Here is an 84,303-nt window from a genome sequence, read left to right on the forward strand (position 1 = left end):
CAGCCGGGCCGGCAGGAAGCCCGGCAGGGGCAGCCCGGGCAGCACGGGCGGCGCGTGCCGGCTCTCGATGAGGAAGGGCATGACGTGGACGGTGACGAGGGGCAGGCCGTAGAGGTCCTGCGCCACCCGCGCCCCGAGGCTCAGGGGGGAGGCGGCCACGAGGCCGCCGGCCCGGCGCCAGCCCGCGCCGAGCCAGGTGCAGGTCTCCTCGGTGAGCCGCGAGACGTAGGCGAACAGCGCCTCGATGCCCCGGCGCGGGTGCCACAGGTCCGGCGAGGCCGCGAAGGCGTCGTAGTCCGCCTCGCTGCCGAGGGGATGGAAGTCGAGGCCGGCCCGCGCCGCCGAAGCCGCGAACGGCGCGGGCGCTGCGAGGGCGACCGCGTGGCCGCGCCGCTTCAGCTCCGTTCCGATCGCGATGAAGGGCAGGACGTCGCCGTGCGTTCCGACGGCTACGAGGTGAACCTGCATTGACGCGCGTAACCCGCCTACCGTGCCAGGGGCCCCCCTCAGCTCAGTTCGGTCGATCAGGCTCCCGCTAGGGCCGCCGACCGGGCGGAGTCAATCTCTCAGGTTGCAACGCGTCTTCACGCTCCCGTAACCATAGGTACAATCGCCGGGTTGCGCACGCTTTACACGGGAACAAAACATGAACAAAACTGGGCTCGTCAAACGGAGGCGACCATGCTGAAGCGAATGATCCTGACGGGCTTCGTCGAGTTCACGGCCATGGGCCTCCTGTCGAGCGCGGTGGTGCTCTGGGCCGTAGCCTTGGCGCCGATGCGTTAAGCCGGCCTCGACGCGCGGCGTCGGGTTCCCTGCCGAATCCGGCAATGCACAGGAAATCCAGGGTTGTGGGCCGATTGCCGCCCGAACCCCGCGCCACTGGTGCCCCGAAGGCACAAGGTGGTGGACATCTGACCCGGCGCGCCGGAAGGCGCGTGACTCTCCGCCGCCGAGCCCGGATCCTCACCGACCCCGATACGGTCGGCCGAAGCGGATTCCATGGCGCGCCAGTTGAAGGAGGTGGGCTACGTCCATCTCCACGTCCACTCGTCCTATTCCCTGCTCGAGGGCGCCCTGAAGGTCGGCGACCTCGTGAAGGCCGCGCTGGCCGACCGGCAGCCCGCGCTGGCGCTCACCGACACCAACAACCTGTTCGGCGCGCTCGAATTCTCCGAGAAGGCCGCCGGGGCGGGCATCCAGCCGATCGCGGGAATGCAGCTTTCGGTTGCGTTCGAGGCGCCCGATCCCCTGGCCCGCACCGCCGTGGCCCCCTGCAACGTCGTGGTGCTGGCGCAGGACGAGACGGGCTACGGCAACCTGCTGCGGCTCGCGAGCCGCGCCTACTTCGACGGGGCGCTCGGCGAGGCCCCGAAGGTCTCGGCCCAGGCCCTCGCGGACGGGGCGGAAGGGCTGATCGCGCTCACGGGCGGCTGCACCGGTCCCCTGGACGCCGCCCTGCGCGCGGGCCGGCCGGAGCTCGCGGCCGCGCGCCTCGCCGGGCTGCGCGAGGTCTTTGGGGAGGACCGCCTCTACGTCGAGATCCAGCGGCACGGCCAGGACGACGCCCCCCGTGTGGAGCGCGAGCTGCTGCGGCTCGCCGCGCGCCACGGCCTGCCGGTCGCGGCCTCGAACGAGCCGTTCTTCGCCCGCGACGACGATTTCGACGCCCACGACGCGTTGCTCGCCATCGCGGAGGGCCGCCTCGTCTCGGACGAGCGCCGCCGCCGGCTGACGCCGCGCCACGGCTTCAAGACCCGCGCCGAGATGGCCGAGCTGTTCCGCGACCTGCCGGACGCCCTGTCGGCCACCGTCGAGATCGCCATGCGCTGCGCGGTCCGCGTGCGCACCCGCAAGCCGATCCTGCCGAACTTCGCCAAGGTCGCAGCCGAGGAGATCGCCGCCGAGGAGATCGCCGCCGAGGCGGTGGCCGCGCCGCTCCCCGGCGTCTCCGGCGTCCCGGGGGAGGCCGACGAGCTGCGCCGGCAGGCCGAGGCGGGGCTCGAGGACCGCCTCGCCAAGCACGGGCCCGCGGACGGCTTCACGGCGGATCAGTACCGCGCACGCCTCGCCTTCGAGCTCGACGTCATCGTCAAGATGAAGTTCCCGGGCTACTTCCTGATCGTCTCGGACTTCATCAAGTGGGCCAAGGACCACGACATCCCGGTCGGGCCCGGCCGCGGCTCGGGCGCGGGCTCGCTCGTCGCCTACGCGCTCCTCATCACCGACCTCGATCCGCTGCGCTTCGGCCTGCTGTTCGAGCGCTTCCTAAACCCCGAGCGCGTCTCGATGCCGGATTTCGACATCGACTTCTGCGTCGAGGGCCGCGAGCGCGTCATCCAGTACGTGCAGGAGCGCTACGGCCACGCCCAGGTCGCGCAGATCATCACCTTCGGCACCCTGCTCGCCCGCGGCGTGCTGCGCGACGTCGGCCGCGTGCTGGAGATGCCCTACGGGCAGGTCGACAAGCTGACGAAGCTGGTGCCGCAGAACCCCGCGAACCCGGTGACGCTCGCCCAGGCCATCGAGGGCGAGCCGAAGCTGCAATCGGCGATCGAGGAGGAGCCGGTGGTCGCCCGCCTGATGGCGATCGCCAGGAAGCTCGAAGGGCTGCACCGCCACGCCTCGACGCATGCCGCCGGCGTGGTGATCGGCGACCGGCCCCTGGAGCAGCTCGTGCCGCTCTACCGCGACCCCAAGACGGGGATGCGGGTGACCCAGTTCAACATGAAGTGGGTCGAGCAGGCGGGGCTCGTGAAGTTCGACTTCCTGGGCCTCAAGACGCTCACCATGCTGCGCTGCTGCACCGACCTGCTGAAGCGGCGCGGCATCGAGGTCGACCTCGCCTCCCTGCCCCTCGACGACGCCAGGACCTACGCGCCGATGGGCCGGGGCGAGACGGTCGGCGTGTTCCAGGTGGAATCGGCCGGCATGCGCAAGGCGCTGTGCGAGATGCAGGCCGACCGCTTCGAGGACATCATCGCCCTCGTCGCCCTCTACCGCCCGGGCCCGATGGCCAACATCCCGGTCTATTGCGAGCGCAAGCTCGGGCGCGATGCCGGGAACGAGGCCTCCTGGTACCCGCACGAGAGCCTGGAGCCGATGCTGAAGGAGACCTTCGGCATCATCGTCTACCAGGAGCAGGTGATGGAGATCGCCAAGGTGCTCGCGGGCTACACGCTCGGCGAGGCCGACATGCTCCGGCGCGCCATGGGCAAGAAGATCCGCGCGGAGATGGACGCCCAGCGCGAGCGCTTCGTGAAGGGCTGCACCGATCGCGGACTGGCGGCAGCCAAGGCCAATGAGATCTTCGACCTGCTGGCCAAGTTCGCCGATTACGGCTTCAACAAGAGCCACGCGGCGGCCTACGCGCTGCTCACCTACCAGACCGCCTACCTGAAGGCGAACCACCCCGTCGAGTTCCTCGCCGCCGCGATGACGCTCGACATCGACAACACCGACAAGCTCGCCGAATTCCGCCAGGACGCGCAGCGGTTGCGGATCGTGGTGGAGCCGCCCTCGGTCAACACCTCGGGCGTGGTCTTCGAGGTTCACGAGGGCCGCATCCGCTACGCGCTCGCGGCCATCAAGGGGGTCGGCCGCGCCGCCGTCGAGGCGATCGTGGAGGCCCGCGGCGACCGGCCGTTCCGGGACCTCGCCTGCTTCGCCCGGCGCCTCAACCCGCGCCACGTCAACAAGCGCACGCTGGAGAACCTCGTCGCGGCCGGCGCCCTCGACTGCATCGAGCCCGACCGCGCCCGCGCCTACGCGGCGGTGGAGCCGATGATGAAGCTCGCGCAAGGGGCGGCCGAGGCCGCCTCGACGGGCATCACCGACATGTTCGGCGGCGTCGCCGCGGATTCGGTCTCCCTGCGCATCCCGCCCCACGAATTGTGGCCCATGGCCGACAAGCTGAAGCGCGAGTACGACGCCATCGGCTTCTTCATCTCCGGACATCCGCTGGACGAGTACGGACATCTGCTGGACAAGCTGCGCGTCCAGTCCTGGGCGGAGTTCTGCCGCGCTGTCCGGGCCGGCACCACCAGCGTCGGACGGGTCGCCGCCTCGGTGCTCGACCGGGCGGAGCGGCGCACCAAGACCGGCAACAAGCTCGGCATCGTCACCCTCTCGGACCAGACCGGCCACTTCGAGGCGATCATCTTCTCGGAGGGGCTCGGCCACTACCGCGACATCCTGGAGCCCGGCCAGCCCCTCGTGCTCCAGCTCCAGGCGAACCTCGAGGGCGAGGACGTGCGCGCCCGCATCCAGACCGCCGAGCCCCTGGATCAGGCGGTGGCCCGCTACCAGAAGGGGATGCGGATCTACCTCAGCGACGAGCGCCCGATCGGCCCGGTGCAGCAGCGCCTCGCCGTGCGCGGCGAGGGCGAGGTCTCGCTGATCCTCCTCCTCGACGGCGCCCGCGAGGTGGAGGTGAAGCTGCCGGGCCGCTACCAGGCGACGCCGCAGATCGCGGGCGCCCTGCGGGCCGTGCCGGGGGTGGTGCAGGTGGAGGTAAGCTGAGGCCGCGTAACGCTTCGTTCACCCTGGGCAGCAGCCATGCGCCCACGGCCCAGCTTCGGGTGCGGCACCGCACGCTCGCTGCACTGCAGCACCCGTAAACACCATCCCGCAAGCCTGTGCGGCGTGGTGTGTGATGCGGACCAAGGTTCTTCTCGTGCTGACGATGATCGCGTTCCTGACGACGGGACGCGCGCCGGGCCTGCGCGAACTGCGCAATCCCGACGCCGAGCACGGCGGCCAGCGCACGACCCTCGCCCTCAAGCGCGACCGGCTCTGAGCCGCGGGGCCGCCTCGTCCCCGCAGGCCCGCAGCCGCTCGGCCACCAGGGCCTGCAGCGTCCAGAGGTGGCGGTCGTGGATGCCCAGCGCCGCGCAGGCCTCCACGGTGCGGAACAGGTACTCGGCGCTCGGCCCGAGGTGCCCGCAGGCCACCGCGATGCGGTCGGCGATCTCGGGCTCGGGCAGGCGGCTGTAGCGGTCGCTGAGGCGGTTCACCAGGAAGGTCAGCGCGTGGATGCGGCCCTGGGCCGTCTCCACCGGCAGCCAGCGCGCCGCGTAGCCGTTGCCCCGCATCTCCCGCCGCCAGACCGGCATCAGGGCCGCGCGGGCATCGCGCCCGTCGAGCCGGAAGGCGACGCCCTTGCAGGCGCCGCCCCGGTCGAGCGCCAGCACGAAGCCGGGCCGTTCCGCGGTGCCGCGGAAGCGCCGCTGCATCAGGCAGAAGCGGCGGTGGTAGCCCCGCACCACGCCGACGCGCTCCTCCAGGGCCGCGAATTCCGGCTTCCACATCAGGGAGCCGTAGGCGAACACCCAGATCTCGCCGCCGGCGCCGGGCCTGTCGGCCACGGCCCGCTCCAGGCCCGGCAGCAGCTCGGCGTCGCTGAGGAGGTGCTGGGCGGTGGCGTCGTCCGCCACCGGGTCGCGGTGGGCCCGCGCGATGAGGTCTAGGCTGAGGCTTAAGCTGCGCTGCGGCATGCCCCATCGGAGCATTGCCGCGCCGCCGGGGCAACCCGCCTCAGTGCGGCTTGCCGGCTGCCGCCTCCAGCTCCGGGAAGGGCTCGGTGCGGTGTCCCTCGCAGACCTCGGCCTCGTCGTCGATCAGGCTGAGGCGCCCCGGCTCGGCCCGGATCACGATCTTCGGCCGCTCGGGCTTGCCGAAGGTGCGCCCGTGCATCCGGCTCGACACGCAGTAGAGGATGCGCCCCCCATCCTCGAACGGACCGCCGATCCGGCTCTTCTCGAACCGCACCGGCAGGAGCGAGACGGAGCCGAACGCCACCTGCCGCAGCGCGAAGGCCGCGATGGTCTCGCGCGTGAGGCCGGCTGGGGCAGCGGGCTTAGGGGCAGGCTTGGCCGCGGCGAGGGCCGGGAGGGCCGTCAGGAGGGCGGGGACGGCGAACCGGAGGCGCATGGTGATTCGGGGCGAAGCAAGCGGGATCGCATCGTTGCGCCGACGACGTTCCTAGGGAAGTGAAAATTCCTAGTCGAGGCGGTCGCCCTGGATGAGGCCGGAGGGCTCGCCGTGTGATGGAGGCCGGATCCGATCTTGGTTCGAGAATGGATCGCGCTCTCGTATTCCCGTGCCGACATCCCATATGGAGGGTACCCTCCGCGCAATCCGGTGCCTTGGGCGATGGACACGCAGTGGAGAGCGCGATGGCTAAATTCTCAAACAACGGCTCGGCGCAAACTATCAGCACGCAGGACTTCAACGAGCGAGCCAAGCGCTTGCTGGCTGGCAAGGTCTATCCGCAGCCTTTGCAGAGGAAAGTCAGTAATTTCAAGAAGGATAGAAGGCCGGTAGACACGAAAGCCGATTAGTATATTTTCCTCTCCTGTCCGCGCTTTGAACGCAGCGTGATCGGTCTTGCAGGCCTTGCCCCGGCGGTTTCGAATGCGCGGGTGATCACCTGACCGTCCCTGCCGACCGCCGCGGCCCGGGAGGGCAAGGTCGGATCAGGAGAGCATAGACGGAGAAACGGCTGTGGCCGGAACTCGTCGTCACGGCAGCCTCCCGCTCGGCGCCACGCAGGCACCAGCGGGAGGGGATGCACGAGCGAACGGGCCGGGCGCGCGGCGGGGACCGAACCGGGCCCGGATCCTGAACCGAGGCACCGCCCGGCCCCCGCCCAGCTCAAAAAGCACCCCTCCGCACCCTATCTTCCTCCCATGCAATGGACCGACGACGCCTTCGTGCTGGGCCTGCGGCGGCACGGCGAGACCGGCGTCATCCTGGAGGCGATGACGGCGGAGCACGGGCGGCACCTCGGCCTCGTGCACGGCGGGCGCTCGCGACGGATGCAGCCCACGCTGCAGCCCGGGAACCGGGTGCGGGTGACGTGGCGGGCGCGGCTCGACGAGGGGCTCGGCTCCTACGTCGTGGAGCCCCTGGAGATGGTCGCCGCGCGCCTGATGGGCTCGGGCCTCGCCCTCTACGGCGTCACCCACATGGCGGGCCTGCTGCGCCTGCTGCCCGAGCGCGATCCGCATCCGGCGCTCTACGCGGCGTCCCGGGTGCTCGTGGACCATCTCGACGACCCGGACGTCGCTCCCGCCCTGATGGTCCGCTTCGAGCTCGCCGTCTTGTCCGAGCTCGGCTTCGGGCTCGACCTCGACGCCTGCGCGGCCACCGGCGCCAACGACGCGCTGATCTACGTCTCGCCCCGCTCCGGCCGCGCCGTCAGCGCCTCGGCGGGGGAGCCCTACCGCGACAGGCTCCTGCCCCTGCCGCCGTTCCTGCGGGACGGCGACGCCCGCAACCTCGGGCCGGAGGACGTTCGCCAAGGGTTTACCTTGACGGGATATTTCCTCAATCAGCACATCTGGGAGCCGCGCGCCCTGCCGCTTCCGGAGGAACGGGCACGATTCGTCGCACTCGGGCTCGACCCGCCGCAATGATGTTCGTGCTATGTTCCAGGCTTGGATGAGTGATGGGAGCTGACATGGGCCAGCCCTTCGAGCCGCCGTCCGGCGACGGCATCGAGAGCGTCGAGCTGAAGGCGGCGCTCGAGGAGCGCTACTTCAACTACGCGCTCTCGACGATCATGAACCGGGCGCTGCCCGACGCCCGCGACGGCCTGAAGCCCGTGCACCGGCGCATCCTCTACGGCATGCGCCTGCTGCGCCTCGACCCGAACACCGCCCACAAGAAGTGCGCCAAGATCGTCGGCGACGTGATGGGCGACTTCCACCCGCACGGGGACCAGGCGATCTACGACGCGCTGGTGCGCCTCTCGCAGGACTTCGCGCAACGCTACCCGCTGGTGGACGGGCAGGGCAACTTCGGGAACATCGACGGCGACGGCCCGGCGGCCTACCGCTACACCGAGGCGCGGCTCACGGAGGTGGCGCGCCTCCTCCTCGACGGCATCGACGAGGACACGGTCGATTTCCGGCCCTCCTACAACGGCGAGAAGGAGGAGCCCTCGGTCCTGCCGGCGGCCTTCCCGAACCTGCTCGCCAACGGCAGCCAGGGCATCGCGGTTGGCATGGCGACCTCGATCCCGCCCCACAACGCGGCGGAGCTGTGCGACGCCGCGCTCTACCTGATCAGCCACCCGGCCGCGACCTCCGAGCACCTCAACAGCTTCGTGCAGGGGCCCGATTTCCCGACCGGCGGCATCCTGGTGGATTCCGCGGCCGCGATCACCGAGGCCTACCGCACCGGCCGCGGCGCCTTCCGGGTGCGGGCGCGCTGGGCGCGGGAGGATCTCGGCCGCGGCACCTGGAACATCGTCGTCACCGAGATCCCCTACGGGGTGCCGAAGGCGCGGCTCATCGAGAAGCTCGCGGAGCTCCTGCAGGAGCGCAAGCTCCCGCTGCTCGCCGACGTGCGCGACGAGTCGGCCGAGGACGTGCGCGTCGTCCTGGAGCCGCGCTCGCGCAGCGTCGACCCGGTGATCCTGATGGAGTCGCTGTTCCGCCTCTCGGAGCTCGAGGCGCGCATCCCGCTCAACATGAACGTGCTGGTCGGCGGGACGGTGCCGCGGGTGATCGGCCTCGCCGAGGCGCTGCGCGAGTGGCTCGACCACCGCCGCGTGGTGCTGCAGCGCCGCTCCCGCCACCGGCTCGCGCAGATCAAGCGCCGGCTGGAGATCCTCGGCGGCCTGCTCATCGTCTACCTCGACCTCGACACGGTGATCCGCATCATCCGCGAGGAGGACGAGCCGAAGCCCGCGCTGATGGCCCACTTCGCCCTCACCGAGGTGCAGGCCAACGCCATCCTGGACACCCGCCTGCGCGCCCTGCGCAAGCTCGAGGAGATGGAGCTGAAGCGCGAGCTCGACGCCCTGACGAAGGAGAAGGAGGGGCTCGACGCGCTGCTCGGCTCCGAGGCCGCGCAGTGGAAGTCGATCACCGCGCAGATCCGCGCGGTGAAGAAGACCTTCGGGCCCGAGACCGCGATCGGCCGGCGCCGCACGACCCTGGAGAACCCCCCCGACACCGCCGGCATCGACTTCACGGCGGCCCTCGTCGAGCGCGAGCCGATCACCGTGGTCGTCTCGAACAAGGGCTGGATCCGCGCCCTGAAGGGCCACGTCGCCGACCTCTCAGGCATCGCCTTCAAAGGCGACGACGGGCTGAAGATCGGCTTTCCGAGCGAGACCACCGCCAAGATCCTGGTGCTCGCCTCGAACGGCAAGGTCTACACGCTGGAGGCCGCCAAGCTCCCGGGCGGGCGCGGCTTCGGCGATCCGATCCGCCTGATGGTCGACCTCGACGACGGCACCGAGATCGTGGCCGCGCTGCCCTACCAGCCCGAGAGCCGCCTGCTGATCGCCGCGAGCGACGGCCGCGGCTTCCTGGCGCCGGCCGACGCCCTCGTCGCCAACACCCGCAAGGGCAAGAGCATCATCGGGCTCGACGGCGCGGCGCGGGCCGCCCTCCTGGTGCCGGCGGGGGCGGGGGACCACGTGGCGGTGTGCAGCTCGGACAAGCTGCTCCTCGTCTTCCCGCTCTCGGAGCTGCCGGAGCTGTCCCGCGGCAAGGGCGTGCGCCTGCAGCGCTGCCGGCAATCGACCCTCGTCGACGCCTGCATCTTCCCCCTCTCCGAGGGCCTTCCCTGGCGCGACGGCTCGGGTCAGGCCCGGCTCGCCAACGCGGGCATCCTGGAGAAGTGGATGGGCCACCGCGCCGAGGCCGGCACGCTGATGACCCGGAGCTTCCCGAAGTTCGAGCGGTTCGGGAAGTAGGAGACGCGACGGATCAGCGGCGGCGGAACTGGCCGCCGCGGACCGGCGGGCGGGGGCCGGCGGAGCGCTCGTCCTTGTGGCGGAACACGAGGCGGCCCTTCTCCAGGTCGTAGGGCGACATCTCGACCGTCACCCGGTCGCCGGCGAGCGTCTTGATGCGGTTCTTCTTCATCTTGCCGGCCGTGTAGGCCACGATCTCGTGGCCCTGGTCCAGCTGCACGCGGTAGCGCGCATCCGGCAGGATCTCAAGAACGAGACCGTCGAACTGCATCAACTCTTCTTTCGCCATCCACCATCTCCAGCCGGATCGCCTGCGAACAGACGTTCCGGCGCCGCGTGCATTCCAGTCATCCGCAAAACGCGCGGGGCGGCGGGTCCGATCCGTAGATGCAGGCGGGGCCCCAGAGCGTAGGGCAGCATGTAATGTTCGCGGACCATCCCGGCAAGCTTCGCGGCAGCCGGGCCCCCCGCGATCGACAGGAATAGGGAGGGATCAGGGCCCGACGTCGTTGCCCGCGTAGTCGATCCGGCCGTCCGGCGTGCGCCGCCAGGCCCGCAGCACGATGTCGGGCCGGGTCCGCTCGCCGCGGGCGTCGAAGCCGATCTCGCCGAGGACGGTGCGCAGGCCCGTGCCGGCGTGCAGCGCCTCCGCGACCTTGCGGCCCTCCGTCGACCGCGCCCGGTCGACCCCCTGCGCCAGCACCTCGACGGCCGCGTAGGCCTGCGCCGCCACCGCCTCGGCCTCCGGCGTGCGCGGGGCCGCCTTCGTGCCCCGCGGCGGGTCGGGCAGGCGGCGCGGCTCGCCCGGCATCGTCATCACCGTGCCCTCCGCCCCCGGGCCCGCGGCCTGCGGGAAGTCCTTGTCGAGGATCGCGTCGCTCGCCACCAGGGGAACCCAGGCGCTCGCCTCCTGCAGCCCCCGCACCAACACCCCCGCCTCCGGCGCGAAGCCGCCGAAGTAGACGATGTCGACGCCTGCCGCCTTCAGCCGGGCGGCGATGTCGGCCGCGTCCCGGGAGCCGCGCGCCAGCCCCTCGAAGGCCACCTCCGGCTGGCCCCGGGCCTTGAGGCCGCGGGAGACCTCGTCGGCGAGCGCCCGGCCGAAGCTCGACCGATCGTGGACGATGCCGATCCGCCGGCCGGGGTAGCGCGTCGCCAGGAAGGCGGCTGCGGCGGCGGCCTGCTGCGCGTCGCTGGCTCCGAGCCGGAAGACGTTCCACAGGCCGCGGGCGGTGAGCGGCGTCCAGGTGGCGCCGGGCGTCACCATCACCGCGCCGGCCGCCTCGTAGGCCGGTGCCGCCGTCGCCGCCACCGCGGAGTCGAGGGGGCCCACCACCAGTCCGATGCGCTCGCCCGCGAAGCGCCTGGCGACCGCAAGCCCCTGCTTGGGGTCGCCCGCATCGTCGGCGACGACGAGGGCGAGCTTGCGGCCGCCAACGCCCCCGGCGCGGTTGAGATCGGCCACCGCCTGCTCGGCCCCGAGGCGCAGGCCCTGGCCGAAGGCGGCCTCGGGACCGGTCAGGGGCGCGGACAGGCCGATCCGGATCGGGCCGGTCTGGGCTTGTGTGGGCTGGCCTTGCGCGGACTGGCCTTGCGCGGGCGCGGCCGCCGCGAGCAGGAGGGCGAGCGGCAGGATGCTTCTCACGGGTCCGTCCTCCGGGTCGCCGCGCGGGAGGCCCGCCATGGCAGCGCCCCATCGTAGGACCCTCGCGCGTGGGCGCAACGCCGGGCGCGACCCCGGCCGAGGCTTTGCGCGGCGCGCTCCGCATCCTACCTCAGGGGAACCCCGATCTCCGGCCGGTGGCCACCGCCGCCCCGCAGCGCAGCGATTTCCCCATGCTCTCCACCGAGACCGACATCCTCAACGCCGCCGCCGCGTGGCGGCGGGCCGGGCGCGACGTCGCCCTCGCCACGGTGATCGAGACCTGGGGCTCCGCGCCCCGGCCGGTGGGCAGCCACCTCGTCGTGGACGCGGAGGGCAACTTCCTCGGCTCCGTCTCGGGCGGCTGCGTCGAGGGGGAGGTGATCACCGAGGGGCTCGACGTCATCGCCGACGGACGCCCGCGGACCCTCGAGTTCGGCGTCGCGGACGAGACGGCCTGGCGGGCCGGGCTCTCCTGCGGCGGCCGCATCCGCGTCTTCGTCGAGCGGATCGACTAGCCCGATGCAGCTCGCGATCCTCGACGCCCTCAACGGCGAGCGCGCCGCCCGCCGCGCCGCGATCCTCGTCACCGACACGGCCGACGGCAGCCAGCGGGTGGTGCGGGAGGCCGACGCGGCCGCCGACCTTCTCGCCGCGACCCTCCGCGAGCGCTTCGCCTCCGGCCGCAGCGGCCTCGTGGAGGCGGAGGGGCGGAGCCTCTTCCTCACCGTGCAGGTGCCGCCGGTGCGCCTCGTGATGATCGGGGCGGTGCATATCAGCCAGGCGCTGGCGCCGATGGCCGCGGCCCTCGACCTCGCCGTCACGGTGATCGATCCCCGCACCGCCTTCGCGACGCCCGAGCGCTTCCCCGGCCTCGACCTGGTGGCGGAATGGCCGCAGGACGCCCTGGGCGCCACCGTGCCGGCCCTCGACCGCTACTGCGCGGTGGCGGCCCTCACGCACGATCCGAAGATCGACGACCCCGCGCTCACGGCAGCCCTCGCCGCCGGCTGCTTCTACGTCGGGGCGCTCGGCTCCCGGAAGACCCACGCGGCCCGGGTCGCCCGCCTGACCGAGGCCGGCGTCGCGCCGGACGCGCTCGCCCGCATTCTGGCGCCGGTCGGCCTCGACATCGGCGCCGTCAGCCCCGCCGAGATCGCGGTCTCGATCCTCGCCCAGATCGTCGCGACCCTGCGGCGGGACCGCATCAAGGGCGCCCCGTGAAGTTCGGCAGCGTCCCGATCCACGAGGCGGCCGGGCGGATCGCGGCCCACACGGTCAAGGCCGGTCCCATCGTTCTGCGGAAGGGGCAGCCGATCCGGCCCGAGATCGCCGCCGGCCTCGAAGGGGCGGGCGTCCGCGACCTCGTGGCGGCGACGCTGGAGCCCGGCGACGTCGGGGAGGACCCGGCCGCCGCCCGCCTTGCCCTGCGCCTCGCCGGCGCGGGCCTGCGCCTCGACCCGCCCTTCACCGGCCGCTGCAACCTCTTCGCGGCCCATCCGGGCGTGCTGGTGATCGACCGCGCCGGCATCGACGCCCTCAACGGCGTCGACGAGGCGATCACCGCCGCGACCCTGCCGCCCTTCAAGCCGGTGGTGGCCGGCGAGATGGTGGCGACCGTCAAGATCATCCCCTACGCGGTGGCGGGCGCCCTCCTCGACGCCGCCTGCGCGGCCTCGCCCGCCGGGGCGCTGCGGGTCGCGCCCTACCGGCGGCGCCGCGTCGGCGTTGTCTCGACGCGGCTCCCGGGCCTGAAGGAGGCCACCATCGACAAGACCCTCGCGACCCTGGCCCAGCGCCTCGCGCCGGCCGGCGCCGGGATCGTGGCGGACCTGCGCGTGCCGCACGCGGCGGACGCCGTGGCGGGGGCGCTCGCCGAGGCCGTGGACGGGGCGGGCGCCGACCTCGCCGTGGTGTTCGGCGCCTCGGCCATCGCCGACCGGCGCGACGTCATCCCGGCCGGGATCCAGGCCGCGGGCGGCGCGGTCGCCCATCTCGGCATGCCGGTCGATCCCGGCAACCTCCTCCTCGTCGGCAGCCGCGGCCCGGTGCCGGTGATCGGCGCGCCGGGCTGCGCCCGCTCCCCGAAGGAGAACGGCTTTGACTGGATCCTGCACCGGCTGCTCGCCGACCTGCCGGTCGCCCGCGCCGACATCGTGGCGCTCGGCGTCGGCGGCCTTCTCATGGAGATCGTCTCGCGGCCCCAGCCCCGGGCGGGCGGGGCTCCGCGGGACGTCGGCGCGGGCGAGGATGACTGAACCGGCGATCGGCATCGTGCTGCTCGCGGCGGGCCGCGGCACCCGGTTCGGGCCCGAGCCGAAGCTGCTCGCGCCCCTCGACGGGCGGCCGCTGGTGCGGCACGCGGCCGAGGCCGCCTGCGCGGCGGGGCTCGGGCCGGTGGTGGCGGTGGTGGGGGCGCATGCCGAGCGGGTGCGGGCGGTCCTCGCGGGCCTCGACCTGAGCATCGTCGAGAACCCGTCCTTCGCCGACGGCCTCTCGACCTCCCTCCGGGCCGGGCTCGCCGCCCTGCCGGAGGCCGTGGGGGCCGCGATCGTGCTGCTCGGCGACATGCCGCGGATCGGGCCGGACCATCTCCGCGCCCTCGCGCGGGCCTATCGGGGGGCCGACCCGCGGCCCGCCGCCGTGGTCCCGGTGGCGCAGGGCCGGCGCGGCAACCCGGTCCTCCTCGACCTGCGCCGGCTCGGGGCCGACCTCGCGGCCCTTCACGGGGACCGGGGCGCCGGGCCGCTCCTGGCCCGACGCCCCGATGTGCTGGAGATCCCGGGCGACCCGGCGACCGCCCTCGACGTCGACACCGCCGCGGCCCTGGCGCGGGCCGGGGGTGCCTGAGCCCTCAGGCGGCCCGGACGGTGGCGAGGAAGCGCGCGACCTCCGCGCCGAGGTGCTCGGACTGGCGCGACAGCTCGGAGGCCGAGGACAGCACCTGGGCGGCGGCCGCCCCGGTCTCCTCGGCGGCGTTCGCCACGCCCGAGATGTTGGCCGTCACCTCGCCGGTGCCGGTGGCGGCCTGGGCCACGTTGCGCACGATCTCGCCCGTCGCCGCGCCCTGCTCCTCCACCGCCGCCGCGATGCTGGTGGCCACGCCGCTGATCTCGCGGATCCGGCCCGAGATCGCCTCGATCGCCTGCACGGCCTGGTGCGTCGAGCCCTGGATCTGCTGGATCTGGCCGGAGATCTCGTCGGTGGCCCGCGCCGTCTGGCTCGCCAGCTCCTTGACCTCCGTGGCGACGACCGCGAAGCCGCGGCCCGCCTCGCCGGCGCGCGCCGCCTCGATGGTGGCGTTCAGCGCCAGCAGGTTCGTCTGGCCGGCGATGGTGGAGATCAGCCCCACCACGTCGCCGATGCGGGCGGCCGCCTGGCTCAGCGCGGTGACGAGCTCGCCGGTCTGCTGGGCCTCCCCTACCGCGGCCTGCGCCATCTCGGCCGAACCCGAGACCTGCCGGCCGATCTCCGACACGGAGGTGCCGAGCTCCTCGGCGGCCACCGCCACGGTGTGGACGTTCGTGGCCGCCTGGCTCGCCGCGGCCGCCACCGTGGTGGACTGGCTCGCGGTCTCGGCGGCGGTGGCGGTCATCTGCTGGGCGGTGGCCTGCAGCTCGGTGGCGGCCGACGAGACCTGTCCGACGATGGAGCCCACCGCCCGCTCGAAGCCGTCGGCGAGCTCGATCATGGTGCGCCGACGCTCGGCCGCCGCGGCCGCGTCGGCGATGCGCTTCATCTCGGCCTCCTCGGCGGCCTTCTGGGCGACCATGGCCTTGATGCCCTCGACAGCCCGGCCGACCGCACCGACCTCGTCGCCGCGCGCGGCCTCCCGGATCTCCGCATCGGTCTCGCCCTGCGCCATCCGCTGAAGCACCGAGACGAGGCGTCCGAGGGGGCGGGTGATCCCGAAGGTGGAGATCGCCAGGGCGGCGAGCAGACCCGCCAGGACACCGAGGCCGCTGACGATCATCAGGGTGTAGCGGGTGACGTTGGTCTGGTCGGTCAGGCCGTCGGAGGCCTTCTCCATGGCGGCGACGATGTCGTCTCCGAGCCGGTTGCCCGCCTCGACGAGGGCCGAGAAGGTCGGATCGATCTTGGCGTGGACGAGCTCGATCGCCTCGGCGTTGCGGTTCGAGGTCCCGAGGCGGCGCACCTCGGTCACGTCCCGCGTGAACAGGTCGAGCCGCGCGACCTGCTCCTCGACGCGCTGGGCGAAGTTCGGGGCCTGCCCGCGCAGGTCGGCCACCGTCTTCTTGAGGACGGGCAGCGCGGCCTCGAAGCCCGCGTTGGCGGCGCGCATCTGCCCCTCCTCGGTCTCGGCGATGACGCGATAGACCCAGTAGTTGAGCTCGAAGATCAGCCGGTTGATCCGGCGCGCCGACGACGCTGCCCGCGCCTCCCGGTTGATCAGGATGCTGTAGGCGTCGTCGATGTTGGTCATCCGTGACTGCGCGAACCAGATGCAGCTGCCGACGATGAGGCCGATCAGCGTGATCGCGAGCGACAACTTGTAGATGATGTTGATTCTGGACAACATTGAACCCAGGCTCCCCCGTGATTGGGGTATGCTAGGTTGAGATGGTTTATTTTTGATAAAAAGCGCTAAATGTGCATGAAAAGCAAGATCGGCGTTGATATTACGATTTTCTGTTCTTCTCGCCCCGAGTCAGCCTCCGTCCTCAAGGTTCGCGTCTTCAAGCACGGCGCCGGCAGGCCGGTCTCAGCTGCGCGGCTGATCCGCCCCGCCCCCGCGCCCCTGCCGCGCCTCCGCACGGCAGCGGTCGGAGCAGTAGCGCACCTCGTCCCAGACGCGCTCCCACTTCTTGCGCCACGCGAAGGGCTTGCCGCACTGGGCGCAGACCTTCGTGGGCAGGTCGCCCTTGCGGCGCATCCGGGGCATCAGCGGCCGATCTGCCCGGCCTCGACGAGGGGCACCGGGCTCCAGCGGGTGACCTGCACGTAACCGTCCTTGGCGGCGACCACGACGTGGCGGCGGTAGCGGTGCACCACCGTGCCGGGCAGGTGCCCGTGGGCCTCGCGCCAGCCCTCCGCGGCGGCGACGTAGACGCGGGTCTCGCCGAGCCGCGCGATGGTCTCGATCGCCCCGAAGGCGCGGACCCGGCGCAGCACGGCCTCCACGGGCTGGCGGAAGTCGAGGGTGCGGTCGGCGTCGGTCACGCGGGGCCAGTAGGAGCCGTCCCCCTGCGGCTCCGGGCGCCGCCAGCGGGCCGGCAGCTCCCGGGCGATCGGCCCGAGGGCGAGGCGGCGGCCCGCCATCTGGCACCGGGCGAGGAGGCTCTCGTGGGTCTCCGCCGGGCTTAAGGGAAACAGGTCCTGGGCCAGGATGTCGCCGGTATCGAAGCCTTCCTCGGCGAGCACGTGCGCGGTGACGCCCCAGCTCTCGTAGCCCTCGGCGATAGCCTGGAAGAGCGGGTAGGGCCCCCGGCCGGTGGGCAGCGGCGAGGGGTGGATGTTGAGGCCGTAGGCCGCGTGGGGCCGCCAGCCCGTCACCAGCCAGGGATAGCCCGCGACCACGAGGGCCCAGTCCCGCCCGTGGGCCTGGGACAGGGCGGCGAGGTCGGCCGGCCGCATCCGCGAGAGCTGCATCGGGATGCGGTGGCGCCGGGCGCGGGCCACCACCGCCTCGTTGTGGTCGTAGAGGGCGTCGCAGGGCCGCGTGAACAGCTTGATGGGCGTCCAGCCCGCCTCGATCAGCGCCTCGAACACGCCGCCGAGGAAGTCGATGCCGGCGAAGGCGAACTTCATGATGCTTCCGGGAAGACTCTGTGGGCCTGCGACCTTTGGGCGGGGGAGGGCGGCGCGCCCGCGTCTCCCCGGCCCAGGACCCCGCCTTACCTAATCGTTCCGGGGCGGATTGGGAGCGTCGCCCCAACGGGCGCCCCAACAGGCGCCCGAAGCGGCGGTAGGAGCGGCGATGGCGCGGGTACTGATCTACGGCGGCACGGGCGGCATCGGCGGCGCCACGGCCCGGGCGCTGCGGGCCCGGGGCCACGGCCTCCACCTCGTCGCCCGCGGGGGCGAGCGCCTGGAGGCCGCGGCGCGCGAGCTCGGCGAGACCACCGTCACGGCCGGCGACGTCACGGACCCCGGCCTCTTCGTCCGCGCCGCGGAGGCGGCGGGCCCGGAGCTCGCCGGCCTCGTCTACGCGGTCGGCACCATCAACCTGCGGGCGCTCGCCCGCCTCGACGCCGCGACCGTCGAATCGGATTTCCGCATCAACGCGCTCGGCGCCTTCCTGGCGGTGCAGGCCGCGGCCCCCGCCCTCAAGGCCGGCGCGGGCCGGGCCGGGGCCGGCGTCGTCCTGTTCTCGACGGTGGCGGTGGCGCAGGGCTTCCCGTCCCACGCCTCCGTCGCCATGGCCAAGGGCGCGGTCGAGGGCCTCGCCCTGTCGCTCGCCGCCGAGCTCGCCCCGCAGGTGCGGGTCAACGTGGTGGCGCCCTCCCTCACGCGCACGCCGCTGGCCGGGGCCATCACCGCCAACACCGTCCTGGCGCAGGGCATCGCCGGCATGCACGCCCTCCAGCGGCTCGGGGAGCCGGAGGACGTGGCCGCGCTCGCGAGCTTCCTGGTCTCGGAGGAGGCCGCCTACCTGACGGGCCAGATCATCGGCGTCGACGGCGGCCGCTCGATGCTGCGCACCAAGGGCTGAGGGCGTGGCGCGGACAGGCCCCCGCACCCTGCGCTTCCTCCTCGGCGACCAGCTCCACCGGCGGATCGCGACGCTCACCGACCTCGACCCGGAGCGCGACGTCGTGCTCCTCTGCGAGGTCGAGGCCGAGGCCACCTACGTCCGCCACCACAAGCAAAAGATCGCCTTCCTGTTCTCGGCGATGCGCCACTTCGCCGAAGAACTCGCGGCCGAGGGCATCGCCGTCGACTACGTGCGCCTCGACGATCCGGGCAACGCCGGCAGCTTCACGGGCGAGCTGGAGCGGGCGGTGGCCCGCCACCGGCCGGACCGGGTCGTCGTCACCGAGCCCGGCGAGTGGCGCGTCCTCGAGATGATGCAGGGTTGGGCCGCGGACCTGCCCGTCCCCGTCGAGATCCGCCTCGACAACCGCTTCCTGTGCCCGCGCGAGGATTTCGCGCGCTGGGCGGAGGGGCGCCACGCGCTGCGCATGGAGACCTTCTACCGCGGCATGCGGCGGCGCACCGGCCTGCTGATGGACGGCGCGGAGCCGGCCGGCGGCCGCTGGAACTTCGACCACGACAACCGCAAGTCCCTGCCGCGGGACGCGAGCCCGCCCGGACGCCTCGGCTTCCCGCCGGACGCGGTGACGCGGGCCGTGATCGACCTCGTGGCGGCCCGCTTCCCCGACCATTTCGGAGACCTCGACGGCTTCGCCTGGCCGGTCACCCGCGCCGAGGCGCTGACGGCCCTGCGCCACTTCCTCGATGCGGGCCTGCCCCGCTTCGGCGACTACCAGGACGCCATGCGGGCGGGGGAGCCCTTCCTCTACCACGCGCTGATCTCCCCCGCCCTCAATGCCGGCCTCCTCGATGCCGAGGAGGTCTGCCGGGCCGCCGAGGACCGCTACCGGTCGGGTGCTGCGCCGCTCAACGCCGTGGAGGGCTTCATCCGGCAGATTCTCGGCTGGCGCGAGTACGTCCGCGGCCTCTACTGGGCCCGGATGCCCGACTACGCGCAGACCAACGCCCTCGGCGCGACCCGCGACCTGCCGTGGTTCTACTGGTCGGGCGAGACGCCGATGAACTGCCTCGCGCAGTGCATCGGCGACACCCGCGCGAACGCCTACGCCCACCACATCCAGCGCCTGATGGTGACGGGCAACTTCGCGCTGCTCGCCGGCCTCGCGCCGGCCCAGGTCGAGGAATGGTACCTCGTCGTCTACGCCGACGCCTACGAGTGGGTGGAGCTGCCGAACGTCCACGGCATGGTGCTGTGGGCCGACGGGGGCGTGATGGGCTCGAAGCCCTACGCGGCCTCGGGCGCCTACATCGACCGGATGTCGAACTACTGCGAGACCTGCACCTTCGACGTCGCCCGCAAGGCCGGCCCGAAGGCCTGCCCGTTCAACTACCTCTACTGGAACTTCCTGATCGCCAACGCGGATCGGTTCTCGCCGAACCCGCGCCTCGCCATGCCCTATCGGACGCTGGCGCGCATGGGCCCGCGCCGGCAGGCGGAGATCCAGGCGGATGCCGCCCGCTTCCTCGACGGGCTCGACGCCGTGCCGGAGGCGCCGGCCGCGCCCGAGCTCGACCTCGGGGGGCCGCCGCGCCGTCAGAGGTTCGTCCAGGCCGAGAGCGCGACGTAGGGGCCGGGGCGCCGCGCGCCCGTCTCGACCTGCAGGCCGGCCGAGGCCCGGAAGGCGAAGCGGCCGAAGGCGAAGTCGGTGGCGTGCAGGCCGAGGCTCCACTTGGCGTAGCCGGTGCTGTCGGCCGACACGGCGACCTCCGGGCCCAGGTAGGTCTCCCAGAGCCGCACCCCGTAGGCGAGGCGCGCCCACGCGTCCCGGCGCGCCGAGCCGAGGATCACGGTGCCCTGCACCAGCGTGTCGGCGCCCGGGCGGGCCCAGATCTCCCCGTGCAGCCGCAGGCCGAGGCGGACCGGCCCCGTCAGGACGAGGCTGCGCCCCTCCGTCAGGGCTTCGGCCGCGGCCTCGGGGCCCGCATAGGCCGCGACCACCCCCCAGTCCTGCACCCACTGGTAGCCGGCGAGCGCCGCGCCGGCCGCCGTGATCCGGGCAAACGTCGCGATGCGCCCGCACACACAGACCCGCCGCGCACCGCGCCGGCCCGCGCCGGCGCTCACCAGGGCGACCGGGCCCGTCCGGTCGAGGCCGTCGAGGGCGAGCTTTCCCCCGCCGGACACGAAGGCCGAGGCCGCCGCGTCGAGGCCGCCGAAGACCAGGGCGTCGAGCCCCTCGGACGCGTGCGCGGGTCCGGCGGCGACCAGCAGCAGGGCGAGGGTTCGGGACGGGGCCACGGGGCGCACGCGAAGCAGCGACGGGTCCCCCGATCCTGTCACAGTCGCGGCTGAATTTAATCAAATAAATCAGAGTCTTCGTGGGTTCATCCTCGGGTTGAGCACAGCTTGGTCCCGCCGATATCTGAGTGATATTTTCGTGGGATTAGACAATCTCAGCGATCAGGGACCCGGCTGGTCCGCTCACGCATGCACGCGGTGCGCGAGGGCACGCGCCGGGATGGCCGGGGCACGCCCCTGCTTGGCCTCTGCCCGGAACTCGGATAGAGCCGCGGCCTGCACAGCACTCAGCGGCCGAGCCTTCTTGTTTTCCGGAGCACGCACTTCCGACGTCCTCACCGTGCTCGCGAGCCAGGAGGGGGACCGCCTGACGGTCGGCGACATCGTCGCCGTCCTGCGCGACCGCGCCTTCGCGCTGCTCGTCGTCATCCTCGGCCTGCCGAACTGCCTGCCGATGCCCCCGCCGATCCCGCTCGTCTGCGGCCTGCTGCTGCTGCTCGTGGCGGTCCAGATCGCCGCGGGCATGTCGGCCCCGTGGCTGCCGCGGGCGCTCCTCGGCCGCTCCGTCGCCCGCAGCGACGTGGAGCGGGCGGTGTCCCGGGCGGTGCCGCTCCTCAAGCGCCTGGAGCGCTGGTCGCGCCCGCGCATGAGCCTGTTCGAGACCGCCCTCGGCATGCGGGGCGTCGGGCTGATCCTGCTGACGCTCGCCATGGCGCTGATCGTCGCCGCGCCGGTCGTCGGGCAGATCCCCCTCGGCCTCGCGGTCTGCCTCGTGGGCCTCGGCCTCGTGGAGCGGGACGGCGTCGTGGTGCTCGCCGGCCTCGGCATCGGCGCCCTCGGCGTCGCCCTCAATGCCGGCTTCGTCTACGCGGTGGTGGCCGGCGCGATGAGCCTGTTCCACCTCTGAGCCGGGGGCGGGTCCGCCCGAGGATCCGCGCGCGGCACCCGGGACGCGTCGGCTCGACCGGTGCGGCGCTCCCTCAGGCCTCCAGGTGGCGGGCCCGGACCAGGCGCCGGAGGAGCCCGCCCCGCGGACCGGCGAGCATCGAGATCAGGTAGAGCGCGCCGGCCGCCAGCACGATGGCGGGGCCGGTGGGCAGGTCGAGGTGGTAGGAGAGGCTGAGGCCGGCGAGGCTCGCCAGGATCGCCACCGCGATGGAGACCGGGATCAGCCCGCTCAGGTCCTCCGCCCAGAACCGGGCGGCCACGGCCGGCAGCAGCATCAGCCCGACGGCGAGCAGCGTGCCGAGCGCCTGGAAGCCGCCGACGAGGTTGAGCACCACGAGGCCCAGGAAGGCGAGGTGCACGGGCCCGCCCGCGCGGCTCACCGAGCGCAGGTAGAGCGGGTCGACGCACTCGATCACCAGGGGCCGGTAGAGGGCGGCGAGCCCGAACAGCGTCAGGGTCGCGATGGCGCCGAGCATCACCAGCGCCTCGTCGTCGAGGGCCAGCACGGTGCCGAACAGGATGTGCAGGAGATCGACCTGCGAGCCCCGCAGGGACACCAGGAGCACGCCGGCCGCCAGGGAGACGAGGTAGAAGGCCGCCAGGCTCGCATCCTCGCGGATCGCGGTGGTGCGGGTGACGAGCCCCGCGAGGAGCGCCACGGCGAGGCCCGCCGCGAGGCCGCCGAGGCTCATCGCCGGCAGGGAGAGGCCGGCCACCAGGAAGCCGACCGCGGCCCCCGGCAGGATCGCGTGGCTCATCGCGTCGGTCATCAGGCTCATGCGGCGCAGCATCAGGAAGACGCCGATCGGCGGGGCCGAGACCGAGAGCGCGAGGCAGCCCGCCAGCGCCCGGCGCATGAACCCGAACTCGACGAAGGGGGCGAGGGGATCGATCACGCCGCGCCCCTGTGGTGGTGCGCGTGGTCGTGATCGTGCGCGTGGCCGTGCCCTTGGTCGTGTCCTTGGCCGTGCCCTTGGCCGTGTCCTTGGCCGCTCCCAGGGGCCGCGTGGTCCCGCGCGCAGATCGCGGCGTCCTCGTCCCAGGCCTCCGAGAGAGCGGTGGCGCGGGCGAGGTTCGCGGCGGTGAGCACGGCCGCGGTCGGCCCCCAGGCCACGGGCTCGCGGGCGAGAAGCAGCGTCGTGGGGAAGTGGGCGCGCACCTGCGCGAGGTCGTGGAGGGCCGCCACCACCGTGCGGCCCTCGGCGTGCCAGCCGCGGATCAGCCCCAGCAGGTCGGCGGTGGTGCGGGCATCGATGCCCGTGAAGGGCTCGTCGAGGAGGATCAGGCGGGCATCCTGCAGGATCAGGCGGGCGAACAGGGCGCGGCGGAACTGGCCCCCCGAGAGGGTGCCGATGGGCCGCGCCTCGAAGCCCGAGAGGCCGACCGCGGCCAATGCCGCGCCCATCGCCGGCAGGCGGGAGCGCAGGCCGCGCCAGGGGCCGAGGCTGCGCCACAGGCCCATGCCGACGAGGTCGAGGACGCTCAGGGGGAAGCTGCGGTCGATCTCGTCGGCCTGCGGCAGGTAGGCGAGGGCGCGCTCGCCCCGCTCGATGCGGCCGTCGAGGGGAGGGACCTCGCCGACGAGGCCCTTCAGCAGCGTCGACTTGCCGGCCCCGTTCGGCCCGACGAGGGCGAGGAGGTCGCCCCGCGGCACCGCGCCGTCGAGGTGGTGCACCGCCGGGTGCCGGTCGTAGCCGAGGGTCAGGCCCCGGAAGGCGAGGGCCGCGCTCACGCCCGCAGCGCCCACAGGATGGCGAGCCAGACGAGGGCCGAGAGGCCACCCGCGAGGCCGCAGCGCAGGGCGATGCCGGCACGGAACAGGGAGGCCCGGAGGGGAGCTTGCGTTCGGATCACGTCGCCGTCGTCCCGGGAGGATCGGGCCCTCCGGTCCCGCGCGGCGCGGGGCCGGCGATTTGCCCGCACCCGGGCGGAGGGCTATAGGGGCTGATATACTGTAACAGCCGCCCGGCACAATCGGGCTGCCGAGCCGGGCCCCGCGCCCGGGCTTCTGGGAACGAAGATGGGCGAGCACGCGCACGGCGGGTCCGGCTGCGGCGGCGACGTGGTCGACCGGGCCGAGCGCCTGTGCCGCGAGCGCGACCTGCAGTTCACCCGCCTGCGCCGGGACGTGCTGGCGGCGGTGGCGGCCGCGGGCCGGCCGATGGGCGCCTACGACATCGCCGAGCGGCTCAGCGCGCCGGGGCGCCGGGTCGCCGCGGTCTCGGTCTACCGCGCCCTCGACTTCCTGACCGAGCACGGCCTCGTCCACCGCATCGCGAGCCGCAACGCCTTCGTGCCCTGCGCCCACGACCACGGCGCGGAGGCCGGCCTCGTCTTCATGATCTGCCGGCAATGCGGGAGCATCGACGAGACCACCTCGCCCGAGGTCGAGGACCAGCTCGGCCGCACCCTCGCCCGCGCCGGCTTCCGCCCGGTGAGCCGCATCCTCGAGGTCGAGGGGGAGTGCGGCGCCTGCCTGCAGAAGGCCGAGGGCTGATCAGAAGGCGTTCCGGTAGGCCTTCCGGGAGAAGACCGTCTGGAACAGGATCTGGATGTCGAACCAGATCGACCAGTTGTCGATGTAGTGCAGGTCGTGCGCGACCCGCCGCTCCATGTCGAGGTCGGTCAGGGTCTCGCCCCGCAGGCCGTTCACCTGCGCCCAGCCGGTGATGCCGGGCTTCACGTTGTGGCGCCGGGCGTAGAGGGCGATGCGCCGCTCGAAGCTGCGGTCGTGGGCGAGCGCGTGCGGGCGGGGGCCGACCAGGGACATCTCGCCCTTCACCACGTTGAGGAGTTGGGGCAACTCGTCGAGGTTCGTCCGGCGCAGCACCGCGCCGACCCGGGTGATGCGGCTGTCGTTGCGCGTCGCCTGCTTGAACACGACCTCCTTCTCGGCCTTCATGCTGCGGAACTTGAAGACCCCGAACGGCTGCTGGTTGAAGCCGTAGCGCTTCTGCCGGAAGAAGACGGGCCCCGGGCTGTCGAGCTTGATCAGCATGGCGACGGCGGCGAGGAGCGGCGCGAGCAGGACGAGCGCCGTCGTCGCGAGGACGAGGTCGAGGGCGCGCTTCAGGACGATCTCGCCGAGGTTCAGCGGCCGGCGGCCGATGTTGATGCCCGAGAGCCGCCCGACCCGGGCCACCTGCAGGTCGGGGAAGCGGTCCAGCACGGTTCCGGGGCGCAGGTGCAGGGCGGCGGGCACGCGCAGGAAGGCGTCGATGCAGCGCTCGACGTCGGCCGTGTCGGTCCAGGGCACCAGGATGAACACGTCGTCGGGCCGCAGGAAGCGCACGATCGAGACCGCGAGGTCGAGGTCCTCGGACATCTGGGTCTGGCGCGTCGCCGCGTCCGCCCGCGGGTCGAGCCGGCGCAGGTAGCTGGTGCCGATCACCCGCACGCCCAGCGCGTCGGCCTCGTTGCCGGCGTAGAAGCGCGCGATGTCCTCCTCGAAGCCGACGAGGTGGACGCGGCTCACCGAGGCGGAGGCCGGCGTGACGCCCCGGCGCACCAGCGCCACCATGACGGAGCGGGCGAGCATCAGCGCCGGCAGGCCCGCCGCGAACAGCGTGACGGTGACGACGCGGGAATAGTCGGTCGTGGTCTTCGTCGCGAAGGCGACGACGAGCACCGCCCCCCAGGCGAGCAGCCAGCGGGTGGCGATGCGCTGGAGCCGGGGCGCCGCGGAGAGCAGCGTCTCGATGCTGTACTCCTCGCGGACCGCGTTGATCAGCACGATCACGAGCCCGAGCAGCGCCGACAGGGGCAGGCCCCGGCTCTCCGCGAAGCTCGGCGCCGCGCCGTTGAGCGCGTAGAGGTAGCTCAGCTCGATCGCGAAGGCGGCGCCGCAGATCGCCAGGATGTCGGCGAGGGCCACCGCCACGGAGATGCCGAGCCGGAAGGCCGCCCGCCGCCGGCGGGGCAGCAGGGCATGCCAGACGGTGCGGCGGCGCTCCGCAGACGTCGGAAGGATCTGATAGGTCCCGGGCGTGTGATCATGAAACATCGGTCGGATCGTGTTCCGTCGTGAACCGGGCGGTGTCTCGGACTGAAACAGTCTCGTCGTCAGCCTTCGACGCCGAAGACTACTGAGCAAGCTTCAGACCTCGACCGCGCGTCCCGCCCTCGTCCTTCGCCGCGTGCCCCGCCCCAGGAACCGACACTGTGCGGGCGGAACGCGGAAGCGCCGCAACGGCTCCGCGAACTGCGTAGTTTGCATGCGGTATGGTTGAGAGTTTCGTCGGGACCGGCGCGCGCGCCGCGGTCACGCCCGCGCGCCGTGCGCGGGCCACCCGCGCTCCGGGGGCCGACGGCTGAGCGGACCGGCCGAGCCGTGCTCGGAGTGCCGGGATGGAACAGGGATGCGCCGGCGAGGACCGAATCGGGGAGGCCGCGGTCGCGGGCTCCGGGACGGCGGCGATGATTCTCGCCGGCCCGTGCGCCTCATGCCGGCCCACCGCCGGCGCCGATCGGCAGGGGTCCCGCCTCGGCGATGCCGGCAATCCCGGCCCCGCCGGCTCTTCAGATTCGCTTCGAGGATGGGCGGCCCCGGCACCGCGCCGAGGCCGCCCGATGGTTCCGTGCCGGCCGGCCGCCGGCCGGGCCGACCTCGGTCAGGCCGCGTCCGCCGACCCGCTCCCGGGGCTGGCGATGGCCTGGACCGTCTCGAAGCCCTCGAAGTTCGGGTGGCCGAGGTAGAGCGGCTTCGTGGTGGGCACGCGGCTGTGCGCCTTGCGGAACTGCTCCGAGCGGGTCCAGGCCTCGAAGTCGGCCCGCGAGCGCCAGATCGTGTGCGAGGCGTACAGCACGTGGTCCTCGGCCTCCGGGCCGCGCAGGAGCTGGAACTCGACGAAGCCTTCCATCTCGCCGAGATGGCTGTCGCGGCCGAGCCAGACCTGCTCGAAATCGGTCGTCGCGTCCTTAACGACTTTGAAGCGGTTCATCGCGATAAACATGCGGTTCTCCGTGTCGCGCCGTGCGGCGGATGCGTACCCTTATCGAGGCTTGATCGAGCGTGGAATTCACCGCTTCGACGCGCCTCGTCATGTCTCGAAGAGACGAACCAAGTCATTCCAGTGTTGCATCTGCGCAATCCTGCGCAGGTGATTCGAAGGAAACTTGGTGCGAGAGGCTTGCACCAGCGGGGCTGTTCGTGGTCAGGTTGTTGCGGGGGCAACTAATTTCGAGGCACCCCGCCAGGACGAAGACGCCGGTCAGGGCCGCCGGGATCCGTTCGGATCCACGGGCGAGATGCACCTTCCGTCATCTTCGAGCAAGCCCGGTGCCTCGTCTCCTGCTTCCCGGAACGGCGATCGGGTGCCGCGCGCGGACCGCGCCCTGAAAGGAACGGTGCTAAGACATGATGCCTAAACAGACCACCGATGTCGATCGTCTGGTCGGCCTGCGGATCACGGCGCTGCGCAAGGCGCGCGGCATGAGCCAGACGGCGCTGGGCACCGCGGTCGGCGTCACCTTCCAGCAGGTCCAGAAGTACGAGAAGGGGCAGAACCGCGTCGGCGCCGGCCGCCTGCGCGAGATCGCCCGCTTGCTCGAGGTTCCGGTCTCCGCCTTCTTTGAGGAAGGCGAGGGCAACGAGCCGCAGCAGGACGTGTTCGGCTTCCTGAGCGCCCACGGCGCGATCGAGCTGCTGCGGGCCTACGCGCTCATCCAGGACGACCAGATGCGCCGCGACGTGCTGTCGATCGTGCGCACCGCGGCCCGGATGGGCCAGTCCCCGGCGGACGCCGCGACCGCGGCCTGACCGCGCTCGGCCGTCAGGTCGTCTCCGGCTCAGGTCCTCGCAGCGCGACGCGCTCCGCTCCCGCCCCGGGAGCAGGGATCCGCGTCAGGCCTCGGTGCACGTCCGGGACGACCGGGCGGGTCCGCCTCAGCGATCCTCCTCCGCGATCAGGTGGAAGAACGAGCCGGTGACGCGTCCCCGGCGGTGGCCGGCGAGGCCGAGGGCGGTGCCCTCGGCGTCGGTCACCCGGGCGAGGGCGTCGTCGGGCCCAGGCGGCGCCGTCAGCTCGCTGGCGTAGTGGAACTCGTGGCCGACGAGGCGGCCCTCCGCCGGGCCGAGGGCGCAATCCGCCGCGAGCGTCGCGACCCGGTAGCCGAGATGGATGCGCCGCGCCTTGTAGGAGGTCGCCACCGGCAGAAGCCCCGCCATGGCGTGCGTGGCGCCGGCCGCGTCCTCCAGGCTCTCGCCCAGCACCATGTAGCCGCCGCACTCCCCGTGCACCGGGCGCGTCTGCGCGAAGGCGCGCAGGCCCGCCAGGAAGGTGCCGGCCTCCGCGATGCGCCCGGCATGCAGCTCGGGGTAGCCGCCCGGCAGCCAGCAGGCGTCGCACGCGGCCGGCGGGGCCTCGTCGGCGAGGGGCGAGAACGGCACGATCTCGGCGCCCGCCGCCCGCCAGCCCGCCGCCATGTGCGGGTATAGGAAGGTGAAGGCCGCATCCTGCGCCACCGCGATGCGCTGGCCCGGCGGCCGCGGCAGGGTGCCGGTGCCCGGGGGCGGCGCGGTGCCACCCGCGCAGGCCCGGATCGCGTCGAGGTCGAGGCCGGCCTCCGCGAGGTCGGCGAGGCGGTCGAGGCGCGCGTCGAGGTCGGCGGTCTCGCCGGCCTGGACGAGGCCGAGGTGGCGCTCGGGCAGGACGAGGCTCGCGTCGCGCATCAGCGCGCCGAGCACCGGGATGCCGACCTGCGCGAGGCCCGCCTCCACGAGCCGCCGGTGGCGGGCGCTCGCGACCTTGTTGAGGATCACGCCGGCGAGACGCAGGCGCGGGTCGTAGGCGCGGCAGCCGAGCGCCACCGCGGCGGCCGATTGCGCGGCGCCCGAGACGTCGAGGACGAGGACCACCGGCCAGCCGTAGCGGGCGGCGATGTCGGCGTTGGCGCCGGTGCGCCCCGCCCCGGCCCGGACGCCGTCGAACAGCCCCATCGAGCCCTCGGCGACCACGAGGTCGGCCTCCTGCGCGGCGAGGCCCGCCACGGTGTCGAGGAGGCCCGGCGGCATCGCGAAGCTGTCGAGGTTGAAGCTCGGGCACCCGGTCGCGGCCTGGTGGAAGGCCGGGTCGATGTAGTCCGGCCCGCACTTGGCGCCCCGCACCCGCAGGCCCCGCCGGGCGAGCGCCCGCATCAGGGCGAGCGTCACGGTGGTCTTGCCCGAGCTCGACCGCGGCGCGGCGACGAGGAGGCCGGGGGCCGGATGCGCTTCCACCGGTGCGCTCACGGGGATCCTCACGAATCTGCCGCGCCCGCGCCGGCGCCCGGCCGGAAGCGGCGGTCGTAGTCGGGGGCGTAGAGGGCGCTCTCGCGGTGGTCGCCGGGCTCCAGCGCCGGCCCGACCAGGATCAGGGCGGTGCGCTCCAGCCCCGCCGCGGCGACGCGCCCGGCGATGTCCGCGAGCGTGCCGGCGAGGACGCGCTCGTCGGGCCAGGTCGCGCGGAACACCACCGCCACCGGGCACGCGGCCCCGTAGAAGGGGGTCAATTCCGCGACGACGCGGTCGATCACGTGGATCGACAGGTGCAGCGCGAGGGTCGCGCCGGTCCCGGCGAAGCGCGCCAGGGTCTCCCGCTCCGGCATGGCGCTCGCCCGGCCCGAGGTGCGGGTGAGGACGACCGACTGGGCGAGGCCCGGCACGGTCAGCTCCCGCCCGAGCACGGCGGCGGCGGCCGCGAAGGACGGCACGCCCGGCGTCACCGTGTAGGGGATGGCGAGCAACGCGAGCCGCCGGGTCTGCTCGGCCAGCGCGCTCCAGATCGAGAGGTCGCCCGAGTGCAGCCGCGCCACGTCCAGCCCCGCCGCGTGGGCCTCGGCGCAGAGCGCCACGATGGCGTCGAGGTCGAGGGGCGCGGTGTCGACGATCCGGGCGCCCGGCGGGCACCAGCTCAGGATCTCGGGCGCCACGAGGGAGCCGGCATACAGGCAGACCGGGCAGGCGGCGATCCGGTCACGCCCCCGCACGGTGATGAGGTCGGCGGCGCCGGGGCCGGCGCCGATGAAGTGAACGGTCATGGGGAGGCGATCGTGGCGGGGTGGGGGCCGGACGGCGCCAGATAGGCCCCGGCGCCGGACGGCGCCAGATAAGCCAGCGCGCAGGTGGCGTTCGGGCTCGCGATGCGGGCCAGCGCGAGGGGGCCGCCGCTCGCTGCGAGCGCCGCGGCCTCGGCGAGCGAGCCGACGCCGCGGGCGGCCTCGATGCGCGGCGAGCGGGTCGGCACCCGGGCGTCGATGGCCGCCAGCGCGGCGGGGGGAACGGGGGTCGGCGCGAGGCCGAAGGCCGCCGCGGCGGCGCGCAAGGGGGCCTCGCCGGCCCGATCCTCGGCGGTGGCGAGCAGGGCGAGGCGGTCGGCCCCGGCGGCGACCTGCGCGAGGGCCGCGCGCACCAGCGCGACGATCTCCTCGGCCGGCGCGCCGCGCCGGAAGCCGACGCCGGCGGCGAGCCTGGCGCCCTCCGCGGGGACCGGGCCCGTCACGGCTTCACCCAGACCCATTGCGTCACCGGCATCGCGGCCCGCCAGCCGTGCATGGCCCCCGCCGGCCCGCCGACCCGGTCCGCCCGCGCCACGGAGAGGCGCCGCAGCGCGCCGCCGCGCTCCGCGAAGGCGGCGAGCAGCGTCGCCTCGCCCTCCAGCGTCACGGCGTTCGCCACGAGGCGCCCGCCCGCCGGAAGGGCGTCGGCCGCGGCCCCGATGAGCCCGGGCTCGGAGACGCCGCCGCCGATGAAGACAGCGTCCGGCGCGGGCAGGCCCGCGAGCGCCCGCGGGGCCCGGCCCTCCACCACCGCGAGGTCCGGCACGCCGAGGGCCTGCGCGTTGCGGCCGATGCGGGCCGCCCGCTCCGGCACCGCCTCCACCGCCACCGCCCGCATGGCGGGGTGGCGCAGCATCCACTCGATCGCCACCGAGCCCGCCCCGCCTCCGACGTCCCAGAGGCGCTGGCCGAGGCGCGGCGCGAGGGCCGCGAGGGTCACGGCGCGGATCTCCGCCTTGGTGAGCTGCCCGTCATGCTCGAAGGCGCCGTCGTCGAGCCCCGGCGCGAGGCCGACGATGCGGGCGTCGGGGCCGGCCTCGACGGCGATCGCCAGGGTGTTGAGGGAATCGATCGCGTCGAGCCCGAAATCCGCCGCCCGGGCCGTGCGCACCCGCTCGCGGGGGCCGCCCATCGCCTCCAGCACCGTCAGGCGGGAGCCGCCGAGGCCGCGCCCGGTCATCAGCGCGGCGACGGCCTCCGGCGTGCTCCCGTCCCACGACAGCACGAGGAGGCGGGCGCCGGGCTGCAGGTGGGGCACGATCCGGGCGAGGCTGCGGCCGTGCAGGGTCAGGCAGGCGCACTCGGCCAGCGGCCAGCCCAGCCGGGCGCAGGCCAGGCTGAAGGCCGAGGGCTGGGGAAAGGCGCGGATCTCCTCCGGGGCCACCAGCCGGGCGATCTCGGCCCCGATGCCGTAGTGGAACGGGTCGCCGGTCGCCAGCAGGCAGGTCGGCCGCCCGCGGCGCGCCAGGATCTCCGGATACGCCTCCCCGATCGGGCTCGGCCAGGGCCGCGCGACCCCCGGGAACGGCCCCGCCAGGGCGAGGTGGCGGCGCCCGCCATGGACCACCTCGGCGCCGTCGAGGGCGGCCCGGGCGGCCGGCGACAGGCCCGCGCGCCCGTCCTCGCCGATGCCGACGATGGCGAGCCAGGGCCTGAGCGGCGCGGCCTCGGACGCGATGCTGGACAGGGCGCCCTCGCTCATGGACAACGCCCTCCGTGATGGGGCGGCCGATGGCGGAGCGGGACCGGGAACGCGTGCTGATCCTCGGCGGCACCGGCGAGGCGAGCGCCCTGGTGCGCGGGCTCGCCGCGCAGGGCCGCCACGACGTCACCCTCTCGCTCGCGGGCCGCACCACCGCCCCGAAGGCGGAGCCGGTGCGCACCCGCATCGGCGGCTTCGGCGGGGCGGAGGGGCTCGCCGCCTATCTCGCGGAGCACCGCATCGACCGCCTGGTCGACGCGACCCATCCCTTCGCGGCACGGATCTCCGCCAACGCCGCCGCGGCGGCCGCGAAGGCCCGCGTCCCCCTCCTCGCGATCCGCCGGCCGGCCTGGCGCCGGGAGCCCGGCGACCTCTGGACCGAGGTCGACGACATGGCGCAGGCCGCAGCCGCCCTCGGCGCGCCCCCGCGCCGCGTCTTCCTGACGATCGGGCGGCAGGAGGTCGGCGCCTTCGCGGTGGCGCCCCAGCACGATTACCTCGTGCGCAGCATCGAGCCCGTGGGCGACGCCCTGCCGGTGCCCCGCCTCACCCACATCCTCGCCCGCGGCCCCTACGACGCGGCCTCCGAGGCGGCGTTCCTGCGGGCGCGCGCCGTCGCGGTGCTGGTCAGCAAGAACGCGGGCGGGGCGGCGACGGCGGGCAAGATCGCGGCCGCCCGGGCCCTGCGCCTGCCCGTCGTGATGGTGCGCCGGCCGGCCAAGCCCGACGTGCCGGCGGTGGCCGATGCCGAAGAGGCCCTGCGGCTGCTCGGCCTCCATCAGGCCGGGTCCGGCGCCGGCACGCTCCGCAGCGTGTAGACGAAGGGCCGCTCGCCCGGTCCGCGCGGGATCAGGCGCGTGCCGGAGGCGCCGATGATCACGACGGTGGCCATGTCGGCCGGCGCGTCCCGCGCCTCGGCGAGGCTCAGCACCCGGATCGCCTCGTCGGGCCGCGTCACCGCCCGGGCGAGCATCACCGGCGTCTCGGGCGGCCGGATCTCGGCCGCGAGGCCGAGGGCGGCGCCGAGCTGCCAGGGGCGGGCGGCGGAGATCGGGTTGTAGAGGGCGACGACGAGGTCGGCCCGCAGCACCGCCTCCAGCCGGGCGGTCACCACCGCCCAGGGCTTGAGGTTGTCGGAGAGCGAGAGCGCGCAGAAGTCGCCCCCGAGGGGCGCCCCGAGGCGGCTCGCCGCGGCGAGCATCGCGGTGATCCCGGGCTCCACCGTGATCGGGAGGTGGCGCCAATCGGGGTCGCCGTGCTCCACCGCCTCGAACACCGCCGCCGCCATGGCGAAGACGCCGGGGTCGCCGCCGGAGACCACCGCGACCCGGCGGCCGGCGGCCGCGAGCGCCAGGGCCTGGCGGGCCCGGTCCACCTCGACGCGGTTGTCGCTGGCATGCCGCACGAGGCCCGGCCGCTCCGGCACGCGGGCCACGTAGGGGTGGTAGCCGATCAGGTCCTCGGCCCGGGCCAGGGCCTCCGCGGCCGAGGCCGTGAGCAGGCCCGGATCCCCGGGGCCGAGGCCGATCACCGTGACGCGTCCGGTCACGGCCTGCGTCCCTCGCCGGGGACGAGGACGATGGCGAAGTAGGGGGCGGGGGCGTCGTCGGGGCGCTCGGCCAGCGGCAGGATGCGCTCGCCCGCCATGGTGCCGCGCTCGACGTAGACGGCCCGGGCGAGCAGCCCGGCCTCGGCCAGGGCGGCGCGGACCTTCGGCAGGTGGCGGCCGAGCTTCATGATAACCGCGGCGTCCGTCGCCCGCAGCCGGGCGAGCAGGGTCGCGGCCGGCAGGGTGGCGGGCAGAACGGTGAGCACGTCGTCGCCCCAGGTGATCGGCGTGCCCGCCCGCGACCAGCAGCCGGCCATGCCGGTGACGCCGGGCACCACCTCGACGGGGAAGCGGTCCTTGAGGCGCCGCCACAGGTGCATGAACGAGCCGTAGAAGAACGGATCGCCCTCCGACAGGATGGCGACGTCGCGGCCGGCGCCGAGGTGGTCGGCGAGGGTCGTGGCGGCCGCGTCGTAGAAGGCGGCCAGCGCCGCGACGTAGTCGGGGTGCTCGGGGGGCAGCTCGGTGGTGTAGGGGTAGGCCAGCGCGAGCTCGCGGGGTGCCTGGCGCGGCGTGTCGGGCCCGAGCACGGCATCGGCGATGGTGCGGGCGTTGCCGCGCCGACCCTGCTTGCAGAAGTGCACGAGGACGGGGGCGCGCTGCAGGATGCGGTGGGCGCGCAGGGTGAGGTAGTCCGGGTCGCCCGGTCCCATGCCGACGCCGTAGAGCGTGCCGGTCACCACCGCCCGCGGCGCCGCGGGCTCCGCCTCCGGGCTCCCGAGGCGAAGCCGCTCGCCCGAATCCATCACTCGACCTCGTTGGCGAGGGCGTTGACGGCCGCCGCCGTCATGGCGCTGCCGCCGCGGCGGCCGTGCACCACCACGAAGGGCACCCGGCCGTCCCGGGCGAGCGCTTCCTTCGACTCCGCGGCGCCGACGAAGCCCACCGGGATGCCGATGACCGCGGCCGGCGGCGCCACGCCCTCGTTCAGGAGTTCGAGCAGCCGGAACAGCGCGGTCGGCGCGTTGCCGACGGCGACGACGCTGCCCGGCAGGTGCTCGCGCCACAGCTCCATCGCGGCGGCCGAGCGGGTGTTGCCCATCTCGGCGGCGAGGCCCGGCACGCGCGGGTCGCCGAGGGTGCAGATCACCGGATTGTCCGCCGGCAGGCGCGCGCGAGTGACGCCGTCGGCCACCATGCGCACGTCGCAGAGGATCGGGGCGCCGCGCTTCAGCGCCGCCTCCCCGGCCGCCGCGAAATCCGCCGACATCTCGACGTCGGCGGGCAGGTCGGTCATGCCGCAGGCGTGGATCATCCGCACCACGACGCGCTCGGCGGCGCCCGAGAACCGGCCGAGGTCCGCCTCGGCCCGGATCATCGCGAAGGATCGGGCATAGATCGCGCCTCCGTCGCGCAGATAGTCGAGGCGGGCGCTCATGTCGGGTTCCTGAAGGCGTCGGCGAGGGATCGGTCGGAGGTCGGGGCGGCTGCCGCCCTCCTTACGCGCTCCAGCGCCGCCTCGAAAGTGAGGTACGTCGCCGGCTCCGCGCCGGGCGGGCCGCCCGGGACGATGCCGTAGCGGCCCTCGTGACCGACGAGGGTCAGGTCGGCCGCACCCGGTTGCGCGCAGCCCTTGGCGCAGCCCGAGACGTGGGCGCGCCGGCCCCGCGCGGCCAGCGGCCGGAACGCGTCCGCCAGGCGGGCGGCGTCCTCGAGGGTCGGCGTCGAGCCCGAGCGGCAGGCCGGAGCCCCGGGGCAGGCCGCGACCGCCCGGCGGGGATCGTCCGCCTCGGTGATGAAGCCCGCCGCGGCGAGGTCCGCCAGCGCCCGGTCCCCCGGCCGCGCCAGCAGGAAGCCGCGGGCCGGGGACACCCGGACCCCGTCCGCCCCCGCGGCCGCGGCCAGCGCCTCGAGCTGGTCGGCGGTGCAGCGCCCGAAGGGCGCCTCGACGCCGACGAGCGGGAGGTCCGGCGCGAGGGTGATGCGCCCGAGGGGCGGCAGGTGCGCTGGCAGGTCCGGGTGTTCGGCTGCGCGCAGGCCCCCGAGGATGCGGTCGCGTTCGGGGTCGCCCGCGAAGTCGCGCATCCGGCGGTGGCCGGAGCGGGCGAGGGCCCCGAGGAGGCTCGCGGCGAGCGCCGCGGCGTCGGCTTCCGCCACCGTGCCGGCCGGGCGAAGGCCCCCGGGCGTCGCGACGGCGATCGCCACCCGGCCGGGGCCCGCCGCCGCGAGCCGAAGGTCCGCCCCGGACTCGCCGAGCCCGAACCGGTCGCCCTCCACCGCGACGAGCGCCTTGGCGGGCAGGCCGGCAACGAGGCGGCCCGCCGCCTCGATCGCCTCGGCCAGCGCGGGCACGTCGATCGCCTCCGGGGCGAGCCCGGCGAGCGGGCTCGTGAGCGTCAGGCGCTGCGGCCCGCCATCCGCCCGCACATCCCCGAGGCCGGCCAGCGTCAGCGCGTCCGCGAGGGCGCAGCGGCTCGCCTCCGTGACGCCGCGGACCTGGAGGTTCGCCCGGGCCGTCACGTCGACGTGGCCGTTGCCGAAGCGGCGCGCGGCCTCGGCCACGTGACGCAGCTGCGCGGTGGTCAGCCGCCCGAGCGGCGGGTGGACGCGGGCGAGCAGTCCGTCGCCGGTCGGCATCGGCCGGGCGAGAGACGGGCACCAGCCCCGGCGGGAGGGGGCCTCGGGCAGGACGCGGCGCGGGGCGTTCATTCGGCCGCCTCGCGCATCAGGACGGCGGGGGAGGGGGCGTTGCGGCGGGTGCGCCAGAGGCCCCGCGCGCGGGCCTCCTCGAAGCGGTCGAGGATCGCCCGGGTCGCCGCCGGGTTCGCGGCGCGCAGGCGCTCGAAGGTCTCGATGTCGGCGATCCAGGCGGTCCAGAGCCGGTCGAACCCCGCGTCCCCGACGGCGTCGGTCGTCGCGGCCAGCACGAACACCGCGTCGATCCCCTGCGCCAGATCCTGCACGCCCCGGTAGCCGTGGCGGAGCTGGGCCGCCACCCAGCGCGGGTTGGCGAGCCGCCCGCCGATCAGCCGGGCCGCCTCCTCGCGGGCGGTGCGGACCTTCGGCTCGGTACGGGCCGTGTCCAGCCCGTAGAGGGCCGGGCTGCCGCCCCCGAGCTCCGCCGCGGCGGCGAACCCGCCCATCGCCTCGGTGGCGGCGTCGCCGTCGAAGAGGTCGCGCTCGGCCACGTCGAAGGCGTGCACGTAGGCGTCGGCCCGTGCCGCGAGGTCCGCGAAGGCGGCGTCCTGCCCTTCCGCGTCTCCGTAGGCGTGGCTCGTGGCGGCGAGGTAGGCGCGGCCGAGATCCGCGCGTTCCCCCCAGGCGCCGTCGAGCGCGGTCTCGGCCGCGGCCGCGCCGTAGCGGCCGGGCGCGGCGCCGTAGACGCGCGTCACCGCCTCGCCGCGGCGGCGCGCGGCCGCCAGGGGATTGTCCTCGTCCGTCTCCTCCCGCGCGGCGACCGCGCGGGCCGCCCGGTCGAGGAGCGACAGGGTCTCCGGGAAGGTGTCCCGGAAGGCGCCGGAGATCCGCACCGTCACGTCGATGCGGGGCCGCCCGAGGAGGGCGGGGGGCAGCACCTCGAAGCCGGTGACGCGGGTGGTGGCGTGGTCCCAGGTCGGGCGCACGCCCATCAGGGCGAGGGCCTGGGCCACGTCCTCGCCGCCGGTGCGCAGGGTCGGCGAGGCCCAGAGGTCCATCACCACCCGGGCCGGGTACTCGCCCTCGTCCTGCAGGTAGCGGGTCACCACGGCCTCGGCGGCGCGAGCCCCGAGCTCGGCCGCGGCCCGGGTCGGAAGGGCGCGCGGGTCGAGGGTCGTCAGGTTGCGCCCCGTGGGCAGCACGTCGCGGCGGCCGCGGTTCGGCGAGCCGGCGGGCCCCGGCGCCACGAAGCGCCCGTCGAGGGCGGCGAGGAGCCCGGCGCGCTCCGCGCGGGCGCTCGCGGCGATCTCAGGCGGGGCCCCCTCCGGCGCCCGTCCGAAGACGTGAAGCCCGTCGCGAAACGCGGTCTCGCCGAGGTCGCAGAGATGCGCGTCGAGGGCCGTGAGCGCGTCGGCCATCGGCGTGTCGGCATCGATCCCGGCGGCGGCGAGGAGCCCTTGGCCCTCCGCGTCCTCCAGGATGGCGCGGGCGATCAGGGCGGCGCGGCGCGGATCGAGGACGCTCGCGGCCGAGTATTCCTCCACGAGTTCCCGCAGCCGGGCGCCGGCCGCGTCGAGGCCGCCGGTCTCGACCCGCGGCGTCAGGTGGCCGAGCGCCACGCCCCCGAGCCGGCGCTTCAGCGGCGCGGCCTCGCCGGGATCGTCCACGATGAAGGGGTAGACCACCGGCAGCGCCCCGACCGCGCGGGCGGGCCAGCAATCCGGCGAAAGCGCCACCGCCTTGCCGGGCAGCCACTCGGTGGTGCCGTGCGTGCCGAGGTGGACCAGGGCGTCGAAGCCCTGGCGCAGGCCGAGGTAGAAGGCGAGGTAGGCGTGGGTCGGGGCCGCGTCCGGGTCGTGGTAGCCGGCCTTGCGGTCGTCCCCGCGCCCGCGGTCGGGCTGCAGGAACACCGCGCCCCGCCCCGCCCGCACCCGGGGGAAGCGGAAGGCGCCGTCCCGGCAGAGGGGGTCGGCCTCGGGCGGGCCCCAGTGGTCGTGGAGAGCGGCGCGAGCCGCCTCGGGCAGGTCGGCGAGCCAGGCGGCGTAGACGGCGAGCGGCACGGCGAAGGCCGCGCCGTCGCCCATCAGCGCCTCCATCAGCGCTTCGGGAGGAGGCTGCACCGCGTAGCCGGCGCCCGCGAGGTCTGCGAGGAGGGCCCGCGCGCTCGCCTCGGTGTCGAGGCCCACCGCGAAGCCGGCGCGGCCGCCGCGGGCGGGATAGTCCGACAGCACCACGGCGAGCCGGCGCTCGGCGCGGGGCAGGCGCGCGAGCCGCAGCCAGCCGGCGGCGCGGTCGGCGAGCGCCGCGATGCCCTCCGGATAGGGCGCGGCGCGGCGCTCGGCGAACCCCGCCACCTCCGGCGCCTCCTCCTTGAAGGCGATCGGGAAGCCGGCAAGCCGCCCGTCGAACTCCGGCAGGGCCACCTGCATGGCGAGGTCGGCGCCGCCGAGGCCGCGCGCCGAGGCCGCCCAGGCGGCGCGCGGGGCGCCGACCGTGTGGGCCTGGAGCACCGGGCAGTCGGCCCCGTCCAGCACGAAGCCGGCATCCTCCCGCGCCGAGAAGGCGGTGGTCGTGACCACGAGGTCGGGCCGCCGCGCCGCGATCGCTTCGCGCACGGCCTCCACGGCCTCCGGATCCTTCAGGCTCGACACGGCGAGAACGAGGCTCGCGATGCCGCGGCCCCCGAGCGCCGCGACGAGCGCCGCCACCGGCGCGGTGTCGCCGCCGAGGACGGCGGAGCGGTAGACGAGGAGCAGGGCGAGGGGCGCGCTTGCCCGCACCGTTCGGGCTGTCTCCCGCGCCGCCACCCCAACCCCCGTCATCCCGGGGCTCGCCCCAGGCGAGAGCCCGGGATCCAGACACGCCGAGGCGTCAGGATCGGGCCTTGTCGGCGGCTCTGGATCCCGGGCTCCACTGCGCGGCCCCGGGATGACGGGGGCGGTGGTGGAGATCGGGAAGTCCGCCCAGTCCGCCGCCGCGCGCGCCGTCGCCAGGTCGAGGGGGCCGCAGCCGGGGCACCACGGGAAGCCGCGGGGCAGGGGTTCGGGGGGCTCGACCGTCGCCGGATGGCCGATGGCGTGGGCGAGCCGGCCCAGCATCCGGCGCAGGTTCGCGGGGCCGCCGGCGCGGAAATAGGCGTCGATCTCGGTCGCGAGGGCGGGGTCGGTCGAGAAGGCGGCGAGGCGCGGGTCCGGCCGGTCGTCGCCGGGCAGCACCGCGAGGTGCACGCCGTTCGCCCGCGCGGCGGCCGCCGCCCGCTCGATGCCGTAGCGCCAGTAGTCGAGCCCGCCGAGGCAGCGCACCACGACGGCCCGCGCGCGGGCGATCACGCGGTCGACGTAGAGATCGACGGACATCGGGTGGCGCAGCCGGGCGAGCTTGGCGAGGCGCAGGCTCGGCAGGCCCGGCTCGGCCGCGTGCGCGGCCGCGACCCCGAACAGGTCGGAATCCGTGAAGGAGAGGATCACGAGGTCGCCGGGCTCCTGGCCCAGGTCGACGGCCGCCTCGCCCTCGTCGAGGGAGACCGTGTCGATGCGGATCAGGTGCATGGCGTCAGGCCGCCGGGTCGGCGGACTCGTCCGGCTGGACGAGCCGCGGCCGTGCCGGGAAGGTCACGCCGTCGTAGATCTCGGCGAGGGGCAGGGTGAGGCCGAGGGTATCGAGCGGCAGCACCGCGTCGAGGCCGGCGATGCGCGCGGCCTGCCAGCTCCGGTCGGGCGCGCGGGTCCACAGCCGCACTTCGGCGGCGTTCGGTTCCACCAGAAGGATCGCCGCGAGACTGTCGACGGCCCGGTACTCGGCGAACTTCTCGAAGGCGTCGAAATCGCGGGTGCTCGGCGACAGCACCTCCACGACGATGCGGGGCTCCGCGGCCTTGAGCGCATTCGGGTCGCGCGGGCCGCAATCCACGCCGACATCCGGGCGGCGGATCTGGCCGGGCAGCGTCTCAAGGCTTCCATTCCCCGTGAAGGGCCGGCAGCCGCTGCCGCGCAGGCGGACGTGCAGGGCCGCCACGAGATTGACCACGATGTCGTCGTGGACGTTTCGGGCGCCCGCCATCAGACGCACCGGCACGCCGCCCACGAGTTCGTAGCGGTCCGCCTGGCGCTCCTGCCAGGCGAAGAACGCGGCGACGCTCATCGGTTGCGGGCTGCGCTCCAGCATGTCCCGGGTTCCTCTCGGCCGGCAGTGTAGCCCGGCGCCCGCTACCCGGCGAGCGCCGCCGCGACGGCGTCGCGGTCGAAGCCCTTGAGGCCGATCACCACCAGGCGGCCGTCGCGCGTCTCGCCCGCGCGCCAGGGCCGGTCGAAATGATGCGCGATGCGGGCGCCGACGCCCTGCACGACGAGGCGCATCGGCTTGCCCTCGACCTCCGCGAACCCCTTGATGCGCAGGACGCCCGGCGTCTCGGCGGCCTTCGCGACGCGGGCCGCGAGGTCCCCCGGGGTACCCGCCGGGCGCACCGGCAGCGCCACGGTCTCGAAGTCGTCGTGGTCGTGGTCCTCCCCGTCGCCGTGGTGGGAGGGGCGGGCGTCGAGGTCGTCCTCGGCCGCCGCGCCGAGGCCCAGCATCACCCGCGGGTCGATCTCGCCGTGGGCGGTCTCGATCACCTTCACGGCGCGGGGCAGCTGACGCTCCACCTCCGCGCGCACCCGCTCGCGCTCGCCCGCCTCCAGGAGGTCGGCCTTGTTGAGCACCACGAGGTCGGCGCAGAGGAGCTGATCCTCGAACACCTCCTCGAGGGGGTTGTCGTGGTCCACGCTCCGGTCGCCGGCGCGCTGCGCGGCGAGCGCCGCCGGATCCTCCGCGAAGGCGCCGGAGGCCACCGCCGGGCCGTCCACCACCGCCACGACGCCGTCGACGGTGACGCGGGAGCGGATCTCGGGCCACTGGAAGGCCTGCACCAGGGGCTTGGGCAGGGCGAGGCCGGAGGTCTCGATCAGGATGTGCTCGGGGGGCTCGGCGCGGCCGAGGAGCTGGTTCAGCGCCGGCACGAAGTCGTCCGCGACGGTGCAGCAGATGCAGCCGTTCGGCAGTTCGACGATCGCGTCCTCGGTGCAGCCCTCGACGCCGCAGGCGGCCAGGAAGGAGCCGTCGAAGCCGACATCACCGAACTCGTTGACCAGGATGGCGAGGCGCCGGCCCTGCGCCCGCTCCATCACGTGGCGCACGAGGGTCGTCTTGCCGGCCCCGAGGAAGCCGGTGACGATGGTGCAGGGGATCTTCTGGACGATGCTCATCGGGGCCTCACGCCGCGCTCGGCGGGAACGGGGGGATGCGGGCGATCACGCCCTTGCGGAACGCCTCGGGCCGCGCCCGCCAGGGGACGAGGCCGTCCGCCGTCTCGCCGTAGAGCCGGAGGCCGTCGAGGATGGTGCGGGCGGAGGCCTCGGCGTCGAGGTCGCCGTAGACGTAGGTCCAGCGGTCGGCGCTCGCCACCGCGACCGTGCAGGGCCGCTTGCAGACGGAGAGGCACGCGACGGGCTCAATCCGCACCCCGTCCACCGGCGCCGCGGCCTGGGCGGCTTCGAGCGCCGCGAGGAGGCGCGCCCCCGCGCGGGGGCCCTCGTCGTCCCCCTCCGCCCGGCAGGTGGTGCAGACGTAGAGGACCATCGGTGGGGACGGCGCCTCAGCCACGGGATGCGGCCCCGCGGCCGAAGACCTGCCAGGTCCAGCCGAAGGCGAGCCCGATCGCCGCCCAGAACACGAAGCTCACGGCGAGCGAGCGCGCCGCGAACTGCGCGGCGAGGCCGGCCGGCAGGGCGGTGGGCGTCGCGGCCACCTCCGGCGCGCCCGCGACGTGGGGCGCCGCGATCAGGACGAGGCCGCCCGCGATGGCGACGGCGGAGCGCCGGATCGCGATGAGGTAGAGCCCCATGGCGGTGGCGGCGGCGGTCATCACCCACCAGGCCTGCCGCACGGCGAGCGGCGCCGCCTCGCTGCCGGGCAGTTCCGGCGGCAGGCCCAGCGCCGGGGCGAGCGCGACCGCGAGGAAGCCCGCCACCGCGAAGCCCAGCGCCCGCTCAGGGGTCGGCTCCCGCCTGCAGGCGAGCATCACGGCGCCGAGGAGCAGCGCGTAGCCGACGCCGCCGACGAGGGTCGCGAGGCCGGTGAAGATCATGCGGGGCAGGCCCGGGCCGGGCTGCCACGCGGGCGGGGCGCCGTGCCCGTCGCCGTGGGCCTCCGCGTGGACGGGCACGACCAGGCGGGCGGGCGCCGCGAGGGCCGCGTGGGCCTCGGCGGGCGCCTCGTAGCGCTCGGCCGCGATGATTAGCGGCGAGGTGAGGCCGATCTGGAGGCCCGTCGCGACGACGGCCGCGAGGAAGCCGGCGGCGAGCGCCGCCGACAGGAGCCGGATGAGCATGACGGTCTTTTGGGCTGACGTGCGGGCTGACGGTGCGGCGTCAGTGGCAGGGGAAGTTCTGCGTGTGCCGGAAGTCGTGGGCCGCGTTGTGGAGCGCGGCGGCCGGGGCGAAGCCCGCCATGAACACGAGGCCGAGGCCCAGGAAGGCGGCGACCGCGATCGCGGCGAAGCCCTCGTTGGCGCGGGAGCCGGACTGGACGAGGGTCTGGGTGCTGGTCGACATGGGCACTGCGGTCTCCGGCCGCCCCACCGGCGGCGTTCGAGGGTCACGTTCGGGGGACGGCAGGTCTCCTGGCTCGCGGTTCGTCGCGCCTGCCGCCTTCCCGGGTTGGCCGGTGGCTGATGGCAGGAACTCGCCGCTTACAGTTGCGGGGGCAGCCGCGGAATCGGAGTCGCCTCCTCACCGCATTCCCTTTTCACCCCGTCGCCGGGGCACCGTCGGTCGCGTGTTCTAACGCACGGCCGGGCCCGGCACAACGCGCCCCGGCCAATTGAATTCCGAATCCGGACGAGAATCCCGCGCCGGGCCCGCAAAACCCGCCCGCGCGCTTTGACCTCGGCGCGGCTTCGGGCGAAGGAGGCGCCATGCGGCAGGCTCCTCCCCGGTTGACCCTGGTGCTCGGCGGCGCGCGCTCGGGCAAGAGCGCGTACGCGGAGGCCCTGATCGAGCGCGCGCCCGCGCCCTGGCTCTACCTCGCCACCGCCGAGATCTGGGACGACGAGATGGCCGAGCGCGTCCGCCTCCACCGGGAGCGGCGCCGCGCCGGCTGGGAGACCCGGGACGTGCCGCGCGACCTCGCGGGGGCGCTCGCCGCCGCCCCGGGCCCCGTGCTGGTCGATTGCCTCACCCTCTGGCTCACCAACGTGATGCTCGCCGAGGGCGACGTTCCGGCCGAGACCGAGGCGCTCTGTGCGGCCTGCCGGGTCGCGCGGGGGCCGGTCGTGCTCGTCTCGAACGAGGTCGGCCTCGGCATCGTGCCCGAGAACGCGCTGGCGCGCCGCTTCCGCGACGCGGCCGGGCGCCTGCACCAGCGCCTCGCCGCGGAAGCCGACCGGGTCGTCCTCACCGTGGCCGGCCTGCCGCTGACCGTGAAACCCTCGCCCGAGGAGAGCCCATGACCGACGACCTCGCCCGCCATCGGGAGAAGATGGAGAAGCGCAAGGCGGTGCAGGACGCGGAGGTCGCCTCGAAGACCATCGAGAAGGGCCTCCTCATCGTCAACACCGGCCCGGGCAAGGGCAAGACCACGGCGGCCCTCGGCCTCGCGGTGCGGGCGCTCGGCCGCGGCTGGCGGGTCGGCATCGTGCAGTTCATCAAGGGCGCCTGGGACACCGGCGAGAAGCACGCCCTGAAGGCCTTCGGCGACCAGGTCTCCTGGCACACCCTGGGAGAGGGCTTCACCTGGGAGACGCAGGACAAGGCCCGCGACATCGCCGCCGCCGTCAACGCCTGGGAGACCGCGGTGGCGCTGATGGCCGACCCGACGATCCGCCTCCTCGTCCTCGACGAGATGAACATCGCGCTACGCTACGACTACCTCGATCTCGACGCGGTGGTGGCGACCCTGCGGGCCCGCCGGCCGGACCTGCACGTCGTCGTGACGGGCCGCAACGCCAAGCCGGCCCTGATCGAGGCCGCCGACCTCGTCACCGAGATGGGGAGCGTGAAGCACCACTTCGCGGCGGGCGTGAAGGCGCAGGAGGGGATCGAGTTTTGAGCGGTCCGGTGCCGGGCGGAAGCCGCACGACCCACGCCCTGATGATCCAGGGCACCGGCTCGGATGTCGGCAAGTCGCTGATCGTCGCGGGGCTCGCCCGGGCCTTCGCGCGGCGCGGCCTGCGGGTGCGGCCGTTCAAGCCGCAGAACATGTCGAACAACGCCGCCGTCACGGCGGATGGCGGGGAGATCGGGCGGGCGCAGGCGCTGCAGGCGCGGGCGGCCGGGGTGGCGCCGTCCGTCCACATGAACCCGGTCCTGCTCAAGCCCCAGAGCGAGGTGGGCAGCCAGGTCGTCGTCCAGGGCCGCATGGTCGCAACCGTGAAGGCCCGCGACTACCAGGCCTGGAAGCCGCGCCTCCTCGACGCCGTGCTCGACAGCTTCTCGCGGCTGCGCGCCGAGGCCGACCTCGTGCTGGTGGAGGGGGCGGGCTCGGCCTCCGAGGTGAACCTGCGCCGGGGCGACATCGCCAACATGGGCTTCGCCCGCGCGACCGGAACGCCCGTGGTGCTCGTCGGCGACATCGACCGCGGCGGCGTCATCGCGAGCCTCGTCGGCACCAAGGCCGTGATCGACCCGGAAGACGCCGCAATGATCCGTGGCTTCATCGTCAACCGCTTCCGCGGCGACCCGAGCCTGTTCGCCGACGGCATGGCGCTGATCGCGGCCCGGACCGGCTGGGCGAGCCTCGGCCTCGTGCCGCACTTTCCCGGGGCGGCCCGCCTGCCGGCCGAGGACGTCCTCGGGCTCGCGGGCTCGGAGCCGGGTGGGGCCGCGGCGAAGACGATCGCCGTGCCGGTGCTGCCGCGGATCGCCAACTTCGACGACCTCGACCCCCTGCGGGCCGAGCCCGGCCTCGCCGTGGTGCTGGTGCGCCCCGGAACGCCGCTTCCGGGCGATGCCGCCCTGGTGCTGCTGCCGGGCTCGAAGACCACCCTCGACGACCTCGATGCCTTCCGGGCGGAGGGCTGGGACATCGACCTCGCCGCCCACCTGCGCCGGGGCGGGCGGGTGCTCGGCCTCTGCGGCGGCTACCAGATGCTCGGGCGGACCCTGAGCGACCCGCACGGCATCGAGGGAACGCCCCGCACCGTGCCGGGCCTCGGCCTCCTCGACGTCGAGACCGTCATGACGCCGGAGAAGCGCCTGGAGGCGGTGACCGGAACCAGCCTGGCGGACGGCGTGCCCTTCTCGGGCTACGAGATGCACATCGGCGAGACGACCGGCCCCGATGCCGCCCGCCCCCTGATCCGCCTCGCGGATGGGCGCACGGACGGGGCCGTCTCGGCGGACGGGCGCGTCGCCGGCACCTACGCGCACGGCCTGTTCGCCGACGACCGCCAGCGCGCCGCCTGGCTCGCCCGCCTCGGCGCCGCGGGCAGCGACCTCGCCTACGAGGCCGGGGTCGAGGCGGCGCTCGACGGCCTCGCCCGCCACATCGAGGCGCACGTCGATTGCGACCACCTGCTCGCGCTCGCCCGGGGGTAGCGATCCTGGGCGGGCGTCGACTCAGCCTTATGGAGCAAATGCACCAAATGCCATCGTCGGTGATGGTTAACATCAACGTATGAGTCGCGAAAATGAAGCCGCGTCGGCTATCATTGCTGGTCTGTCAGACGGGCGCCACCCCAGATGCGCCGCGGAGCCTGCTACGGACCGCACAGGCGCGATTGAGATCAGGGTGCGATATATCGCCGCTGCAAAATATTTTTCGAATCTGTGGATAAGTCCTCTTGACACACAATATGTCGTATCAAGGCGCAGTCGCTATACTACATGTTGGAATTAACTTGTTTTGAACTTCGACTCCCGACCCGCTATTGCTAATTGTGACGATGGGCGGCGGGTGATTCAGACACCATCTCGCTCATCATGGAAGGGGTTGACATCAGGAAAGCGGCCTTTCGGACGCGCAGCTACGAAAAAATCTGTGGATATTAGTTCGTCGCTAACCGCTCAACGGTCAAGCTTAGGGAGGGTCGGATGGATAACATGACGCTAGACGACTACCGTAAGCTCGTCGAGCAGGTGATGCGTGAAACTATGTCCTCTGGTAATGAGGCGGTTCCACGAGTGTTCACGAATGTAGGTACTGAGCACGCCAAAGTGGTGATCTCCACAATGTTGGACTATGCCCAGCAAGGCTTGTATGCGTACTCCGATAAGCTCAGCGCAGAAGTTTGGCTACCAGAAAAGATAATTGGTTTTCTGAACAGGGCGCCATCAGCGGATATTTGTGTCATTGTAGACAAGGTCGATGCTCTGAACGATGCAGAGTCAGCGCTGTTCTACCTGCAAGAGCAGGTTGCGAGCGGTCGGATAAAGGTTCGATTCACCGGATATTCTAAAATGCCATCCCATATCTGTGTTACGGACGAGCGGCATATCCGGATCGAAAGTGATGCGAGCTCGCGAAAAGCCACTGTGGTGTTTGGTGACCCAGAGCTAGGTAGCTCCGGTGCCCGGATGTTCGATGCCTGCTGGGAAAGATGTTCCACCTCTCCCGTTGCAATTAAAGCTTGAACTCGAGATTTTCGCCTTATAAATAGGCTGAATGTCTGAGAAAATATCGGCCCTCAGCAGACCTGGGGGCCGTTTCCTTGTCTGCCTCCTCATCACATTTGCCGCTGCTGTATTAGCTTGTGGTGTGATGATCTATAACTTGCCAGTGGATTCCACCACTGGAAAGACGGCTGGCCTTGCGCGACTTCGGTCAGCCGCCGCTATTAGCGACATTCTTGGAACCATCATTACTATATCAGGCGTTACCGCCCCTTTAGTTGTTGCTTATCTATTAGTCAAAGAGCGAGAGATGCAATCGTTCTTTGTTGAAAAAATCACAGAGTTTCTCTCCATTAAGGGCTGTGATCTCGTCAAGTGCCGAGCGGCTTATTTGCTTTTAGGCGACAATCAAACTACAGGAGAGCCCTCTTCTGATTTGAAAACCCTACATTTTCTTTCAAATTTGCTTACTGATGATGAAGTTGGCGAAGGTGGGCGCGAAGCATTGAAGTCCATAGTTGTCGACAAAATCACTCGACAGAAGTACTATGCTTGTTTTTCAGAGGATCAGGACAAAGACTGGCTCAAAAAATGTGTCTCGGCAATTGGTATTTTTGCTGTTTGCTGCTTTGTTGATCTCTATCTTCGAGTTTTTATTGATTTTAATTACGTTGGGGACCTTATAGAACTGTTCGTCATAATAATGACCTTGGGAAGCAATATTGCGGCGTATGCAATGATATTGGATTTCATTACTGCAAAGGGCGCGGTCAAGAGGCAAGCAGGGACGATAATCAGGGAGAAATGCACTCGCGTAGCGCCAGAGATATTCCTGGCGCTACGCGAGGGAGAAAGAATCAAAGATCAGCTGCGTGCTGATTTGAAAGACATGCTTGAAGGGATACGGGGTCAACCTTGGGGGGATACTGTCGCTAAGTAAGACTCCAGACCCTGACGCCCTTCTGCCTCCCCGCGTCGCCTATCCGCCCATGTGTCGATGCGCGCGTGGGGCTCTGGATTAGTCGGTAGGCGACGGCCTTACGCGGTATCATATCCCGTTCGTCCCACCGCTTGGCGCGGATGATGGCCAGCGCAATCTCCCGCGTCGTGAATGGCCTGCCGGCTTTCGCTAGCGCCTCCTTGGCGAGCTTGAACATCTCCCCATAGGCGAAAGCCGATTGAGATGGGCATAAGCCGGGAACCGCATCCGCGATGTCGGGCTCAGTTCGTAGAGGGCTAGAACGGCCGTCACGCTCGACAGGTCCGCTCTGTGATGGCGAGTTGTCGCCGTAGCTCGGCGATGTGTGCCTCAATCTTGTTCCGCTTGGCCGTGAGGGTGTTGACGACATGAGGGAGGGCCATGTCAGCTTCCCTTCTTAAAGGTGTGGCGCTGCCAGTAGCCGCAGAACTGCCAGGACTTGGCCGCGGCGAGCGCGAGGCGGAGCGTGCGCTGGAATTGCTCGTCGTTCGGCATACGCCGGTGGTCCTCCTTCCAAGCGGCCTCGGTAGCGTACTGGTGAAGATGATGGGCCGACACGAAGTGGTGCTGCCTGCTCACCATGCGACGGAGGCGCGAGAAGTAGGACTCGGCTTGTTTCGTGTTGGCGTCCTCGGTGGCATACGTCGCTGAGTGGTTGATACGGCCCACGCTCGGGAACACGGCGTGGAGAGCGTCCCAGTGACGGGCCTCGTAAGCGATCACGGTGGCACTGGGGGCGATGTGCGACGGACGTGCTCGACGGCGCTGCGGGTTTTCATTCCGCGGCGGATGTGACGGGCCCCCGCGGCGCCGCGTTGGCTTGCGGGCGCAACTCTGCTTACCTCACCGCTTCGGGCTGCCCGCGCAGAAGGCCGCCGAACGCGAGGAGCGCCGATGCCGACCGAGATCGAGCCCTTGCCGGCCGAGGAGCGGCTCGCCGCCTCGACGGTCGCCACCGTCACGCTGCGGCTGATGCCGCTGCTCGGGCTGATGTACCTGATCGCCTACATCGACCGGCAGAACATCTCCTACGCCAAGCTGCAGATGGTCGACGCGCTCGGCCTGAGCGAGAGCGTGTACGGGCTCGGGGCGTCCCTGTTCTTCCTCGGCTACTTCCTGTGCGAGGTGCCGGCCAACGTCTTCCTGGAGCGGGTCGGCGCGCGGATCTGGTTCGCCCGCATCATGGCGACCTGGGGCCTCGTCACCGTCCTCCTCGGCTTCACGCAGAACACCGCGATGTTCTACGTCCTGCGCTTCCTGCTCGGCGTCGCGGAGGCGGGCTTCTTCCCCGGGGTGCTGTTCGCCCTGACGCTGTGGTTCCCGCAGAGCCACCGCGCGCGGATGATCGGCTGGTTCATGATCGCGAGCGCGCTCGCCAACGCGGTCGGGGCGGCGATCGGTGGGGCGCTCCTCGACCTCGACGGCCTCCTCGGGCTCGCCGGCTGGCAGTGGGTGTTCGTGGCGACCGGGCTGCCCGCGCTCGTCCTCGCGGTGATCGTGCTGCGCATCCTGCCGGACGGACCCGAGCGGGCGCCGTGGCTCGCGCCCGACCAGAAGGCCTGGCTCGCCCGCACGCTGGAGCGCGAGCGCGAGGCCGGCGGCCAGGTGGAGCACGGCAACCCGTTCCGCGCGCTCCTCGACCGGCGGGTCTGGATGCTGGCGAGCGTCTACGTCGCGTTCCCCCTCGCCGCCTACGGCCTGAGCTACTGGCTGCCGACCGTGGTGAAGAGCTTCGGCGTCTCGAACACCGCGAACGGCTTCATCAACATCATCCCCTGGATCGTCACCGCGCTCGCCCTGTGGTGGGTGCCGCGCCGGGCGGCGCGCACCACCGCGAGCACCACCGACCAGGTCTGGTACGTAGTGGTGCCGGGCCTCGTCGCCGCGGCAGCGCTCGCCGCCAGCGTCGTCGTCCCCGGCCCCGCCCTGAAGTTCGCCTGCCTCTGCGTGGCGGCCGCCGGGGTCTTCTCGGCCCAGCCGGTCTTCTGGTCGATGCCGCCGACCTTCCTGAAGGGCGCGAGCGCGGCGGCCGGCATCGCGGCGATCAACTCGGTGGGCAACCTCGGCGGCTTCATCAGCCAGAACGCGGTGCCGTTCATCCGCGACCGGACCGGCAGCCAGCTCGCGCCGATGTACTTCCTCGCCGCCTGCCTGGCTGTCGGAGCCTGCCTGATGTTCGTGGTGCTCTCCGCCCTGCGGCGGGACGCGGCGGCGCGCGCTCAGGCGGCGAGCCAGAGCGCAGCCCCGCCCGCCGCGAGCCCCCAGAGCAGGGCGCAGGCGGTGCGGTAGAGGGCCAGCGCCCGCTCGATGTCGGCGGGCCCGGCCTCGGCCCGCCCGTCCCCCATCCAGGCGTCGGTGACGGGGGTGCCGCCGTAGACGCGGGGACCCGCGAGCGCCAGGCCGAGCGCCCCCGCCATGGCGGCCTCGGGGAAGCCGGCATTCGGCGAGCGGTGGCGGGACGCGTCCCGCCGCAGGGCCGCCCAGGCGCCGCGGCCCGAGGCGTCCCGGTGCAGGGCCGCCGCGGCCACGACGAGGAGCCCGGAGAGCCGCGAGGCCGGCAGGTTCACGAGGTCGTCGAACCGGGCCGCGGCCCAGCCGAAGGCCTCGTGGCGGGGCGTGCGGTGGCCGATCATGCTGTCGGCGGTGTTGACGGCCTTGTAGAGGGCGCCGCCCGCCAGGCCCCCGGCCCCGATCCAGAGCGCCGGCGCCACGATCCCGTCGGAAAAATTCTCGGCGAGGCTCTCGATGGCGGCGCGGCAGATCGCGGCCTCGTCGAGGGTCTCGGGGTCGCGCCCGACGATCATCGACACCGCCCGCCGCCCGCCCGGCAGGCCCCCGGCCCTGAGGTCGGCGGCGACCCGGGCGACGTGGTCGTGCAGGCTGCGCTGCGCCGGCAGGCTCGCGGCGAGGAGCGCCAGGATCGCGAGGCCGAGGGGCAGCCCGGCGAGCCCCGCGAGCGCCGTCAGCGCGAGGCCGGCGGCCCCGACGACGGCGAGCAGGATCAGGAGCGCGAGGACCCCGTTGCGCCGGCGCGCCGCGTCGCTGCCGCGGTTCAGGCCCCGGTCGAGGGCGCCGATCAGGCGACCGATCCAGGTGACAGGGTGGCCCGCCGCCCGGTAGAGCGCGTCCGGATAGCCCGCGGCGGCCTCGACCGCCAGCGCCAGGGCGAGGAGGGCGAGGGTCGCGGGGGGATGCAGGAGGGACAGGGACATCAGGCCTCGGGGGAGCTGATCGCCCACGGCGGCGATCTGGGCCAGGCCGCGGCGCTGTTCCCGGAGGCGCCGCGGCCGTGGCTCGATCTCTCGACGGGGATCAACCCGGTCCCGTATCCGTGCCCGGCCCTCGACGCCAGCCTGTTCCGGCGCCTGCCCGCGGCGGCCGACGCGGAAGCCCTGCGGATGGCCGCCGCCGCGGCCTACGGGGCGCCGGACCCGGCCGGCATCGTGCCGGCGCCCGGCACCCAGATCCTGATCGAGACCCTGCCGCGCCTGGTGCAACCGGGGCGTGTGGCGGTCCTCGGGCCGACCTACGCGGAGCACGCCGCCGCCTGGACACGCGCCGGACACGCGGTCGCCGCGGTCGCGGACATCGCGCGGACAGCGGGCGCGGACGTCGCCATTGTGGTCAACCCGAACAACCCGGACGGCCGCGTCCTGCCCGCCCGGACCCTGCTCGCGGCCCGCGAAGCCCTCGCCCCCGGGGGGCTCCTCGTGGTCGACGAGGCCTTCGCGGACCTGGAGCCGGTCGAGTCCCTGGCGGCGGATCCGCAACCCGGCCTCGTGGTGCTGCGCTCGTTCGGCAAGACCTACGGCCTCGCCGGCATCCGCCTCGGCTTCGCGCTGGCGGAGCGCGGGTTCGCGGCCCGGATCGCGGCGGCGCTCGGGCCCTGGGCGGTGTCGGGCCCCGCCCTCGCGATCGGCCGCATCGCCCTCGCCGACGGGCCCTGGCGGGCCGCCGCCGCCGCGGCCCGGGGTGCGGATGCGGCCCGCCTCGACCGGATGATCCAGCGGGCGGGCGGACGCCTCGTCGGCGGCACGCGCCTGTTCCGCACCGCGGATTTCCCCGACGCGCCCGGGCTGTTCCGACGCCTCGGCGCGGCCGGCATCTACGTGCGCCGCTTCGAGACTGCGCCGCAGCGCATCCGCTTCGGCCTCCCGGACGGGAAGGCCGCGTGGTGCCGCCTCTCGCGGGTCCTCAGGTGAGCGGCGCCCGGACGACGCGGTGTCCGGTCCTGTCCAGCAGGGCCACCAGCGCAGCGAGGCTCGACAGGACGAGGCCGACCGCGCAGACCCCGGGCCAGCCGAAGGCCAGGAAGGCCCGGGAGCCCGCGTAGGCGCCGAGCGCCCCGAACACGAACATCACCGTGAACAGCACGGTGTTGATACGCCCGCGGGCGCCGGGCACCAGGGCATAGGCCCGGGTCTGGTTGGCGATGAGCGCGCCGTTGAGCCCGATGTCGAACAGCAGCACCCCCGCCGCGAGGCCGGCGAGCGACCAGGTGCCCGTCGCCCAGAAGATCGCGAAGGCCGCGACCACGCAGAGGCTTCCGGCGACCACGACGGGGCGGGCGCCGCGCTGGTCGGTGAAGCGGCCGGAGATCGGCGCCACCACGGCGCCGGCCGCGCCGATCACCCCGAACAGGCCGGCGCCGGCCGGCGTCAGGTCGAAGGGCGGCGCCTCGACGAGGAGTGCGAGCGTCGCCCAGAAGGCGTTGAAGGCGGAAAACAGCAGGGCCTGCGAGAGGCTCGCGGTGCGCAGCACCGGCTGCGTCCGGGCGAGGTAGAGGATCGACAGCATCAGGGCCCGCCAGCGCAGGGGCTTCGTCTGCGGGATGTGGGGCAGCGTGGCCCGCGCGATGGCCGCCATGCCGAGCGCCACTGCGGCCGCCGCGACGAACACCGCGCGCCAGCCGAGATGAGCGCCCACGAAGCCGCTCGCCGTGCGGGCGAGCAGGATGCCCGACAGGAGCCCCGTCATCACCTGCCCGACGATCCGCCCGCGGCTCGCGTCGGGGGCGAGCTCGGCCGCCAGCGGCACCGCCTGCTGCGCCGCCGAGGCGAGGATCCCGATCACGAGGCTCGCGAGCGCGAGCACCGCGAGGTTCGGGCTCGCCGCGGCGACGACGAGCGCGGCCGCGAGCCCGAGGAGCTGCCAGATGATCAGGCGCCGGCGCGAGAGGCTGTCGCCGAGCGGCACGAGGCCCAGGATGCCGAGCCCGTAGCCCACGAGGCAGGCGGTCGGCACCCATACGGCCGCCCGCTCGCCGAACTCGGTGACGAGGAGCGCGAGCAGCGGCTGGTTGTAGTAGATGTTCGCCACCGCCCCGCCGGCGATCAGCGTGAGCCCGAGGCGCGCCGTCGGCGTGAGAACCGGGGCCGGCGCGCTCAACGCGGGCCGCGCGTGCACCGGGAGCCCTGCAGGCGTGACGCGGGGATCGTGCGGGCGGGCATCGGCATCTCGGGTGGGATCGGAGGAGGCCCCGCCTTGGCCCAGGCGCGCGCCCGTGGCAACCGCCGCCGGCGCAGGCCGGCCCCGATCGACCCGATCCCGTCCGCGTTTCGGCCTCACCTGAGCGCGAGGCCGCACCCCCTTACAATCTGGCGTAGGAGTACCCATATCGAAGTCGTTGCGGAACAACGACTAAACAGTTGTACTACCATCGATCAGCTCTTGGAATGCGCAGCGTTCCGGGCTGTGATGCGCGCTGTTCGGTCTGGAGACACCGATTCGCGCCCGCGACACGAGTTCACGTCCACTGACAGGGAGTTCCGCGTGTCGAACTACCGTATCCACTTCTCTCGCGAGATCCTCGGAGTTCCGTTCACGGTCGGGTCGGTCGACATCACCCGCGCCCGCGATCCGGAGCGCGCGCGCCGGGCCGCGGAGCTGCGCTTCGCACGGCATCACGGGGTCGGCGACTGGCGCGAGCGGGCCGACAGCGCGGCGATCGAGCCCACCGCCGATCCGCGCAGCTGACGCCGCCGGCCCTGGTCGTCACGCCCGGGTCGCCTTAGACTGTCAAGCTCGGCGAGCGGCCCCGCGACGGGGCCCTGACGGAGGCGCGGACGGCGGTCGATGGCGGCGATCTCATTCTTCAACGACCTCCTTCAGACGATCAGCGACCGGGGCCGCGACCTCATCGGTCTGAGCCGGGGCGACCTCGCGGGCCGCGCGAGCGCCGCCGAACTGGTCAAGCTCTGCGAGGACCTGATCTCGCGCCGCGGCGAGGCGTCCGGCGTGGCGCTGGCCCGCCTGATCCTCGACCGCTACGCGAGCTTCCCGAAGGAGGAGCGCCTCGCATTCCTGCGCATGATCGCGCTCGATTTCGATGCCGACGATGCGGCGGTCGATGCGGCCATCGCCGCTTACACCCGCGACCGGACCCGCGCGCGCCTCGGCGATCTCCACATGGCGGCCGAGCCGCGCAGCCAGGAGCTGATCCGCCGCCTCAACCTCGCCCGCGACGGTACGCTCGCGCTGGTGCGGATGCGGGAGGACCTCCTCGACCTGCGGGCCTCCCTGCGCGACACCGACGCGCCGGACCCCGCTCTCCTCGACGCCGCCGACAGCCTCGACTGCGACTTCGAGCACCTGTTCGCCTCGTGGTTCAACCGGGGCTTCCTGGTGCTGCGTCACATCGACTGGACGACGCCGGCCCACATCCTGGAGAAGATCATCCGCTACGAGGCGGTGCACGAGATCCAGGGGTGGGACGACCTGCGCCGGCGCATCGAGCCGCCGGACCGGCGCTGCTTCGCCTTCTTCCACCCCGCGCTCGCCGACGAGCCGCTGATCTTCGTCGAGGTGGCCCTGACCGAGGCCACCGCGCCCGCCATCGCGCCGGTCCTCGCCCACGAGCGGGTGCCGCTGCCGCTCCGGGCGGCCACCACCGCGAACTTCTACTCGATCTCGAACTGCCAGCGGGGGCTGGCCGGCGTCACCTTCGGCAACTTCCTGATCAAGCAGGTGGTGGGCGACCTCACCCGCGAGATTCCGAGCCTGAAGACCTTCGTGACCCTCTCGCCGGTGCCGGGCTTCGCGCGCTGGCTCGACCGGGAGCGGCGGGCCGACGCGCCGCAGAGCCTCACCCGCGACGACGTCGAGACCCTGCGCCTCCTCGACGATTCCGACTGGCGGCACGACAAGACCACCTGCGAGGCGGTGCGCAAGGCGCTGCTGCCGGCGGCGGCGGCCTACTTCCTGCGCGCCAAGAACGAGCGCGGACGGCCCCTCGACCCGGTGGCCCGCTTCCACCTCGGCAACGGCGCGCGCCTCGAGCGGCTGAACTTCCTCGGCGACACCTCGCCGAAGGGCATGCGCCAGGGTTACGGCCTGATGGTGAACTACCTCTACGATCTCTCCGCCATCGAGAAGAACCACGAGACCTACGCCAACCTCGGCACCGTCGCGGCTTCCAGCGCGGTCAGCCGGGAGCTGCGCGCGAACCTGCCGAAGGCCCAGGCGGTGGCGCTCGCCGAGGCGTGAGCGGGGCGCCGGCGGAGGGCGATCCTCGTCGAGGGACGTTGCAGGTCTCGTCTCCGGACGCGGGTGAGGGTCCGTCGGCCCCTCGCCAAGTGCCGCGCGTGTGCTAAGTCACCGCCCCCATGGGCAGCACTTCCATGACCAACCACCTCTTCGACCTCGTGCGCCGGGCCCTGCCGGCCGATCCTGCGGCCAGGGTCGTCATCGAGACGCCGGACGGACGGCGCTACAGCTACGCCGATCTCCTGGATCGCTCGGGGGCCTACGCCAATGCCCTGCGCAGCCTCGGCGTGCGGGTCGGCGACCGCGTCGCCGTCCAGGTCGAGAAGAGCCCGGAGGTGATCTTCCTCTACCTCGGCGCGGTCCGGGCCGGCGCGGTCTTCCTGCCGCTCAACACCGCCTACACGGCCGCCGAGGTCGGCTACTTCCTGGGCGATGCCGAGCCGGCCCTGTTCGTCTGCGACCCCGCCAAGGCGGAGGGTCTGGCAGTCGTCGCCGAGGCGGCCGGCGTGCCGCAGCTGCGCACCCTCGATGCCGGGGGGCACGGCAGCCTGGCGGAGGCCGCCGATGCCGCCGCGACCGACTTCGCGGACGAGCCGCGCGGGCCGGACGACCTCGCGGCGATCCTCTACACCTCCGGCACCACCGGGCGCTCGAAGGGCGCCATGCTGAGCCACCGCAACCTCGCCTCGAACACCGAGACGCTGATCGACGTCTGGCGCTTCACCGCGGAGGACGTGCTGATCCACGCCCTGCCGGTGTTCCACACCCACGGCCTGTTCGTGGCGACGAACCTCGTGCTCGCCACCGGCGGCAGCATGCTGTTCCTGCCCCGCCTCGACGCCAAGGCGATCCTCGGCCTGATGCCGCGGGCGACCGCCATGATGGGCGTGCCGACCTTCTACACCCGCCTCCTTAGGGAACCGGGGCTCACCCGGGAGATCGCGGCCGGCATGCGGCTGTTCATCTCCGGCTCGGCGCCGCTCCTCGCCGAGACGCACCGCGAATGGCAGGCCCGCACGGGGCACGCCATCCTCGAGCGCTACGGCATGACCGAAACCAATATGAACACCTCGAACCCCTACGAGGGCCGGCGCATCGCCGGCACCGTGGGGTTTCCCCTGCCCGACGTCGCCCTGCGGGTGGTCGACCCCGAGACAGGGGCGGCTCTCGGGCCCGACGCAGTCGGCATGATCGAGGTGAAGGGCCCGAACGTGTTCCTAGGCTACTGGCGCATGCCCGAGAAGACCGCGGCCGAGTTCAAGGCGGACGGCTTCTTCATCACCGGCGACCTCGGCAAGGTCGACCCGGACGGCTACGTCCACATCGTCGGGCGCGGAAAGGACCTCATCATCACGGGCGGCTTCAACGTCTACCCGAAGGAGATCGAGACCGAGATCGACGGAATGCCGGGCATCGTCGAGTCGGCGGTGATCGGCGTGCCCCATGCGGATTTCGGCGAGGGCGTCACCGCCGTGGTGGTGGCGGGCCCCGGCGCGCCGGACGAGGCCGCCATCCTCGGGCAGCTCGAATCACGGCTCGCCCGCTTCAAGTGCCCGAAGCGCGTGCTGTTTGTCGAGGACCTGCCGCGCAACGCCATGGGCAAGGTGCAGAAGAACGTCCTGCGGCAGCACTACGCCGGGCTCTACGAGGGCTGAGGGCCGCCCGCCCCCCACAGGACGTTTCCGGGCCCGGCGCCGGCGGGACCGCGGCGCGGTCCGGGTCTGGCCCGGCGGGGCGGAGCCGCCCGGTTCCGGCCTTGTCCCGCCCGATCGCACGCCCGTCCGCCGCCGCTGCGTTGCCAACCGGCCGCGGCCCTGGCACCCCTGCGGGAACGGCGCGCCCGCGCTGACGTTTGGCTCCGCGCCCCCTCGCGCGACTTTCCGCCGGTTCGCCGATGCCCTCGCCCTCCTCCCGCCCGCCCGAGACCCCGGCCGAGGGCGGCGCGTCGATCCTGTGGACCCTCGTCCTCGGCTCGGCCCTGATCGCCCTCGCGGCGGCCCCGAAGCGGCCTCGCGGCGACCTCGCGGTGCAGGACTCGGCGCAGGATCCAGCGCCGAATTCGACGCCGGAGCGTCGGCAGAACGGGGGCGCCCGCTCCTATTCGGGCCGCACGGCCGAGCTCGTGGGCGCGACGCAGGCGGACCGCGGCCGCAAGGCCCGCAACCCGGCGGAGATCACCGGCTCCGGCTGGCGCGACATCGCCGTCCGGGTCTACCTCGAATTCAACAAGGACCGGGTCCTGTCGGTGGCGGCCGGCGTGACCTTCTACAGCCTGCTCTCGCTGTTCCCGGCGGTCGCCGCCCTCGTCGCCTGCTACGGCCTGTTCGCCGACGTGAACGTCATCAACGACCACCTCGCGAGCCTGCAGGGCGTGCTGCCCACGGGGGCGATCGAGATCATCGGCGACCAGGTCAAGCGCATCGCCGCCAAGGGGGGCGGTACCCTGGGGATCACCTTCTTCACGAGTCTCGTCCTGTCGATCTGGAGCGCCAACGCCGCCATGAAGGCGATGTTCGATGCTCTCAACATCGTCTACGAGGAGGAGGAGAAGCGCTCCTTCGTGATGCTGAACCTGCGCTCGCTGACCTTCACGGTCGGCGCGCTGCTGTTCCTGATCTTCGCGCTGACCTGCATCGTCGTGCTGCCGGTGGTGTTCAACTACATCGGCATCAGCAACGGCGCCTGGCTCGTGGCGCAGCTGCGCTGGCCGGGCCTCCTGCTCGTCCTGCTCGGCGGCCTCTCGGTGCTCTACCGCTACGGCCCGAGCCGCGAGCGGCCGCGCTGGCGCTGGGTCGGTGTCGGCAGCCTCGTGGCCTGCGTGCTGTGGCTCGCCGCCTCCCTGCTCTTCTCCTGGTACGTGGCGAACTTCGGCAACTACAACGAGACGTACGGGTCGCTCGGCGCGGTGATCGGCTTCATGACCTGGATCTGGATCTCGGCGACGATCGTGCTCGTCGGCGGCGAGATCAACGCCGAGATGGAGCACCAGACCGTCATCGACACGACCACGGGCGCGCCCCTGCCGCTCGGGGCCCGCGAGGCCCGCATGGCGGACTCGGTCGGCGCGCCGGCCTGAGCCCCGCCATCGGCGGTCGCTGCCCGAACGCCGCGGCGCCTCCCCGGCGCGGCCTCGGGACCCCATATCGGGCAGACACGAACGATCTCAGGAGGAACCATGTCCGCCTCGCAGACCCATGATGCGCCGAGCCCGAAGGTCGCGGCCCCCGAGGCCCGGAGCGAGGCCGAGTGGCGGGCCGCGCTGAGCCCCGAGCAGTACCGCGTGCTGCGCGAGCACGGCACCGAGCGGGCCGGCACGAGCTGCCTGCTCGCCGAGAAGCGGCCGGGCATCTTCACCTGCGCGGGCTGCGGCACCCCGCTCTTCACCTCCGGCACCAAGTTCGAGTCCGGCACCGGCTGGCCGAGCTTCTTCGAGCCTCTCGCGGGCGCGGTGGAGACGACGGTCGACCGCAGCCACTGGATGGTGCGCACCGAGGTGCACTGCGCCCGGTGCAAGGGCCATCTCGGCCACGTCTTCGACGACGGCCCCGCCCCGACGGGCCTGCGCTACTGCATGAACGGCGCCTCCCTGCAGTTCGAGCCGAAAGCCTGAGGGCACAACCGCTTTCGTGGGGACAGACCTCGCCGTTCGGAGGACGGGCCGCCCCGCGGTCTTGATTTCGACGCCTTTTTGCTTAGTCCGTTAAGGGACGTGAACCGCCGTAGCGCTCGCAGTCGAGGCATTGGCGGGGCGGAGCGAAGGTCTTCCCACGCAACGGCGAAGCTATTGTGTCGCTCGTGGACAGTCTTCGGGATCCGGCCTCGGCTCCGAGAGCATGGCGGACGAGGCGTCTCTCCTCGGGGCCCGGTACGCCCCGGCGAGGCGATTGCGCGGAGATGTATGAATGAGCGTCGTGCGGCGATTTCTCGTGGCCCCGTCCCTGGTGCGCCTGATCCGGAAGGAGCGCGGCGGCTCGCGCATCACGGAGGGCTACTTCGCCCCCCAGGCCGGCCGCACCTCCTTCGTCCGGGTCGACGGGCAGCAGTGCCACCTCGTGCTGGTCACGCAGGCGGCGGACGGGAAGCTCGCCGAGGAGCGCACCGACGTGCCGCGGGCCCACGGTGACGCCCTGCTCGACGTCTGCAGCGGCAAGGCCGCCTACGACCGCACCACCCTGTCGGTGGGCGGCCAGGAGGTCGCGATCGACCGCTACGTCAGCCCGGGCAGCCTCGACCTGATCAGCGTCGCCTTCGCGGACGCGAACGAGGCGAGCGGGTTCGCGGCGCCGGCCTGGTTCGGCCGGGAGGTGACGCAGGAGGCCTCCTACGAGCGCCACGCGGTCGCCCTGCAGGGACCGCCCCAGTCCGGCGAGATCAGCCTCAGCAACGCCGCGCTCGAAGCCGTCCTCGACCTGATCGAGCCCCGCTTCGGGTTCGGGCGCTACGGCAGCGGTGGCACCGCGTCGGCCAAGCCGCCCGAGCGGCCCGAGCGGCCCGCCGAGGCGCCGCGCGGCGAGGATGACGGCGTCGTCAACGCCCTGCGCCGCATCGCCGGCACCGGCGCCGTGGCCGCGCCCGTGGCGGCCGCCGCGGCGATGCCCGAGCAGCGGGCCGAGCCGGAGGAGCAGCATCATCACCCGGTCGAGGAGGCGCCTCAGGCCGAGGCGCCCCCCGCGCCCGAGGCCACGGCGGAGCACGGCGAGCCCGCCCAGGGCGACGCGCGCATCGACGACGTGATCGAGAGCTTGTCCCAGGCCCTCGGCGCGGCGATCCAGCAGCCCCACGAGGGCGAGGCCAACCGCGAGTCCGACCCCGCCTCCGCCTTCGAGCGCTGGACGGTGCGCCCCCGCCGCACGCAGCAGTAGGCCCCAGGTCTCACTGCCGGATCTCGACGCGCGCCCCGCCATGGGCGCGCGCCAGCTCGTAGAGCGCCCGCGCGTGCCCCGGGCTGAGGCGGATGCAGCCGTGGCTCGCCCGCCGCCCGAGGCTGCCCACCGCGTAGGTGCCGTGGATGGCGTAGCCGCCGCGGAAGAACATCGCATGCGGCATCGGCGACCCGTGATACTTGCGCGACCGCCACATCGGTGCCATCAGCCCCACCCGGAAGCTCCCGTTCGGCGTGACGTATCCGCGCCGGGCCGTCGAGACCGGCCAGTCGTAGGCCAGCGCCCCGTCGACGTAGACGCGCATGCGCTGGTGGGACTGGTCGATCCGGGCAACGATTCCAGCCCCCGCCGGCACCCCGAAGGCGCAGAGGAGCAGACCGCCCAGGAGGGCGGTGCGAAGCAGGCGGACGAGCGGCACGGGCTGGGCTCCGGCAGGGGCGGCCGGATCTCGGCAGCTCAACCATGGATGAGACCAGACGGAGCGCCTGGAAAGGCGGGCTTCGCGGACGTCGACAACTTTTTGTCATCGACGGGATGGGTCGAAATACTGAGCCGACGTTGAGGCCGGGGCGCGACTTGGTTAGCCTTGTGCGCCGATAACACGAATAATGCGCGCTACGCGTGCAGGGGCGAGGAAGCATGGCCCAGTCGACCACTCACGCAGCACCGGCTGCGGCGTCCGCGCCGTCCGAACCGTGGTACAAGGTGCTCTATATCCAGGTCCTGATCGCGATCGCCCTCGGCGTCGCGCTGGGCTACTTCTACCCGGACGTCGGCAAGTCGCTGAAGTGGCTCGGCGACGCCTTCGTGGCCCTGATCAAGATGATGATCGCGCCGATCATCTTCTGCACCATCGTGCACGGCATCGCATCGATCGGCGATCTCAAGAAGGTCGGCCGGGTCGGCCTCAAGGCGCTGATCTACTTCGAGGTCGTCTCGACGATCGCGCTGCTGATCGGCGTCCTCGTCGGCGAGGTGATCCGGCCCGGCGCCGATTTCCACGCCGATCCGTCCAAGCTCGACGCCAGCAAGGTCGCAACCTACGCGAGCAAGGCCGCCGCCGACTCGACGGTCGCCCACATCATGGCGCTGATTCCGAAGAGCTTCTTCGACGCCTTCGCGACCGGCGACCTGCTGCAGGTGCTGCTGATCTCGATTCTCACCGGCGTCGTCGTCACCGGCATGGGCAAGAAGGCCGAGGGCATCGCCCACGCCATCGACACGGCGGGCCAGGTCTTCTTCCGGATCATCGGCCTCATCGTGAAGCTCGCGCCGATCGGCGCCTTCGGCGCCATGGCCTTCACCATCGGCGAGTACGGCATCCAGAAGGTCGTCGACCTCGCCTGGCTGGTGGGCACCTTCTACGTCACGGCCCTGCTGTTCGTGATCGTGGTGCTCGGCTCCATCGCCCGGTTCGCCGGCTTCTCGATCTTCCGGTTCCTGGCCTACATCAAGGACGAACTGCTCATCGTGCTCGGCACCTCCTCCTCGGAGACGGTGCTGCCGCACATGATGACGAAGATGCGGCGCCTGGGGGCCTCGGACTCTGTCGTCGGCCTCGTCATCCCCACCGGCTACTCGTTCAACCTCGACGGCACCAACATCTACATGACGCTGGCGACGCTGTTCCTGGCGCAGGCCGTGGGAGCCGACCTGTCGTTCGGGCAGTACGCGACCATCATCGTCGTGGCCATGCTGACCTCGAAGGGCGCGTCGGGCGTCACGGGGGCCGGCTTCATCACGCTGGCCGCGACGCTCGCGGCGATCCCGAACAACCCCGTTCCGGTCGCTGCGATGACGCTGGTCCTCGGCATCGACAAGTTCATGTCGGAGTGCCGCGCGCTCACGAACCTCGTCGGCAACGGCGTGGCCTGCGTGGTCGTTAGCCGCTGGGAGGGGGAGCTCGACGTGGCCAAGCTCAACGAGGTGATGGCGCACCCGGTCTCGATCGGCACCCACATCTCGGACGAGTCGCCCCAGCCCATGGACACCGGCTCCGTGCAGGATCCGGGTGCTCCGAAGGTCGCGGCCGCGGAGTAGTCCTCCGCGGAAACCGCTGTCCCTGCCGGCGGGCGGCCCCTCAGGCCGCCCGAGCCAGATCGGCGGTCGGCTGCTCCACCTCGTCCGTGTGCACCTCGAAGCGCGCGAGCCAGGCCGGGCCGAAGCTCGTGGTGAGGGCGCAATCCGTCGCGTCCCGGCCCCGGGCCATGACGATGCGGCCGATGCGGGGCACGTTGTGGCGCGCGTCGAACGTGTACCAGCGCGGACCCTCGGGGCCTTCCAGGAAGACCTCGAACCAGGCCGAGAAGTCCATCGGGGCCGGGTCCTTCGGGACGCCGATGTCGCCGAGGTAGCCCGTGGCGTAGCGGGCCGGGATGTTCATGCAGCGGCACAGGGTAATGGCGAGGTGCGCGAAGTCGCGGCAGACGCCGACCTGCTGCGTGTGGCCGTCATGCGCCGTGCGCGTCGCGTCGGCCATCTGATAGTCGAAGCGCAGGCGCGCATGCGCGTAGTCCACGATGGCCTGCACCCGGCCCCAGCCCTCGGGCGCGGTGCCGAACAGCGACCAGGCGGTGGCCGAGAGCTTGTCGGTGTCGCAGTAGCGGGAGCCGAGAAGGTAGACGAGCACGTCGTCGGGAAGGTCCTGCACGGGGATCTGCCGGGCCCCCGGCGCCACCGCGTCCGGCAGGCCCGAATCCGCGATCGTGAAATCGGTTGAGAAGGTGATGCGGCCGCAGGGTGCCACGAGCCGGGTCGCCACGTTGCCGAATCCGTCCACGTGCTGGGACGTCGGCACGGGCGGGTCGACGGTGATGACCTCCGGCGTCACCAGATCACCGCGGCGCTCCGGCCGGATGTTCAGGAGCAGCGTAATCGGGGTCTGCGCGGGCGTGTCGAAGGCCAGAGTGTAACCGGTGCGGATGTGCATGGGGGTTGCCGTGAATTGGGTAATGTCGGGCTTAACAGGAGTTCACGGCCCCGGTTCCGCAATGCAGCGCTGCGAAATCAGCAGTTGCTGCTCAAATTCACGGCATGGGGCGGGTTGAGGCCGTGGCGAGCGCCAACATGGTAGCGCTTGCCAAGATCGCAAAACGCACATAAAGATATCTTTATGTCTAGCACGCGTCAGCAGGGATCGGCCCCCGTCCGCTTCGTCGACGCCCTCGCGGCCCTGCGGGCCGCGGCGGAGGAGAGTCGCCTGCGCATCCTCGCGCTGCTGTTCGAGGGCGAACTGTCGGTGTCGGACCTCACCGACATCCTCGGCCAGTCCCAGCCGCGGATCTCCCGCCACCTGAAGCTCCTGGTCGAGGCCGGCCTGATCGAGCGTCACCGGGAAGGCGCCTGGGCCTTCTTCCGCCTCGCCGAGGGTCGGGCCGCCCTGGTCGATTCCCTGATCGCCGGCATCGACCGGGCGGTCGCACCGCTCTCCGAGGACCGGGCCCGGCTGGAGGCGGTGCGGGTGCAGCGAGCGGACGCTGCCCAGGCCTTCTTCGCCCGGCTCGCACCGAAATGGGACCAGATCCGCTCGCTTCACGTCCCCGAGGCTGCCGTCGAGGCCGCGGTGCTCGACGTGCTCGGGCCGCGGCCGGTCGGCAGCCTGATCGACCTCGGCACCGGCACCGGCCGCATGCTCGGTCTGCTGGCGCCGCTCGCCGGCCGCGCCACGGGGCTCGATTCCAACCACGCCATGCTGTCGGTCGCCCGGGCGAACCTCGAGCGGCGCGGTCTCGCGCGGGTCGACCTGCGCCAGGGCGACATCCACGCGCCGCCTTTCGCGAGCCGCAGCTTCGACCTCGTGGTGGTGCATCAGGTGCTCCACTACCTCGACGACCCGGCCAGGGCGCTGCGCGAGGCCGGCCGTCTCGTGGCGCCGGGCGGCCGGCTGCTGGTGGTTGATTTCGCCCCCCACGACCTCGAGTTCCTGCGCGAGGCCCAGGCCCACCGCCGCCTCGGCTTCGCCGACGAGCAGGTGGCCGGCTGGCTCGCCGAATCCGGCCTGCCCGCCACGGAGATCCGTCACCTCGTGCCGGCCGCGGCCGCCGAGCAGAACCTCACCGTCACCCTCTGGCTCGCCGCGGAGGCCATCGCGGCGATCCCCGACGGGACCATACCTGACCTGACGACCGACGCCGCGCCGGCCCGCGCGGTCGCCTGACCTTTCGCGTTTCCCGCCGTCCGGACCGACCGCTTGAAGAGGACGATTCCGATGCCCACAGCCTCCCAACACCGCGCCAGCCGGGATGGCTACCGCCCGATCCGCGTCTCCATCGAGTTCTTCCCGCCGAAGACCGAGGAGATGGAGCGGATCCTCTGGAACTCGATCGAGCGCCTCGCGCCGCTGCAGCCGAAATTCGTCTCGGTGACCTACGGGGCGGGCGGCTCCACCCGCGAGCGCACGCACAACACCGTCGCCCGGATGGTGCGTGAGACGAGCCTCAGGCCCGCCGCCCACCTCACCTGCGTCGATGCCACGAAGGACGAGATCGACGGCGTCGTGCAGTCCTACTGGGATGCGGGCGTGCGCCACATCGTGGCGCTGCGCGGCGACCCGGCGGAGGGCGTCGGCCACGCCTACCGGCCCCATCCGGGCGGCTACGCGCAGACCGCCGACCTCGTGGCCGGCATCAAGCGCATCGGCGACTTCAAGGTCTCGGTCTCGGCCTATCCCGAGAAGCACCCCGAGGCCGCGAACCTCGATGCCGACATCGATGCCCTGAAGGCCAAGGTCGATGCCGGGGCCGACCAAGCGATCACCCAGTTCTTCTTCGACAACGAAATCTACCTCCGCTACCGCGACAAGGTCCGAGCGGCCGGGATCGAGATCCCGATCATTCCCGGCATCCTGCCGGTGCAGAACTTCAAGCAGGCGGCGAACTTCGCCCGCCGCACCGGCGCCTCGGTGCCCTACTGGCTCGCCGCCCGCTTCGAGGGGCTGGAGGACGACGTGGAGACCCGCCGCCTGGTCGCCGCCGCGGTGGCGGCCGAGCAGGTGCTCGACCTCGTCGACCAGGGCGTGGAGGACTTCCACTTCTACTCGATGAACCGCTCCGACCTCGTCTACGCGATCTGCCACCTCCTGGGCCTGCGCGCGCAGGGGCCGAAGGTGGCGGCCGCAAAGGCGGCAGCCTAGATTGAGGATGGGGCCAGACGAACGGCCCCATGGAGACGCTGCCGTGGCCGAACCGCAAGATAGGATCCTGCCACTTCTGCACGAGATGCGTGCAGAGACGCGCGCTGGATTCGAGCGCGTCGATCGAAAGCTGGAGCAACACGACGCGCGCTTCGACCAGCTTGATCGGCGCTTCGATAACCTTCGTGAGGCCGTGAACGGCGAGTCCGTCCTCGAAGCGCACGCCTGACATCCATCGGCCTCCCGCCCCGGCGGGAGGACCCGCATCGGCCCGGCCGACGCGTCGCCCCTACGAGAGATTCGATGACCGCATTCCCCCCCGTCGACGGCACCGAGATCGCGCGGGAGCTCCGCCAGCGCGCGTCGGAGAAAATCCTCGTGCTCGACGGGGCGATGGGCACCGTCATCCAGCGGCTCGGGCTGACCGAGGCGGACTTCCGCGGCGAGCGATTCCGCGACCACGGGCACGACCAGAAGGGCAACAACGACCTCCTGATCCTGACGCAGCCGGACGCGATCCGGCAGATCCACCTCGACTACTTCCTCGCCGGCGCGGACGTCTGCGAGACGAACACCTTCTCGGGCACCACGATCGCCCAGGCCGATTACGGCATGGAGCCGATCATCCACGAGCTGAACGCGCAGGGCGCGCGCCTCGCGCGTGAGGCGGCGCAACTCGCCGAGGCGCAGGACGGCCGCCGCCGGTTCGTGGCCGGCGCCATCGGCCCGACGAACCGCACGCTCTCGATCTCGCCGGACGTGAACAACCCGGGCTACCGCGCCGTCACCTTCGACCAGGTGCGGGACGCCTACGCGGAGCAGGTGCGCGGCCTCATCGCGGGCGGCGCCGAGCTGATCCTGATCGAGACGATCTTCGACACGCTGAACGCCAAGGCGGCGGTGGCGGCGGCCTGGGCCGTCTTCGAGGAGACCGGCATCCGCCTGCCGATCCAGATCTCCGGCACCATTACGGACCTGTCCGGGCGCACCCTGTCGGGCCAGACGCCGGCCGCCTTCTGGCACGCGCTCCGCCACGCCGATCCGTTGACCTTCGGGCTCAACTGCGCCCTCGGCGCCCGCGAGATGCGCGGCCACATCGCCGAACTGTCGCGCATCTGTGACACCCTGGTCTGCGCCTACCCGAATGCCGGCCTGCCGAACGAGTTCGGGCTCTACGACGAGAGCCCCGAGGCGATGGGCAAGCTCGTCGGCGAGTTCGCCGAGAGCGGCCTCGTCAACATGGTGGGCGGCTGCTGCGGCACCACGCCGGACCACATCCGCGCGATCAGCGAGGCGGTGGCCGGCAAGGCGCCGCGGGCGATCCCCGAGATCCCGCGCCTGATGCGGCTGTCGGGCCTGGAGCCCTTCGTCCTCACGAAGGAGATCCCCTTCGTGAACGTCGGCGAGCGCACGAACGTCACGGGCTCGGCCAAGTTCCGCAAGCTCGTCACCAACGGGGACTACGCCGCGGCCCTCGACGTCGCCCGCGACCAGGTGGCGGCGGGTGCGCAGGTCATCGACGTCAACATGGACGAGGGTCTGCTCGACTCGCAGCGCGCCATGGTCGAGTTCCTCAACCTCGTGGCCGCCGAGCCCGACATCGCCCGGGTGCCGGTGATGGTCGATTCCTCGAAGTTCGAGGTCATCGAGGCCGGCCTCAAGTGCCTGCAGGGCAAGGCGATCGTGAACTCGATCTCCATGAAGGAGGGCGAGGAGAAGTTCATCCACGACGCGCAGGTGTGCCGCTCTTACGGCGCGGCGATCGTCGTGATGGCCTTCGACGAGAAGGGCCAGGCCGACAGCCTGGAGCGCAAGGTCGAGATCTGCACCCGCGCCTACAAGATCCTCACCGAGCGGGTCGGCTTCCCCCCTGAGGACATCATCTTCGACCCGAACATCTTCGCGGTGGCCACCGGCATCGAGGAGCACAACCCCTACGGCGTGGCCTTCATCGAGGCGACGCGGCAGATCCGCGAGGGGCTGCCCCACGCCCACATCTCAGGCGGCGTCTCGAACCTGTCCTTCGCCTTCCGGGGCAACGAGCCGGTGCGCGAGGCGATGCACGCGGTCTTCCTCTACCACGCCATCCAGGCCGGGATGGACATGGGCATCGTCAACGCCGGCCAGCTCGCCGTCTACGACGAGATCCCCGCGGACCTGCGCGACCTCTGCGAGGACGTGGTGCTGAATCGCCGCGACGACGCCACCGAGCGCCTCTTGGAGGCGGCCGAGCGCTTCCGGGCGGGGGGCGGCGCGCAGGCCAAGGCGGCCGACCTGTCCTGGCGCGAGGCGCCGGTGGACAAGCGCATCGAGCACGCCCTCGTCAACGGCATCACCGAGTACATCGTCGCCGACACCGAGGAGGCGCGGGCCGGGGCCGAGCGCCCGCTCCACGTCATCGAGGGCCCCCTGATGGCCGGCATGAACGTGGTCGGCGACCTGTTCGGCGCTGGCAAGATGTTCCTGCCGCAGGTGGTGAAGTCCGCCCGCGTGATGAAGCAGGCCGTGGCCTACCTCGAACCCTTCATGGAAGCCGAGAAGGACGGCGCCCCGCGCCAGTCCGCCGGCAAGGTGCTGATGGCAACCGTGAAGGGCGACGTCCACGACATCGGCAAGAACATCGTCGGCGTCGTGCTGGCCTGCAACAACTACGAGATCATCGACCTCGGCGTGATGGTGCCGGCGCAGAAGATCCTCGACACGGCCAAGCGCGAGAAGGTCGACATCGTCGGCCTCTCGGGGCTGATCACGCCCTCCCTCGACGAGATGGTGCACGTGGCCGGCGAGATGGAGCGGGAGGGCTTCGACGTGCCGCTCCTCATCGGCGGCGCCACCACGAGCCGGGTCCACACGGCGGTGAAGATTCACCCCGCCTACGGGCGCGGCCAGGCGGTCTACGTGACGGATGCGAGCCGCGCGGTCGGCGTGGTGTCGAGCCTGATCTCGCGGGAGAGCCGGGGCGCGGTCATCGAGAAGGTGCGGGCCGAGTACGCCAAGGTTGCGGCGGCCCATGCCCGTTCGGAGGCCGACAAGCAGCGCCTGCCCCTCGCGAAGGCCCGGACCAACGCCTTCAAGGTCGACTGGTCCGCCTACCGGCCGACGAAGCCGAGCTTCACCGGCACCCGCGTGTTCGGGAGCTACGAGGTCGCCGACCTCGTGCCCTACATCGACTGGACGCCCTTCCTGCAGACCTACGAGTTCAAGGGCCGCTTCCCCGCGATCCTCGACGATCCCGAGCAGGGGCCGGCGGCCCGCGCCCTGTTCGAGGACGCGCAGGCGATGCTGCGGCAGATCGTGGAGGAGCGCTGGTTCAACCCCAAGGCGGTGATCGGCTTCTGGCCGGCCAACGCCGTCGGCGACGACATCGCGCTCTACACGGGCGAGAGCCGCGCCGAGCGGCTCGCCACCTTCCACGGGCTGCGTCAGCAGCTGTCCAAGCGCGACGGGCGGGCGAACACCTGCCTGTCCGACTTCGTGGCGCCGGAGGCGACGGGCCTCGCCGACTACGTCGGCGGCTTCGTGGTCACGGCGGGGCTCGAGGAGGTCCGCATCGCCGAGCGCTTCGAGCGGGCGAACGACGACTACCGGGCGATCCTCGTCAAGGCGCTCGCCGACCGCATCGCGGAGGCCTTTGCCGAGCGCATGCACGAGCGGGTCCGCCGGGAGTTCTGGGGCTATGCGGCGGGTGAGAGCTTCACGCCCGAGGAACTCGTCCACGAGAGCTACGACGGCATCCGCCCGGCGCCCGGCTATCCGGCCCAGCCCGACCACACCGAGAAGACCACCCTGTTCGACCTGCTCCAGGCGGAGCGGCGGGTCGGGGTGAAGCTCACGGAATCCTACGCCATGTGGCCGGGCTCCTCGGTCTCCGGCCTCTACATCGCCCACCCGGAGGCGCACTATTTCGGCGTCGCCAAGGTGGAGCGGGACCAGGTCGAGGATTACGCTGCCCGCAAGGGCATGGCGGTGGCGGAGATCGAGCGCTGGCTCGGGCCGATCCTCAACTACGATCCGGCGCAGATCCCGGCCGCCGCGGCCGCATAGCCGCGCCCGCGGGGCCTTCGGGCTTCGTCACCACTGAAGGATGGCCGCAAGGCCCGCTGGTCCGACGCGTGCGGTCCGGCGGCCCTTCACATGCTCGCGAGCACGCGCGCTCGGACCCGTCGGATCGCGGGGCGCATGCGGTCTCTTTCCGGAGACTGCCCCGGCCGCCGGGCCGGCAAAAGGACGGTCTAAGCTCTCGCTGCAACCGCTGGATAGGCTTGAATGACTTGTTTCGAACTATAAGTGTATTAGAACCAAATAAGTGTTATAAACAAAGTATGATCTCACAATAACGAATATTTAACTGCAAAGCCCCTTGAGTAGGTCGCGGGGGTGAGCGATGTTTTTCAACGCACGGACACGGAAAACGGCAGCCGGACAATCGGGGGCGCGCGCGGCCGTTCACGGGAACGGCGACAGCAGGGCGCGGCTCCAGGCCCTCGACCGGTCGCTCGCGACCATCGAGTTCGGCATGGACGGCACGATCCTGGACGCGAACCCGAACTTCCTGGCCCTGTTCGGCTACGAGCCCGACGAGGTGATCGGCCGGCATCACCGGATGTTCATCGACCCGGGCGAGGTGGAGAGCGATGCCTACCGGGTCTTCTGGCAGGACCTGAAGTGCGGGCGGTTTCAGGCCGGCGAGTACCGCCGCATCGGGCGCGGCGGACGCGAGATCTGGATCCAGGGGACCTACAACCCGATCCTCGACGCTGCGGGCCGCCCGATCCGCGTGGTCAAGTTCGCCACCGACGTGACGGAGCGCAAGCTGCGCAACGCGGATCACGAGGGCCAGATCGCGGCGATCAACCAGGTCCAGGCCGTGATCCACTTCGCGATGGACGGCACCATCCTGGATGCCAACCGGCAGTTCCTCGACAGCATGGGCTACGAGCTCGCGGCGATCCGCGGGCAGAACCACCGCATGTTCGTCGATGCGGACACGGTCGAGAGCTGGGACTACGCCTCGTTCTGGCAGAAGCTGCGGGCCGGCGAGCATCAGCAGGGCGAGTTCCGGCGGATCGGCCAGGGCGGCCGGGAGGTCTGGATCCGGGCGAGCTACAACCCGATCCTCGACATGAACGGGCGCCCCTTCAAGATCGTGAAGTACGCCACCGACGTCACGGCCGAGAAGCTGCAGGCGGCCGACTTCCTCGGCCAGTTCGAGGCGATCAGCCGCTCGCAGGCGGTCATCCAGTTCGATCTCGACGGGCGCGTGCTCGATGCCAACGACAATTTCTGCAACGCGATCGGCTACCGCCTCAGCGAGATCCAGGGCCAGAACCACCAGATGTTCGTGGATCCTGCCTTCGCGCGGAGCCGCGAGTACCAGGAGTTCTGGCAGCGCCTGCGCCGGGGTGAGTACTTCTCGGCGATCTTCGATCGCGTCGGCCGCAACGGGCGCAAGGTCGCGATCCAGGCGACCTACAACCCGATCCTCGACCTGAACGGGCGGCCCTACAAGATCGTCAAGTACGCCGTCGACGTCACCCGCAACATGGAGGCGCGAGCCCGCGCGGTCTCCGCGGCGGCCCAGACCCTCGACAACGTGCAGGCGGTCGCGACCGCGGCCGAGGAGATGAGCGCCTCCGTCGCCGAGATCGCCGAGACGATGCTGCGGTCCAAGCAGACCGTCGACGGGATCCACGCGCAGTCTCAGATCGCCGACGCTTCGCAGGGGCGCCTGCGCGAGGCGGCCCGCGCCATGGACGGGGTGGTGCAGGCGATCACCAAGATCGCCGAGCAGATCAACCTGCTCGCCCTCAACGCCACCATCGAGGCGGTGCGGGCGGGCGCGGCGGGCAAGGGCTTCGCTATCGTGGCCAACGAGGTGAAGACCCTGGCCAATCAGGCCACCGTCGCGACGAGCCGGATCTCCGAGGAGATCGCCGCGATGCAGGACGTGTCCGAGGAGGTCGGCCGCACCCTCACGGTGATCGGGGCCGGCGTCGCCTCGGTGCAGGACTTCGTCACGCAGGCGACGGCCGCCATCGAGCAGCAGACCATCGTCACCCGCTCCATCTCGGCGAGCATGCAGACGGCCACGGGCGACGTGCGCCTCATCGGCGAGGGTCTCTCGGCCTGGGCATAGGGGCGGGCCGGGGCGGAGTCAGGCTTGACCGCAGCCGCCGAGCCGCTTCAATGCGGCTCACGGTGAAGCGTGGCGGCAGGGTCCCGGTCGGATGGCAATGACAGGCAAGCGGCTGGCGCCGGTGGTCGCGCTCGCGTCCCTGAGCCTCGCGGCCTCGGGCTGCACGGGCTTCTCCTACATCTCCAAGACCTACGTCAGCCTGACGCCCCAGGTCGTCACCATCGGCTGCAACGACCCCTACGAGGTCTACGACCAGCGCCAGCAGCGCCGGATGCTGATCGTCTCGAACGCCCTGCGGGAGGTGACGGGCTGCGGCATCGGCGACCGCTACGCCGGCCGCGACCCGGCGGCGAGCCGGGCCGAGCGCTTCCGCCTCGCGGCGCGGGCCTACCTCGACGAGACCGTCCGGGAGGATTGCCGCATCACCGGCGAGACCGTGTTCACGGACCTGCAGACCGAGTTCGCCTACGCCTGCGCGGGGCCGATCGAGCCGCGCGGCACCAAGGTCCCGCGCCTGCCGGGCCGCGGCGGCGTCGGCATCGGGGGGCGCTGAGGGCCTTCGCGCGACAACCGCGCTCCGGTCAGGGCTGCCCCTCGGGCGGGTGCGGGAAGGTGCGCTCCATCGCGTCGCCCGCGGCGGCGAGGAGGGCGCGCGCCAGCGTCCGGGCCTCGGTCCGGTCGAGGTCGAGGACGGCCGTGAAGGGCCGGCCCTCCAGGTCGCCGAGGCCGAATTCGAGGCGCACGCCGTCCTCGGCGCTGGCGACCGACAGGCTCCAGTCGCGGCTCCTCTTCGATCCGTTCATCGACCCCTCTCGCGTCGTTTCGTGGCGGATGCGTCCTGCATGGCCGATCGGGCCGGTCGATGCCAGGGGCGCCCCGCGTGTCCGGGAACCGATCCGCGATTGACGCTCCGGCCCCGGCTGGTGTTTGACGCCCCCTCGACCCGGGCGGTTGTGGCCCGGGACCGCACAGGCGAAGGGTTCAAGCAGGATGTCCGAGATCTGGTTTCGTACGGGCGAGGCGACGGTGCTGGCGGCCGACGGGCAGTACACCGACGCGATGCCCGAGGTGCTGATCGGCTCGACGCGCGGCCCGGTCGGTCAGGCGTTCGCCGGCATGATGGGGCAGGTGCAGGGCCACACCCGCATGTTCGTGGTGCGCGACCTCAACCAGCTCGTCCGCCCGGCCACCATGATGACCACCAAGGCGACGATCCACACCGCGGAATACGTCGAGCTCCTCGGCGGCATCGTGCAGGCGGCCACGGGCGACGCGATCGTGGATTGCATCATCGAGGGCATCCTGCCGCGCGAGGGCCTCGACGAGCTATGCATGATCATCATGATCTGGCTCGACCCGCGCTGCGCCGAGGACGAGAACCTCGACCGCAAGGACCTCTACCGCACCAACTACGAGGCGACGAAGCTCGCCATCGGCCGAGCGCTGAAGGGCGAGCCGACGGTCGACGAACTGATCGCCAACCGCAAAACGGTGAAGCACTACGCCCTCGAGGACGTGATCGAGTACTGAGGTCAGCCCGGGGCCTCTACGCGTGCCAGGGCGGTGCGCGCGTAGAGGTCGGCGATCGGGCGATCGAGGCCGAAGGCCGGCAGGACGATCCGGTCCGCGGGCGCGGTGAGCCGTGTCCGCACCCAGGCTCCGCCGCGGCGCTCCGAGACGGTCACGTCGTAGGCCTGCTGCTCGATGAGGAGCACGGCCTCACAGGAGGGCACGGCCTCGTAGCCGGCGAGCTTCACGTCGATCTTCTGGCGGGTGCTGCCGGAGAGCCGTCGGCGGTCGCTCGGCGAGAGGATCTCGGCGGCGAGGTAGAACGTCCGCGTCACGTTGCGGCCAGGCTCGATGTCCGCCCAATCCAGAACCGCGACGTCGGGCACGTAGGTATGCCCTTCGATGGCCGGTCGCAGGTCGAGAGCCGGGTTCTGCAGGGCGACCCGTGAGGCTCCGACCCTCCGCAGCCCCTCGCTCAACAGGCGTTCGAGATCACCCGCGATGAGCTGGTGATGGAAGTTCGGCTGCGCCTGCATGACGTAGCGGCCCCCGATCAGTTCCCACTTCTCCTCGTCCGGGCGTGTCTCCACGAACTCCATGAAGGCGAGGTGGCTATCCGGCGCGCGCGGGCTCAGAGCTGGCATGCGAGGCCCCTGATGGATGCGGCGTGCCGAGCTTCCGGCCTTCTCCGGGATGCGTCAAGCGCCTCTCACCCCGGCGGGATGCGACCGACCGAGCAGAGGGTCCGCAGGCTGCTGCTCGACGGATCGGTGTAGCAGCTCGCCGACCAGCCGTTCTGCTGGATGAAGGACTTGCGCCGCTCGGCGAGGGAGGTGGCGTGCGCCCGGGCGATGATCGGCGCCACGGTCTCGGCCGGCTCGCCGACCAGGAGCTGCGAGGCCACCGCGAGGTCGCGGAAGAAGGCCCCGGAGGGCTGCGCCTCGGCGGAGCTCGCCTGCACGATGGGCTCGGCCCGGCAGGTCACGTCGAGCTTGATCGCGCCCGGCACCCGGATATCGATGCTCGGGCCGGCCCGTCGCCCGACCTTGCCGCCGGTCGCCGCGGCGATCTGCTGGGCGAGCCCGTCGCAGGTGTCGGCCCGGGCCGCGGCGGGGCTGAGGAGGAGGGAGAGGGCGAAGGCGAGGCGAAGCATGGCGGCACTCTACGGACGGGCCGGCGGCTGTCGAGAGCCTTTCCGTGCGACGGCCACTCAATGGAAGTCCCGGCTGCGGAAGACGCGCCGGTCCGCGGGCGCTCCGAAGTCCGTGGTCTCGGCCGGCAGCCGCACGCCGCCCTCGCGCAGTGCCCGCAGCTCCCCGGTGAGGTCGCGGAACCGCTCGGCGACGAGGTGCACCACCCGGTGCTCCCCCGTGCCCTGGCCCTGCACGCGCCCGCGCACCGCGAGGAACCGGGCCGTCATGGCGATCCGGCGGTTCGCCTCGAACACCTTGCGCCAGACGATGACGTTGGCGATGCCGGTCTCGTCCTCCAGCGTCAGGAAGACCACGCCCTTGGCGGTGCCCGGCCGCTGGCGGGTCAGCACGAGGCCCGCCACCGTCACGGGGCCGGGGGGCAGGTCCTCGGCCAGGTGGGCGCGGGTGGGGATCGCGCCGATCCGGGCGAGGCGCGCGCGGAAGAAGGCGACGGGGTGCCCCTTCAGGGAGAGGCCGGTCGCCGTGTAGTCCTCCGCGACCTGTTCGGAGGGGGCGAGGGCCGGCAGCGCCACCGCGGGCTCGTGCCGGAACAGGCCGTCGTCGGCATGCAGCGCGAAGAGGGGGAGGGGCGCGTCGAGGTGCGCGCGCCGGTCCGCCGTGGCCGCCAGGCTCCGCCCGCCGCCCTCGAGGCTGCGCACCGCCCAGAGGGCGGCGCGGCGGTCGAGGTCGAGGGAGCGGAAGGCATCCGCCTCGGCGAGCCGCTCCAGGGTGTTGCGGGGCAGCGCGAGCGCGGCCTGCAGGCCCTCGATGCTGGCGTAGCCGTTGCCGCGCAGCGCCACGAGCCGGCGCATCGCGGCCTCGGGCAGCCCGCTCACCTGGCGCAGGCCGATCCGCACGGCGAGGCGCCGGGGCGCGCCCGGGGGCGGCGGCTCGGCGGCCGGCTCCAGGGTGCAGTCCCAGTCGCTCGCGTTCACGTCCGGCCCCCGCACCTCGACGCCGTGGGCGCGGGCGTCCCGCACGAGCTGGGCCGGCTGGTAGAAGCCCATCGGCTGCGCGTTGAGGATGGCGGCGAGGAACACGTCCGGATGGCGGCACTTCAGCCAGGCCGAGGCGTAGACGAGGAGCGCGAAGCTCGCCGCGTGGCTCTCCGGGAAGCCGTAGGTGGAGAAGCCGCGGATCTGCGCGAAGCAGCGCTCGGCGAAGTCCCGCGCATAGCCGCGCCGGGTCATGCCGCCCACGAACTTCTCCTCGAAGCCCCCGATGGCGCCGTTGTGCCGGAAGGTCGCCATGGCGCGCCGCAGCCCGTCGGCCTCGGCCGGGCTGAAATCCGCCGCCGTGATGGCGATCTGCATGGCGTGCTCCTGGAACAGGGGCACGCCGAAGGTCCGGTGGAGGACGGCGTAGAGCTCGTCGGCCGGGCCGTGCTCGGGGTGGGGGGCCGGGTACTCCACGGGCTCCTCGCCCGCCCGGCGGCGCAGGTAGGGGTGGACCATGTCGCCCTGGATGGGGCCCGGCCGCACGATCGCCACCTGCACGACGAGGTCGTAGAACGCCCGCGGCCTCAGGCGCGGCAGCATCGCCATCTGGGCGCGGCTCTCGACCTGGAAGACGCCGACCGAATCGGCCCGCGACAGCATCGCGTAGACGGCCGCGTCCTCGGCCGGCAGGTCCGCGAGCGTCGGGTAGGTCTGGCCGTAATCCCGCTCCAGGAAGTCCAAGCCGCGCCGCAGGCAGGAGAGCATCCCGAGCGCCAGCACGTCGACCTTCATCAGGCCGAGCACGTCGATGTCGTCCTTGTCCCACTCGATGAAGGTGCGGCCGGGCATGGCGGCGTTGCCGATCGGCACCGTCTCGTCGAGGCGCGCGCGGGTCAGCACGAAGCCGCCGACGTGCTGCGACAGGTGGCGCGGGAAGCCGATCAGCGACACGGCGAGGTCGACCGCCCGGCGGATCAGCGGGTTCCCGGGGTCGAGCCCGGCCTGCGCCACGTGGCCGTCCGGCAGGTCGCGGCCCCAGGAGCCCCAGACGGTCTCGGCGAGCGCGCCGGTGATGTCCTCGGTGAGGCCGAGCACCTTGCCGACCTCCCGGATCGCCGAGCGCGGGCGATAGTGGATCACCGTCGCGCAGATCGCGGCCCGCTCGCGGCCGTAGGTCGCGTAGAGGTGCTGGATCACCTCCTCGCGGCGCTCGTGCTCGAAGTCGACGTCGATGTCGGGGGGCTCGCCGCGGTTCTCGGAGATGAAGCGGGCGAAGAGCAGCCGATGGTGGGCCGGGTCGACGGCGGTGATGCCGAGGCAGAAGCAGACCGCCGAGTTCGCCGCCGAGCCGCGGCCCTGGCAGAGGATGCCCCGGTCGCGGGCGAAGTCGACGATCGCGCTGATCGTCAGGAAGTAGGGAGCGTAGTCCTGCCGCGCGATGAAGGCGAGCTCCTCCCGCAGCGTCGCCGCCACGCGGTCCGGCACCCCGTCCGGGTAGCGCCACTCCGCGCGGCGCAGAGTGAGGGCCTCGAGGTGCGCCTGCGCGCTGAGCCCCGGGGGCACCGGCTCCTCGGGATACTCGTACTTCAGCTCGCCCAGCGAGAAGCTGCAGGCGGCCGCGATCTCGAGCGTCCGGGCGACGGCGTCCGGATGGTCGGCGAAGAGGCGCGCCATCTCGGCGGCGGGCTTCAGGTGGCGCTCGGCATTCGCCTCCAGGCGGGTGCCCGCAGTCTCCAGGGTGCAGCCCTGGCGGATGCAGGCGAGCACGTCCTGGAGCGGGCGCCGGTCCGGATGGTGGTAGAGGGCGTCCGAGACCGCCACCAGGGGCGCGCGCAGGCGCCGCCCGAGCTCGGCGAGCAGGCCCAGGCGCCGGCGCTCGTCGCCGCGCCGGGCGTGGCTGCCCGCCAGGTAGGTGCGGTCCGGCGCCGCCTCGGCGAGGGCCGCGAGGCGCTCCGCGAAGGCCCGCGGCGGTACGGCCCGGCGCTCCGGCGGCATCGCGAGGAAGACCTGGCCCTCGGCCGCCCCCAGCATCTCGTCGAAGGCGAAGCGGCACGTCCCCTTGGCGGCGCGGCGGTTGCCCGTCGAGAGCAGGCGGCAGAGCCGGCCGTAGGCCGCCCGGTCGGTCGGGTAGGTGACGGCCTCGAAGCCCTCCTCGGTCACGAGGCGCACGCCGGGCAGGAAGGGGATGCGCCACGCCTCCGGGTCGCCGGCCCTGCGCGGCCCGGCCGGCTTCACCCGGGCGGCCGCGTAGGCCCGCGCCAGGCCCGAGACGGTGTTGCGGTCGGCGATGCCGATCGCCGCGAGGCCGTAATCCAGGGCTTGCTCCACGTAGTCCTGCGGGTGGGAGGCGCCCCGCAGGAAGGAGAAGTTCGTGGTGACGGCGAGCTCCGCGTAGCCGCTCACGCGAACAGCCCGTGCACGAACCAGGCGGCCGGCTCGCCGGCGGCATGGGGGCCGTCCCGGTAGAGCCAGAGCCGGCGGCCGGCCTCGCACTCGACCACGTAGTAGTCGCGGGCCGGGCCGGCGCGGCGCCACCATTCGGAGGCGATCCGCTCCGGGCCCTCCGCGTGGGCCACCCGGTGCAGCCGCCGCCGCCAGCGGAAGCGCCGGGGTGGTCCCTCGGGCGCCGCCGCGATGACGTCCTCGGCCGCCTCGCTCCGCTCGAGCAGCACGAGGGGCCGGGGCTGCGCGCCGTCCGGCGGTCGGGGCCAGACGGGGGCCGTCCCGGGCGCGGCGCGTCCCGGCTCCTCCGCCGCCCCGTCCCGGGGCTTCCCGCCGCCCGGCCCGCCCCGCCACGGCATCAGCCGGTCGGCCCGCTCGGGGATGTGGCTCCCCTGCGGCTCCAGCCGGATCACCCGGCGGCCGAGGCGCTGGTGCAGCGCGTCGACCAGCGGCGCCAGCGGCGGGGGCGCCGCGGCCCCGGTGAGCACGGCCTGGCGGCGCGGCAGCGGGCCCGTCGCGGTCACGTCGAGCCGGACGGTCTCGAAGCCGAAGCCGGCATCGAGCGCCGCTCCGAGGCGGTCGAGGCGCAGGGCCAGCAGGCGGCCGACATGGTCCGCGCACAGGGTCGGCTCGGCGAGCCCGAGATCGAGGCTGCGGAGCGCATCGTCGACCCGGTGCAGGGTCAGCCGCAGGCCGAGCGCCCCGACCCCGTCCGCCTCCAGGCGGGGCACGACCTCCCGCATCAGCCGCTCGGCCGCCCGCACGATGGTCTCCTGCCGCCCGATCGGCTCCAGGAAGCCCCGCACGGCGCCGTACCGCACCGCCTCGCCGAGGCAGGCGAGGGGCTCAGGCCGCGCGCCGAGCGCCTGGTCGAGGCGGGTCGCGAGGATCTCGCCGAAGCGGCGGTTGAGCGGGGCCCGGGGGGCCTCGGCGAGCTGGCCGATCCGGCGCAGGCCGAGCCGCCGCAGGGCCGCGGCGGCGCCCGGCTCCAGCCGCAGGGCCTCGACGGGCAGCCCGGCGAGGGCCGCCCCGGTCTCCTCCGGCGGCACCACGCGGCCGTCCGGCCCGTGGCGGGCGAGGGCGAAGGCGGCGCCGGGCGTGCCGGCCAGCGCCAGCCGGGCCGGCACCGCGTGGGCGGCGAGGCGCGCACGGAGGTCGTCCATCAGGGACGCCTCGCCGCCGAGGAGATGGCTCGCGCCCGTCACGTCGAGGAAGAAGCCCTCGCACGCCTCCGCCGCGCCGAAGGGCGCGACGCGCGGGGTGTAGCGCTGCGCCCAGAGGCAGAGGCGCAGCAAGGCCGCCGCATCCGCCTCGGGATCGGCCGGGTGGACTGCGAGGTCCGCGCCGATCCGCGCCCGCACCCGGGCGAGGGGCTCGCCCGGGCGCAGGCCCAGCGCCCAGGCCCGCGCATCCACGGCCGTCAGCCGCAGGCCTCCCGGGCCCGCCGCCGCCACGACGGCGGGGCGGTCGCCCTCAGCCTCGCCCCGCGCGCGGCGCAGGCGCGTGATCGGCCAGTGGCTCAGGCAGACCGAAACGATGCGCGGCATGATCCCACTCCAGGAGCCAGTCCCCGGGCCGCCCGTTGCGGCAGCGGTCGAGCCGGGCGCGCCAGCGGGCGCGCACGGTGCAGCCGAAGCGGTCCCGCAGGGCGGGGCCGGCGGCGATCCGCCAGCGCGTCGCCGCCCCGTTGGGCAGGTCGGCGGCGGCCGGGCGCAGGATCAGCAGCAGGGGGGCGCCGGCCTCGGCAGCGAGCTGGAGCCGGCGCCCCTGGGTCAAGGGCAGGCCGCCGTCGAGGAACCCGGCCACGGCCGGCAGGCTGCCGGTCCGCAGGGCCTCCTCCAGGGCGAGGTGGACCTCCGCGTCGCCGCCCGCCTCGAGGACGAGGAGCCGGTCCGGATCGAGCCCGAGGGCCGCGAGGCCGTGGCCGTAGGGCGTCGGGTGCCCGGGCGCGAGGACGAGGAGCGCCTCGCCCGGCACCCGCGCGAGGCGCAGGGCCACGAGGGCGAGGGCGAAGCCGAGGGCCGCCGCCTCGTCGCCCTCGGTGAGGGGCGCGATCTCGTGGGGGCGGCCGAGCGCCAGGCCCGACCCGGGCAGGCGTCCGTCGAGGGTGGGAATCCCGATGGGCAGGACGGAGCCGGCCTGCCGCTCCGGGCCGTGCCCGAGGCGGCCGCGCAGCTCCGCGAGGATCGCCGTCCGATCCCGCCGCGGCTCGTCCGCTTCCGGCTCGTCATGAGACCGCTCCATTCCCGCTCGACTCCATGCCCACAGACTAGGAACAAAGAGTGAACAAGCTCAACCGGTTTCCGGACGGGTTCGGATTTCCGTCTTTTGCCAGACGGTTGGCCTGTGGACGGCTGTGGACGAATGTGGACGGCGCCGGACGAGCCCGCGGACTCGGGCGTGCCGGCCGAGGCTTGACCCCCGTCGAAGCGCGGCGGCAATGTCGCCGCGGCCGCGCTCCGGAGGTGCGGCGACATCCGGGGAAACGTCCATGCGTCTGCTGCGCGCCGTCACGGCCCTCGCCGGCCTGCTTCCGCTCGCGGCCCTGCCCGCCGGGGCGCAGCAGCCGGACGCGGGCGTCCAAGCGCCGGCGGCGGCCCAGGCGCCGGCAGCCCAGGCGCCCGCGGCGTCGCCGGGCCGGACGCGGGCGCGGCGGCCGCAGGCCCAGGCCCCGAGCCAGCCCATCATGGTCTACGATGCCCGCATCGAGGCCGGGGACCTGCGCATCTCGGGCAGCGTGCGCCGGGGCGGCACCGTGGTGATCCTCGACGACGACATCTCGGTGATGGCCGACCGGCGCGGGCGCTTCCTGTTCCGGCTGCCCCACATGCCGACGAACTGCACCGTCACCCTCAAGGCGGGCGAGGACGAGCGCGAGGCGGTGGTGGCCAATTGCGGGCCGAACGGCCAGCCGGGTCCCCAAGGGGAGCCGGGTCCGGCCGGTCCGCAGGGCATCGCCGGGCTTCAGGGCCCGCCCGGCCCGCAAGGGGAGGCCGGTGCCAAGGGAGAACAGGGGCCCAAGGGTGAGCCGGGTGCAAAGGGTGAGCCGGGTGCCAAGGGTGAGGCTGGTCCGCAGGGTAGCGTCGGGCCCAAGGGAGAGCCCGGCCCGAAGGGCGAGGCGGGACCCAAGGGCGAGGCGGGCCTGCCCGCCCCGCCGGTCGCGGCGGCGCCCGCGCCCTTCCGCTCCGTGCGCGCCGAGACCTGTCCGGCGGAGGGCTGCGAGCTCGCCTGCGAGAGTGGCGAGGTCTTCGTCTCGGCCCATTGCCTGAAGGCGGGCAGCCCCGTCTTCGCGCCGGGCGGCGCGCGGGCCACCTGCCCGGCCGAGGCCGGCGGCATGGTGGGGTTCTGCGCGCGGCCGTGAGCCGGCGCCGTCCTCGCGGGAGGTTGGACCCGAGCCGCGCGCGCCGCCCCGGCGGGCGGCGCGCCCGTCAGGCCGCCTCCCGCAGCCAGTCCAGCATGCCGGCGGCGGCCGCGCGGCCGCTGCCGAAGGCGCCCTGGAGGAGGTAGCCGCCGGTCGGGGCCTCCCAGTCGAGCATCTCCCCGGCCACGAACGTGCCGGGATGCGCCCGCAGCATGAAGCGCCCGTCGAGGCCCGAGAAGCGCACGCCGCCCGCGGTGGAGATCGCCCGCGCGAGGTCGGCCGTCGCGGTCAGGGTGAGCGGCGCGGCCTTGATCAGGGCGGCCAGCGCCTCCGCCCCGGCGGGGGGCGGGCCGCCGGCCGCCTCGCGCAGCAGGCCCGACGCCACGGGCGAGAGCCCCGCGGCCTTGCGCAGCCGCGTCGCCAGGGATTCGCCGGGCCGCCCCCTGGCGAGCCGCGCCGCGAGGGCGGCGGCCGTCAGGTCGGGGCGCAGGTCGAGGGTGACCTGTGCCGCGCCCTCCGCCGCGACCGCCTCGCGCAAGGTCCGCGACAGGGCGTAGACGGCCCCGCCCTCGATGCCGTCCCGGGTGATCAGGGCCTCGCCCCGCACCGTCCGCGCCCCGGCCGTGAGGGCGATCCGCTTCAGGGGCTCGCCCGCGAAGCGCTCGCGGAACACCTCCGACCAGGCGACCCGGAAGCCCACGTTCGAGGGGCTCAAGGGGGAAACCGCCACGCCGGCCTCCGCGAGGAGCGGCACCCAGGCCCCGTCAGAGCCGAGGCGCGGCCAGCTGGCGCCGCCGAGCGCCAGCAGGACGGCGCGGGGCCGGACCGTCACCGGGCCCTCCGGGCCCGCGAAGGCGAGGCCGGCCTCGCCCCAGCCCGTGAGCCGGTGGCGCGTGCGGATGCGGACGCCGAGCCCGTCGAGGCGCCCGAGCCAGGCCCGCAGCAGGGGCGAGGCCTTGAAGCTCTCGGGGAACACCCGCCCGCTCGACCCCACGAAGGTCGGCTGCCCGAGCCCCGCGCACCAGTCCCGCAGGGCCTGGGGCGGGAAGGCCTCGATGGCGCCGCGCAGGGCGTCGGCGGGGTGGTAGCGGGCCAGGAAGTCCGGCAGCGGCTCGCCGTGGGTCAGGTTGAGCCCGCCCCGGCCGGCGATCAGGAGCTTGCGGGCGACCGAGGGCATCCGCTCGTAGACCGTGACGGCCCGGCCCGCCCCGGCCAGCACCTCGGCGGCGGCGAGCCCCGCCGGGCCGCCGCCCACCACCGCGAGTTCGGAGCACTCATCCATGCGGCACCGGAAGGCCCCCGCGGCGCGGGCCTGTCAAGGCATGCCTCCCGGAGGGAGGCCTATCAAGACATGCCTCACGGGGCAGGCCTGCCCGGGCCGCCCAGCCGCTGCCCTTGATTCGCCGGGATCCTACCCCTAACTCGCGCCCATCGGCTGCGGGCCCCTCTGGCGGGACGCATCTTGGAGCACCTTGCAAGACGCCCGGATCCGCGGGCGTCCACCCGACGGCCGCGGGCGGCCCGGCGGGCGGCTTGCGAGAGGCGCCTCATGCCTCCGTGATGTCGGAGCCGATGCTTTCCTCCTCGCGAAGCATCACGGTCCCCGATGGTCGATCTCCTGTACGTCGAATGGCTCGGCAAGCCGGTCTGGCTCTGGCTCGGCTTCCACGCGCTCGTCTTCGTGCTGCTCGCCTTCGACCTCGGCGTCCTGCACCGGGACAAGGACCACGAGATCGGCATCAAGGAGAGCCTCGGGCTCACGGCCTTCTACTTCAGCCTCGGCCTCGCCTTCGGCGGATTCGTCTGGTGGGAGCTCGGGCCCAAGGCCGGCCAGGAATACGTGACGGGCCTCGTCATCGAGAAGTCGCTGTCCATGGACAACGTCTTCGTCATCTCGGTCATCCTCACCTCCCTCGGCATTCCCCGCGTCGCCCACCACCGGGTGCTGGTCTGGGGCATCCTGGCGGCGATCGTGCTGCGCGGCCTGATGATCGGCCTCGGCGCCGCCCTGGTGCACCAGGTGCACTGGGTGCTGTCGCTGTTCGCGGCCTTCCTGATCTATGCCGGCCTCAAGATGCTCTTCTCGGGCGACGAGGAGGCGGGCGACATGAACCAGAACGCCGTCGTGCGCTGGCTGCGCCGGGCGTTCCGGGTCACGCCCGAGCTGCACGGCCAGCGCTTCACGGTGCGCAAGACCGACCCCGAGACCGGCCGGACGGCCCTGTGGCTGACGCCCCTGGCCCTGGCCCTCGTCCTCGTCAACGGCGCCGACGTGATCTTCGCGGTCGACAGCGTGCCGGCGATCTTCGCCATCACCACCGACACCTTCGTGGTCTACACCTCGAACATCTTCGCGATCCTGGGCCTGCGCGCCCTCTACTTCGCGCTCGCCGCGATGGTCGATCGCTTCGCCTACCTGAAGCCGGCGCTGGCCTTCATCCTGATCTTCATCGGCGCCAAGATCGTGGTGGCCGACACCTTCTCGCTCGTCGACGTGCCGCCGTGGGTGTCGCTCCTCGTCACCGTCGTGGTGCTCGCCGCCGGCATCGCCTACAGCCTCTGGCGCACCCGCGGCGAGGCCCCGGCCGCGGACCCGCAGGTGGAGCCGCGGCACGAGGCGGAGGCGCGCGGGCGCGCCTGAGGCCCGCGCTGCCGCCGCGCCCGACGAGCCTCAGGCCGGCAGCGCGGCGATCAGGTCGCGCAGCGTCGTGATGGTCGAGGCGTCGGCCACCCCGTCCACCCGCTCCTGGCGGAAGTGGCGCTGGAAGGCGGTGACCACCGCGTGGGTGGCCGCGTCGAACACGCCCGTCACCGGCAGGTCGTAGCCGTAGAGGGTGAATATCGCCTGCAGCGCCTCGATCGGCTGGCCGGCATCCCCCCGGGCGAAGAAGCGCCCGTCCCGCAAGGGCGCCGCGGGCACGAGGTGGCCGATCCCGGCGGCGGCGAGGCGGGCCCACGGAAAGCCCTCGCCCGGGTCCTCCTTGCGCCCCGGCGCCACGTCCGAATGAGCGAGCACCCGCTCGGGCGGGATCCGGTGCCGGCCCAGGATGTCGCCGCACAGGGCGATCACGGCGGCGATCTGCGCCTCGGGAAAGGGCGGCAGCCCCCCCGCATGGCCCGGATGGGCGATCTCGATGCCGATCGAGCGGGAGTTGACGTCGCGCTCGCCCTTCCAGGCGGACCGGCCCGCGTGCCAGGCGCGGCGGCCCTCGGGCACCATCTGCACCACGCGGCCCGCCTCGAGCACGACGTAGTGGGCCGAGACCTCGGCGATCGGGTTCGCGAGGCGGCTCAGCGCCGCGGCCGCCGTCTCCATGCCGGTGTAGTGCAGGAGCAGCATGTCGGGGGGGCCGCCGCGCCGCGCGCCGTGGTTCGGCGAGGGCATCACGCCGGAGGCGACGGGGCTCTCGGGGGCCGCCGTCACCGCAGGCCCCGCTCGGCCGCGATCCGGTCGTAGGCCGCGTTGATGGCCGCGAGCCGGCGCGTGGCGATCGCCACCGCCTCGGGCGGCAGGCCCCGCGCGATGGCCCGGTCCGGATGGTTCTCCGAGACGAGGGCGCGGTGGCGGGCCTTCAGGGCCGCGTCGTCCGCGTCGTGCTCCAGGCCGAGCACGCCGTAGGGGTCGTCGGCGAGCCGGACGTGGCGGGCGCCGATGCGCCGGAAGGCGGCCTCGTCGAAGCCGAAGATCGTCGCCACGGCCTGCAGGTAGGACGCCTCGGCCTCGTGGATCGCCCCGTCCGCCTTGGCGATGTGGAAGAGGCCGTCGAGCACGTCCTCCAGGAGGGCCGGCTCGTCGTGGAACACGCTCGCCATCTGGCGGGCATAGGCCTCGTAGCCGCTGGTCGTCGCCTTGGCGAGGTCGAACAGGCGCGCGACGCCGGCCCGGGCCGCGGGCTCCACCTGCACCACCTTGCCGAAGGCCTCCACCTCGGATGGCGTCACCACGCCGTCGGACTTCGCCATCTTGGCGGCGAGCGCCACGAGGCCCGTGGTGAAGACCACGTCCCGCGGGGTGGTGCCGAAGGGCGCGCCCTCCCGGTCCACCAGGAAATGGCCGGCCACACCACCGGCCAGGGCCCCGAGGGGGCCACCGATCGCCATGCCGAGGCCGACGCCGCCGAGCTTGCCCCAGATGCCCGAGGTCATCGGCGGGCCCGCGCGGCGAGGATGGGGGCGGGTGACGGACGGTCCGGCAAAGGGCGGCTCACGGCAGGCGGTTCGGGACCGCGTGGGATAGCCGCTTCGCCGGGGACGAGAAAGGGCCGGCGCGCGGCGCCGGCCCCCGGTTTGGTGCGATCCGTCTTCGTGCGATCCGTCCTGCCGGGCTCAGCGGCAGTACACGTCGCCGTAGGCGTCGCGGTAGGTGCCGTAGGGGCAGCGCGGCGCCGTGGCGGCACCCGCGATGGCGCCGCCGGCGCCGCCGATCGCCGCGCCCGCGAGCGCGCCGCCGGCCCGGCCCGTGGCC

80 protein-coding genes and 1 riboswitch (1 of these 81 running past the window's edge) are annotated in these 84,303 nt (G+C 72.9%); of the genes, 38 read left to right on the forward strand and 42 right to left on the reverse strand.

Features of this window, described 5'->3' with window-relative positions:
- A protein-coding gene (locus tag ACLBXP_RS03285; RefSeq protein WP_447666120.1) for a nucleotide disphospho-sugar-binding domain-containing protein crosses the window boundary here: on the reverse strand, nt 1-468 show its 5' portion. Its footprint begins 780 nt before the window's first position; the window shows 468 of its 1,248 coding nt (coding positions 1-468); the start codon lies at nt 466-468; its stop codon lies off the left edge, out of view.
- Nucleotides 469-1,002: 534 nt separating this feature from the next.
- Here ACLBXP_RS03285 and dnaE point away from each other — a divergent pair.
- Together dnaE and ACLBXP_RS03295 are read left to right on the forward strand one after the other, a co-directional pair.
- Nucleotides 1,003-4,521, forward strand: a complete 3,519-nt coding sequence (dnaE, locus tag ACLBXP_RS03290; RefSeq protein WP_447666121.1) for a DNA polymerase III subunit alpha — start codon at nt 1,003-1,005, stop codon at nt 4,519-4,521.
- A gap of 133 nt (nt 4,522-4,654) precedes the next feature.
- The gene (locus ACLBXP_RS03295) at nt 4,655-4,798 is read left to right on the forward strand and encodes a hypothetical protein (protein ID WP_447666122.1); all 144 of its coding nucleotides are present in this window, start codon (nt 4,655-4,657) and stop codon (nt 4,796-4,798) included.
- Here ACLBXP_RS03295 and ACLBXP_RS03300 read toward each other — a convergent pair.
- Together ACLBXP_RS03300 and ACLBXP_RS03305 are read right to left on the reverse strand one after the other, a co-directional pair.
- A complete protein-coding gene (locus ACLBXP_RS03300; protein WP_447666123.1) occupies nt 4,779-5,495 on the reverse strand; it encodes a gamma-glutamylcyclotransferase in 717 nt (238 codons plus the stop codon). The genes ACLBXP_RS03295 and ACLBXP_RS03300 overlap by 20 nt on opposite strands.
- Nucleotides 5,496-5,535: 40 nt before the next feature.
- Nucleotides 5,536-5,931, reverse strand: coding sequence for a hypothetical protein (locus ACLBXP_RS03305; RefSeq protein ID WP_447666124.1), 396 nt, complete (start codon nt 5,929-5,931; stop codon nt 5,536-5,538).
- 245 nt (nt 5,932-6,176) lie between these two features.
- Between ACLBXP_RS03305 and ACLBXP_RS03310 the strand changes: the two genes are divergently transcribed.
- The 3 genes from ACLBXP_RS03310 to parC all read left to right on the forward strand — a co-directional run bounded on the left by ACLBXP_RS03310 (nt 6,177) and on the right by parC (nt 9,712).
- A complete protein-coding gene (locus ACLBXP_RS03310) occupies nt 6,177-6,341 on the forward strand; it encodes a hypothetical protein (protein WP_447666125.1) in 165 nt (54 codons plus the stop codon).
- Nucleotides 6,342-6,689: 348 nt separating this feature from the next.
- Nucleotides 6,690-7,418: a DNA repair protein RecO gene (recO, locus tag ACLBXP_RS03315; protein ID WP_447666126.1), complete on the forward strand. Its 729-nt coding sequence runs from the start codon at nt 6,690-6,692 to the stop codon at nt 7,416-7,418.
- A gap of 44 nt (nt 7,419-7,462) precedes the next feature.
- Nucleotides 7,463-9,712, forward strand: coding sequence for a DNA topoisomerase IV subunit A (gene parC, locus ACLBXP_RS03320; protein WP_447666215.1), 2,250 nt, complete (start codon nt 7,463-7,465; stop codon nt 9,710-9,712).
- 13 nt (nt 9,713-9,725) lie between these two features.
- Here parC and infA read toward each other — a convergent pair whose 3' ends face one another.
- On the reverse strand, nt 9,726-10,001 hold the full coding sequence (gene infA, locus ACLBXP_RS03325) for a translation initiation factor IF-1 (RefSeq protein ID WP_147025743.1): 276 nt from the start codon (nt 9,999-10,001) through the stop codon (nt 9,726-9,728).
- Between the two features lie 204 nt (nt 10,002-10,205).
- Nucleotides 10,206-11,396: a branched-chain amino acid ABC transporter substrate-binding protein gene (locus ACLBXP_RS03330; RefSeq protein WP_447666127.1), complete on the reverse strand. Its 1,191-nt coding sequence runs from the start codon at nt 11,394-11,396 to the stop codon at nt 10,206-10,208.
- A 152-nt stretch (nt 11,397-11,548) separates the two neighbouring features.
- Here ACLBXP_RS03330 and ACLBXP_RS03335 point away from each other — a divergent pair, with 152 nt between their 5' ends.
- The 4 genes from ACLBXP_RS03335 to ACLBXP_RS03350 are packed head-to-tail and all read left to right on the forward strand — an operon-like array spanning nt 11,549 to nt 14,204.
- A complete protein-coding gene (locus ACLBXP_RS03335; protein WP_447666216.1) occupies nt 11,549-11,872 on the forward strand; it encodes an XdhC family protein in 324 nt (107 codons plus the stop codon).
- A gap of 4 nt (nt 11,873-11,876) precedes the next feature.
- Nucleotides 11,877-12,578 (forward strand): XdhC family protein, encoded by a 702-nt coding sequence (locus ACLBXP_RS03340; protein ID WP_447666128.1) that lies wholly within the window; start codon nt 11,877-11,879, stop codon nt 12,576-12,578.
- Nucleotides 12,575-13,612 carry a molybdopterin-binding protein gene (locus ACLBXP_RS03345; protein WP_447666129.1) on the forward strand — a complete coding sequence of 346 codons (1,038 nt, stop codon included), beginning with the start codon at nt 12,575-12,577 and terminating at the stop codon, nt 13,610-13,612. Before ACLBXP_RS03340 ends, ACLBXP_RS03345 begins: the two co-directional genes overlap by 4 nt.
- Nucleotides 13,605-14,204: a nucleotidyltransferase family protein gene (locus tag ACLBXP_RS03350; RefSeq protein WP_447666130.1), complete on the forward strand. Its 600-nt coding sequence runs from the start codon at nt 13,605-13,607 to the stop codon at nt 14,202-14,204. The genes ACLBXP_RS03345 and ACLBXP_RS03350 overlap by 8 nt, the downstream gene beginning before the upstream one ends.
- Before the next feature lie 4 nt (nt 14,205-14,208).
- Here ACLBXP_RS03350 and ACLBXP_RS03355 read toward each other — a convergent pair whose 3' ends face one another.
- From ACLBXP_RS03355 to ACLBXP_RS03365, 3 genes are all read right to left on the reverse strand, one after another.
- Nucleotides 14,209-15,894: a methyl-accepting chemotaxis protein gene (locus tag ACLBXP_RS03355; protein ID WP_447666131.1), complete on the reverse strand. Its 1,686-nt coding sequence runs from the start codon at nt 15,892-15,894 to the stop codon at nt 14,209-14,211.
- A gap of 183 nt (nt 15,895-16,077) precedes the next feature.
- Complete coding sequence (locus ACLBXP_RS03360) at nt 16,078-16,257, reverse strand: DUF2256 domain-containing protein (protein ID WP_447666132.1); 180 nt, start codon at nt 16,255-16,257, stop codon at nt 16,078-16,080.
- Entirely contained in the window at nt 16,257-17,123 is an 867-nt protein-coding gene (locus ACLBXP_RS03365) for a methionyl-tRNA formyltransferase (protein ID WP_447666133.1), read from the reverse strand. The genes ACLBXP_RS03360 and ACLBXP_RS03365 overlap by 1 nt, the downstream gene beginning before the upstream one ends.
- A 169-nt stretch (nt 17,124-17,292) precedes the next feature.
- On the opposite strand from ACLBXP_RS03365, the gene ACLBXP_RS03370 reads away from it, so the two are divergent.
- Together ACLBXP_RS03370 and ACLBXP_RS03375 are read left to right on the forward strand one after the other, a co-directional pair.
- Entirely contained in the window at nt 17,293-18,027 is a 735-nt protein-coding gene (locus ACLBXP_RS03370; RefSeq protein WP_447666134.1) for an SDR family NAD(P)-dependent oxidoreductase, read from the forward strand.
- Between the two features lie 4 nt (nt 18,028-18,031).
- A complete protein-coding gene (locus ACLBXP_RS03375; RefSeq protein WP_447666135.1) occupies nt 18,032-19,657 on the forward strand; it encodes a cryptochrome/photolyase family protein in 1,626 nt (541 codons plus the stop codon).
- Here the strand turns inward: ACLBXP_RS03375 and bcsS are convergent.
- A complete protein-coding gene (gene bcsS / locus ACLBXP_RS03380; protein WP_447666136.1) occupies nt 19,624-20,328 on the reverse strand; it encodes a cellulose biosynthesis protein BcsS in 705 nt (234 codons plus the stop codon). The two genes, ACLBXP_RS03375 and bcsS, sit on opposite strands and share 34 nt — an antisense overlap.
- A 304-nt stretch (nt 20,329-20,632) precedes the next feature.
- Between bcsS and ACLBXP_RS03385 the strand changes: the two genes are divergently transcribed.
- The gene (locus ACLBXP_RS03385; RefSeq protein ID WP_447666137.1) at nt 20,633-21,235 is read left to right on the forward strand and encodes an exopolysaccharide biosynthesis protein; all 603 of its coding nucleotides are present in this window, start codon (nt 20,633-20,635) and stop codon (nt 21,233-21,235) included.
- 73 nt (nt 21,236-21,308) lie between these two features.
- Here ACLBXP_RS03385 and ACLBXP_RS03390 read toward each other — a convergent pair whose 3' ends face one another.
- From ACLBXP_RS03390 to ACLBXP_RS03400, 3 genes are read right to left on the reverse strand one after another with little or no spacing between them, the layout of a single operon-like run.
- On the reverse strand, nt 21,309-22,172 hold the full coding sequence (locus ACLBXP_RS03390; RefSeq protein ID WP_447666138.1) for a metal ABC transporter permease: 864 nt from the start codon (nt 22,170-22,172) through the stop codon (nt 21,309-21,311).
- A complete protein-coding gene (locus tag ACLBXP_RS03395) occupies nt 22,169-23,008 on the reverse strand; it encodes a metal ABC transporter ATP-binding protein (protein WP_447666139.1) in 840 nt (279 codons plus the stop codon). Before ACLBXP_RS03395 ends, ACLBXP_RS03390 begins: the two co-directional genes overlap by 4 nt.
- Nucleotides 23,005-23,130, reverse strand: coding sequence for a hypothetical protein (locus ACLBXP_RS03400; RefSeq protein ID WP_447666140.1), 126 nt, complete (start codon nt 23,128-23,130; stop codon nt 23,005-23,007). Before ACLBXP_RS03400 ends, ACLBXP_RS03395 begins: the two co-directional genes overlap by 4 nt.
- A gap of 166 nt (nt 23,131-23,296) precedes the next feature.
- On the opposite strand from ACLBXP_RS03400, the gene ACLBXP_RS03405 reads away from it, so the two are divergent.
- A complete protein-coding gene (locus ACLBXP_RS03405; RefSeq protein WP_447666141.1) occupies nt 23,297-23,773 on the forward strand; it encodes a Fur family transcriptional regulator in 477 nt (158 codons plus the stop codon).
- Here the strand turns inward: ACLBXP_RS03405 and ACLBXP_RS03410 are convergent, their stop codons facing one another.
- Nucleotides 23,774-25,279, reverse strand: a complete 1,506-nt coding sequence (locus ACLBXP_RS03410; protein ID WP_447666142.1) for an undecaprenyl-phosphate glucose phosphotransferase — start codon at nt 25,277-25,279, stop codon at nt 23,774-23,776.
- A 607-nt stretch (nt 25,280-25,886) separates the two neighbouring features.
- Nucleotides 25,887-26,228: an antibiotic biosynthesis monooxygenase family protein gene (locus ACLBXP_RS03415; RefSeq protein ID WP_447666143.1), complete on the reverse strand. Its 342-nt coding sequence runs from the start codon at nt 26,226-26,228 to the stop codon at nt 25,887-25,889.
- Between the two features lie 404 nt (nt 26,229-26,632).
- Between ACLBXP_RS03415 and ACLBXP_RS03420 the strand changes: the two genes are divergently transcribed.
- Complete coding sequence (locus ACLBXP_RS03420) at nt 26,633-27,034, forward strand: helix-turn-helix domain-containing protein (RefSeq protein WP_447666144.1); 402 nt, start codon at nt 26,633-26,635, stop codon at nt 27,032-27,034.
- 126 nt (nt 27,035-27,160) lie between these two features.
- On the opposite strand, the gene ACLBXP_RS03425 is transcribed toward ACLBXP_RS03420, so the two are convergent.
- From ACLBXP_RS03425 to cbiE, 4 genes are read right to left on the reverse strand one after another with little or no spacing between them, the layout of a single operon-like run.
- Complete coding sequence (locus ACLBXP_RS03425; RefSeq protein WP_447666145.1) at nt 27,161-28,504, reverse strand: cobyrinate a,c-diamide synthase; 1,344 nt, start codon at nt 28,502-28,504, stop codon at nt 27,161-27,163.
- An 8-nt stretch (nt 28,505-28,512) separates the two neighbouring features.
- Nucleotides 28,513-29,292, reverse strand: coding sequence for a precorrin-4 C(11)-methyltransferase (cobM, locus tag ACLBXP_RS03430; protein WP_447666146.1), 780 nt, complete (start codon nt 29,290-29,292; stop codon nt 28,513-28,515).
- On the reverse strand, nt 29,289-29,771 hold the full coding sequence (locus tag ACLBXP_RS03435) for a cobalamin biosynthesis protein (protein WP_447666147.1): 483 nt from the start codon (nt 29,769-29,771) through the stop codon (nt 29,289-29,291). Before ACLBXP_RS03435 ends, cobM begins: the two co-directional genes overlap by 4 nt.
- Nucleotides 29,750-31,012 carry a precorrin-6y C5,15-methyltransferase (decarboxylating) subunit CbiE gene (cbiE, locus tag ACLBXP_RS03440; RefSeq protein WP_447666148.1) on the reverse strand — a complete coding sequence of 421 codons (1,263 nt, stop codon included), beginning with the start codon at nt 31,010-31,012 and terminating at the stop codon, nt 29,750-29,752. The genes ACLBXP_RS03435 and cbiE overlap by 22 nt, the downstream gene beginning before the upstream one ends.
- Before the next feature lie 29 nt (nt 31,013-31,041).
- Between cbiE and ACLBXP_RS03445 the strand changes: the two genes are divergently transcribed.
- Nucleotides 31,042-31,830, forward strand: coding sequence for a cobalt-precorrin-6A reductase (locus tag ACLBXP_RS03445; protein WP_447666149.1), 789 nt, complete (start codon nt 31,042-31,044; stop codon nt 31,828-31,830).
- Here ACLBXP_RS03445 and cobJ read toward each other — a convergent pair.
- The 10 genes from cobJ to ACLBXP_RS03495 are packed head-to-tail and all read right to left on the reverse strand — an operon-like array spanning nt 31,791 to nt 41,785.
- Entirely contained in the window at nt 31,791-32,561 is a 771-nt protein-coding gene (gene cobJ / locus ACLBXP_RS03450) for a precorrin-3B C(17)-methyltransferase (RefSeq protein WP_447666150.1), read from the reverse strand. The genes ACLBXP_RS03445 and cobJ overlap by 40 nt on opposite strands.
- Nucleotides 32,558-33,367, reverse strand: coding sequence for a precorrin-2 C(20)-methyltransferase (locus tag ACLBXP_RS03455; protein ID WP_447666151.1), 810 nt, complete (start codon nt 33,365-33,367; stop codon nt 32,558-32,560). Before ACLBXP_RS03455 ends, cobJ begins: the two co-directional genes overlap by 4 nt.
- Nucleotides 33,367-33,999: a precorrin-8X methylmutase gene (locus tag ACLBXP_RS03460; RefSeq protein ID WP_447666152.1), complete on the reverse strand. Its 633-nt coding sequence runs from the start codon at nt 33,997-33,999 to the stop codon at nt 33,367-33,369. The genes ACLBXP_RS03455 and ACLBXP_RS03460 overlap by 1 nt, the downstream gene beginning before the upstream one ends.
- On the reverse strand, nt 33,996-35,270 hold the full coding sequence (cobG, locus tag ACLBXP_RS03465) for a precorrin-3B synthase (protein ID WP_447666153.1): 1,275 nt from the start codon (nt 35,268-35,270) through the stop codon (nt 33,996-33,998). Before cobG ends, ACLBXP_RS03460 begins: the two co-directional genes overlap by 4 nt.
- The gene (gene cobN, locus ACLBXP_RS03470) at nt 35,267-38,746 is read right to left on the reverse strand and encodes a cobaltochelatase subunit CobN (RefSeq protein WP_447666154.1); all 3,480 of its coding nucleotides are present in this window, start codon (nt 38,744-38,746) and stop codon (nt 35,267-35,269) included. The genes cobG and cobN overlap by 4 nt, the downstream gene beginning before the upstream one ends.
- A gap of 4 nt (nt 38,747-38,750) precedes the next feature.
- Nucleotides 38,751-39,362: a Uma2 family endonuclease gene (locus ACLBXP_RS03475; protein WP_447666155.1), complete on the reverse strand. Its 612-nt coding sequence runs from the start codon at nt 39,360-39,362 to the stop codon at nt 38,751-38,753.
- 41 nt (nt 39,363-39,403) lie between these two features.
- Nucleotides 39,404-40,438, reverse strand: coding sequence for a cobalamin biosynthesis protein CobW (gene cobW / locus ACLBXP_RS03480; protein WP_447666156.1), 1,035 nt, complete (start codon nt 40,436-40,438; stop codon nt 39,404-39,406).
- 7 nt (nt 40,439-40,445) lie between these two features.
- The gene (locus tag ACLBXP_RS03485; RefSeq protein WP_447666217.1) at nt 40,446-40,811 is read right to left on the reverse strand and encodes a DUF1636 family protein; all 366 of its coding nucleotides are present in this window, start codon (nt 40,809-40,811) and stop codon (nt 40,446-40,448) included.
- A gap of 16 nt (nt 40,812-40,827) precedes the next feature.
- On the reverse strand, nt 40,828-41,562 hold the full coding sequence (locus tag ACLBXP_RS03490) for a CbtA family protein (protein ID WP_447666157.1): 735 nt from the start codon (nt 41,560-41,562) through the stop codon (nt 40,828-40,830).
- A 40-nt stretch (nt 41,563-41,602) separates the two neighbouring features.
- Nucleotides 41,603-41,785, reverse strand: coding sequence for a CbtB domain-containing protein (locus tag ACLBXP_RS03495; protein WP_447666158.1), 183 nt, complete (start codon nt 41,783-41,785; stop codon nt 41,603-41,605).
- Nucleotides 41,786-41,826: 41 nt separating this feature from the next.
- A riboswitch (cobalamin riboswitch) is annotated at nt 41,827-42,017 on the reverse strand.
- A gap of 130 nt (nt 42,018-42,147) precedes the next feature.
- Between ACLBXP_RS03495 and cobU the strand changes: the two genes are divergently transcribed.
- The 5 genes from cobU (at nt 42,148) to ACLBXP_RS03520 (ending at nt 46,721) form a co-directional block, all read left to right on the forward strand.
- Nucleotides 42,148-42,681 (forward strand): bifunctional adenosylcobinamide kinase/adenosylcobinamide-phosphate guanylyltransferase, encoded by a 534-nt coding sequence (gene cobU, locus ACLBXP_RS03500; protein WP_447666159.1) that lies wholly within the window; start codon nt 42,148-42,150, stop codon nt 42,679-42,681.
- Nucleotides 42,678-43,280: a cob(I)yrinic acid a,c-diamide adenosyltransferase gene (cobO, locus tag ACLBXP_RS03505; protein WP_447666160.1), complete on the forward strand. Its 603-nt coding sequence runs from the start codon at nt 42,678-42,680 to the stop codon at nt 43,278-43,280. Before cobU ends, cobO begins: the two co-directional genes overlap by 4 nt.
- Nucleotides 43,281-43,321: 41 nt before the next feature.
- Entirely contained in the window at nt 43,322-44,767 is a 1,446-nt protein-coding gene (locus tag ACLBXP_RS03510) for a cobyric acid synthase (RefSeq protein WP_447666218.1), read from the forward strand.
- A 495-nt stretch (nt 44,768-45,262) separates the two neighbouring features.
- Complete coding sequence (locus ACLBXP_RS03515; protein WP_447666161.1) at nt 45,263-45,802, forward strand: hypothetical protein; 540 nt, start codon at nt 45,263-45,265, stop codon at nt 45,800-45,802.
- Nucleotides 45,803-45,833: 31 nt separating this feature from the next.
- The gene (locus ACLBXP_RS03520; protein ID WP_447666162.1) at nt 45,834-46,721 is read left to right on the forward strand and encodes a hypothetical protein; all 888 of its coding nucleotides are present in this window, start codon (nt 45,834-45,836) and stop codon (nt 46,719-46,721) included.
- A gap of 423 nt (nt 46,722-47,144) precedes the next feature.
- On the opposite strand, the gene ACLBXP_RS03525 is transcribed toward ACLBXP_RS03520, so the two are convergent.
- Nucleotides 47,145-47,501, reverse strand: coding sequence for a transposase (locus ACLBXP_RS03525; RefSeq protein WP_447666219.1), 357 nt, complete (start codon nt 47,499-47,501; stop codon nt 47,145-47,147).
- A 153-nt stretch (nt 47,502-47,654) separates the two neighbouring features.
- Here ACLBXP_RS03525 and ACLBXP_RS03530 point away from each other — a divergent pair, with 153 nt between their 5' ends.
- Nucleotides 47,655-49,049, forward strand: a complete 1,395-nt coding sequence (locus ACLBXP_RS03530; protein ID WP_447666163.1) for an MFS transporter — start codon at nt 47,655-47,657, stop codon at nt 49,047-49,049.
- Here ACLBXP_RS03530 and cbiB read toward each other — a convergent pair.
- Nucleotides 48,980-49,972 carry an adenosylcobinamide-phosphate synthase CbiB gene (gene cbiB / locus ACLBXP_RS03535; protein ID WP_447666164.1) on the reverse strand — a complete coding sequence of 331 codons (993 nt, stop codon included), beginning with the start codon at nt 49,970-49,972 and terminating at the stop codon, nt 48,980-48,982. The genes ACLBXP_RS03530 and cbiB overlap by 70 nt on opposite strands.
- Between cbiB and cobD the strand changes: the two genes are divergently transcribed.
- Entirely contained in the window at nt 49,952-50,962 is a 1,011-nt protein-coding gene (gene cobD / locus ACLBXP_RS03540; RefSeq protein WP_447666165.1) for a threonine-phosphate decarboxylase CobD, read from the forward strand. The genes cbiB and cobD overlap by 21 nt on opposite strands.
- Here cobD and ACLBXP_RS03545 read toward each other — a convergent pair.
- Nucleotides 50,955-52,148 (reverse strand): MFS transporter, encoded by a 1,194-nt coding sequence (locus ACLBXP_RS03545; protein WP_447666166.1) that lies wholly within the window; start codon nt 52,146-52,148, stop codon nt 50,955-50,957. The two genes, cobD and ACLBXP_RS03545, sit on opposite strands and share 8 nt — an antisense overlap.
- A gap of 384 nt (nt 52,149-52,532) precedes the next feature.
- Here ACLBXP_RS03545 and ACLBXP_RS03550 point away from each other — a divergent pair, with 384 nt between their 5' ends.
- The 6 genes from ACLBXP_RS03550 to ACLBXP_RS03575 all read left to right on the forward strand — a co-directional run bounded on the left by ACLBXP_RS03550 (nt 52,533) and on the right by ACLBXP_RS03575 (nt 59,107).
- Nucleotides 52,533-52,736 (forward strand): hypothetical protein, encoded by a 204-nt coding sequence (locus tag ACLBXP_RS03550; RefSeq protein ID WP_447666167.1) that lies wholly within the window; start codon nt 52,533-52,535, stop codon nt 52,734-52,736.
- Nucleotides 52,737-52,835: 99 nt separating this feature from the next.
- Entirely contained in the window at nt 52,836-54,245 is a 1,410-nt protein-coding gene (locus ACLBXP_RS03555; RefSeq protein ID WP_447666168.1) for a malonyl-CoA decarboxylase, read from the forward strand.
- A gap of 134 nt (nt 54,246-54,379) precedes the next feature.
- A complete protein-coding gene (locus ACLBXP_RS03560; protein WP_447666169.1) occupies nt 54,380-55,900 on the forward strand; it encodes a malonate--CoA ligase in 1,521 nt (506 codons plus the stop codon).
- A 239-nt stretch (nt 55,901-56,139) separates the two neighbouring features.
- The gene (locus ACLBXP_RS03565) at nt 56,140-57,321 is read left to right on the forward strand and encodes a YihY/virulence factor BrkB family protein (RefSeq protein ID WP_447666170.1); all 1,182 of its coding nucleotides are present in this window, start codon (nt 56,140-56,142) and stop codon (nt 57,319-57,321) included.
- A 99-nt stretch (nt 57,322-57,420) separates the two neighbouring features.
- Entirely contained in the window at nt 57,421-57,855 is a 435-nt protein-coding gene (gene msrB, locus ACLBXP_RS03570; RefSeq protein ID WP_447666171.1) for a peptide-methionine (R)-S-oxide reductase MsrB, read from the forward strand.
- 292 nt (nt 57,856-58,147) lie between these two features.
- Nucleotides 58,148-59,107: a hypothetical protein gene (locus tag ACLBXP_RS03575; RefSeq protein ID WP_447666172.1), complete on the forward strand. Its 960-nt coding sequence runs from the start codon at nt 58,148-58,150 to the stop codon at nt 59,105-59,107.
- A gap of 10 nt (nt 59,108-59,117) precedes the next feature.
- On the opposite strand, the gene ACLBXP_RS03580 is transcribed toward ACLBXP_RS03575, so the two are convergent.
- Complete coding sequence (locus ACLBXP_RS03580; RefSeq protein WP_447666173.1) at nt 59,118-59,546, reverse strand: L,D-transpeptidase; 429 nt, start codon at nt 59,544-59,546, stop codon at nt 59,118-59,120.
- A gap of 221 nt (nt 59,547-59,767) precedes the next feature.
- Between ACLBXP_RS03580 and ACLBXP_RS03585 the strand changes: the two genes are divergently transcribed.
- Nucleotides 59,768-61,168 (forward strand): dicarboxylate/amino acid:cation symporter, encoded by a 1,401-nt coding sequence (locus ACLBXP_RS03585; RefSeq protein ID WP_447666174.1) that lies wholly within the window; start codon nt 59,768-59,770, stop codon nt 61,166-61,168.
- Between the two features lie 40 nt (nt 61,169-61,208).
- On the opposite strand, the gene ACLBXP_RS03590 is transcribed toward ACLBXP_RS03585, so the two are convergent.
- A complete protein-coding gene (locus ACLBXP_RS03590) occupies nt 61,209-62,057 on the reverse strand; it encodes a transglutaminase-like domain-containing protein (RefSeq protein WP_447666175.1) in 849 nt (282 codons plus the stop codon).
- A gap of 183 nt (nt 62,058-62,240) precedes the next feature.
- Between ACLBXP_RS03590 and ACLBXP_RS03595 the strand changes: the two genes are divergently transcribed.
- From ACLBXP_RS03595 to ACLBXP_RS03620, 6 genes are all read left to right on the forward strand, one after another.
- Entirely contained in the window at nt 62,241-63,284 is a 1,044-nt protein-coding gene (locus tag ACLBXP_RS03595; RefSeq protein ID WP_447666176.1) for an ArsR/SmtB family transcription factor, read from the forward strand.
- A 51-nt stretch (nt 63,285-63,335) separates the two neighbouring features.
- Nucleotides 63,336-64,259, forward strand: a complete 924-nt coding sequence (metF, locus tag ACLBXP_RS03600) for a methylenetetrahydrofolate reductase [NAD(P)H] (protein ID WP_447666177.1) — start codon at nt 63,336-63,338, stop codon at nt 64,257-64,259.
- Between the two features lie 43 nt (nt 64,260-64,302).
- Nucleotides 64,303-64,488 (forward strand): hypothetical protein, encoded by a 186-nt coding sequence (locus ACLBXP_RS03605; protein WP_447666178.1) that lies wholly within the window; start codon nt 64,303-64,305, stop codon nt 64,486-64,488.
- A 74-nt stretch (nt 64,489-64,562) separates the two neighbouring features.
- On the forward strand, nt 64,563-68,303 hold the full coding sequence (metH, locus tag ACLBXP_RS03610; protein ID WP_447666179.1) for a methionine synthase: 3,741 nt from the start codon (nt 64,563-64,565) through the stop codon (nt 68,301-68,303).
- A 340-nt stretch (nt 68,304-68,643) separates the two neighbouring features.
- Nucleotides 68,644-70,395, forward strand: coding sequence for a PAS domain S-box protein (locus tag ACLBXP_RS03615; RefSeq protein ID WP_447666180.1), 1,752 nt, complete (start codon nt 68,644-68,646; stop codon nt 70,393-70,395).
- A 91-nt stretch (nt 70,396-70,486) separates the two neighbouring features.
- Complete coding sequence (locus ACLBXP_RS03620; RefSeq protein WP_447666181.1) at nt 70,487-70,948, forward strand: hypothetical protein; 462 nt, start codon at nt 70,487-70,489, stop codon at nt 70,946-70,948.
- A 28-nt stretch (nt 70,949-70,976) separates the two neighbouring features.
- Here the strand turns inward: ACLBXP_RS03620 and ACLBXP_RS03625 are convergent, their stop codons facing one another.
- Nucleotides 70,977-71,198, reverse strand: coding sequence for a hypothetical protein (locus ACLBXP_RS03625; protein ID WP_447666182.1), 222 nt, complete (start codon nt 71,196-71,198; stop codon nt 70,977-70,979).
- Nucleotides 71,199-71,385: 187 nt separating this feature from the next.
- Between ACLBXP_RS03625 and ACLBXP_RS03630 the strand changes: the two genes are divergently transcribed.
- Nucleotides 71,386-71,925, forward strand: a complete 540-nt coding sequence (locus ACLBXP_RS03630; RefSeq protein ID WP_447666183.1) for a formaldehyde-activating enzyme — start codon at nt 71,386-71,388, stop codon at nt 71,923-71,925.
- Nucleotides 71,926-71,927: 2 nt separating this feature from the next.
- Here ACLBXP_RS03630 and ACLBXP_RS03635 read toward each other — a convergent pair whose 3' ends face one another.
- The 5 genes from ACLBXP_RS03635 to ACLBXP_RS03655 form a co-directional block, all read right to left on the reverse strand.
- A complete protein-coding gene (locus ACLBXP_RS03635; RefSeq protein ID WP_447666184.1) occupies nt 71,928-72,548 on the reverse strand; it encodes a Uma2 family endonuclease in 621 nt (206 codons plus the stop codon).
- 65 nt (nt 72,549-72,613) lie between these two features.
- The gene (locus ACLBXP_RS03640; RefSeq protein WP_447666185.1) at nt 72,614-73,057 is read right to left on the reverse strand and encodes a hypothetical protein; all 444 of its coding nucleotides are present in this window, start codon (nt 73,055-73,057) and stop codon (nt 72,614-72,616) included.
- A gap of 57 nt (nt 73,058-73,114) precedes the next feature.
- The gene (locus ACLBXP_RS03645; RefSeq protein WP_447666186.1) at nt 73,115-76,438 is read right to left on the reverse strand and encodes an error-prone DNA polymerase; all 3,324 of its coding nucleotides are present in this window, start codon (nt 76,436-76,438) and stop codon (nt 73,115-73,117) included.
- Nucleotides 76,435-78,024 (reverse strand): Y-family DNA polymerase, encoded by a 1,590-nt coding sequence (locus ACLBXP_RS03650; protein WP_447666187.1) that lies wholly within the window; start codon nt 78,022-78,024, stop codon nt 76,435-76,437. The genes ACLBXP_RS03645 and ACLBXP_RS03650 overlap by 4 nt, the downstream gene beginning before the upstream one ends.
- Nucleotides 77,951-78,721, reverse strand: coding sequence for an ImuA family protein (locus ACLBXP_RS03655; protein ID WP_447666188.1), 771 nt, complete (start codon nt 78,719-78,721; stop codon nt 77,951-77,953). Before ACLBXP_RS03655 ends, ACLBXP_RS03650 begins: the two co-directional genes overlap by 74 nt.
- A 247-nt stretch (nt 78,722-78,968) precedes the next feature.
- Between ACLBXP_RS03655 and ACLBXP_RS03660 the strand changes: the two genes are divergently transcribed.
- Nucleotides 78,969-79,838 (forward strand): collagen-like protein, encoded by an 870-nt coding sequence (locus ACLBXP_RS03660; RefSeq protein ID WP_447666189.1) that lies wholly within the window; start codon nt 78,969-78,971, stop codon nt 79,836-79,838.
- A gap of 67 nt (nt 79,839-79,905) precedes the next feature.
- Here ACLBXP_RS03660 and ACLBXP_RS03665 read toward each other — a convergent pair whose 3' ends face one another.
- On the reverse strand, nt 79,906-81,120 hold the full coding sequence (locus tag ACLBXP_RS03665) for a TIGR03862 family flavoprotein (RefSeq protein ID WP_447666190.1): 1,215 nt from the start codon (nt 81,118-81,120) through the stop codon (nt 79,906-79,908).
- Between the two features lie 324 nt (nt 81,121-81,444).
- On the opposite strand from ACLBXP_RS03665, the gene ACLBXP_RS03670 reads away from it, so the two are divergent.
- Entirely contained in the window at nt 81,445-82,479 is a 1,035-nt protein-coding gene (locus tag ACLBXP_RS03670) for a TerC family protein (RefSeq protein ID WP_447666191.1), read from the forward strand.
- A gap of 30 nt (nt 82,480-82,509) precedes the next feature.
- On the opposite strand, the gene ACLBXP_RS03675 is transcribed toward ACLBXP_RS03670, so the two are convergent.
- Nucleotides 82,510-83,262: an N-acetylmuramoyl-L-alanine amidase gene (locus ACLBXP_RS03675; RefSeq protein ID WP_447666192.1), complete on the reverse strand. Its 753-nt coding sequence runs from the start codon at nt 83,260-83,262 to the stop codon at nt 82,510-82,512.
- Nucleotides 83,259-83,984, reverse strand: coding sequence for a TerB family tellurite resistance protein (locus ACLBXP_RS03680; protein ID WP_447666193.1), 726 nt, complete (start codon nt 83,982-83,984; stop codon nt 83,259-83,261). Before ACLBXP_RS03680 ends, ACLBXP_RS03675 begins: the two co-directional genes overlap by 4 nt.
- Nucleotides 83,985-84,303 lie beyond the last annotated feature (319 nt).

It is taken from the genome of Methylobacterium sp. A54F (assembly GCF_053346035.1).

Bases quoted from the DNA above. Each gene is read 5' to 3' on its own strand.
- ACLBXP_RS03565 (WP_447666170.1), top strand. From the start codon at position 56,140: ATGCCCTCGCCCTCCTCCCGCCCGCCCGAGACCCCGGCCGAGGGCGGC.
- infA (WP_147025743.1), bottom strand. From the start codon at position 10,001: ATGGCGAAAGAAGAGTTGATGCAGTTCGACGGTCTCGTTCTTGAGATC.
- ACLBXP_RS03665 (WP_447666190.1), bottom strand. From the start codon at position 81,120: ATGGATGAGTGCTCCGAACTCGCGGTGGTGGGCGGCGGCCCGGCGGGG.
- ACLBXP_RS03660 (WP_447666189.1), top strand. From the start codon at position 78,969: ATGCGTCTGCTGCGCGCCGTCACGGCCCTCGCCGGCCTGCTTCCGCTC.
- ACLBXP_RS03445 (WP_447666149.1), top strand. From the start codon at position 31,042: ATGGCGGAGCGGGACCGGGAACGCGTGCTGATCCTCGGCGGCACCGGC.
- ACLBXP_RS03495 (WP_447666158.1), bottom strand. From the start codon at position 41,785: ATGTCGACCAGCACCCAGACCCTCGTCCAGTCCGGCTCCCGCGCCAAC.
- msrB (WP_447666171.1), top strand. From the start codon at position 57,421: ATGTCCGCCTCGCAGACCCATGATGCGCCGAGCCCGAAGGTCGCGGCC.
- cobM (WP_447666146.1), bottom strand. From the start codon at position 29,292: ATGACCGTTCACTTCATCGGCGCCGGCCCCGGCGCCGCCGACCTCATC.
- ACLBXP_RS03365 (WP_447666133.1), bottom strand. From the start codon at position 17,123: ATGAAGTTCGCCTTCGCCGGCATCGACTTCCTCGGCGGCGTGTTCGAG.
- recO (WP_447666126.1), top strand. From the start codon at position 6,690: ATGCAATGGACCGACGACGCCTTCGTGCTGGGCCTGCGGCGGCACGGC.
- ACLBXP_RS03635 (WP_447666184.1), bottom strand. From the start codon at position 72,548: ATGCCAGCTCTGAGCCCGCGCGCGCCGGATAGCCACCTCGCCTTCATG.
- ACLBXP_RS03510 (WP_447666218.1), top strand. From the start codon at position 43,322: ATGATCCAGGGCACCGGCTCGGATGTCGGCAAGTCGCTGATCGTCGCG.
- ACLBXP_RS03330 (WP_447666127.1), bottom strand. From the start codon at position 11,396: ATGGCGGGCCTCCCGCGCGGCGACCCGGAGGACGGACCCGTGAGAAGC.
- ACLBXP_RS03520 (WP_447666162.1), top strand. From the start codon at position 45,834: ATGTCTGAGAAAATATCGGCCCTCAGCAGACCTGGGGGCCGTTTCCTT.
- ACLBXP_RS03530 (WP_447666163.1), top strand. From the start codon at position 47,655: ATGCCGACCGAGATCGAGCCCTTGCCGGCCGAGGAGCGGCTCGCCGCC.
- ACLBXP_RS03620 (WP_447666181.1), top strand. From the start codon at position 70,487: ATGGCAATGACAGGCAAGCGGCTGGCGCCGGTGGTCGCGCTCGCGTCC.
- ACLBXP_RS03350 (WP_447666130.1), top strand. From the start codon at position 13,605: ATGACTGAACCGGCGATCGGCATCGTGCTGCTCGCGGCGGGCCGCGGC.
- parC (WP_447666215.1), top strand. From the start codon at position 7,463: ATGGGCCAGCCCTTCGAGCCGCCGTCCGGCGACGGCATCGAGAGCGTC.
- dnaE (WP_447666121.1), top strand. From the start codon at position 1,003: ATGGCGCGCCAGTTGAAGGAGGTGGGCTACGTCCATCTCCACGTCCAC.
- ACLBXP_RS03595 (WP_447666176.1), top strand. From the start codon at position 62,241: ATGTCTAGCACGCGTCAGCAGGGATCGGCCCCCGTCCGCTTCGTCGAC.
- ACLBXP_RS03410 (WP_447666142.1), bottom strand. From the start codon at position 25,279: ATGTTTCATGATCACACGCCCGGGACCTATCAGATCCTTCCGACGTCT.
- ACLBXP_RS03650 (WP_447666187.1), bottom strand. From the start codon at position 78,024: ATGCCGCGCATCGTTTCGGTCTGCCTGAGCCACTGGCCGATCACGCGC.
- ACLBXP_RS03435 (WP_447666147.1), bottom strand. From the start codon at position 29,771: ATGGGTCTGGGTGAAGCCGTGACGGGCCCGGTCCCCGCGGAGGGCGCC.
- ACLBXP_RS03340 (WP_447666128.1), top strand. From the start codon at position 11,877: ATGCAGCTCGCGATCCTCGACGCCCTCAACGGCGAGCGCGCCGCCCGC.
- ACLBXP_RS03585 (WP_447666174.1), top strand. From the start codon at position 59,768: ATGGCCCAGTCGACCACTCACGCAGCACCGGCTGCGGCGTCCGCGCCG.
- cbiB (WP_447666164.1), bottom strand. From the start codon at position 49,972: ATGTCCCTGTCCCTCCTGCATCCCCCCGCGACCCTCGCCCTCCTCGCC.
- ACLBXP_RS03460 (WP_447666152.1), bottom strand. From the start codon at position 33,999: ATGAGCGCCCGCCTCGACTATCTGCGCGACGGAGGCGCGATCTATGCC.
- ACLBXP_RS03485 (WP_447666217.1), bottom strand. From the start codon at position 40,811: ATGGTCCTCTACGTCTGCACCACCTGCCGGGCGGAGGGGGACGACGAG.
- ACLBXP_RS03355 (WP_447666131.1), bottom strand. From the start codon at position 15,894: ATGTTGTCCAGAATCAACATCATCTACAAGTTGTCGCTCGCGATCACG.
- cobW (WP_447666156.1), bottom strand. From the start codon at position 40,438: ATGAGCATCGTCCAGAAGATCCCCTGCACCATCGTCACCGGCTTCCTC.
- ACLBXP_RS03555 (WP_447666168.1), top strand. From the start codon at position 52,836: ATGGCGGCGATCTCATTCTTCAACGACCTCCTTCAGACGATCAGCGAC.
- metH (WP_447666179.1), top strand. From the start codon at position 64,563: ATGACCGCATTCCCCCCCGTCGACGGCACCGAGATCGCGCGGGAGCTC.
- ACLBXP_RS03405 (WP_447666141.1), top strand. From the start codon at position 23,297: ATGGGCGAGCACGCGCACGGCGGGTCCGGCTGCGGCGGCGACGTGGTC.
- ACLBXP_RS03415 (WP_447666143.1), bottom strand. From the start codon at position 26,228: ATGTTTATCGCGATGAACCGCTTCAAAGTCGTTAAGGACGCGACGACC.
- ACLBXP_RS03370 (WP_447666134.1), top strand. From the start codon at position 17,293: ATGGCGCGGGTACTGATCTACGGCGGCACGGGCGGCATCGGCGGCGCC.
- cobU (WP_447666159.1), top strand. From the start codon at position 42,148: ATGCGGCAGGCTCCTCCCCGGTTGACCCTGGTGCTCGGCGGCGCGCGC.
- ACLBXP_RS03615 (WP_447666180.1), top strand. From the start codon at position 68,644: ATGTTTTTCAACGCACGGACACGGAAAACGGCAGCCGGACAATCGGGG.
- ACLBXP_RS03630 (WP_447666183.1), top strand. From the start codon at position 71,386: ATGTCCGAGATCTGGTTTCGTACGGGCGAGGCGACGGTGCTGGCGGCC.
- cbiE (WP_447666148.1), bottom strand. From the start codon at position 31,012: ATGAGCGAGGGCGCCCTGTCCAGCATCGCGTCCGAGGCCGCGCCGCTC.
- ACLBXP_RS03655 (WP_447666188.1), bottom strand. From the start codon at position 78,721: ATGGAGCGGTCTCATGACGAGCCGGAAGCGGACGAGCCGCGGCGGGAT.
- ACLBXP_RS03590 (WP_447666175.1), bottom strand. From the start codon at position 62,057: ATGCACATCCGCACCGGTTACACTCTGGCCTTCGACACGCCCGCGCAG.
- ACLBXP_RS03305 (WP_447666124.1), bottom strand. From the start codon at position 5,931: ATGCGCCTCCGGTTCGCCGTCCCCGCCCTCCTGACGGCCCTCCCGGCC.
- ACLBXP_RS03360 (WP_447666132.1), bottom strand. From the start codon at position 16,257: ATGCCCCGGATGCGCCGCAAGGGCGACCTGCCCACGAAGGTCTGCGCC.
- ACLBXP_RS03420 (WP_447666144.1), top strand. From the start codon at position 26,633: ATGATGCCTAAACAGACCACCGATGTCGATCGTCTGGTCGGCCTGCGG.
- ACLBXP_RS03515 (WP_447666161.1), top strand. From the start codon at position 45,263: ATGGATAACATGACGCTAGACGACTACCGTAAGCTCGTCGAGCAGGTG.
- ACLBXP_RS03670 (WP_447666191.1), top strand. From the start codon at position 81,445: ATGGTCGATCTCCTGTACGTCGAATGGCTCGGCAAGCCGGTCTGGCTC.
- ACLBXP_RS03455 (WP_447666151.1), bottom strand. From the start codon at position 33,367: ATGGATTCGGGCGAGCGGCTTCGCCTCGGGAGCCCGGAGGCGGAGCCC.
- ACLBXP_RS03300 (WP_447666123.1), bottom strand. From the start codon at position 5,495: ATGCCGCAGCGCAGCTTAAGCCTCAGCCTAGACCTCATCGCGCGGGCC.
- ACLBXP_RS03625 (WP_447666182.1), bottom strand. From the start codon at position 71,198: ATGAACGGATCGAAGAGGAGCCGCGACTGGAGCCTGTCGGTCGCCAGC.
- ACLBXP_RS03335 (WP_447666216.1), top strand. From the start codon at position 11,549: ATGCTCTCCACCGAGACCGACATCCTCAACGCCGCCGCCGCGTGGCGG.
- metF (WP_447666177.1), top strand. From the start codon at position 63,336: ATGCCCACAGCCTCCCAACACCGCGCCAGCCGGGATGGCTACCGCCCG.
- cobO (WP_447666160.1), top strand. From the start codon at position 42,678: ATGACCGACGACCTCGCCCGCCATCGGGAGAAGATGGAGAAGCGCAAG.
- ACLBXP_RS03310 (WP_447666125.1), top strand. From the start codon at position 6,177: ATGGCTAAATTCTCAAACAACGGCTCGGCGCAAACTATCAGCACGCAG.
- ACLBXP_RS03560 (WP_447666169.1), top strand. From the start codon at position 54,380: ATGACCAACCACCTCTTCGACCTCGTGCGCCGGGCCCTGCCGGCCGAT.
- ACLBXP_RS03475 (WP_447666155.1), bottom strand. From the start codon at position 39,362: ATGCTGGAGCGCAGCCCGCAACCGATGAGCGTCGCCGCGTTCTTCGCC.
- ACLBXP_RS03680 (WP_447666193.1), bottom strand. From the start codon at position 83,984: ATGACCTCGGGCATCTGGGGCAAGCTCGGCGGCGTCGGCCTCGGCATG.
- ACLBXP_RS03295 (WP_447666122.1), top strand. From the start codon at position 4,655: ATGCGGACCAAGGTTCTTCTCGTGCTGACGATGATCGCGTTCCTGACG.
- ACLBXP_RS03490 (WP_447666157.1), bottom strand. From the start codon at position 41,562: ATGCTCATCCGGCTCCTGTCGGCGGCGCTCGCCGCCGGCTTCCTCGCG.
- cobD (WP_447666165.1), top strand. From the start codon at position 49,952: ATGCAGGAGGGACAGGGACATCAGGCCTCGGGGGAGCTGATCGCCCAC.
- cobG (WP_447666153.1), bottom strand. From the start codon at position 35,270: ATGAACGCCCCGCGCCGCGTCCTGCCCGAGGCCCCCTCCCGCCGGGGC.
- ACLBXP_RS03575 (WP_447666172.1), top strand. From the start codon at position 58,148: ATGAGCGTCGTGCGGCGATTTCTCGTGGCCCCGTCCCTGGTGCGCCTG.
- ACLBXP_RS03640 (WP_447666185.1), bottom strand. From the start codon at position 73,057: ATGCTTCGCCTCGCCTTCGCCCTCTCCCTCCTCCTCAGCCCCGCCGCG.
- cobN (WP_447666154.1), bottom strand. From the start codon at position 38,746: ATGCACCTGATCCGCATCGACACGGTCTCCCTCGACGAGGGCGAGGCG.